Source organism: uncultured Agrobacterium sp. (assembly GCF_913777885.1).
In the GTDB taxonomy this organism is placed as follows: Bacteria; Pseudomonadota; Alphaproteobacteria; order Rhizobiales; family Rhizobiaceae; genus Agrobacterium.
The window spans coordinates 168,501-252,958 of the sequence record NZ_CAJYTV010000009.1 but is presented as its reverse complement, the minus strand read 5'-3'; the positions used below and the strand labels follow the sequence as shown (position 1 = coordinate 252,958).

At 56.8% G+C, this 84,458-nt stretch carries 79 protein-coding genes and 1 tRNA gene; 33 read left to right on the top strand and 47 right to left on the bottom strand.

Annotated features, from left to right (window positions below; all coding sequences use genetic code 11):
- Positions 1-709 precede the first annotated feature (709 nt).
- The 3 genes from QZ869_RS08470 (at position 710) to QZ869_RS08460 (ending at position 1,842) form a co-directional block, all read left to right on the top strand.
- A tRNA-Ser gene (locus QZ869_RS08470) sits at positions 710-800 on the top strand.
- A 443-nt stretch (positions 801-1,243) separates the two neighbouring features.
- Entirely contained in the window at positions 1,244-1,594 is a 351-nt protein-coding gene (locus QZ869_RS08465; protein ID WP_296017890.1) for a hypothetical protein, read from the top strand.
- A gap of 71 nt (positions 1,595-1,665) precedes the next feature.
- Complete coding sequence (locus QZ869_RS08460) at positions 1,666-1,842, top strand: hypothetical protein (RefSeq protein ID WP_296103947.1); 177 nt, start codon at positions 1,666-1,668, stop codon at positions 1,840-1,842.
- A 3-nt stretch (positions 1,843-1,845) separates the two neighbouring features.
- Here QZ869_RS08460 and QZ869_RS08455 read toward each other — a convergent pair whose 3' ends face one another.
- Positions 1,846-2,643 (bottom strand): HpcH/HpaI aldolase/citrate lyase family protein, encoded by a 798-nt coding sequence (locus tag QZ869_RS08455; protein WP_296017893.1) that lies wholly within the window; start codon positions 2,641-2,643, stop codon positions 1,846-1,848.
- Between the two features lie 8 nt (positions 2,644-2,651).
- Positions 2,652-3,869: an FAD-dependent oxidoreductase gene (locus tag QZ869_RS08450; protein ID WP_296103980.1), complete on the bottom strand. Its 1,218-nt coding sequence runs from the start codon at positions 3,867-3,869 to the stop codon at positions 2,652-2,654.
- A 285-nt stretch (positions 3,870-4,154) separates the two neighbouring features.
- On the opposite strand from QZ869_RS08450, the gene QZ869_RS08445 reads away from it, so the two are divergent.
- Together QZ869_RS08445 and QZ869_RS08440 are read left to right on the top strand one after the other, a co-directional pair.
- The gene (locus QZ869_RS08445; RefSeq protein WP_296039365.1) at positions 4,155-4,508 is read left to right on the top strand and encodes a hypothetical protein; all 354 of its coding nucleotides are present in this window, start codon (positions 4,155-4,157) and stop codon (positions 4,506-4,508) included.
- A gap of 121 nt (positions 4,509-4,629) precedes the next feature.
- Positions 4,630-5,742 (top strand): pyridoxal phosphate-dependent aminotransferase, encoded by a 1,113-nt coding sequence (locus QZ869_RS08440; protein ID WP_296039367.1) that lies wholly within the window; start codon positions 4,630-4,632, stop codon positions 5,740-5,742.
- A gap of 191 nt (positions 5,743-5,933) precedes the next feature.
- On the opposite strand, the gene QZ869_RS08435 is transcribed toward QZ869_RS08440, so the two are convergent.
- Entirely contained in the window at positions 5,934-6,200 is a 267-nt protein-coding gene (locus QZ869_RS08435) for a sel1 repeat family protein (protein WP_296017900.1), read from the bottom strand.
- 504 nt (positions 6,201-6,704) lie between these two features.
- Between QZ869_RS08435 and QZ869_RS08430 the strand changes: the two genes are divergently transcribed.
- From QZ869_RS08430 to QZ869_RS08400, 7 genes are all read left to right on the top strand, one after another.
- Complete coding sequence (locus tag QZ869_RS08430; RefSeq protein WP_296017902.1) at positions 6,705-7,043, top strand: DUF2147 domain-containing protein; 339 nt, start codon at positions 6,705-6,707, stop codon at positions 7,041-7,043.
- A gap of 430 nt (positions 7,044-7,473) precedes the next feature.
- A complete protein-coding gene (locus QZ869_RS08425; protein ID WP_296103944.1) occupies positions 7,474-9,384 on the top strand; it encodes a PhoX family phosphatase in 1,911 nt (636 codons plus the stop codon).
- A gap of 187 nt (positions 9,385-9,571) precedes the next feature.
- Complete coding sequence (locus QZ869_RS08420; protein WP_296103941.1) at positions 9,572-10,729, top strand: alpha/beta hydrolase-fold protein; 1,158 nt, start codon at positions 9,572-9,574, stop codon at positions 10,727-10,729.
- Between the two features lie 301 nt (positions 10,730-11,030).
- Entirely contained in the window at positions 11,031-11,240 is a 210-nt protein-coding gene (locus QZ869_RS08415) for a cold-shock protein (protein ID WP_296017907.1), read from the top strand.
- A gap of 110 nt (positions 11,241-11,350) precedes the next feature.
- Entirely contained in the window at positions 11,351-11,635 is a 285-nt protein-coding gene (locus QZ869_RS08410) for a cold-shock protein (protein ID WP_296103939.1), read from the top strand.
- A gap of 28 nt (positions 11,636-11,663) precedes the next feature.
- Positions 11,664-11,900 (top strand): 30S ribosomal protein S21, encoded by a 237-nt coding sequence (rpsU, locus tag QZ869_RS08405; RefSeq protein WP_296017911.1) that lies wholly within the window; start codon positions 11,664-11,666, stop codon positions 11,898-11,900.
- 129 nt (positions 11,901-12,029) lie between these two features.
- Entirely contained in the window at positions 12,030-12,251 is a 222-nt protein-coding gene (locus QZ869_RS08400) for a hypothetical protein (RefSeq protein ID WP_296039375.1), read from the top strand.
- 123 nt (positions 12,252-12,374) lie between these two features.
- Here the strand turns inward: QZ869_RS08400 and QZ869_RS08395 are convergent, their stop codons facing one another.
- Positions 12,375-12,965 (bottom strand): hypothetical protein, encoded by a 591-nt coding sequence (locus QZ869_RS08395; protein WP_296103937.1) that lies wholly within the window; start codon positions 12,963-12,965, stop codon positions 12,375-12,377.
- Between the two features lie 113 nt (positions 12,966-13,078).
- Between QZ869_RS08395 and QZ869_RS08390 the strand changes: the two genes are divergently transcribed.
- The 3 genes from QZ869_RS08390 to amn all read left to right on the top strand — a co-directional run bounded on the left by QZ869_RS08390 (position 13,079) and on the right by amn (position 15,016).
- A complete protein-coding gene (locus tag QZ869_RS08390; protein WP_296017991.1) occupies positions 13,079-13,249 on the top strand; it encodes a hypothetical protein in 171 nt (56 codons plus the stop codon).
- An 8-nt stretch (positions 13,250-13,257) separates the two neighbouring features.
- The gene (locus QZ869_RS08385; protein WP_296017916.1) at positions 13,258-13,431 is read left to right on the top strand and encodes a hypothetical protein; all 174 of its coding nucleotides are present in this window, start codon (positions 13,258-13,260) and stop codon (positions 13,429-13,431) included.
- Between the two features lie 79 nt (positions 13,432-13,510).
- Complete coding sequence (gene amn / locus QZ869_RS08380; protein ID WP_296103935.1) at positions 13,511-15,016, top strand: AMP nucleosidase; 1,506 nt, start codon at positions 13,511-13,513, stop codon at positions 15,014-15,016.
- 11 nt (positions 15,017-15,027) lie between these two features.
- Here the strand turns inward: amn and QZ869_RS08375 are convergent, their stop codons facing one another.
- Complete coding sequence (locus QZ869_RS08375; RefSeq protein WP_296103932.1) at positions 15,028-15,963, bottom strand: lysylphosphatidylglycerol synthase domain-containing protein; 936 nt, start codon at positions 15,961-15,963, stop codon at positions 15,028-15,030.
- Between the two features lie 140 nt (positions 15,964-16,103).
- Between QZ869_RS08375 and QZ869_RS08370 the strand changes: the two genes are divergently transcribed.
- Together QZ869_RS08370 and QZ869_RS08365 are read left to right on the top strand one after the other, a co-directional pair.
- Positions 16,104-17,078 carry a glycosyltransferase family 2 protein gene (locus QZ869_RS08370; RefSeq protein WP_296077587.1) on the top strand — a complete coding sequence of 325 codons (975 nt, stop codon included), beginning with the start codon at positions 16,104-16,106 and terminating at the stop codon, positions 17,076-17,078.
- A 4-nt stretch (positions 17,079-17,082) separates the two neighbouring features.
- Positions 17,083-18,576, top strand: a complete 1,494-nt coding sequence (locus QZ869_RS08365; RefSeq protein ID WP_296103929.1) for a glycosyltransferase family 39 protein — start codon at positions 17,083-17,085, stop codon at positions 18,574-18,576.
- Here QZ869_RS08365 and QZ869_RS08360 read toward each other — a convergent pair.
- The 3 genes from QZ869_RS08360 to QZ869_RS08350 form a co-directional block, all read right to left on the bottom strand.
- Positions 18,573-19,043, bottom strand: a complete 471-nt coding sequence (locus QZ869_RS08360; RefSeq protein WP_296017926.1) for an OsmC family protein — start codon at positions 19,041-19,043, stop codon at positions 18,573-18,575. The genes QZ869_RS08365 and QZ869_RS08360 overlap by 4 nt on opposite strands.
- A 2-nt stretch (positions 19,044-19,045) precedes the next feature.
- Complete coding sequence (locus QZ869_RS08355) at positions 19,046-20,416, bottom strand: aspartate aminotransferase family protein (RefSeq protein ID WP_296103926.1); 1,371 nt, start codon at positions 20,414-20,416, stop codon at positions 19,046-19,048.
- Between the two features lie 79 nt (positions 20,417-20,495).
- Entirely contained in the window at positions 20,496-21,407 is a 912-nt protein-coding gene (locus QZ869_RS08350; protein WP_296039390.1) for a diacylglycerol kinase family protein, read from the bottom strand.
- A 256-nt stretch (positions 21,408-21,663) separates the two neighbouring features.
- Between QZ869_RS08350 and QZ869_RS08345 the strand changes: the two genes are divergently transcribed.
- On the top strand, positions 21,664-22,911 hold the full coding sequence (locus QZ869_RS08345) for an MFS transporter (RefSeq protein ID WP_296039392.1): 1,248 nt from the start codon (positions 21,664-21,666) through the stop codon (positions 22,909-22,911).
- A gap of 16 nt (positions 22,912-22,927) precedes the next feature.
- Here the strand turns inward: QZ869_RS08345 and QZ869_RS08340 are convergent, their stop codons facing one another.
- Positions 22,928-25,870 (bottom strand): autotransporter domain-containing protein, encoded by a 2,943-nt coding sequence (locus tag QZ869_RS08340; protein ID WP_296103924.1) that lies wholly within the window; start codon positions 25,868-25,870, stop codon positions 22,928-22,930.
- Between the two features lie 566 nt (positions 25,871-26,436).
- Between QZ869_RS08340 and mgtE the strand changes: the two genes are divergently transcribed.
- Complete coding sequence (gene mgtE / locus QZ869_RS08335; RefSeq protein ID WP_296039397.1) at positions 26,437-27,810, top strand: magnesium transporter; 1,374 nt, start codon at positions 26,437-26,439, stop codon at positions 27,808-27,810.
- Between the two features lie 111 nt (positions 27,811-27,921).
- Positions 27,922-28,374 (top strand): GNAT family N-acetyltransferase, encoded by a 453-nt coding sequence (locus QZ869_RS08330; RefSeq protein ID WP_296103922.1) that lies wholly within the window; start codon positions 27,922-27,924, stop codon positions 28,372-28,374.
- Between the two features lie 13 nt (positions 28,375-28,387).
- Here QZ869_RS08330 and QZ869_RS08325 read toward each other — a convergent pair whose 3' ends face one another.
- The 8 genes from QZ869_RS08325 to QZ869_RS08290 form a co-directional block, all read right to left on the bottom strand.
- The gene (locus QZ869_RS08325; protein ID WP_296103919.1) at positions 28,388-29,296 is read right to left on the bottom strand and encodes a homocysteine S-methyltransferase family protein; all 909 of its coding nucleotides are present in this window, start codon (positions 29,294-29,296) and stop codon (positions 28,388-28,390) included.
- Between the two features lie 32 nt (positions 29,297-29,328).
- Positions 29,329-30,018 (bottom strand): ABC transporter permease, encoded by a 690-nt coding sequence (locus QZ869_RS08320; protein WP_296082605.1) that lies wholly within the window; start codon positions 30,016-30,018, stop codon positions 29,329-29,331.
- Positions 30,019-30,028: 10 nt separating this feature from the next.
- On the bottom strand, positions 30,029-30,751 hold the full coding sequence (locus QZ869_RS08315) for an ABC transporter permease (RefSeq protein ID WP_296103916.1): 723 nt from the start codon (positions 30,749-30,751) through the stop codon (positions 30,029-30,031).
- 18 nt (positions 30,752-30,769) lie between these two features.
- Positions 30,770-31,543, bottom strand: coding sequence for a transporter substrate-binding domain-containing protein (locus QZ869_RS08310; protein ID WP_296103914.1), 774 nt, complete (start codon positions 31,541-31,543; stop codon positions 30,770-30,772).
- Positions 31,544-31,563: 20 nt separating this feature from the next.
- Positions 31,564-32,343 (bottom strand): ABC transporter ATP-binding protein, encoded by a 780-nt coding sequence (locus QZ869_RS08305; RefSeq protein ID WP_296017946.1) that lies wholly within the window; start codon positions 32,341-32,343, stop codon positions 31,564-31,566.
- Positions 32,344-32,522: 179 nt separating this feature from the next.
- The gene (locus tag QZ869_RS08300) at positions 32,523-33,359 is read right to left on the bottom strand and encodes an undecaprenyl-diphosphate phosphatase (RefSeq protein WP_296034659.1); all 837 of its coding nucleotides are present in this window, start codon (positions 33,357-33,359) and stop codon (positions 32,523-32,525) included.
- Between the two features lie 493 nt (positions 33,360-33,852).
- Positions 33,853-35,253 (bottom strand): coniferyl aldehyde dehydrogenase, encoded by a 1,401-nt coding sequence (locus tag QZ869_RS08295; RefSeq protein ID WP_296103912.1) that lies wholly within the window; start codon positions 35,251-35,253, stop codon positions 33,853-33,855.
- Positions 35,250-35,651: a helix-turn-helix domain-containing protein gene (locus tag QZ869_RS08290; protein WP_296082599.1), complete on the bottom strand. Its 402-nt coding sequence runs from the start codon at positions 35,649-35,651 to the stop codon at positions 35,250-35,252. The genes QZ869_RS08295 and QZ869_RS08290 overlap by 4 nt, the downstream gene beginning before the upstream one ends.
- A gap of 137 nt (positions 35,652-35,788) precedes the next feature.
- Here QZ869_RS08290 and QZ869_RS08285 point away from each other — a divergent pair, with 137 nt between their 5' ends.
- Positions 35,789-36,805 carry a zinc-binding alcohol dehydrogenase family protein gene (locus QZ869_RS08285; RefSeq protein ID WP_296082596.1) on the top strand — a complete coding sequence of 339 codons (1,017 nt, stop codon included), beginning with the start codon at positions 35,789-35,791 and terminating at the stop codon, positions 36,803-36,805.
- Between the two features lie 119 nt (positions 36,806-36,924).
- Here QZ869_RS08285 and QZ869_RS08280 read toward each other — a convergent pair whose 3' ends face one another.
- The 3 genes from QZ869_RS08280 to QZ869_RS08270 form a co-directional block, all read right to left on the bottom strand.
- The gene (locus QZ869_RS08280; protein ID WP_296017955.1) at positions 36,925-37,665 is read right to left on the bottom strand and encodes a pentapeptide repeat-containing protein; all 741 of its coding nucleotides are present in this window, start codon (positions 37,663-37,665) and stop codon (positions 36,925-36,927) included.
- A 201-nt stretch (positions 37,666-37,866) separates the two neighbouring features.
- The gene (locus QZ869_RS08275) at positions 37,867-38,370 is read right to left on the bottom strand and encodes a GNAT family N-acetyltransferase (protein ID WP_296103911.1); all 504 of its coding nucleotides are present in this window, start codon (positions 38,368-38,370) and stop codon (positions 37,867-37,869) included.
- Between the two features lie 218 nt (positions 38,371-38,588).
- Positions 38,589-40,253 (bottom strand): electron transfer flavoprotein-ubiquinone oxidoreductase, encoded by a 1,665-nt coding sequence (locus QZ869_RS08270; protein WP_296103908.1) that lies wholly within the window; start codon positions 40,251-40,253, stop codon positions 38,589-38,591.
- Between the two features lie 447 nt (positions 40,254-40,700).
- Here QZ869_RS08270 and QZ869_RS08265 point away from each other — a divergent pair, with 447 nt between their 5' ends.
- Positions 40,701-41,243, top strand: coding sequence for a GNAT family protein (locus tag QZ869_RS08265; protein WP_296103906.1), 543 nt, complete (start codon positions 40,701-40,703; stop codon positions 41,241-41,243).
- Positions 41,244-41,290: 47 nt separating this feature from the next.
- Here the strand turns inward: QZ869_RS08265 and QZ869_RS08260 are convergent, their stop codons facing one another.
- A complete protein-coding gene (locus tag QZ869_RS08260) occupies positions 41,291-42,685 on the bottom strand; it encodes an anti-phage deoxyguanosine triphosphatase (RefSeq protein WP_296103978.1) in 1,395 nt (464 codons plus the stop codon).
- A gap of 164 nt (positions 42,686-42,849) precedes the next feature.
- On the opposite strand from QZ869_RS08260, the gene QZ869_RS08255 reads away from it, so the two are divergent.
- Together QZ869_RS08255 and QZ869_RS08250 are read left to right on the top strand one after the other, a co-directional pair.
- Positions 42,850-43,638, top strand: a complete 789-nt coding sequence (locus QZ869_RS08255; protein ID WP_296017963.1) for an SDR family oxidoreductase — start codon at positions 42,850-42,852, stop codon at positions 43,636-43,638.
- Between the two features lie 86 nt (positions 43,639-43,724).
- Positions 43,725-43,928: a hypothetical protein gene (locus QZ869_RS08250; protein WP_296017964.1), complete on the top strand. Its 204-nt coding sequence runs from the start codon at positions 43,725-43,727 to the stop codon at positions 43,926-43,928.
- A 3-nt stretch (positions 43,929-43,931) separates the two neighbouring features.
- Here QZ869_RS08250 and blaOXA read toward each other — a convergent pair whose 3' ends face one another.
- Positions 43,932-44,753, bottom strand: a complete 822-nt coding sequence (gene blaOXA, locus QZ869_RS08245) for a class D beta-lactamase (protein ID WP_296103976.1) — start codon at positions 44,751-44,753, stop codon at positions 43,932-43,934.
- 131 nt (positions 44,754-44,884) lie between these two features.
- On the opposite strand from blaOXA, the gene QZ869_RS08240 reads away from it, so the two are divergent.
- The 4 genes from QZ869_RS08240 (at position 44,885) to QZ869_RS08225 (ending at position 48,502) form a co-directional block, all read left to right on the top strand.
- Positions 44,885-45,778: a LysR family transcriptional regulator gene (locus tag QZ869_RS08240; protein ID WP_296077692.1), complete on the top strand. Its 894-nt coding sequence runs from the start codon at positions 44,885-44,887 to the stop codon at positions 45,776-45,778.
- Between the two features lie 139 nt (positions 45,779-45,917).
- Complete coding sequence (locus QZ869_RS08235) at positions 45,918-47,210, top strand: Hsp70 family protein (RefSeq protein WP_296103905.1); 1,293 nt, start codon at positions 45,918-45,920, stop codon at positions 47,208-47,210.
- Positions 47,211-47,276: 66 nt separating this feature from the next.
- Positions 47,277-48,164, top strand: a complete 888-nt coding sequence (locus QZ869_RS08230) for a uracil-DNA glycosylase (protein WP_296103974.1) — start codon at positions 47,277-47,279, stop codon at positions 48,162-48,164.
- A 149-nt stretch (positions 48,165-48,313) separates the two neighbouring features.
- The gene (locus QZ869_RS08225; protein ID WP_296017967.1) at positions 48,314-48,502 is read left to right on the top strand and encodes a hypothetical protein; all 189 of its coding nucleotides are present in this window, start codon (positions 48,314-48,316) and stop codon (positions 48,500-48,502) included.
- Positions 48,503-48,824: 322 nt separating this feature from the next.
- On the opposite strand, the gene QZ869_RS08220 is transcribed toward QZ869_RS08225, so the two are convergent.
- Positions 48,825-49,694 (bottom strand): hypothetical protein, encoded by an 870-nt coding sequence (locus tag QZ869_RS08220; RefSeq protein WP_296103902.1) that lies wholly within the window; start codon positions 49,692-49,694, stop codon positions 48,825-48,827.
- A gap of 234 nt (positions 49,695-49,928) precedes the next feature.
- Positions 49,929-50,867, bottom strand: a complete 939-nt coding sequence (locus tag QZ869_RS08215) for a DMT family transporter (protein WP_296103899.1) — start codon at positions 50,865-50,867, stop codon at positions 49,929-49,931.
- Between the two features lie 428 nt (positions 50,868-51,295).
- Between QZ869_RS08215 and pepN the strand changes: the two genes are divergently transcribed.
- From pepN to QZ869_RS08200, 3 genes are all read left to right on the top strand, one after another.
- A complete protein-coding gene (gene pepN / locus QZ869_RS08210; protein WP_296103897.1) occupies positions 51,296-53,944 on the top strand; it encodes an aminopeptidase N in 2,649 nt (882 codons plus the stop codon).
- A 119-nt stretch (positions 53,945-54,063) separates the two neighbouring features.
- Positions 54,064-54,363, top strand: a complete 300-nt coding sequence (locus tag QZ869_RS08205) for a carboxymuconolactone decarboxylase family protein (RefSeq protein WP_367115323.1) — start codon at positions 54,064-54,066, stop codon at positions 54,361-54,363.
- A 182-nt stretch (positions 54,364-54,545) separates the two neighbouring features.
- Positions 54,546-56,942 carry a PAS domain-containing sensor histidine kinase gene (locus QZ869_RS08200; protein WP_296103895.1) on the top strand — a complete coding sequence of 799 codons (2,397 nt, stop codon included), beginning with the start codon at positions 54,546-54,548 and terminating at the stop codon, positions 56,940-56,942.
- A 19-nt stretch (positions 56,943-56,961) separates the two neighbouring features.
- On the opposite strand, the gene QZ869_RS08195 is transcribed toward QZ869_RS08200, so the two are convergent.
- The 14 genes from QZ869_RS08195 to QZ869_RS08130 form a co-directional block, all read right to left on the bottom strand.
- On the bottom strand, positions 56,962-58,077 hold the full coding sequence (locus QZ869_RS08195; protein ID WP_296103893.1) for a metallophosphoesterase: 1,116 nt from the start codon (positions 58,075-58,077) through the stop codon (positions 56,962-56,964).
- A 149-nt stretch (positions 58,078-58,226) separates the two neighbouring features.
- Complete coding sequence (locus QZ869_RS08190; RefSeq protein WP_296103891.1) at positions 58,227-61,202, bottom strand: bifunctional [glutamine synthetase] adenylyltransferase/[glutamine synthetase]-adenylyl-L-tyrosine phosphorylase; 2,976 nt, start codon at positions 61,200-61,202, stop codon at positions 58,227-58,229.
- Between the two features lie 91 nt (positions 61,203-61,293).
- A complete protein-coding gene (locus QZ869_RS08185) occupies positions 61,294-62,706 on the bottom strand; it encodes a HAMP domain-containing sensor histidine kinase (protein WP_296036967.1) in 1,413 nt (470 codons plus the stop codon).
- Between the two features lie 2 nt (positions 62,707-62,708).
- Positions 62,709-63,467, bottom strand: coding sequence for a response regulator transcription factor (locus tag QZ869_RS08180; protein ID WP_296015618.1), 759 nt, complete (start codon positions 63,465-63,467; stop codon positions 62,709-62,711).
- Positions 63,468-63,681: 214 nt separating this feature from the next.
- Complete coding sequence (locus QZ869_RS08175) at positions 63,682-65,232, bottom strand: Do family serine endopeptidase (protein WP_296036970.1); 1,551 nt, start codon at positions 65,230-65,232, stop codon at positions 63,682-63,684.
- 154 nt (positions 65,233-65,386) lie between these two features.
- Positions 65,387-65,851, bottom strand: a complete 465-nt coding sequence (locus QZ869_RS08170) for a cytochrome c-type biogenesis protein (protein ID WP_296103887.1) — start codon at positions 65,849-65,851, stop codon at positions 65,387-65,389.
- Complete coding sequence (locus tag QZ869_RS08165) at positions 65,848-67,839, bottom strand: heme lyase CcmF/NrfE family subunit (protein WP_296103885.1); 1,992 nt, start codon at positions 67,837-67,839, stop codon at positions 65,848-65,850. The genes QZ869_RS08170 and QZ869_RS08165 overlap by 4 nt, the downstream gene beginning before the upstream one ends.
- Positions 67,836-68,303 carry a cytochrome c maturation protein CcmE gene (gene ccmE / locus QZ869_RS08160; protein WP_296103883.1) on the bottom strand — a complete coding sequence of 156 codons (468 nt, stop codon included), beginning with the start codon at positions 68,301-68,303 and terminating at the stop codon, positions 67,836-67,838. Before ccmE ends, QZ869_RS08165 begins: the two co-directional genes overlap by 4 nt.
- Positions 68,300-69,445, bottom strand: a complete 1,146-nt coding sequence (ccmI, locus tag QZ869_RS08155) for a c-type cytochrome biogenesis protein CcmI (protein WP_296103881.1) — start codon at positions 69,443-69,445, stop codon at positions 68,300-68,302. Before ccmI ends, ccmE begins: the two co-directional genes overlap by 4 nt.
- Positions 69,446-69,665: 220 nt before the next feature.
- A complete protein-coding gene (locus QZ869_RS08150) occupies positions 69,666-70,106 on the bottom strand; it encodes a hypothetical protein (RefSeq protein ID WP_296103878.1) in 441 nt (146 codons plus the stop codon).
- Positions 70,107-70,248: 142 nt separating this feature from the next.
- Entirely contained in the window at positions 70,249-71,649 is a 1,401-nt protein-coding gene (locus tag QZ869_RS08145) for a HAMP domain-containing sensor histidine kinase (protein WP_296100843.1), read from the bottom strand.
- Entirely contained in the window at positions 71,639-72,310 is a 672-nt protein-coding gene (locus QZ869_RS08140) for a response regulator transcription factor (protein ID WP_296036985.1), read from the bottom strand. The genes QZ869_RS08145 and QZ869_RS08140 overlap by 11 nt, the downstream gene beginning before the upstream one ends.
- Before the next feature lie 89 nt (positions 72,311-72,399).
- Complete coding sequence (locus QZ869_RS08135; RefSeq protein WP_296015535.1) at positions 72,400-72,669, bottom strand: hypothetical protein; 270 nt, start codon at positions 72,667-72,669, stop codon at positions 72,400-72,402.
- A gap of 328 nt (positions 72,670-72,997) precedes the next feature.
- A complete protein-coding gene (locus QZ869_RS08130) occupies positions 72,998-73,306 on the bottom strand; it encodes a Dabb family protein (RefSeq protein WP_296015537.1) in 309 nt (102 codons plus the stop codon).
- A gap of 746 nt (positions 73,307-74,052) precedes the next feature.
- On the opposite strand from QZ869_RS08130, the gene QZ869_RS08125 reads away from it, so the two are divergent.
- A complete protein-coding gene (locus QZ869_RS08125; protein WP_296103875.1) occupies positions 74,053-75,714 on the top strand; it encodes an alpha/beta-hydrolase family protein in 1,662 nt (553 codons plus the stop codon).
- Between the two features lie 25 nt (positions 75,715-75,739).
- Here QZ869_RS08125 and QZ869_RS08120 read toward each other — a convergent pair whose 3' ends face one another.
- On the bottom strand, positions 75,740-76,171 hold the full coding sequence (locus QZ869_RS08120) for an Lrp/AsnC family transcriptional regulator (RefSeq protein WP_296082464.1): 432 nt from the start codon (positions 76,169-76,171) through the stop codon (positions 75,740-75,742).
- A gap of 123 nt (positions 76,172-76,294) precedes the next feature.
- Here QZ869_RS08120 and QZ869_RS08115 point away from each other — a divergent pair, with 123 nt between their 5' ends.
- Entirely contained in the window at positions 76,295-77,395 is a 1,101-nt protein-coding gene (locus tag QZ869_RS08115; RefSeq protein WP_296036994.1) for a saccharopine dehydrogenase family protein, read from the top strand.
- Between the two features lie 196 nt (positions 77,396-77,591).
- Here the strand turns inward: QZ869_RS08115 and QZ869_RS08110 are convergent, their stop codons facing one another.
- From QZ869_RS08110 to QZ869_RS08075, 8 genes are all read right to left on the bottom strand, one after another.
- The gene (locus tag QZ869_RS08110) at positions 77,592-78,020 is read right to left on the bottom strand and encodes a MucR family transcriptional regulator (protein WP_296015542.1); all 429 of its coding nucleotides are present in this window, start codon (positions 78,018-78,020) and stop codon (positions 77,592-77,594) included.
- Between the two features lie 412 nt (positions 78,021-78,432).
- The gene (gene mnhG / locus QZ869_RS08105; protein ID WP_296015543.1) at positions 78,433-78,774 is read right to left on the bottom strand and encodes a monovalent cation/H(+) antiporter subunit G; all 342 of its coding nucleotides are present in this window, start codon (positions 78,772-78,774) and stop codon (positions 78,433-78,435) included.
- Complete coding sequence (locus tag QZ869_RS08100; RefSeq protein ID WP_296036998.1) at positions 78,771-79,175, bottom strand: cation:proton antiporter; 405 nt, start codon at positions 79,173-79,175, stop codon at positions 78,771-78,773. Before QZ869_RS08100 ends, mnhG begins: the two co-directional genes overlap by 4 nt.
- A complete protein-coding gene (locus QZ869_RS08095) occupies positions 79,172-79,651 on the bottom strand; it encodes a Na+/H+ antiporter subunit E (protein WP_296103871.1) in 480 nt (159 codons plus the stop codon). The genes QZ869_RS08100 and QZ869_RS08095 overlap by 4 nt, the downstream gene beginning before the upstream one ends.
- On the bottom strand, positions 79,648-81,228 hold the full coding sequence (locus QZ869_RS08090) for a Na+/H+ antiporter subunit D (RefSeq protein WP_296103971.1): 1,581 nt from the start codon (positions 81,226-81,228) through the stop codon (positions 79,648-79,650). Before QZ869_RS08090 ends, QZ869_RS08095 begins: the two co-directional genes overlap by 4 nt.
- 17 nt (positions 81,229-81,245) lie before the next feature.
- Positions 81,246-81,623: a Na+/H+ antiporter subunit C gene (locus QZ869_RS08085; RefSeq protein WP_296015548.1), complete on the bottom strand. Its 378-nt coding sequence runs from the start codon at positions 81,621-81,623 to the stop codon at positions 81,246-81,248.
- On the bottom strand, positions 81,623-82,042 hold the full coding sequence (locus QZ869_RS08080; RefSeq protein WP_296015550.1) for a Na(+)/H(+) antiporter subunit B: 420 nt from the start codon (positions 82,040-82,042) through the stop codon (positions 81,623-81,625). The genes QZ869_RS08085 and QZ869_RS08080 overlap by 1 nt, the downstream gene beginning before the upstream one ends.
- Entirely contained in the window at positions 82,039-84,423 is a 2,385-nt protein-coding gene (locus QZ869_RS08075) for a putative monovalent cation/H+ antiporter subunit A (RefSeq protein ID WP_296103867.1), read from the bottom strand. The genes QZ869_RS08080 and QZ869_RS08075 overlap by 4 nt, the downstream gene beginning before the upstream one ends.
- Positions 84,424-84,458: the final 35 nt, after the last annotated feature.

The window sequence follows — 84,458 nt, the reverse complement described above, 5'->3', positions numbered from 1 at the left end:
ACGTATTCCAGGGGCTCAGGCTCAGCAGCGACGATAGCGTCAGCGGCCTTTGCGCCAGATACTGCTGCAAGAGCTGCAGCGGAGCCGATGAGAAGGCTCTTGATGTTCATGTTGACCTCCAGTCAAGTTTCATAAGGGTCTGGGTTCTTAAGCTGAAGGACAGCATTCCCTGCCCCATTCCCGTTTTTTTTGAAAACGAGCGATCCACCGCCGCGCTTCCGTTGCTGAAAATACAAAAGCGTTCGTAGCTTGCAATCGACAAACCGATTTATGACCACTTCTCACAGGTGCTTCACATAACAATGTTGCTCAAAAAACACATTCCGGTTGGATCCGGTCTTTATAGTTTAAAGATTCGTTAATAAAATCAGCGGGAAAGCAGTCGCATGAGGCGATGGTGTGGTCGCTTCGCCGCAACTCACACTCACTCACTTCCTACATATTGCGCCCCCTACCGATAGCCGTCCTCTTTCAATTCATGAGGATCAGCTTACGAAGACGACTGAGAAAAAGACCGTCCCGGAGAGAATCGTCTCCTTCTACTCAGCGGAGAATCACGCCTGTTCATTTCTGATTCGGATAAGTCGTCGTTCTTCCGTTTGCCAATCTTCATCGCTGACACGGAAAAACGGCGCTCAAACACTCTTTTTCCAATCTCTTTGTAAAAGCGCTTGCATTCGTTTTTCTTACGCAATAATCAGGCGGCACCGGAGAGGTGGCCGAGTGGTCGAAGGCGCTCCCCTGCTAAGGGAGTATACGTCAAAAGCGTATCGAGGGTTCGAATCCCTTCCTCTCCGCCATCCCCCAATTTATCTCGCCCGATAATTTGCTGCTGAATATCTTCAGTGTATTTGAAATAAGATATTCAAATATGCCTCTCCCAGAAGCGTTCATGCACGCACCCTAAACTGAAAATCATCCACCCATATTGAGCGGATCCCACAGGCCAGCTGGTCTGGGCGAGCCAACGCGACCACCGATGCGTCGGATTTCTTTCCTCGTTGACGACAATTAAGGCGGGAATACCGAGTTGCGGGATAAGATTGGATGCACTTGGGCTTGGTTCTTGTACTCCCATGCCGGGGGGCGCGTCCCGCAGGATGTGGTGTCATTTGCGGGAGCCTCCACTGAGTCGGACATCCCCCATAGGACCAAAAGTTACGCCGTTTCATCTTCGTCCGTTATGGAACATTATCTAATTTGGTCGCGTTATCGCCTCGGAAACAACATGAGGTGATTTCAAATGGCACAGACCAAACTGAACGTCGTTGAAGATTCCGTCGAGAACCAGATCGCGGAATTGCGCTCGCAGATCGCTTCGCTCTCGAAGTCCGTCTCGTCCCGCGCGAGCGAGTTTTCGGGCGAAGCTTCGGATTTTGTCGATGAAGCAAAAGGCAGAGTGCAGCGCGTCGCGCAGAATGCGGCGCAGACCGTTAAAGCGCAGAGCCACAATGTCGTTGAGGCTGTTAAAGAAAATCCCGGCACTGCTACGTCGCTTTTGACAGTCGTCGGCGCGCTCGGCTTCGCACTGGGATACTTCGTCGCGAACGCATCGACTCAGCACAACAGCAGCAGCATTTATCGCTGGCGCTAACGGGCATTATGCTCAGGGCAGGAAGGTTCGTCCTCCTGCCCTTATTTTTGCTTGAAGATGGAGATGTTCTCTTGGACCTTCCGCACCAGATCGATAAAGCCCTCCAGGCATTCGCCGATGAACTCGGACTGGATAAACAGGAAGCGCTCTACCGTATCTTGAGAGAACGGCTTATTGAAGAGGGCCACCTTTCTTCGGGCGAAGAAGGGATTCCGCCGGAAAAGTTGAATGCCAGCAACGACGATTGATGATCAGTAGCCGGACGCTTTTGCCGCCAGCGACCCGCCTTTATATCTAGCGGCGAGTTTCTTCAAAACGTTTGAGAATTCAAATACGTCAGCACCAACGGCGACGAAAGAAGCACCTAGCTCAAGGTATCTCTTATTGTACGATTCGTTGAACGTCAGGATTCCAGCGGCCTTGCCGGCAGCGACGATCTTACGAATCGCGCCCTCAATGACCGACTGAACCTCGGGCTCATCTATCTTTCCGAGATACCCCATGTCGGCGGCCAGATCGGCCGGACCGATGAAGATGCCGTCCACTCCCTCTACTTCCAGAATATTATCGAGATCGGCAATAGCAGCGCGTGTCTCGGCCTGGATCAGCAGACATACGCTGTCCGACGCCGTCTGATTATAGTCTGGAATGCTACCGAAAGCAGACGCGCGAGCCACTACAGCCCCCATCCCACGAACTCCTCTCGGCGGATAATGCATTGCAGATACCAGCGACTTCGCCTGCGCGGCAGAATCGACCATGGGAACGAGAAGCGTTCTCGCTCCGGCGTCCAGCATCTGCTTGATGATCCAGCTTTCTCCCATTGGAACGCGCACGACCGGTTCGGCGGAAGACGTCTCGAGTGCGCGCAACTGATCGATAATGCTTCGCAAATCGTTCGGGCCATGTTCTCCGTCGATCACCAGCCAATCGAACCCAGCGGTACCAGCGATCTCCGCCGCAATTGCCTCCCCCATGTCCAGCCAGAGGCCTATTTGCGGTTCACCGCGATGGATGGCATTCTTGAAGCGATTTTCAGCGGCGCGCATCTCAGTCCTCATGTCAAAAGCGATTTCAGGTCGGCGGCAGGATCCTCAAGGATCGCACGGTTGAGTGGGAAGTCCGTGTCGAGCGTTTTCTTGCCGGTTACATAGGCCTTGGCGTCATTGATAGCATCGACAGCGACAAACCGGCCTTGCTTGAAGTACCATATGGAGTGGCTTCCCGCTCGTTGGCCGGGACGGAGCACTGTCTCGTCGTAACCCGCGTTAAAGCCAGCAATCTGCAGCTTCACGTCATACTGATCCGACCAGAACCACGGCTTTGGCAGATAAGGCCTTTCTTCGCCTGAAAGCACGAGCGCTGCAGCCTCCGCCTGATCGACCGCATTCTGCACCGACTCCAAACGAACCGCCGCACCATTCATTGGCAAAACTGCGCAGTCGCCCATAGCGTGGATGTCGAAATCGGAGGTGCGGGTAAACTCATCGACGATGACACCATTGCCTACTGCCAAGCCCGACTCACGGGCCAAGCGGTCATTGGGAGTAACACCAATGCCGGCTATGACGAAGTCGACGTCCAGTGACGAACCGTCCGAAAGCTCTGCTTTCTTTACACGTCCACCCTCTCCCTCAAGTCGCACAAGACCTGTATTTTCTCGAACGGAAACCCCTTTCGATACATGCAGGTCGCGCATAATGGCGGCTGTTTCAGCCGAGGCGACTCGTTGAAGAATCCGGTCGGCCATTTCAATGAGCGTAACATCAAGCCCAAGTTGACGCGCTACCGCTGCGGCCTCCAGTCCGATATAGCCGCCGCCTATGACCAACAACCGCCGACCCGGCTGCATTTCCTCCCTCAGCCGATCGGCATCGCGCTTGTCTCGGACGGTTAAGACTCCGTCCAGATCGCCGCCCACGCCCGCGGGGAGCAAACGAGGCGCCGCACCTGTTGCCAGTGCGAGCTTATCGTAAGCCAGCACGGAGCCATCCTGCATCCGGACAGTCTTCGCCTTGCGGTCGATTTCCTCGACCCATGTGGAGAGTCGGATCTCGACATTATTGTCCAAGAACCATTGAGAAGATCGGAATTCCAACCGATCGAAACTCATTTCGCCCATGAGATATTTCTTGGACAAAGGCGGACGCTGATAGGGAAGAACCTCTTCCGAACCGATGATGGTGATGGGACGATCGTCCTTTAAAGCACGAAGCTTGGCAGCGAGAGCGAAGGCTCCCTGCCCAGCGCCGATAATGACCAGTCTGCCCGCCATCTGAAATGCTCCACCCGAACCTGCGTCTTCCGTATCGAAGCAGGCGTAACGACAAGTACGCTTCACGTCAACCACGTGCGAGGCGTCTACCGGCGGCGGTTCTATAAGCTCCGCGCAACCTTCTGGAGATAATAATGTTCTACCAACGTCACAGAAGACCAGTTCGCTCGGCGCATGCCGTGGCAAAATGGGACAGACATACGGCATTTTACGAATTGCCTTCAGAATCCGGCAACTCGGCAGGCGTATCATTCAAGGACGAGAAGAGACAATCGGGAGGTTGTCATGACACTCAATATAGATATCAAGACAAAGGGTGCCGTTCCACAAGACGAGATGTATGAAAAATATGTGATCGACCGACCCGGTAAGATCACCTTCATCGGCCATCATCTCAGCACCAGCAACACGATGCGTTGTCTCATCCGCAAGATTTCTCTCTATGGAGCAGACATCGAAGTCAGCCCTCATCTCGATCTTCCCAGCAATTTCTATCTTGAGATTATCGGTATACGCGATGAAATCGGCTGCACGCTGATCCGGAGGGAAGAGGAAAACGCTTCTGTCGGTTTCAACATGCTGATCGATCCCGAGTTTCTGCACCATATCCGTCGCTTGAGCTTCGAGACGTCGCTCTGATAACGACGCGACCTAGAGTCGACAGCGAAAAATAGCGACATAGATGTCGGCCTGCCTTGCGCAGGCCGATTTTGTTTCTATTGTGAGGCCATCCGCTTCAAGAAACACGGAACCCACTGAAATGTCCGCATTTTCGCGCTTCACTCCCCTTGCCGCCTCGCTTCCATCCACGGTCCCTTTCGTTGGTCCTGAAGCGATAGAGCGCAACAGAAAACTGGCAGTCAAAGCGCGTATCGGCGCCAATGAAAGCGGCTTTGGACCCTCACCTTCCGTGCTCGAGGCAATGCGCAATGCCGCTGGCGAAACATGGATGTATACCGATCCGGAAAATTACGAGTTGCGTGAAGCGCTCGCCATCCATCACGGCATTTCGCGAGGCAATATCGCCATTGGAAGTGGTGTGGACGGACTGCTGGGTGAAATCGTTCGGTTGGTGGTGGAACCGGGTACGCCGGTCGTCACGTCTTTCGGTGGATACCCGACGTTCAATTACCATGTGAATGGCTATGGTGGCCGGTTGGTAACGACGCCCTATCTTGATGACCACGAGAACCTCGATGGACTGCTCGATCTCGTCATAAAGGAAAATGCGCCGCTGGTTTATTTCGCAAACCCCGACAATCCTATGGGCAGTTGGTGGGACGCAAACGAGGTGCTGACCTTTGCCAAGGCGCTGCCGGAAACATGCCTGCTGATTCTCGATGAGGCCTACTGCGAAACGGCACCGGAAAGTGCGGTACCCAGCGTCCGCGCCATGATCGGTATGCCGAATGTTTTACGCATGCGGACTTTTTCCAAAGCATATGGTCTTGCCGGTGCGCGCGTCGGTTATGCGATCGGCACACTCGGCAATGCGCAAGCATTCGACAAGATTCGCAATCACTTCGGCATGTCTCGGGTTTCGATCGCAGCGGCGCTGGCAGCACTTAACGATCAAGTCTATCTGCGCGACGTTGTGAAGCGCATCGCCAATGCCCGCGAGCGTATTTCCACGATTGCACGGCAAAACGGTCTTTCGCCCCTCCCCTCGGCGACGAACTTCGTTGCTATCGACTGTCACAAAGACGGCGTCTATGCAAAATCCATCGTGGACGGATTAATGGAGCATGGCGTCTTCATCCGCATGCCGGGCGTGGAACCGCTCAACCGCTGTATCCGAGTGAGCGCTGGCCCGGACGACAAGCTCGACCTTTTCGCCGAGGCTCTGCCGAAAGTCTTGAAAGCGATCGGCTGACAATCAAACAAGAAAAAACCGTGCCGGCCTTGTTTCTGCCGGTCACGGTTTTGATCTCTCGTTGCAAGCATGCGGCGTTGCCGTCGGCGTTTGCGGTATCATGGGTGTCTCGACCGGGACTGGAGGTTACCAGTCGAAACCACTGGCGATCTTCTGATCGCTCCGTCTTTTTGAAATCGTCTTCTTGGAATTCAGTGCGTGGTCATCCAGTCGCGGGCAGCGCGAAGGGCTGCAGCGAGGTCTGCTTTGGTCATGTTGCGGGCAAGATCGGCGCGTAGCGATGCAGCTCTTTCTGAACCCTTGATGGCTGCGATATTCAGCCACTTATGGGCGGCAATGAGATCCACCGGGCAGCCCCGGCCTGTTGCATAGATCAGGCCGAGATTGCAGAAGACATCCGCGCGGCTTTGTCCACCGGCAACTGCCAACTCGATATCGCGCATTTCAAATCTTGCCATTTTTCTAGTCCCTGTTTGCCCGTATTCTTCCTGTTTGTCCGCTTCTCTGCGAAAGCTTTTTCAGCTTTGGAGCGCTACCGTCTTCTGCGGCTTTTTCGTCTCCGGCTGTCGTCAGGTTGTTCCTGCTCTTTGTTGAGCTCACTATGCCAAACGGCCTTCAACGGGCGCTTAAAATCCATGATTAACGGGGGCCAAATAAAGTCCAAACGATTGGTAAAATTGGATTTTTGTTAAATATGGGAGGGCCTGCAAATTAAGGGTTTTCGCTGCAATTTTACGAAAAGTTTACGGATGGATTTAAACGCTCTGCTAACCACGGCAGAAGCTTGCGTTTTCGGGGTGCGACACATTCGGTCTTAGGACACACCAAAAATTCTTCATCCGCCCCGCCTTCAGGTTTCCTTTTACGTGAACGTCAACTATAAAGATGTCCATTCGCACTGGAGTTGCGAAAGCCACGGGCAGCACTGCGCTGCCGTGCCTTTTTTGGATTGGGAGGTCCATATGAAGAAATTGACGATTCTCACAGGTCTGGCATTTTTGATCAGCACCAATGTCTTTGCTGCCGAAGCCATCGAAGGCAACTGGAAGACAGCGAGCGGTGAGACCGCAGCAATCGCAAAGTGCGGCTCTGCATTCTGCGTGACGCTGAAGACGGGAAAACATGCCGGCAAGCAGATCGGCAAGATGACGGGCAGCGGCAACAGCTACTCGGGTGAAATTACCGACCCGGCAGCCGACAAGACCTATAGCGGCTCCGGCACGGTGTCGGGCAATTCCCTCAGCATGAAGGGTTGCGTGTTGAAGGTGCTGTGTAAATCGCAGACCTGGACAAGACTGTAAGGATCACAAAGGGCAGCCAAGCGCTGCCCTTATTCATCACAAGAAAATGGTCGCACGATTGAGGGCCATCAGGGCACTCCTGCCACCGCGTTCAAGGAGCGATGGCGCAGGGGCCGGGCGTTATTTTCCAGCCATCTCGTTTCCGAGCAGGCTGACTTTCTCCCAGCAAGCCGTGGTGCCCAATCGCGCGCTCAACAAAGGCTGCGGGTAGACCGCTCGCGGCGCTTCTGGGTGACATTCACAGCAATTTGTCCATTCAAGGGGTGGAATGCGACCGGCCACTACCACTCAGGCATCTTCCCCACACCAGCGGTCGCATGAGAGGCGCAACCTGAAGAGGTACGCCGCCTATCAACCCGTCACATCGCTGTAATAAACCCGCTTTAGTTGCTGCCTGAAATTTTCCCGGAGTAAGCAAACGGAGAGCGCCATGACCAACATCGACACAAGCAAGCTCAGCTGGGACGAGTGGGACGAGCTGCAAAATCCCCCGCCAGCCGTGACTGATTTCGACCGCGTCGTCGAATCCGCCGTCTCGCGTCGCGGTTTCCTCGGTGGTTTGCTGGCCTTCGGCTCTGCGGCCGCGGCTCTTGGCACACTTGGCAATCTTGCGACCTCGACTTCAGCTCAAGCGCAGGAGGCTGCCTCTCGCTTTCCATTCAAGCCGGTGCTCGCCGCAACCGATCACACTGTCCATGTGCCGGAAGGCTATAGCTGGAAGCCGCTTGCCAAGTGGGGTCAGCCACTATTCCCCAACGTGGCCGATATCGACCCTACAAAAGGCGTCAGCGTTGAAAACTCAGACAAGGTTTTCGGAGAGAACACCGATGGCATGGAGCTTTTCGTCGTCGGCAACCACCAGTTGATCGCGGTAAACCACGAATATGTAAACAACGAAACCAACCTGCCCCACCGCGAAAAAGGCATGCCAGCGAATCTGGATGAGGTGAAGATCCTGCAGCACATGCAAGGAGTCACCGTCATGGAAGTGGCGGAAGGCAAGGACGGCTGGGAGATCGTCGTCGGCAGCCCGTTCAACCGTCGTATCCACCACAACACGCCCTTGAAGCTTTCCGGTCCTGCTGCTGGCTCGGAACTCGTCAAGACAGCAGCCGACCCGAAAGGTGTAGACTGTCTTGGCACCTTCAACAATTGCGGCGCAGGCCGCACGCCATGGGGCACCTATCTGACCTGCGAAGAGAACTTCAACGGCTATTTCGGCTCCACTGAGCCCAACTTCAAAATGCCGGATGACTTCAAGCGCTATGGCATCGCTGCCGAGACGCGCTATGGCTATGAGAAGTTCGACGAGCGTTTCGATGTCTCGAAGAATCCGAACGAGCCGCGCCGCGCTGGCTATGTAGTGGAAATCGATCCGTCCAATGCCTCCTCTACGCCGATCAAGCGCACCGCACTTGGGCGCATCAAGCATGAAAACGCTGCTGTTGTGGTGGCGCGTGATGGTCGCGTCGTCGTTTACATGGGCGATGATGAGCGCGGTGAATTCCTCTACAAGTTCGTTTCCAGCGGCATCTATGTTCCAGGCGGCGACACGTCCAAGCTGCTAGACGAAGGCACGCTCCATGTTGCCAAGTTCACCGATGATGGCATTGGCGAATGGCTAGCTCTGACGCCGCAATCGACCGGTATGAAGATGGACGAAATCTGCGTCTTTACCCGTCAGGCCGCATCCAAGGTTGGCGCCACGACCATGGACCGCCCGGAGTGGGTCGCCATCAACCCGGTTGCTATTGAAGCCTATTGCGCGCTGACCAACAACAGCCGCCGCGGCGAGGTAAAAGACGGAAAGATTCGCACCAATGCAGGCGGTGACGTGATGGCCGTCAACGCGGCTAATCCGCGTGAGAAGAATGAGTACGGCCAAATCGTTCGCTGGTATCCTGCCAATGACGATCATGCCGACGGCAAATTCAAGTGGGATCTCTTCTGCATGGCTGGCAATCCGGATGTGCATAAAGATTCCTATGCTGGCTCCTCCAACATCAACTCCGGCAACATGTTCAACTCGCCGGACGGAATGATGTTCGATTCGACCGGCCTGCTCTGGATCCAGACCGACGGAGAGGATAGCAACGAGGGCGATTTTGCCGGTCAAGGCAACAACCAGATGCTGGCGGGCGATCCCGTCACTGGCCGGATCGAGCGCTTCTTGACGGCGCCAAAAGGGTCGGAAGTGACCGGTCAGACTTGGTCTGCCGACAAGCGCACCCACTTCGTCGGCATCCAGCATCCCGACGCTCCTTTCCCCGATGGTGAGGGTAAATTGCCACGCTCCACAATCATCGCCATCAAGCGCGACGACAACGCGATGATCGGCTAAGGCTCACGCTAACGCCATGAAACGAAGGCGCCCTTGCTGCGGCGCCTTTTTTCTTACCGACATGCCGGCACTGAGTGCTTCGTGTCGCGGCGGCCTGCCGAAATTTGAGGGCTTTCTAATTCATTGAAATGCCATTCTTGATCTGACAGTTTACCCGCGGGGGTATTTGATCTGGAGGAGAAGGAATTTGCGTTTAATTCTGCCCTATTTACTCGCTGCCACCTGTATTGTGAGCGGACCTGCCATGGCAATCGATCCACCTGCGGCACCACCCGCCGACCGTCCCTTGAGCGAATTCGTTACCTCAGTCGGCAAGGACGGCTCCATCACGTTCCGTCTCTTCGCTCCCTCTGCAAAGGCGGTTTCGGTCGTGCTCGGCTCACGCGCGCCGCTTGAGATGACGAAGGCAGAGAATGGTCTGTGGAGCGTAAAGACCGAAGCGCTGAAGCCCAATCTCTACGAGTACTACTTCAACATCGATGGCTTTCGCAGCATCGACACCGGCACGAACATGCCCAAGCCCCAACGACAGGTAAACACCAGTCTTGTGCTCGTGCCTGGCAGCATTCTCGATATTCGCGATGTGCCGCATGGCGAATTGCGCCTAGTGACAATCCCGTCGAAGGCGCTCAAATCGCAACGTCAGACCTATGTCTATACTCCGCCCGGCTACAGCGATATATCGAAGCCGCTTCCCGTACTCTATCTCTATCACGGCTTTGGAGACACGGTGGATTCCTGGGTGACGCAGGGCCGCGCGCCGCAAATACTCGACAATCTCTTTGCGGAAAAGAAGATGGAGCCGATGATTGTCGTCATTCCTGACACAGAGGCTGACACACCGGAGGCCACCCCGGAAAACTTCCCCGCGGCAGACCGCCGCAAGACGTTTTATCCTGCAAATGCGGATGCGATCGACCGGGAGTTGGTGGAAGACCTCATCCCCTACATGAAGACGCATTACCGCGTGCGCGACGACGCCGATGGCCGTGCGCTGGTCGGACTTTCTCAGGGCGGTTATCAGGCACTCGTCTCGGGCCTCACTCATCTCGGTACATTTGGCTGGATCGCGAACTTTAGTGGCGTCTCCACTACGACCGTTCCGAACAAGGGTGTAGAGGCCGCGCTCAACACGCCGGAAAAAATCAACGAGAGCCTTCGCAATTTCACCGTCACCGTCGGCACACAGGATCAGGTGACTGGCAAGGACATCGCCGGGTTGAAGTCGACCCTGGACGAGAAGAAGATCAAATATGATTATGTAGAATATAAGGGTCTCGGTCACGAGATGGATGTCTGGCGTCCATCGCTCGAAGCGTTCTTGCAGAAGGTCTTCAAAAAGTAGAGTGCGTTTGCGCCCTGCTTTCACTTAGAGGGGAACTCCGCCGCTCGGCCCGCAATCGAAAAGCGGCGGAGGCCCAAGTGAGACGGCTTTGGTCGCAGTACCGCGTGGCGTACTTGCCTTTCTTGGGCTATTTTGTAATTGGGCCTTGCAAAACCGAAAATTGAGCCTATATTGCTGGCATCGACCATTGCTTGTGACGTCGGTCCAGAGCTTAGCTCCCGTCGGATTTCCTCTCAAAACATCGATCTAATCCCGCAAGGTATTTCGGGACCAACAACGATTGCTACGAAAGGAAATCGTTATGAACACTGGTACTGTAAAGTGGTTTAACGCCACCAAGGGCTTCGGCTTCATTCAGCCTGACAATGGCGGCACGGACGTTTTCGTCCACATCTCTGCTGTAGAGCGCGCTGGCATGCGTTCGCTCACGGACGGTCAGAAGATCAGCTTCGAAATCGTTCAGGACCGCCGGTCCGGCAAGAACTCCGCCGACAACCTTCAGGCGGCATAAATTGTCTCTCGCGGACGCTGACCACGGATGTACTGGCAGCAGACGCTGAGTGACTGAAGAAAGGTCGGGCATCGCTCGGCCTTTTGTTCTTTATGGCATAGGAGATCCTGATGCCAAGAATGTCTTACAAAATCGGCAATGTCATCGTTCTGAAATCCAGACATCACGGTGATCTCGCATCGCAGCAGAGCGCCAAGATTGTTGCGGTCATGCCGGAAACACAGGGCGGCAGACGATACCGTATCAGGCTGGCCAACGAAAACTTCGATCGCACCGTCGCTCACGACGACATCGATGTTGAGGCATCGGTCAGCCAGACACCGGATGCTATCGCTCCTAAAGTCTCTAAACCGGGCGGCTGGATCAACCACGATCTGGTACGCACAAGAAAATAGCGGCGTAAAGCCGAGTAAGGAAAAGCCTTTGCAAGTCCTCGTCAGAGATAACAACGTCGATCAAGCGCTTCGCGTACTGAAAAAGAAGATGCAGCGCGAAGGTCTGTTGCGCGAAATGCGCGCGCGCCAGTCCTACGAGAAGCCCTCGGAAAAGCGCGTTCGTGAAGAAGCGGAAGCGGTGCGTCGTCATCGCAAGCTTGCGAAGAAGAAGATGCAGCGTGAAGGCCTTCTGCCTATGCCGAAGAAAGCAGTACGCACACGCTGATAGCGACAGTATCGACCTGAAAGTCGAGCAAGATTTTCAGCAGACTGCGATGCTTGTATTGAACAGTGAAAGCGTCTTCATGCGCCTACAAAGACGCACGGCGCTTTCTCGCAATGAAAGGGTTTCGACATGACCGCTACGAAAGATGAATTCTTCAAGCCCGGCAAACTAACCCCTCAGCAAAAAGCCACAGCAACCAACGATGCCGTTTCTCAGATCCTGGCTGCGGAAACCGCACAGCGCCTGAAGAAAACAGAACGCCTGCGTGAAGCGCGCCTGGCACGCGAAGCAGAGACCGTGATGGTCACGCCACCCGCGCCCACGAAGAAGAAAGTCAAAACAGGGGCTTGATAGTGCGGATAGATGATCGTTACGCCACCGGCATCACCAGAATCGCCCAATCTGCTTAGCGATCTTCCGCATTTTCCCCTACGCTTCAAAATCTTGGTCGCTTCGAGTCCGACCGTGCATCACTCAAAAATCAGTCCTCAAATAGTAGAAATGGTCCAGCAGTTTCTGCGCACTACCCATATTGATTTTGCCGATCTCGGCTTCGTTCCTGTCAGAGGGATCGTAAACGACGTATAAGGTAGTAGACGATATTGATAGTCCGCTTACTCCGACCTCAAATAGGACTTCGCCATTTTCATTGGGGGATTTTTTCTTAACCTCCTCCATGTATGTCGCCTGGTGCAAGAGAAAATACGGTACCGGCGAGTACGGCGATGTTAAAGACCCATAGGTCAAGAACGCTGCCGGAAACGGTCCAACAAGCATCGACAAAAGATTACGCCATCGTCTCATACAGACGAGAAATATAAACATGGCGATACTGGCTATTGATACGCCCATGACGAGGAAGCACGTCAATAAAAGCGGCATCACCACATTTACGTTGGGGAAGAACGGGGCGATTATCGCGGGAAAAAACACCGCAGTCCAAATCCATATAAAGGCCCAAGTCCACCCGTCTTCCGAGTCCGCACTCTGTGATTGATCAGCATCACCAGCGGGCACTGTAGCCTTTGCTGAATAGTCTGGTCCAACGGAACGCCGATCCTCCAAGTCATTAACCTCCCTGAACCCGGCATGAACCTGCCTCTCAGAGTTGGTTCAGTCCAACTGTGGCAATGTCATGTCCAGATTACGGGACAGGACAACAGTAAGGGGAAATGGGCATGGCAATCTTGATACGTCGCTTCAGCATCATCGTTCTTCTGATGGCTATCTTCGCCATGTCGTTCGCTGCTCTTGTTGTCAATCCTAACCGCAGCTTCCAGCGCATCAGCGTCGGCACCGCCTACAGCTGCCAGCATGGGTATTCACCCAGCTGCCCCGTCACCTTGTGAGGCGCGAGATGAACAAGAATATCGCTAACGCGCTACTCTCCGGACTTCGGATGTTCATCATGGCATCTGTGTTTCTGGGCCCATTCGCCGGCCTTGCCGTCTATAAAACGGACCAACGGCCTGCTTCCAACGGCGCAGGCTTCGTGTTGTTGATGAGCTTGCAGCGCGGCTCTGTCAGCTAAGTCGAATTTTCTGACGGATTTTTCAAAACGCACATATTTCTGTCGCTTGCCTGTCGAAATAGGCTCCCTATAATGAGCCATGACAATAGCAAAGCACACGATTCCGCCCCTCGCCTTCATAACGCCCGAGCCTTTCGCACCGCGGACTTTTGATGATCCGAAAGAAGCCGTGGAGGCGCTGACGGCGCTCTATGATCGCAACACCGATTTCCTTATCAAATCCTTTACCGATCTTGCCAAGGGCGCGCCCATCGAGGGTCGCTACCGCGCCTGCTATCCGCAGGTCAGCATGGAGACGTCGACATTCGGACATGTCGACTCGCGCCTCTCCTATGGCCATGTGACCTCGCCTGGTGTTTATACGACCACGATTACCCGACCGCAGCTTTTTCGCCATTATCTCAAGGAACAGCTCGGCCTCCTGATCAAGAACCACGGCGTCCACGTGACTGTTTCGGAATCGGCTACGCCTATTCCGCTCCACTTCGCCTTTGGCGAAGGAGCATATGTCGAAGCCTCTGCGGCCTCTTCACTGTCTGACGTCCCGCTTCGCGATCTTTTCGACACGCCGGATTTGAACAACACCGACGATCTGATCGCCAATGGTGAGTACGACCAGGTTCCGGGCGAGCCGGCGCCGCTTGCTCCTTTCACGGCGCAGCGTATCGACTACTCGCTGGCACGGCTGAGCCACTACACGGCAACGAGCCCAAACCACTTCCAGAACTTCGTTCTGTTCACCAACTACCAGTTCTACATTGACGAGTTCGCCGCATGGGCGCGCAAGCTGATGGCAGACGGTGGTGACGGCTATACCGCCTTCGTCGAGCCCGGCAACATCATCACTCATGCCGGATTGGACCGGCCCGAGACCGATACGACGCTTGGGCGTCTGCCACAAATGCCGGCCTACCATCTGAAGAAGAAGGGGCATGCAGGCATAACGCTGGTCAACATCGGCGTCGGGCCCTCCAATGCCAAGACGATCACCGACCATATCGCCGTGCTGCGTCCACACGCCTGGCTGATGGTCGGCCATTGCGCGGGCTTGCGCAACAGTCAGCGTCTGGGCGATTACGTGCTGGCCCATGCCTATGTGCGCGAAGACCACGTGCTAGACGACGACCTGCCCGTATGGGTACCGATCCCGGCTCTTGCCGAAGTGCAGCTTGCGCTGGAAGGCGCGGTGGAGGAAGTCACGGGTTATGAAGGCTTCGAGCTGAAGAGGATCATGCGGACCGGGACGGTTGCGACGATCGACAACCGAAACTGGGAACTGCGTGATCAGGCCGGACCGGTAAAGCGTCTGTCCCAATCGCGCGCGATTGCGCTCGATATGGAATCGGCAACCATTGCGGCCAACGGCTTCCGCTTCCGCGTGCCCTACGGCACCCTTCTGTGTGTTTCCGACAAGCCATTGCATGGCGAGTTGAAGCTTCCCGGCATGGCGACGGAATTCTATCGCACACAGGTGGCGCAGCATCTGCAGATTGGCATTCGTGCCGTCCAGAAACTTGCGGCCATGCCAACGGAAACGCTGCACTCACGAAAGCTCAGAAGCTTTTACGAAACGGCGTTCCAGTAGGTTTTCTGGCGCTACTTTTGTGTCGGTACAAAGAGCGCGAGAGCCGTTCCAATCAGAGAAGATAAGATAACGAGCAGGTGCAGGTTCACGGCAGCCTGACCTAGAGCGGACAGTGCCTGGGCATCGGCGGCGGCTCCGAGGCCCACCGCGCCTGCCGTGATACCCGCCGGATAGGTGCCGACACCGCCCGGCGCGTGGACAGGCAGTACGGAAGATAGCTCACCGCCAAGCGCTCCGCCAAAACTTGCAGGAAGGCTGATTTCGCCCATTAGCATCAATACCCAGGCCAACACGGCGATCTTGACGAACCAGTTGATGAGCGTTGCAGCCCATGCCCTGAGAAAGGCGTGCGTGTCTATGGGCAGCCCCGCCTGCAACTCATCGATGACCCTGACGAATTTTGACGGCGCGGCGCGATGGATCAATCCGAAGACGATGTGGCGCCCGGCAAATCCAAAGACTGGCAGAAGCAGAAAGACGATCCAGCCCACCCAAATCCAGATGCTTGCCTCCTCCAAGGCCCATCCCATCGCGGCCGCCGCCAGAAGCGCATGCAGATCGAAGAGCCGCATAACGAACAGTGCGGAGGTTCCGCGAACAAGGTTGACACCGAACTCTCGTCGCATCAGCAACGGAAAACTGGTTTCGCCACTTCGAAACGGCAACATAATGTTGAGTATGTTGTGAAGCTGAACCACGCGAAAAAGCGTCGCGAAGCGGCCTTGCGTTTCTTGAGGAAAGTAATCGTAAATGCGCCAGGTGCGCAGAACATACGTTGCGACGAGAAGCGACAGAGCAAGGGCTATCGTGCCTAGGCCGGCGTGGTACCACAGACCGAAGATGATAGCCCAACCCCACGCCCATTGAATGAAAGCAGCATAGGCGATGACGACAACCACCATGCCGAGCGTCATTGCGTTGCCTGCAAGCAACGCAAACGGTTTCATCCTGTGAGAACTGTCTTTCAAACGGAGACCTAACTGGACAACTTGCGCTCTGGCGCATATCCCGCAAGAGAACATGTTAACAAAATCTTATCCGGGAAACCTGCGTGCCGACTATGACAGCCCTTCGAAGCGAGAGTCCGATGGATACAGCCCCGGAATTATCGCTTGTCGTGCCGATTTTCAATGAGCAAGAGAGCGTCGGCCCTCTGATAGAGCGCGTTGTCGACGCTATGGCAAGCTTCAGTGCCAGCTGGGAACTCATCCTGGTGGATGATGGCAGCACAGATGCAACGATCGTCAACGCCAAGTCCTATCTCGGCCGCGATGGGCTTGATCTCAAGATCGTTGCGCTTCAGCGCAATTTTGGTCAGACCGCAGCGATGCAGGCTGGCATAGACACGGCAAGGGGCCGGCTGATCGCCACACTCGATGGTGATCTGCAAAACGATCCCAAGGATATTCCCATGCTGGTATCCGAACTCGAGCGCCGTGAACTCGATCTTCTTGTCGGCTGGCGCAAGAACAGGCAGGACGGTCTGATGCTGCGCAAGATCCCGTCGTGGATTGCAAACCGGCTGATCGGTCGCATCACCGGTGTGCGCCTGCACGATTATGGCTGCAGCCTGAAGATTTACCGCACATCCGTCATCAAGCAGGTGAAGCTGATGGGGGAGATGCATCGATTCATTCCCGCCTGGGTGGCTGGCGTGGTGCCGAGCAGCCGGATCGGCGAAATGGCCGTGACGCATCATGCGCGTCAGTTCGGGACATCGAAATATGGCATTTCGCGCACTTTCCGCGTCATTCTCGATCTTCTATCGGTCATGTTCTTCATGCGCTACAAGGCGCGGCCCGGACATTTCTTTGGCTCTCTCGGGCTCGGGCTCGGCGCTCTTGCCGGCGTCATCATGACCTACCTTTTCATCGACAAATTCATCCTCGGCAACGACATCGGAACACGCCCGCTGCTTATGGTCGGTGTGGTTCTATCGCTCTCCTCCATGCAGTTCATCACCACAGGCATTCTGGCCGAAATGATTGCCCGCCTCTACTACCGCGACGATCGGACGCCGAATTACATCGTCAGCAAAACCTTTACCTCAGACGAGACGTGACCTGATGCGTAAGGTTTTATCCCGCAATCTCGATTCAACACTGATCCTGATTGCAGGATATTTCCTGCTTGCATTCGTCGTCCGTATTCTCCGCTCGTCGGCTTTGGAGATCGATGAAACCCAGCAGGCTCTTCTGTCTCAGCATCTGCTGCTCGGATACGGATCTCAACCCTTCCTCTACACCTGGCTGCAACATGGCGTAAACGGGCTCCTCGGCCCGTCGATCGCCTCGCTCAGCCTGCTGAAGAATGGATTGCTTTTCCTCTGTTGCCTGTTCTTTTGGCTAACGGCCAGGCTGTTGCTGCGCGACAGGACTCTGGCCAACATTGCGACGCTTGGCGTACTGACAATGCCGACAGTCTTTGTCATGGCGCAGCGGGATTTGACCCATACGGTTCTGGCGCTGGCGTCCGTGGCCTTGTTTGCCTACGCGCTTTTCGCAACGCTCAAGACACCTAGCACAGGTGGGTACCTTCTGACGGGACTTGCCATCGGCATCGGCGCGATTGCCAAATACAATTTCGTCCTCGTTCCTCTTGCGGCCGTCATTGCTATCGCCATGGATAAGGATCTGCGTCAGCGGCTTTTCGATTGGCGCATGCTCTTGACGATCGGAGCAGCGGTTGCGCTCGTCCTTCCGCACTGTCTCTGGGTCGTGAATCATTTCGATATCGCCACCACGCAGACCGCGAAGGAAATGCGCGACGTCAGCGATAGCACCACGCTCTATGCCATCGATGGGGCTCTTGACCTGCTGCTTGCCTTCCTGAAAGCTGTAGCGCTGCCGACGACAATTGGTGCTGCTCTTTATTTCCGCGATCTCAAAGCGATTATCCGGGCAAGCGATCAGTCTACCCGCCTCGTCGGGCGTATCATTCTCTTTTCAATGATTTTCGTGCTGATGCTTGTCTTTGCAATGGGCGTCACGCATATGCGGCAAAAATGGCTCGCCGTTTATGTGTTGCTTTGGCCGCTCTATCTCTGTCTGAAAGTGCAGGCTGCAGATTTGTCGGGCGAGCGTAAGCTCAAGCCGATGCTAGCCTCCACCTTCACGCTCGCCATAGGTTTCCTCGCCGTTCTCCTGACGCGGGGTCTGATCTCTCCTCATTTCGAGCGATACTCGCTCATTCATATCCCCTACAAAGGATTTGCCGAAACTCTGCGCCATGACGGGCCGCTCAAACCCGACTATGTCATCGCGTTCGGCGGGCTTGCGGGTGGAAACCTGAAAATCCAGTTTCCCGATTCCATGGTGCTGACGACAGACACGGATATCGAGACGGTCCCTGCCATCTGGCCGGCTGGTGCAGTCATCCTGTTGGTGGATACCACTGACGACGGAGAAAGTCCCGAGGATTTCAAGGACGCACTCGCTTCACTTGCTGAGCGCGTCTCACTTCCTGCACCCACCGATGTCCACTACGTGAATGTACCCTACGGTGCCACGGGTCGTAGCCACAGGTTTTATTATTCTCTCGAGACGGCCCAAGCCAATTAGAGCGTTTTGATAGTCGGCTCTACCCGGATCGGGAAATTGACGGAGGCGGCGATGAAGCATTTGTCGTGCGCTTCTGCATGAAGCTCTTGCGCCGTTTGCGGATCGCCTTTTGCGAGCGTGACTACGGGTTTTAGAACTGCCTCAGTGAAGTTCCCCGCCCCATCCTTTTTCAAAACCATGGTGGCCTCCGGCTCGTCGACATAGTCACTCACCACAACGCCTGATACGGCACAGAAATGCAGATACCAGAGCTTATGGCAGGCGGAGATGGAGGCGAGAAGCAATTCTTCCGGGTTCCATCGCTTCGGATCTCCGCGGAAAGCAGGATCGGACGAGCCGACGATATCCGGTTTTCCCTCCGCCGAAATCACGTGATCGCGGTCATACTCCCTGTAGCCGGACGTGCCGGCGCCCCGGTTACCGGTCCACGTCACTTTGACAGTGTAGTGATGGTTATGCTCTACCATGCTTATGCCTTCACTGTATCGCGCAGATGGTCCAAGCTGTTGCGCAGGGTTTCGACGATCTGGTCCACCTCGGCACGGCTGATGACGAGGGCTGGAGACGCCAGCATGCGATCCGCCGTTGCGCGCATGACGAGACCGTTTTCCAGGCAATGGTTGCGAACGATGACGCCGATGTCATCCGGCTTTTCGAAGCGCCTGCGCGTTGCCTTGTCAGCCGTCAGCTGCAAGCCGCCCATAAGGCCGACATTGGCAGCCTCCCCGACCATGTCGTGGTCCAGCAGGCTCTGCCAGGATTGCGTGAAATAAGGACCGATATCGTCGCGTACCCGCTCGACCAGCCCCTCGTCTTCGATAATGCGGAGATTTTCGAGTGCAGCGGCGGCACAGACAGGATGGCCGGAATAGGTGAAACCATGGTTGAAATCACCGACCTCGTTCAGCATCACCTCCGCAACACGGTCCGACACCAGCACACCCCCTATCGGCAGATAACCGGATGACAGGCCCTTGGCGATAGGCGCCAGATCCGGCGCATGACCAAAATGCTGGTACCCGAACCAGGACCCTAGCCGCCCAAAGCCGCAGATGACTTCATCGGACACCAAAAGGATATTGCGCGCCTTGCAAATACGCACGATCTCCGGCCAGTAGGTTTCCGGCGGCACGATGACACCGCCTGCCCCTTGAATGGGTTCGGCGACGAAGGCGGCCACGTTTTCTTCTCCAAGTTCGTCGATTTTGGCGTCCAGTTCGCGGGCGATTTTTACACCGAACTCTGCCGGGCTGAGATCGCCGCCTTCGGCATACCAGTAGGGCTGGCCGATATGGCTTACCCCTTCGATCGGAAGGTTGCCCTGCTCATGCATCCATGTCATGCCGCCAAGCGATGCGCCGGCAACTGTCGAGCCATGATAGCCATTGCGCCGCGAGATGACCTTCGTCTTGGTGGGATAACCAAGCGCCTTCCAATAGACACGCGCCATGCGAAACCAGGTATCGGTGGCTTCGGAGCCGGAATTGGTGAAGAACACGTGGTTCATCGTCGGCCCGGCATGGGAAGCTATCTTCTGGGCAAGCAATGCGGCTGGCGGCGTGGTCGTGCCGAAAAATGCATTGTAATAAGGCAACTCGTTCATCTGCCGCGCTATGGCATCGACAATTTCGCGGCGTCCGTAACCGATATTGACACACCAGAGGCCGGCAAAGGCGTCCAGATATTCCTTGCCTGTGCTGTCATAGATGAAGACGCCTTCCCCACGCTCTATGATGCGCGTCCCTGAGGCATTCAGCTTTCCCATGTCCGAGAAGGGATGAAGATGATGCGCGGCATCGATTGCGGCAAGGTTCGAAATCGACCTGGAAATATCGTTCATGCCTACATGCTCCATGGACTGCTGCAAGCAAGCATGGCGGCTCGTTTTCTATTTTGCAAGCCACTGCCGGGCGACGATATCAAACGTTGGATGAATCCTTCGCGACGATCACCTTCAACTCGCCAGCGTGAATCTTAAGCATCACGTCGCGCTTCATAGGACGCAGTTCGCCGTCGATGACGCAGCGCACATCATGCCGTCGCTTGGGAAAATGCAGCTCGACACTTTCGACCGCCATGGCCGTCACTGCCGCGTTTTCCTTCAGCTTACCACGCAGGATATCGATTGCCAGGCGCGCCACACCTGAGGGCGTCAGCGCCTCAGCCAGATAGAAGCCGAGGCGGCCTTGGGTAATGTCGTCGGCAACCAGTAGCGGGTTTGGACCGAACTCATTGTTGGACGCGGAGATCGCGCAGACGTGCCGGCGTTGCGTCTCTCCGGCAACCGTGAATTCCACGTCGAAAACAGGCGGATTGAGAACGACACCGAGGGCGGCACGGATGTTGGCGCGGATTTTGCCAAGGCGTGAGGCGTATTCCATCCGATCGCGATAGCGCACCATGCGCGCATGCAGACCGGCTGAGAACTGATGGACGAACGGGTGGCCATTGGCGCTGGCGATGTCCACGTTCTGAACGTGGCCGGTCGCCAGGGTATCGACCGCTTGCCAGATATCGAGCGGCAGCTTCAGCGATCTCGCAAAAAGGTTCATGGTACCAGCCGGCACCACGCCGAGCGCAATGCCATGTTTCCAGGCAATCCCTGCAGCAGCGGAGATGGTGCCGTCCCCACCGCCAGCAATGAGGCCGTCCAAACCCGACTCATCGGCGGCACGCTCCATCTCTTGAACGATGTCCTTGCCGGATACGAGACGGCACTCAATCTCATGGCCCGCCTGGGAGAATACGTCTCGCGTATGATCGCAATAGGCATCCAGATCGGTGGTCCTGAACGTTCCGCCATCGCGGTTGAAGATCGCAACCAGCCTCATCTATCCATCCAGCTATTGAGCACGAAGCGCCATCTAAATCGCGCTGCATCAAAAGGGTTCCAACGGCTGGATGTTCAATCCAGATTTTATCGAATCAAACACTACCGCGACGCACAAAAACATGATAGAAGCAATATAAGGTCAATTTGGTGACCAACACCTCCAGTTAGGGCAGATCGGCCACGTCGATCTTGCCCTTTTTTCTTGGGCGAGCCTTTCCTTACAATGGATGCGTTCTGCCGCAGCCGGAAATCCGATGAGCCATAGCTTTTCACACGACACCCACCCAGCGGCGCAAGAAGATGTTACCGCGCCTTCTACTCCGGGTGGCCTGACGCCTCTTTCCGTAGCACTGATCGAGATTGCTCTTGCGGCTGGCGGGTTCGGTATCGGCACCGGAGAGTTTGCGATCATGGGTCTTTTGCCAGATGTCGCAACGACTTATGGCGTCTCGGTACCCGTTGCTGGCCACGTGATTACTGCCTATGCGCTCGGCGTCGTCATCGGCGCGCCCATCATCGCGGTGCTCGCCGCGCGCATGACACGCCGCTTGCTTCTACTTTCCCTGATGGGCCTGTTTGCCGCCAGCAACATTCTCAGCGCCCTTGCGCCGGACTTCTGGACCTTCACCGCTCTGCGTTTCATATCCGGTCTGCCGCATGGCGCCTATTTCGGCGTTTCAGCACTGGTAGCAGCCTCCATGGCGCCTATTCACAAACGCACCCGCGCGGTCGGTCGCGTCATGCTCGGGCTCACCATCGCCACGCTTCTCGGCACACCGCTTGCCACTTTCTTCGGACAAGTCTTTTCCTGGCGGGCAGCTTTCATGATGGTTGGCGGCATCGCGCTCGTCACCGTTGCGCTTCTGTGGATGTTTCAACCGCGTGACAAGGTGCAGGAAGGCGCAAGCGTGTGGCGTGAGCTTGGTGCGTTTCGCCGCGTCCAGGTCTGGCTATCGCTCGCCATCGCAGCAGTCGGCTTCGGCGGCATGTTTGCTGTTTTCAGTTATATTGCCAAAACCACCACGGATGTCGCCATGATGCCCGTGTCCGCCGTGCCCATCGTTCTGGCGCTGTTCGGCATTGGCATGAATGTCGGCAATATCGTCGGCTCGCGACTTGCCGACCTATCCTTGAACGGCACGATTGGCGGCATGCTGGCCTTCAATGTCATCCTCATGACGATCTTCAGCCTCACGGCCCACACACCCTTCATGTTGTGTCTTTGCGTCTTTCTCATCGGCTGCGGCTTTGCCGCGTGCCCCGCAGTGCAGACGCGTCTGATGGACGTTGCTGCCGATGCCCAGACCCTGGCCGCGGCGTCCAATCATTCGGCCTTCAATATTGCCAATGCGCTCGGCGCGTGGCTTGGCGGCGTGGTGATCGCACTTGGCTACGGTTATGCATCCACGGGTTATATCGGGGCAGCCCTGTCCTTTGGCGGCCTGCTGGTCTTCCTCGTTGCAGTCATGCTGGAGCGGCAGGAGAAGGCTCCCAGGATTTAAGCCGTTTGGCTCTGTCTTAGAAATTCATCGTCAGGTTCGCCATGACGGCGTTGGAACCATAACCCTTGGCGAAATCACCGCTGTAGGTCAGCATCACGCGCGCCGATTTGGAGAGGTGGACGGTAGCGCCTGCCTTCACCATCAGCGCATCTTGCGGTACGCCAACGCCATCCAGCATGAACGGGCTACCACCGTCGAAACGCGCGACTGCAAAAGGTCCTGTAGGGTCGAAATCATGCCGCCAGCCGACCATGCCGGATACGAAAATCGGCAGGTGGCCTGTCTCAACCTCTGTCGAAAAACGCAAACCCATCGTGGATATTGTGCTATCGAATGACCGGTCTTCAATGGCGAGTGCCGCCGCCCCGCCATCCTCTCGGATTGCACCGCCATCGGTCGCCGTATAGGCGAGACCAGCAAAGGGCTGGAGACGGAGTTTATCCATCTCGAAGGTCCAACCCACCTCGGTAAAGACTTGCGACGTCGAGCGGCTGTAGTCGGACGTTAGTACGTCTGAAAATGTGCCGAAGGCAACGTTTCTGCGTGTAGCGATCTCGTTTCGGGAGTAGAGCGCGCCGCCTGTGAAACTAAACGGCTCCATCTGCGCATGGGTATAGAGGCCGATGTGGTATGACTGCGCCTCGGCCCCCTGAGCGGCGTCAATCGTGCTGTAACCCAGCACGCCTCCAAGGCGCCAGGCATCCGAAATCGGAATATCGCCACCGAGCAACATTCCCTCCCGGTTGATCGCCAGAGCTCCAGCCGTGTCATCACCAGCGAAAGTCTCTCTTGACGCCAGGCCTGTCGACCACAGACTGCCGTCCTCCACCTGGCCTTCGCTCGAAAGGCGGTTGGTCTTGTCGACAATCGCTTCGCGCAGAATAGAGCTGTCGGAGAGAAGAGCAGATTTGAGCGAAGCGTGGACTTCACCGTTCAGCTGCGCAAAGGCACTCTGCGCCGTCTGGATATCCAGTGGCAGAACAGCCTGAAAAAGGGTGTTCGATACGCCGGCTGCTTCAATTGCGTTTGCAGCCGCAGCCTCGTTGCGGGTGCGTGCGACGTCTTCGAAGCGCACGGCGTTACGGTCAAGTTGAAGATCGACGGATGTCGCTCCATAGGTTAGCGTCGGCGACAGGAAGGCAAAATTGCTGTCGACGCGATCGAACGTGCCGTCGACCAGACCGGCAGTCAGTATCTGGTAGCTTGTGGAAAGACCGTAAGTGCCGCTTGCTGCGCGCAGATCGACCACGCCGCCTTGCAGACGCGCTGCTCCTGAGACATCGATGCGATCGGAGCGGCCGGTGGAATCGATATCGACATCATAGACCGCGCCCGTCTGGAAGGTCGCATCGCCGCTGACACTCGTCGCCGCGATGCCGGGCCCAGGGGCAAGGACGCCACCTGCGCGAACCATCAGGCCACCCGACACGCCGGTACCGCTCAAAAGACCGCCATCAAAGATATCCACGGTGCCGGACACCGTTCCGTCGTTCCGAAGTTCGCCACCTCTCATATCGGCCTTGCCTGTAATCGTACCCGTATTGGTGAAACGTCCTTTGACATTGCTCAGAGATGCGACCGTGCCATCATTCGTCGCTATCCCTTCATTCACGACATCATTTACGATGGCGCCGAGATTGTTGATGAAGCTTCCACCTGCTCGGTTTTGCACATCAGCAAGCGTGTCGTTATTGACCACGGTGCCACCGCTAATCGTCGTCGCTCCGATAACCGATCCACCGGCATTGTTGGTAAAGAGCCCATCCCTGTTTTCGAGTGAAGCGACCGTGCCGGCGTTGGTGGTGACACCGTTGTTGGTGACCGCCCCGGCAGAGGCTGCTGTATTGTTGACGAAAGCCGCGGCGGCGGCGACATCCACATCCGTCACCACGAAGTTGTTGGTGACCGTTCCGCCCGCGACAATGGTCGTGCCGGTCACCCTGCCACCGGCATTGTTTGTGGTCGTTCCAGCATCGTTTCTAAGAGAGGCGATCGTTCCGGCATTGGTGAAGCCACCGGAATTGCGCACATCGCCGGCCGTCCCTCCGGCATTATTGGCAAATGCCGCCGCTGCGGCGACGTCCACATCCGTCACCACAAAGTTGTTGGTCACGGTGCCACCCGATATGATCGTTTCGCCGGTAATCCTACCGCCGACATTGTTGGTAAAGCTGCCCGAATCGTTCTGAAGCGAGGTGACCGTGCCTGCGTTGACGATGGTTCCTGAGTTGCGGATATCGCCCGCCGTTGCACCATTATTGTTGGTGAAGGCCGCAGCTGCTGCGACATCCACATCCGTGACGATGAAGTTGTTGGTGACACTTCCGCCCGACACCGTCGTCTTGCCGAGAACCTCTCCACCGGCATTGTTAGTGAAATTGCCGCCGGAGTTTTCCAGCGTGCCGATATGACCCGCATTCGATGCCGTACCGGCATTTTCCAAGGTGGAGAGCGTCGCCCCGCTGTTATTGGTAAAAGTGCCGCCTGAGGCGACGTCAGCACCGCTCATTGCACCATTGTTGGAAAGCGAGGTTCCATTTCCAACGACGGCATCGCGAAGCGTGCCATTCACCGTCACACTGCCATTTTGTAGCGACAGCGTGCCATCCAGTGCGCCATCGACAGCAAGACTGCCACCGACGAGATCGACGTCCGATGTCAAAACACCGCCTGCATTGATGGTGATGCTGCCTGAGGTCATCGTGGTGCCACTGGTAACGGTCAAGGCACCGGTGTTGGAGACAGTCACGTTTCCGCCGCCGACATTCAACCGGTCGATGATCTCGCCTGTCGACACCTGGGGGGAGCCAGCATTGACCGTGGCACTATCGGTCACGGACGGCGCACGCGGCGCCCAGTTCGCGTCATTCTCGAACGCGTTATCCGTCGCGCCTGTCCACACCGATTGCGCAGCCGCATAGGTTGCCACGAGGGCGGCGGGCGCAGTTGCAGCCAACAAGACTAAAAATCTGGGTGCTATGAAGAGCGGGTGGCGGACCATAAGCATACCGGCAGTCGTCACGTCGCATCATGCCGACGTTGCCCCCTAACGTATGGCACTTATGGTTAATCAATGATTAAATCTGAAGGTGGAGCTACCCGCATGGGTTTGTCAAAACAACGTATATTAGCCGCTTTTAGCTGACCGTTGGACATGATGTACGAGGAGAGAGAGCTCGATCTTCAACTGGATGTCACGTCGAGGAATGGCACGGCGCAATTCAGGTCAGTCGAAACGTAGACACCAGAATTCAGAGAGAAATCTGCTCTGCTTTTCGCGCAGATCAACCTTGCCAAAATTTCATCTTCGCACGGCTTGACTATGACGCGGTTCAGGCGCACCACAGGCCTCACGTGCGGGTGTGACAGCCATCCGGCACGGATATTCACGGAGCATCGTTTGATGTCTAGCGACAGTAGTAGTCGATTGCCTTTGCCGAGACCGGCGAGACGTGCTCTGATCTGATCCCTGTCAGCTCACCACGGCCCGCCGCGATCGGCGGATCGACTGGAAGGTGAGCAATCATGAACTTTCACACCCTCTCCCAGAGAGCCAGCAAGGCCGCACGTCTTTTTCGCAGCGGTGATGCAGGTCTTTCAACCATTGCAGAACGTGTCGAGCAACTGAACGCACTTGATGTGCATGACGCCGTCGATGCTTTGCTGAAAATGCCGCAGCCAAAGGCCGTTGCCATTCTGGATCGTCCGGAACTGCATCATGCTGCCGAGATTATCGCTACCATCCCGCTGGAGCAGGCAACTCGTATCGTCAACCTCATGTCAGACGACCGCGTGGCGGACGTCATGGCCGAGATGGATGAGAGCCACCGCGCCAAGCTCTTTTCGCGTCTGGACCGCGCTACGGCTGCTGCCATCCAGCATCTGATGACCTATCCGCCCCGCACCGCAGGCTCCATTATGACGACGGAGTTCGTCAGCGTGCCTGATAGCTGGACGGTGGAACAGACCCTTTCGCACATTCGCGTCGTCGAGCGTTCGCGTGAAACGGTCTATGCCATCTATGTGCTGGCCGAGGATGGTACCTTGAGCAAGGTGGTGACGCTGCGCCGTCTCGTTACCGCAGAACCTGAAGCATCGATCCTGTCTGCAGCATCGCGCGAAAGCGTCGTCTATGCAGACCCCCAGATGTCGCAGGAGGACGTCGCTCGTCTCATCCGCAAGCACGATCTTCTCGCCATTCCGGTAGTGGATGAGCACGCCCGCATTCTCGGCATCGTCACCGTCGACGACGTCATCGACACGATGATTGCCGACACGACGGAAGATGCCCACAAGTTCGGCGGCATGGAAGCGCTTGGCAAGCCTTACATGTCGATGGGCTTCATGGACATGATCCGCAAGCGCGCCGGATGGCTCTCCGCCCTGTTCCTCGGCGAAATGCTGACGGCCAGCGCAATGCAGCACTTCGAAGGAGAACTGGAAAAGGCTGTCGTTCTGACGCTCTTCATTCCGCTGATCATGTCGTCTGGCGGCAATTCGGGTTCGCAGGCAACCTCGCTGATCATCCGCGCCCTGGCTCTGGGAGAACTCAAGCTTTCCGACTGGTGGCGGGTGCTACTGCGGGAGCTGCCAAGCGGCCTGGCTCTCGGTGCAATTCTCGGCGCAATCGGCTTCTTGCGGCTAACCGTGTGGCAGCAGGCAGGTTTCTACGATTATGGTGAGCATTGGCTGCTTGTCGGTTTCACCGTCTTCGCAGCGCTGATCGGCATCGTTACCTTCGGCTCGATCTGTGGTTCGATGCTGCCCTTCCTCCTCCAGCGCCTGCGTCTTGATCCGGCCAGCGCATCGGCCCCCTTCGTTGCCACGCTTGTGGATGTCAGTGGCCTCGTCATCTACTTCTCCGTGGCCCTGGTCATTCTGGGAGGCACGCTGCTGTAATCTCGTCATTAGCCCGGCCGCAAAATCCTGGCCGGGCTACATCGTTGCGCTGGCATTTCAATTGCTTGTAGACTTGCTTTCGATTTCTGATTCAGGATGATGAGACATTACATGCGGATATCCAATCTTCGTCACCATCCTTCTTTCGCCGATACGATCGCTCATCGCGGCTGGAATGCGTGGTGGACGGAAAGCGGCGTGCCGCTCGAAGATTATCGGGCGCATCTCGATCCTATGCTGGGAGAGGATGATATCCCCTTTGCGCTCGTGGCGCATGAAGGCGACACCTATGTCGGCTCCGTGCTCGTCATCGACAATGATCTCGACGTGCGGCCCAACTACGCACCTTGGATCGCCGCGCTCTGGGTCGATCCTGATTATCTAAAACAGGGCGTCGCTGCTGCTTTGATCAAAGACGCCCGCCAGCACATTGCGCTACTTGGGCGTGGCACCTGCTATCTCTGTGCGACAGCCGACAAGCGGCCGTATTATTTGAAACAGGGCTTCACCCTGCTGGAAGAGGACGTCACCGGTCTCGACGTGTTTTCCATCGAGACGCGGTAGACGTCACCACCTTTCAATGAGCGCGTAATGCGCCTGCCACCTTATGGATGTGGGCCGCGCCGATGCCGCAGCATCCGCCGATCATCGTTGCGCCAGCGTCCGCCCAGGTGCAGGCGAAGCGCGAATAGACGTCGTCGGTCAAATCAGTCCGTGTGCCATGCAGACCCTCATTGGCAGCGGAATCCCCCTGCTCTCCTTCGAAGGCGTTGGCATAAACGCCAATTTCCAGCGAGACGCCCTTTTCCTTGAAAGTGTTGGCAGCCGTCTCGACTGCAGCTTTCATCACCTCCGGCTTGCTGCAGTTGAATAGCAAGGCCGCAGCACCCGATCCCGCTATCCACTCTGCGGCGGCGCGGACGGTTTCACCGGACCGCAGTTTCGGTTCGGCTCCGTTCAACTGCGCCAGTTCATCATCCAGAGTGAAGGAAATCCAGAAGGGTTTGCCCGTCTTCGCAACGGCCTCACGGACGGCTTCACCTTCGGCTATCAGGCTGAGGGTCTCTCCAAGCCAGACATCGACAAAGGGCTCGAGATTGTTCACCAGAACACGCAGATAATCCTGAACGCGGGAGGCATCGAAATTCTCCGGCTCATAGGAGCCAAAGATCGGCGGCAACGAACCTGCGACGGTAATCTTGCGACCGGAGGCATCAGCGGCCTCACGCGCAAGACGACCGGACAGTGCAATCAGCGACGCTCCCTGCTCACGGAACCGCTCCTCGCCGATGTGAAACGGCACCAGCGCGTAGGAATTGGTGGTAACGACGTCGGCGCCGGCTTCGATGAACTCCGCATGGACCTGACGGACAATGTCCGGCGCATTGATCAGCGCGAGAGCCGACCATTCCGGCTGCCTCAGTTCGGCACCGAGCCGCTGCAATTCGCGGCTCATGCCGCCATCGAGAATGCGAATATCGCCCATTCAAAAAAACTCCTGGTATTTGCGCCGCTAGATTAGCGTCTGACTGGCACCTGCGCTTCGATAATCCCGAAGCAGCGGGCAATGATAGCTGTGAGGATGAGATAGAAGACGGTCACGACAAGAAGCGGCTCGTAGACGAGAAGAGTGTCTTGCCGAACCTTGTAGGCAACTGCGTAGAGGTCCATCACCGTCACGGTAAAGGCGAGTGGCGTGGCTTTCAACTGCATCACCACCTCGCCTGCGATCGTGGGAAGCGCGTTGCGGATGGCGCGTGGAAGCCAGATGCGGCGGGCAAGCTTGAACGGGCTCATACCGAACGCGCGCGCGGCTTCAAGTTCACCCTTCGGCACGCCGAGAAGCGCCCCACGCAGGACCTCTGCCTCATATGCCGCGTAGTTCAGAGTAAAGCTGACGGCAGCGAAGAAGAAACCTTCACGCAGGATCGGCCACAAAAAGCTCTGCCGCAGGCCAGGGATCATCGGTAGAAACGAACCGACGCCATAATAAAGAAGCCAAAGCTGGATCAGCAGGGGCGTACCGCGAAAGAAGGTGCAGTAGCCGCGTGCCAGAAGCCGCGTGATCCTACCACCGCTGACCTGAGCAAAGGCAAGGCCGATCGCCAGAATGAAGCCCAGGCTGACGGAGATGAACAGCAAGGCGATGGTTTGCCATGCACCGGTGAGGAGAAGCGGCCAGTATTTTTCAATCCAGGAAAACGTCATCTTGTCTCCCTCACGCCAGCGACGGCTGGCCGCGGCGCAAGCGCCGTTCGATCAGCCGGAAGACAAAATTGGAGACAAGCGTTATCGCCAGATAGATCAGTGCGGCAGCCATGAAGAACAGGAAATAATGCTTGGTGCTGGCCCCTGCCAGCCGTGTGGCGAGCGCCAGTTCCTGATAGCCGACGACAGCCACCAACGCGCTATCCTTTGTTACCGACAGCCAAAGATTCGAAAGTCCAGACAACGCGTTCGGCAGGAGAGCTGGAAGGACCACGCGGCGAAAACGCAAGAACGGTGACATTCCAAATGCCTTGGCTGCCTCGATCTGGCCATTCGGGATAGACAGGATCGCGCCGCGCAGGACTTCCGTCATATAGGCGCCCTGCACAAAACCAAGGACAGCGACAGCCGCGACGAAGCCGTTGACCTCCAGCGGCGGTAGGCCCGCCATTTGCAGCAGGCGGTTCAAGCCGTCCGTTCCGGCGTAATAGAGGCCGACAATTAGAATGAGTTCCGGCACCGAGCGGATCAGCGTCGTGTAGAGATTAAGAACGATGCCGAGAGCCCGGTTATCGGAAAGCTTGCCAAGCGCACCCGCCATCCCGATGACTATACCGATTAGATAGGCGCCAGCGGAGATGGCGAGCGTCGCGGCAGCACCAGACAGCAATGTGCCTCCCCATCCCGGTGGATAGGGAGACAAAAGCTGAATGATGCTGTCAGGAGCTGCCATTTGCGAGAAGAACCAGACTTACTTCGCGCCGTAAATATCGAAGCTGAAGTATTTCTTGGTAATCTCGTCATACTTGCCGCTGGCGCGCACAGCTGCGAGCGCCGTGTTCAGCTTCTGCTTCAGTTCCTGGTCGTCCTTGCGCACCCCGCCTGAAACGCCACGGCCCAGAATTTCAGGATCGTCGGCAACATTGCCGGCATCGGCGCAGCAATCCTTGCCGGTATCGGTCTTCAGGAAGTCATTGAGAACGAGCGAATCACCGAAGACATAGTCGATGCGGCCGGCGGCCAGATCCTGGAAGGCTTCGTCCAGCGTCTGGTAGGTTTTCTCGTCGGCGACGTCCTTGAAGTACTTGGCGTAGTAAGCGGACTGGATGGTGGCAACCTGAATGCCGATCGTCTTGCCCTTTACATCTTCAGCCGTCGTACCCGGCTTGCCGTCCTTGGCGCCGATGAGCTTGGCTGGCGTGTTGTAATATTTATCGGTGAAGTCGATGACCTTCTGACGCTCGGCGGTGTTGGACATGGACGACCAGATCACGTCGAACTTCTTGCTTTCAAGCGCCGGGATCAATCCATCCCAGGAAAGCGCGACGATGGAGCATTTCTCCTTCATCTCAGCGCAGACGGCATCCATCAGATCGATTTCCCAGCCTTGCCACTTGCCGCTGGCATCCTGGGCAAAGAAAGGTGGATAGCTTTCATTCATGACGCCAAAGCGGACTTCGGCGCTGGCAGAGAAAGCCGATAATGCGAAGGCCATGCCGGCCAGCAGGGATGCGACGAATTTCATATCAAACTCCTGTGTGACAATCAGTTAGCAAGCGCGCCGGTAAAATCTCGGGTCCGTGCGCTGATGGGGTTGCTGAAGACCTGCTGGGGAGATCCCTCCTCCTCCACGCGGCCCTGGTGCAGAAACATGACATGGCTGGACACGTCGCGGGCAAAGCGCATCTCATGCGTCACAAGCAACATGGTGCGGCCCTCTTCCGCCAGATCGCGAATAACTTTCAGCACTTCGCCAACCAGTTCCGGATCTAGCGCCGATGTCGGCTCGTCGAAAAGCATGACGGCGGGCTCGACGCAGAGCGCACGGGCAATAGCGGCACGCTGCTGCTGCCCACCCGAAAGAAAGGCTGGATAGGCATCCCTCTTCTCGTAGAGACCCACCTTGTGCAGCAGCGCTTCCGCCTTCTCGACCGCTTCCGCGCGCTTTACGCCCATGACATGGACCGGGGCCTCGATGACATTTTCGAGAACGGTGCGATGAGCCCAGAGGTTGAAACTTTGGAAGACCATGCCGAGGCCGGTGCGCAATCGCTCCACCTGACGCCAGCTTTGCGGGACAGACTTGCCATCGCGCCCATGCCTGACCGCGATCTCTTCGCCATTGACGCGGACACGGCCTCTATCGGGTATTTCCAGAAAATTGATGCACCTAAGAAGGGTGCTCTTTCCCGAGCCGGAAGACCCGATGATGGAGATGACATCGCCCTTCCTTGCCGTCAGCGAAATGCCCTTCAGAACCTCTTGATTGCCGAAGCTCTTGTGGATGTCCTCCACAGCGAGGGCGCAAGGCGCGTCGGTGGTCATTCGTTTTTCCTGACAACATCAAAGGATACCGCAAAAGTGAGCGGCGTGGCGATCTTTCAGCCGGAATAGACGCTCTCTCGCCATACCGAAAGGAAAATAATTCTACAGGAATAGAAAGTCATAAAATTACCCGGTGCGGCAGGCCGTACCGGGTAAAATTAACGCTCTTCCGACCGGAATCAGATCGGGTTGATGACGCCGCTGAAGAGCAGGCCAAGCAGCGCGACGCCGATGACGATGCGATACCAGACGAAGGGCATATAGCTTTTCGTCGAAACTAGCTTGAGGAATACGACGATGACAGCATAGCCGACGACAAACGAGATCAGGGTTGCGAGGGCAGTCTGGCCCCAGCCGACGGTGTTTTCCTGACCGATGCTTTTGAAGAGCTGGTAAAAGCCGGAGCCGAAAACGGCGGGAACGGCGAGCAGGAAGGAGTAACGTGCAGCGGCTTCACGCGTGTAACCCATGAGCAAGCCAGCAGTAATCGTTCCGCCGGAACGGGACACGCCGGGGATCAAAGCCATGGCCTGCGCGAAACCGAAAATGATCGCATCGCGCCAGATCAGTTTGTTGATCGGATACTTCTTCTTGCCGATACGATCCGCCCAGCCCAAAATAATACCGAAGACGATCAGCATGACAGCGGTGATGTACAGATTGCGTAACGAGTGCTCGATCGCATCCTTGAACAACAGCCCAAGTAACACGATCGGCACCGAACCGACGATGATCATCCAGCCAAGACGCACATCGGCAGGGTCGTACGAACCGCCAAGCCTGAGGTGATGCCGAAGCCACGCGAAGGCGATCCGCATAATGTCCGACCAGAAATAGACCAGGACCGCCAGCTCCGTGCCGATCTGAATGATGGCGGTGAAGGCTGCACCCGGGTCTTCACCGGTGCCCAGAAATTCCCCGGCTATTCTCAAATGTGCGCTTGAAGAAACTGGCAAAAACTCTGTAAGCCCTTGAATAAAGCCGAGGATCGCGGCTTCTATCCAACCAATACCCATGCTGGTCCGTCCCTGAACTGACAAATCACTGCGCGCGAAATTATGAACCAATCCGGGCAGTTCGATGTTGCGGTGCAAAAAAATATGAATAATGAGAGCCGGCGAATGCCGCGGCAAATCCTTCCTCCCAAATTGTGCGAAAATCAAGAGGACATTCGTCGCCGGAATGTTTCAGAAGAACACATCGCATCGATGTCAGCGTGCGCATTTATAATGCTCAAAGAAGGTATTACCTTAACATGAACGCGAAATAAGAAGTAATTCCATCATTACAGATCTACATTTATTGCGACGAATGTGACGAATATTTTCGCACTCCTGGCGGACCCTTGTCGCTCATGCCAAACTAAATCCATCCGCAATAGATCTGCGTTGATCGATGCCCATTCGTGCAGCAATCAACGGCCGCCTTCGATGTCCGCTGTTGTGCCTGCCGTCACGGCGAGGCTTATGCGCGGCATCTCGAATGGCAGCATGTAAACTAGTGCCCAATTCAGCGCAGCAGAAAGGCAATTGCCGCCTTCGTCAAACGCCCGTAGGGCGGGCGCAAACGGTTGGGAATGCTGAATCGACCCTGGGAAAAGACGCCCTTGGCATGGCTCATCCGTCGAAAGCCCTCTATGCCGTGATAGGCGCCGATACCGCTTGCACCGACCCCGCCAAAAGGAAGATCGTCCTGCGCCACATGCAACACGGTGTTGTTGATCCCAACATTACCAGACGTGGTGTTGGAGAGAATCTTGCGGCAGTCCTCGCTTCTCTCGTCACCAAAGACGTATAGCGCCAGCGGTCGCGGTCTCTCGTTGACGTAAGCAATGACCTCATGGATATCGCGGTAGGTCAGCACGGGCAGAATCGGCCCGAAGATTTCATCCTGCATCACCGCCATATCGTCTCTTGGATTGAGAACGAGCGTCGGCGAAATGACCCGTCGTCTCGGTTGCTCATCTGCCTTTCCACCGACCGGCCGCAAGGTCGCACCCTTGCGCTCGGCATCGTCGAGTAGCGCCTTTAAGCGGGTAAAATGTCTGTCGCTACAAATGGATGTGTAATCGGCGCTTTTCGAACCGTCCGGATATGATTTCGAAACCGCTCGCCCGAATTTATCAACAAAATCACCAACTTCGTTCTCTTGAACGAAGACATAGTCCGGAGCAACGCATGTCTGCCCGGCATTAGCCAGCTTTCCCATGACAATGGCAGCCGCGGTCTCCTGGCTTGCCTTGCCCGGAAGAATGATGGTGGGACTTTTACCACCAAGCTCCAGCGTTACCGGAACAAGGTTCTCGCTCGCAGCTTTCATCACCGAGCGTCCGACTGCGGTGCTGCCCGTGAAGAACAAATGGTCGAATGGCAAGCCGCTGAATTCGGCGCCGATGGCGGCATCTCCCAGAATGACGGCAATCTTTTCTTCGGGCAACGCGTCCGCGAGCATCGCCTTCATCAAAGCGCTGGTTTCCGGTGTAAGTTCCGATGGTTTCAGCATCACACGATTGCCAGCTGCAAGTGCGGTTGCCAGCGGCACCATCGACAGCAAAAAAGGGAAGTTCCATGGTGACAGGATGCCGATGACGCCAAGCGGCTGATACTCGACCCAAGCTCGCCCGCGCTGAAACAGTGCCGCCACGTGTCGTCGCTCCGGCGTCATGAAGAGCTTCAGATTACGGTCGAGATAATCGATCGCCCTTATCACGCCGACGATATCGAGAAGCGCCGTCTCATAAGAAGACCGTCCGCCGAAATCCGTGTCGACCGCTCGTTCTATCTGTTCCCGATTTGACGTCACGACCTTGCGGAGTGCCTTCAGATCTGCGCGGCGTTGCTCCAGCGTCGGTTGTCCGTCTTGAATGAAGGCGTGTCGTTGCCTTTGCAACATATCGTCTGCCATGCTCATTCGGCAGCCGCCAGAGGCATGGCGGGGTCCACAGCCGACGCGACTGTTTTAATGCCGTTCTTGCACACGACGTGCGCCTCCCCCCACGTCTTGAGAGCGGAAATGACTGGCGCCATGCTCTGGCCAAGTACGGTGAGGCTGTAATCCACCCTTGGCGGCACGACGGGAAAGACGGTACGGGAAATCAGACCAGCGACTTCCAGTTCACGAAGCTGCTTTGTCAGCATGCGCTGCGTCACGCTTGGAATGCGGCGGCGCAACTCGTTGAAACGCAACGTTCCCTCGCTCAACAGGTGATAGAGAATGACACCTTTCCATTTTCCATCGAGATAACACAGCGTCGATTCCACCGGACACCCGGGAAAATTATCCTTCAACTTGGCGCGGGGTCGGGACATCAAGAGGCTCCGTTTTTCGGGATCGATGAACGGCTACAGTATCCTTTTTGTCTGTATAGACACAAAATGTGCATTCTTGCAGCCTGTGCTGCTTTCTATCAAATAGCCCCCAACGCAACAAGCGAAGGAAAATCATCATGCGAGCCATCGGTTTCAACAGCTGCAAACCCGTCACTGAAACAGACGCCCTAGTGGATTTCGAACTGCCTGCGCCAGAGGCCAAGGGGCGCGACATTCTGGTTGAAGTGAAGGCGGTTTCCGTCAATCCGGTAGACACGAAGGTTCGGCGCAACCAATCGCCGGAAAACGGCCAGACCCGCATTCTCGGCTTCGATGCCGCTGGCATCGTCAAGGCCGTTGGCGACAAGGTGAGCCTGTTCAAACCGGGCGATGAGGTGTTTTACGCGGGCGCTATCAATCGTCCTGGCACCAACAGTGAATTCCACCTCGTGGATGAGCGAATCGTCGGCACGAAGCCAAGCAGCCTGAGCTTCGAGGAGGCTGCGGCACTGCCGCTCACCGCGATCACAGCCTATGAGGCACTGTTTGACCGCCTCAAGGTAAAGGACAAGGTTCCGGGCGGCGGCGATGCTATCGTCATCATTGGCGGTGCCGGCGGCGTTGGCTCTATCGCGATCCAGCTCGCCCGACATTTGACGGACCTGACCGTCATCGCCACAGCGTCCAGAGCAGAGACGAAAGAATGGGTTCGGCAACTCGGCGCACACCATGTGCTGGACCATAGCAAACCCCTCGCTTCTCAGGTCGAAGCGCTCGGTATTGGCGCGCCTTCCTTCGTCTTCTCCACGACTCATAGCGATGTTCACCGCGCCGATAGCGTAGAGCTGATCGCGCCACAGGGACGCTACTGCCTGATCGACGACCCGGAAGACGGCTTCGATATCATGCCGTTCAAGCGCAAGGCCATTTCGGTTCACTGGGAGATGATGTTTACCCGCCCGGTTTTCGAGACTGTGGACATTCTGGAGCAGCACAACCTGCTGAACCATGTCTCCGACCTAATTGACCAAGGAAAGATCAAGACGACGCTGACAGACGTGTGCGGCAAGATCAACGCCGCAAACCTGATCAAGGCCCACGCTTTGATTGAAAGCGGCACCGCCAAGGGGAAGATCGTGCTCTCGGGCTTTTGAGCCGGCGCGCATTGTTCGCGCCTCAGTCCGATGTTTGCGACCTAACTAATGCCTTAGAGCGCTTCCTTCTCAGACGGAGCGCTCTAAGCGCCTAAACTCAATCGCGGGCTGGCTCTACGTTAGTCGTCTTCCGGATCAGACGGGCAAGGCCAGGTGGCTGGCTTGGTCAGCCCCTGCGGAAGCTTCGTCTTGTCGTCACCACAGGCGATATCGATCTGTTTCTGCTCTAGCCCAGTGGCTGCGGACAGATCCAGTCCTTCAATATGCGCCAGCAGCAGGAAAGAGTCGGAGAAATCGATTGAGCCGGTAAACTTGGCTCCCTCGAAACTGGCCCGAGAAAGATTGGCCTTGGTGAACTTGGTACCTGTCAGCACCGCACCATTAAAATCTGCGCGTCCAAGTTCTGCTTTGCTGAAATCGGCATTATCGAGCTTGGCGTTTTCGAAGTCGGCACGCTGCATTTCGGCGCTGTTAAACTTGGCATTGGTGGCGTTCACGTCGCTGAAATCGCTCCGGTAGGCCTCAACCTTCACGAGATTTGCCCCTTCAAGTTCAGAGGATGCCAGCGAACTGCGGATCAACTTGGCTTTTTCCAAATTAGCCTTCTTGAAGGACGAGCCTCGTAGATCTGTGTAGGTGAAATCCGTTCCGTGAAGGTCTGCACCATCGAGAATACTGCCGCCAAGCATGAGAAGGCGTTTGTTGCACTCGCTCCAATCTATGCTCGCTGCTGCATCAGCCCGGCAACTCGCCGCCATCGCAGGCTGGCTACCAAGAGAGGCAGCGCAAGCCACAAAAGCAGCAGCCACCGAAATGATGTTTCTCCGCAGCGCGAAAACCAAAGTGGCGCTTTTCGTCATGTACTCACTCCCACCCCCCGCCGGGGGCCATATCAACCCGATTGTCGCTTAGGGTCTAAGCCCGATCAGAACAGGTCTAGTACTAGTAGATGATCCTGCCCGTAGCTGTAAATGTCTCCATTGATCAGGACGATCGATGTTATAACCTCAAAGACTGACGGTTGTTCAAAAATGATGGCTTGATGCATTTCAAATCGCGCATCACAGATGCAAACGCATCGCGACCCGGCGCTCTGGATCGAGACCGGAATCGACTTGCGCCTTTAGTCTTTTCAGCAGGAATGCCGGCGTTTCCACCGCCGAAAGAATCCGAAACCCAAGCTTTTCGTAGAAGGGGGCATTGAAGGGCGCATAGCGATCTGTGGTCAGAACCGCCTCGGAGCACCCAAACCCACCTGCGCGCTCAAGCAAAGCGAGCATCAAAGCCTTGCCGATGCCCTTGCCCTGTGCCTCACGTTCCACGTCGATTTCGACGATGTGGAGCGTACTTTCTTCCATCAAACCAAGCGCAAATCCGACAGTCCGGCCACCCTCCTCGGCAACCAGAAGCAAATTCTCCTCCAAGCTCTGCTGAAGAAAATGGACTGGCGCGCAGGATGGCTCCTGCGATACGTCGCAAGCCTGCGCCCAGGTGACGAAGGCATCCAGTTCGATGTCTGCAAGACGGTCGAACTCCTCTTGTCGACCATCCCGAATTATAACCATGAAGAGGTGCTCCTAGAACACGGTCCGCTCGGATATCTCGCCAACAACTGTTCAGGCGGGCCGCGCCGATATTCGCGTATTGGTGTGAGTCGGCGCTTCGCAGAACATCTTTGCTAACGGCGGTCCGGGCGGGCCGCGCCAATACTTACATATTGGCGTAGACCGGCCCTTCGCCGAACATCTTCGCTAACGGCGGTCCGGGCGGGCCGCGCCAATACTTACATATTGGCGTAGACCGGCCCTTCGCCGCCTTGTGGCGGAACCCAGTTGATATTCTGGTTGGGATCCTTGATGTCGCAGGTCTTGCAGTGGACGCAGTTCTGCGCGTTGATGACGAAAGTCGGCTCGCCGTCCTTCTCCACCCACTCATAGACTCCGGCGGGACAGTAACGCGTCGACGGCCCGGCATAGACGTCATGCTCGGAACGCTTCTGCAATTCCATGTCCTTCACCTGAAGATGGACCGGCTGATCCTCTTCATGATTGGTGGATGACAGATAGACCGATGACAAACGGTCGAAAGTCAGCACGCCGTCCGGCTTTGGATAGGTAATCGGCGTGTGCTTTGCCGCCGGTTCCAGGCTCTCAGCATCCGTCTTGCCATGCTTCAGTGTGCCGAAGAGGGAGAAGCCGAAGAGCTGGTTGGTCCACATATCCAGGCCGCCGAGGCCAACGCCGATCGCAGTGCCGAACTTCGACCAGAGCGGCTTTACATTGCGTACCCGCTTCAGGTCCTTGCCTATATCGGTGCTGCGCCATTCGTTCTCGATCTCGATCACTTCATCATTGGCGCGACCTGCTTCGAGTGCCGCCGCAATCTTATCTGCCGCCAGCATGCCCGACAGAACGGCGTTGTGACTGCCCTTGATGCGCGGAACGTTGACAAGGCCGGCCGAGCATCCGATCAGAGCACCACCTGGGAAGGTCAGCTTCGGCACCGATTGATAGCCACCTTCGGTAATGGCGCGCGCGCCATACGAGAGACGCTTTCCACCTTCGAAGGTGGGCGCGATGGCCGGGTGCGTCTTGAAGCGCTGGAATTCTTCGAAAGGATAGAGATAGGGGTTCTTATAGTTCAGATGAACGACGAAACCGACGGCCACCATATTGTCCTCCAGATGATAGAGGAACGAGCCACCGCCCGTTTTCATTCCCAGCGGCCAGCCGAAGGAGTGTTGCACAAGGCCTTGGCGGTGGTTTTCAGGCTTGACCTGCCAGAGTTCCTTAATTCCGATGCCGAATTTCTGAACGTCGCTGTTCTTCGACAGGTCGAATTTCCTGATGAGTTGCTTGGCAAGCGAGCCGCGTACGCCTTCGCCGATCAGCACATATTTGCCCATCAGCGCCATACCGCGGGTAAAGTTAGGCCCCGGCTCTCCATTCCGCTCGATCCCCATATCGCCGGTCGCGACGCCGATCACTGCGCCTTCGTCGTTATAGAGGACTTCGGTTGCAGCAAAGCCCGGGTAGATTTCAACGCCAAGCGCCTCCGCCTTCTCCGCCAGCCAGCGACAGACGAGACCGAGCGAGACGATATAGTTGCCGTGATTGTTCATCAGCGGCGGCATCAGGAAGTTCGGCAGGCGAATCGAGCCGGCAGGTCCCAGGAACAGAAACTGGTCGTCCTTGACTTCGGTCTTGAAGGGATGCCCCTCTTCTTCGCGCCAGCCGGGCAACAGACGGTCAATACCGATGGGATCGACAACTGCGCCAGAGAGGATATGCGCACCCACTTCCGAGCCCTTTTCCAGCACCACAACGGACAAATCCGGATTGACCTGTTTCAGCCGAATAGCTGCAGAGAGGCCAGCAGGTCCCGCGCCGACGATAACGACGTCGAACTCCATCGATTCACGTTCCGGCAATTCCATTTCTTCCGTCATAAGATCCTCGTCAGTACGCCGGTCCCGTCCGGCTTTTCGTTATCCTGCCCTACACCATCACGCAGCCAAAGACGTGTGAAAAAACGTCGTCGCAACAAGCAGTTCGCGTCATCTGTCTTGGCAAAGGACAAGCGCTTTGTCGAGACCAATAGCAAGGAAGCGCGGTCGCAGCCATCGAATTGTCTGACAACCTGATGACAAACGCTTACTTTTACGTTCACGTAACACGAAGAATAGGAGTGCATGATGAGATGGTCAAGAGAAGAAGGTGCGCTGAGGAGTTGCTTTAGGCATCGCGTCTACAGGTAGCGAATCGCGCTGATTTCGAAGCTGCTTTGGAGGCATCCAACAATCGAAGACAATTTGCTGACCGGAACGCTTGGCAGTTCCAGGAGAGACTATTAAACCTGTTCCCGTGAATGGCATGACAAAACGGCAGTAGAGATAATGGACGTACCGACGCTTACGACGCAGCGCTTTACTATGCGGGGCTTGATTGAAAGCGATGCAAAAGCTTTGTTCCCAACTTTTTCAAGTGCCGACCAGTGCCGATTTATGTCTCAGCCTCACTTTGAAGATATCGCGACATTTTCCGATTGGCTGAACGATAAGGAGTGGCCAGGACAAACCTGGATCGCCATTGACCGCGTGACCGAGGAGGTTGCAGGTCGCTACATCGCTTTTCCTGGTCGCGACGACGCCGTTCTCGAGCTTGGATATATCACAGCCACTGAGCGGCAGAGACAAGGAGTGGCGTACGAATGTATGACCGCGCTCATCGCCCATATCTTTACCATGGGCCGATATCGCAAACTTTACATGGAGATCGACGCCGAAAACCGCTCCTCCATTGCTCTGGCGGAAAGTTTGGGCTTCCTGCGCGAGGCGTACCTTCGCCAGCACGAAACAACCCATAACGGCGTGTGCGATCTGCTTGTCTATGGTCTACTCATCCGCGAGTGGCGCCAGCGGCAGGGAGAAGCAAGCTAGAGCGTTCCCCGCTCAAATTTCCAGAAGCGTCGATGGGCTTAGCCCGGTTAAAGCCTGTCGAACACGGAACCTGCCCCTGGTGAAAAGAGGCGCTCATAGGTCCTGATGAGATAGCCATCCGTCATTCCGGCAACGAAATCGCAGATGACACGCAAATCCCCGCCAGATTTGTCATAGAGGGGGAAGACATCGTCTGGCAGCAGCCGTTCGGGATCGGACTGGAGCGCTTCAAACACTGCAACAACCATTCCCTGGCCTTTGAACTCCATATGCTGAACACGCGGGCTTTTGATCACGTGTTTGCGCACCACATCCTGAAAGGCTTTCAGCAGTCGAACACGGTCCGCTCCAAGCTTCACACCGTGACGCAAGAGTGGCGTTTCGAACCGCTCGTCGTCCGCACTGCGCGCATCCGTGATAAAATGGCCGACCAACATGCTGATGAACATTTTGCGGTCGCCGCTATGACCAAATAGCCCATCCACGATTTCGCGATAGACGTCATTGCCGCGCTTATTCTTATGGTTCTTGTTGAGCATCGCAATGAAGCTCTCGCAATCCTCCGCCGTCACCTCCTTCTCGAAGGCATCCCTGGTGATGAGCTGCATGGCGATGGCATCTTCAAGATCGTGGACCCCGTAGGAGATGTCGTCTGCAACATCCATAATGGTGCAATCGAGCGATTTGAAGAGGGACTTTGCGTGCTTGCCATCTTCACGCGTCGCCGTCTGAAAGAGATCGCGGTCGGCCTGCGGCAAAGGATCAAGGATCCAGTCCACCACATCCGTCTCGCAATCCATGTAGCATTTTGGCGGCTTGGAAGCCTGCGTGTCGATGATGCGAAGCGTCGAAGGTCCGTCGTGCAGTTTTGGCACTCGCCCGGGATGAGCAGCTTTCGAATAGGCGACTGGGTATTTTAGAATACCTAAGAGCGTGCGCCGCGTGAGGTTGGCGCCGTGAGCTTTTGAAAATGTCTCAAGCCGGCTGAGAATGCGTAACGTCTGGCCGTTTCCCTCAAACCCTGCTTTTTTGATGTCGCTGATGACGCCATTGCCGTTGCGCCCCGCTTCATTCGGATCTGCCGCAACGCGCATGCAGTAATTCAGCGCGACCTCGCCTCCATGCCCGAAGGGCGGATGGCCGAGATCGTGGGCGCTGCCGATCGCCTGGATGAGGCTATGCTCTGGCAATTCGTCCGTTACCGGATGAAAAGGAAAGGACTTGCGCAGGTGCTTGACCAGACCCGCAGCGATCTGCGCCACTTCCAGCGAATGCGTCAGGCGGGTACGGTAGAAATCGCTGTCGCCGAGATTGAGGATCTGCGTCTTGCTCTGGAGGCGTCGAAAGGAGGTGGAGTGAATGATCCGCCCATAATCGATGTCGCTTTCGCTGCGGGCGTCGTCGCTCTTGCGGTTTTCGACTTTTTGACGCTCGGTCCACACGTTCAAGCCCGCCTCTCCAGACACAAAATTCTTTGGGGCTGTATTACCGACGCGCAAGAGGCGGCGCAAGCAAACGCTGCCAATCTCAGCCGATGAACCCTTTTCAGGACTGGGCGCAGGGGCTACAAGCGGCAGCAATCGTCACGAGCATAAAGGACACCGTCATGGATTTGGGTATTTCCGGCAAGCGCGCATTGGTTCTGGCCTCATCTCGCGGCTTGGGTCTCGGCATCGCGACGGCGCTTGCGAACGAAGGCGTCAACGTGCTCATGGTCGGACGCAGCGGCGAAAAGCTGGGCGCCAATGCCAAGAGGATCAATGCGCTTGGCAAGGGCAAAGCCGACTGGGTCTGGGGCGATCTTGCCGAAGAAAACTTCGTGCCGTCGATGATTGAGGCGGTGAAGACGAAGCTCGGCGGCATCGATATCCTCGTCAACAACACCGGAGGGCCGACGCCAGGGTTGGCACAAGATATCACGACGGACAAGCTAGACACCTTCTTTCAATCCATGGTGCTGCGCGTCGTCGCTCTCACCAACGCATTTCTTCCGCAGATGAAGGAACAAGGCTGGGGCCGAATACTGACGGTTGCCTCATCGGGCGTGTTCGAGCCCATTCCCAATCTGGCGCTGTCAAACACGCTTCGCGGTGCGCTCGTCGGCTTTAACAAGACGCTTTCCAGCGAAGTCGCAGGCTTTGGCATTACGGCCAACATGCTCCTGCCCGGTCGCATTCACACCGATCGGATTGATGAACTGGATGGCGCCAATGCCAAACGTCTCGGTAAGAGCCTAGAAGAAGTACGCGAGGCTTCGGTAAAGAGCATCCCCGCTGGTAGGCTCGGCACCGTCGAAGAGTTCGCCGCCGCCGGAGCTTTTCTCTGCTCTGAACCCGCAAGCTATATCACGGGCACAATGCTACGTGTCGACGGCGGCGCAGCGAAATCGATCTGATTGCCTTCACCGGTGCTAGATTAGAGGCTTTAACTTGAAAGCCTTTCCGGCTTAGTATCCGGGAAGGCTTTGTTGGGGGAAGCATCATGCGGGCACTGCGAACAATCTTGACTATCCTGGGGGCTCTGATCGCGCTCATCGGCCTCGTGTGGATCGGACAGGGTAGCGGCTATTTCCCCTACCCTGCGTCCAGTTTCATGATCAATCAAGGCCCTTGGATACTGCGCGGCGCACTGACGGCAGCTGGCGGCTTCATTCTGATTGTCGCAGCACGCCGTCTGCTCCGCTGAGCGCTATTTTACCAGCTTTGGCAGGTCGGCGATAAGGGCATCCCGTGTGGCGAAGCTGATTGGCTCGTCGCTCTTCCAATCCTCGATATTCAGGCTTGCAAACACGACCTTCCGTTCACCCCTCTGCGCCCATCCGACGAACCAGCCAAGCCATCGATCCCCATCATAGGTGTTGGCCTTGGTGCGCATGCGACCGGACCCTGTCTTCCCATGGACAGTCCAACCATCTGCGGCTGAAAACTGCGGTATGATCGCTTCCGTTCTGGCGATGGCCTCTTTCGAAACCGGCAATTGACCATTGACGAAGCGGCGAACGAAATTCGCTTGCTGATCGCCGGAGATCTTCAGCGACGACATGAGCCATGCTTCCGTCAGGCCATCTGTCTGGCCCGCTACGCCGCTGACATCGGCATTGCCGTAGTCGAAACGGCGAACATAGTCGGCAAACTTCGCCTTACCGAGCCTGCGCGTGATCTCCTGCGAGTACCAGACAATGGAGTCCCGCTCCCATATCGTCGGATCGACAGCTTTCTGCTCGCGCTTCGGCCTTTTCCATTCCTTCTTATAGGTCCAGCGCGGCGTTGTCGCATCCTTCAGGATACCGGAATCATATCCGATGACGGCAAGCGGCAGTTTGAAGCTGGATTGCGGTGCAAAACCTTCGTTGCACGTTCCATCCCGATGCAGAACCTGACCGCTTTCGGCATCGAGAATGACGGTGCAACGCGACCGTTCTGCCGCGATGGCCTCAATGGAGGATATCCCGGAAACTGCTGTTGCGAGAAGAAGAATCGATCTCAGCTTCTTTGTCGTGGTTGTTGGCATGGGCACTTAAGTCTCCTGTACTCGACCGCCCGCTTGAGCGGAACGAGCACCACTTAAGACCGTTTGCCGGCGTGGCACAAATAATGATATCTACCTCCTGACATGAATTAAACTTGGCCTCACTTACTATCATGGTTCGTCCTCACCTTCCGCTCAACGCTTTACGCGCCTTCGAGGCGGCGGCCCGCCACTTGAGCTTCACACGTGCCGCCATCGAACTTTGCGTCACGCAAACAGCTATCAGTCATCAGGTAAAACTGCTTGAAGAGCGACTTGGCACCGCGCTTTTCAGACGACTTCCGCGCGGACTGATGATCACCGACGAGGGTCTGGCCCTTCTTCCGACGCTTCGCGATTCCTTCGATCGCATGGCCGATATTCTCGAACGCTTTGAGGACGGGCATCTACAGGAGGTGTTGACCGTAGGCGCCGTCGGAACCTTCGCAATCGGCTGGCTGCTGCCGCGTCTCAGCGTATTTCAGGAGCGTTACCCATTTATCGATCTCCGTCTCTCCACCAACAACAACCGGGTAGATATCGCTGCTGAGGGCCTGGACTACGCAATCCGCTTCGGCAATGGCGCCTGGCACGACACGGACGCGGAAGAACTTTTTTTCGCTCCGCTATCGGCACTTTGCATCCCGGCGATAGCGCGGCAACTCGCAAGCCCCCACGACATCGCGCATCAGACACTGCTTCGCTCCTACAGAACCGACGAATGGCCCGAATGGTTCGTCGAAGCCGGTGTCCCTATCCCACGGATCAAAGGCATCGTGTTTGATTCCTCGGTTCCAATGGTCGAGGCTGCCCTTCAAGGTGCGGGCGTGGCACTTGCCCCGCCGCTGATGTTCCAGCGACACTTGTCATCAGGAACGCTCGTGCAGCCATTTCCGATGACCGTATCGAAGGGCTGCTACTGGCTCACACGGTTGAAGTCCCGTCCGGTCACCGATGCCATGGCCAGTTTCGCTGATTGGCTGAAAGACGAAGCCGCAGGAATGCCGTCGCCTCGTGTAAAAAACTGAGGCTTGCCTGCTTGCCATTCACAATTCGCTGTGCCATCACGCGCCCTCCTCAAAACAGGCAGGCGCGAATGCGCGCCTTTGATGGCCCGGATGCCCGCATTCCGGCACAGCATTCTCGTCGACGTAAGGACATTTTGCCATGACACGGACACTCGGCCTCGATTTCGGCACGACCAATACAGTTATGGCGCTTTCCGACACAGGCACCACCAGCCACTCCATGCGCTTCACCTCAAGCGCTGGAACGACGGACAGCATGCGCACCGCCCTTTCCTTCATGAAGGACAAGGGACTTGGCGCTGCAGCGCTGCAAGTCGAAGCCGGTCAGGCAGCCATTCAGCAGTTTATCGATCATCCCGGCGAATGCCGTTTTCTGCAATCGATCAAGACATTTGCTGCCTCGTCGTTGTTTCAAGGCACGCTGGTCTATGCGAAGCGTCAAAGCTTTGAAGACCTGATGGAAGTGTTTCTACGCAAGCTCAAGACCTATGCAGGCGACGAGTGGAAGGACGTTGTCTCCACCGTAATTGCCGGACGCCCCGTGCGCTTTGCCGGCTCCAATCCCGATGAAGCATTGGCGCTTGCCCGCTATAACGAAGCGCTGACGCGCGCCGGCTTTCCGCAAATTCATTATGTCTATGAGCCGGTAGCAGCGGCGTACTACTTCGCCCAGAGCCTGAAGAAAGACGCGAACGTTCTGGTTGCCGACTTTGGCGGCGGCACCACCGACTACTCCTTGATCCGCTTCGAAAAACAGGCAGGGCAGCTTTCCGCAACCCCGATCGGCCATTCCGGCGTAGGCGTCGCTGGCGATCATTTCGACTTCCGGATGATCGACAACCTGGTTTCGCCGGAGATCGGCAAGGGCAGCAAGTTCAAAAGCTTCGACAAGGTTCTGGATGTTCCGTCGGGTTACTATGTCAATTTCGGGCGATGGAACCAGCTGTCCATCTTCAAGACATCGAGAGAGTTTGCCGATCTGAAATCTCTGCTGCGCTCCGCGCTGGAACCGGAAAAGCTGGAGCTTTTCGTCGAACTGGTGGAGCATGACGAGGGCTACCCCCTCTATCAGGCGATATCCTCCACCAAGATGGCGCTTTCCTCTCAGGAGGAAGCGGAGTTCAACTTCGCGCCGCTGGGTGCCGCCGGACGAAAGATGGTGAAGCGGTCCGATTTCGATCGATGGATCGCGGACGATCTCGCCAAGATCGAAGAGGCCCTGGACGAGGTGTTGACCAAGACGAACACTACACCTCAATCCATCGACAAGGTCTTCCTCACCGGTGGCACCTCGTTCGTTCCCGCCGTACGCCAGCTCTTCACGCGCCGGTTCGATGCAGACAAGATCGAAAGCGGCGGAGAACTTCTCTCCATCGCCCATGGTCTTGCCATGATCGGCGAGAGCGGTGACATCGAACGATGGGCCGCATGATAACCGGTCTCAAGCCCGCGACGGTTTTGCTGGTGCTGCGTTGGAACATCGGTTAGTTTGCCGGACATGATCTCGGCGCAAGACCTCTCCCCGGCAGAACTGGCTGCACTTTTGCATTTTCATGCGGATGCAGGGGTCGATTGGTTGCTGGAAGATGCGCCTTTGGACCGCTTTGCCGAGTTCGCGGCAAGCCGTCAGGCGCGTGCGCCGCAAAGCGGCGCGCAACCGCAACAACGCGAAACGCAGAGTGCGCCGCCACAGCCACCCTCTCCATCCAGACAGGGCTCTTCAGCGGCAACGCGCACACCGGCGGCAGCACCGTCCACCCCCGTCACTGTGGCGCTTCCCGACGACCAGGCGATTGCTTCGGCACGCTTTGCCGCTGAGAGCGCGCGGTCGCTCTCCGAATTGAAGACCGCGCTCGAAAGCTTCAACGGTTGCAATCTTAAGAACAGTGCCCGCAACACGGTGTTTGCGGAAGGCGATCCCTCCTCCGGCATTATGGTTATCGGCCCGATGCCCGATGCCGACGACGACCGGGAAGGCCTTCCCTTCACAGGCAAGACAGGATTGCTTCTAGATCGTATGCTGGCAGCGATCGGGCTCGATCGCGCAAAACTGATGCTCACCAATGTCGTCCCATGGCGCCCTCCGGGCAACCGCTCGCCCTCCGGTCCAGAAATGGAGATATGCCGTCCCTTCATCGAGCGGCAGATCGCATTGGCCGAGCCGAAGGCACTGTTGCTTCTCGGCAACTTCACCGCGCGTTTTTTCTTCGGCGGCTCCGGCACGATCCATACTCTGCGTGGGCAGTGGCGAGATGTCGCAGTGGGTGCTGGAACAGCGAGCGCAATTGCAACGCTGCACCCGCAGGAGCTTTTGAACGCTCCCGCCAGCAAGTCCTTGGCCTGGCAAGATTTATTGGCATTTCAGGCACGTCTGCGCGATATGTGAATGCTTCCTTTTTGATCAATGTAAATGAAATGTGAAAATTGCCATGCAAATGACGCATAACAGCGGCGCATTTGCCCTGATTGCCGAATCTATGCCGCACTGCAATAAGCCAACTGTCTTGGGAGGAACAGGTTTAAGGAACCAAGGCAATGACTACTCGCTTCCGTCCGGTTCATTCCGGCTTTGAAACGCTCCGATTGGCGGGCCTCGGCCCACGCTCCACTCAGGGCTACCACCGCTTCGGCGTAACGAACGAACAGTTGACCGCTCGCGCCTCCACGCAGCAGGTTCGCACGACCCGCCCGTCTGCGGTGTTTGTAGACTTTCGTGAACGCTAAGCGCCCTGCGTCATGCTGGACGCACGTGGACGCGTCATATTTTTGAATCCGCGCATCGTGTTTTTCCGAGAATCGATTCCGATTTTCGGGCTGATCCTCCAGGGTTCAGTTTGGCACATACGCGCCCCGCAGGTTTAAATCTCAACAATGCTCATCAAGCGCCTTCGTCCGAGAGGCGCTTTCGATTTTTAGAAACGCTTCAGCATTGGCGCAGAAACTGACAGCGTTTTTCAAAAAAAAGACGGTCGATCAACCCGCTGCGGAGCCTTTGCGCGTTCTAAACCAGGCACAACGCTCCTGGCTCTTGGCGCTCGCCGCGTCCTTATCTAGCGATGTGCATCCGGTCCTCAAGCATTGATTTTGCGCTCTCGAACGCGTCCTCGACATGCTTGAACTTCCTTGCCTGCCAACGCGAATATTCCAGCAGATAATCGCGAGAAATCCACATGGCGCTACGCGGCGTATCGTCGATCCAGCCGACGCTGCCCTGTTCCGCCGCTCTGTTAAGGAGCCGCTGCAAATGCGTTCGCGACATCATGAAGGTCGTGGCCATGGCGCGGACATCGACATAGCCGATATCGACCTTGTCTCTTTTATCGCGCGTATCGCGGATCCGGATGATGAAATCGTCCATTACCAGTCCCCCGGCTTCGGTCCAGAGGAAAAGTCCCACTCGCGGCGTCGGCTCCACCCACTCCTTGTCAGCGAGGCACGCCCTTGCGGTTGCGGGGTGAGCAATCTCTATAAGTCCCGGATGCGCCATCAAAGTAGACGCGCGATGACCATTGTCCATACCATCGATAGCTGCAAGATTGGCCAGGTACCATCCGAAGATGCCTGTCTCGCTGATTTGCGTGGCACGGTAGCGCTTCGGCCTCACCGCTGGGACGCGATGAACCTTCTCGATATAGCGATAGAGTTCAAGTTGATCGAGATAGTTCTGAACGGTGTTGCGGCTGGCCACTCCAAGCGGCGTGACCATTTCGCGCAATTGCGCAACCGTAAAGCCGTTGTCACCGTATTCGGCGTTCAGGGCCATCGCCGCCTGCGTCAAAAGCCATTTCTGATGGGCCGACAGTAGCCGTGCCAAACGCGGATTTTGGTTGAATTTCCCGCGCAGGACCGCAGCCAGATTTTGTAGTGCGGACAAGAGAGCGGGATGAGCGGCGAACTCTTCATGGGAGTAGCTCACGACGATGCCCCCCTCACGGGAGACCCCAAAAACGTCGTGCGGCTTCGCAGACAAAAACGTCTTACGACGCCCCGGTCCTGCTCACCGCGTCGCAGACGAACCTGTTCTGGCCTGACGTTCCCACTCAAGATGCACCACCCAACACCACAACCCAAATCTGCATATATCACATTATTCGCGTGATATACATGATTTTATTAAAATTCACAGGTGTTTAGTCATAGATGCAGTGCATCAAACTGTAGGGCTTGAGGCTTTGCGGGCGGCCTTGCGTTGAAGACCGAGCTGATGCTCCCGAAAGATGATGAATATGCCGGCGGAAATAACGATACTGGTTCCAACGAGCATCGTGAACGTCGGCACATCGCCAAAAAGAACATAGGACACGCCGATGCCAAGCAGGATCGAGCTATACTCGAACGGCGCAATGGTCGACACTTCAGCATGGCGGTAGCTTTCCGTCAGCAAAATCTGCGCGACGCCGCCGGCTATGCCCGCCGACACTAGTAGAACGGCCTGCTGCATATCCAACCACTCCCAACCGAAAGGCATGCTGAAAGCGGAAATGAGCGTGCCGGTCAGCGAGAAGTAAAGCACGATCGTTGGCGTGCGTTCGGTCACGACCAGTTGACGCACCTGCACCATCGCCAATCCGCCGAGCACTGCGCCGAACAGAACCGCAAGCGCGCCGATGCTTTCGCCTGCCTCCAGACCGCCATTCTGTAGCAGAGTCATCTTGGGCCACAGGATAATGACAACGCCCATCATGCCGACGACAACCGCCGACCAGCGATAGATACGTACCGTTTCGCCGAGCATCAAGGCGGCAAAAACCACCGACATAAGCGGCGAGGCATAACCGATTGCGATAAATTCCGGCAGCGGCAGCAATGTCAGTCCGTAAAAACCGCACATCATCGATAAAATGCCGAGGAAACCGCGCTTGAAATGGCCGAACAGGTTGCTCGTATGGAAAGCACGCGTGAGGCTGCGAAGCCATGCCAGATAGAGAATGATGGGAAGGATCGCGAAAGCAGAGCGGAAGAAGGTGATCTGCCCCGCAGGAACGTCTGGTCCTGCGGCCTTGATGCAGGTCTGCATGACGAGGAAGAACGCGACGGAGGTGAGTTTGAGAACAATACCCCGGACGGGATTGTACGTGTCTGCACTCATGGGAAATTGCGATCGGGATTTGCAGACCAGATGCCCGCAGGATTGGATTTTGACCCGAGCGCACGAGCACAGCAGATCGACTTTCATGTTCATTAGATCACGCTGGACAACAGAGGTAAACCGATTTGACTGGGCGATCTGCCATCATCGATCCAGTGGAGGCTGAGATGAATGCCGAAGCGAGACTGATTTTCGAGATATTCGCTTCCTGCATGGTCACAGCTTCAGTAATCGTTCAACATTTCATGAAATCATGCCTCGATAAGAAATGCCCAGATGCGAGTTAAAGCTTCTGTCTGGCAGTATTTCAGGGATGTTTGTCCCCCGCCTCTCCATGATGGTGAAGCGCATCGGCAAGTTTACTTTCACCCATCATGTCCGCATGATGGACAGGCAGCGGCAGACGCAAGGTTCATTCGGGAATAGTTATGCGAACAGATACGGGTCAGATTGTTCAGTTGGCGGATTATCGCCCAACGGATTTCGTGCTTGAACGGGTTGACCTCACATTCGAACTGGACCCTCAAAATACCAAGGTGGAAGCGCGGCTGATTTTCCACCGGCGCGAGGGTGCCGACAAGGCCGCACCGCTGGTGCTGGATGGTGACGAGCTTACGCTTTCCAGCCTGCTTCTCGACCAGATCGAGATGCCTACGGAGCAATATGACGCCAGACCGGAAAAGCTCACCATTCGCGATCTTCCGGAGAGAGCTCCCTTCGAGATTTGCATTACCAATTACATCAACCCGGAGAGCAACACTCAGTTGATGGGCCTCTATCGCACCAATGGCGTCTATTGTACCCAGTGCGAGGCCGAGGGTTTCCGACGCATTACCTATTTCCCAGACCGTCCCGACGTGCTGGCCCCTTACACCATCACCATCATCGCCGCGAAGGAAGGCAATACCTTTCTACTGTCGAACGGCAATTTCCTCGGCGGCGGCAACTACGACGAAGGGCGCCATTTCGCCGCTTGGTTCGATCCGCATCCGAAACCAAGCTACCTCTTTGCGCTTGTCGCGGGCGATCTCGGTGTGGTCGAAGACAGCTTCACCACCATGTCGGGCCGCGAGGTCGCGCTGAAGATCTATGTCGAGCATGGCAAGGAGCCGCGCGCGGCTTATGCCATGGACGCGCTGAAGCGCTCCATGAAATGGGACGAGGAGCGTTTCGGTCGGGAATACGATCTCGATATCTTCATGATCGTCGCCGTGTCGGATTTCAACATGGGCGCCATGGAGAACAAGGGGCTCAACGTCTTCAATGACAAATACGTTCTGGCCGATCCGGAAACCGCAACCGATGCCGATTATGCCAATATCGAGCGCATCATCGCGCATGAATATTTCCATAACTGGACCGGCAACCGCATTACCTGCCGCGACTGGTTTCAGCTTTGCCTGAAAGAAGGCCTTACCGTCTACCGTGATCAGGAATTTTCTTCCGACATGCGCTCGCGCGCCGTCAAGCGCATTGCCGATGTACGCCACCTGAAGTCTGAGCAGTTTCCCGAAGATGGTGGCCCGCTGGCACATCCGCCACGTCCGGACAAATACCGGGAAATCAACAACTTCTATACGACGACCGTATATGAGAAGGGTGCCGAGATCACCGGCATGATCGCAACGATCCTGGGTGAAGAAGGCTTCCGCAAGGGAACGGATCTCTATTTCGAGCGTCATGACGGCGATGCCGCGACGGTCGAAGATTTCGTAAAGTGCTTCGAGGATGCCTCCGGACGTGATCTGACGCAGTTTTTCCTGTGGTATGTGCAGGCTGGCACGCCACTTGTCAGCGCCTCCACCTCCTATGATACGGCCACAGCCACATTCACACTTTCGCTCGAGCAGACAGTTGCGCCGACACCTGGCCAAAACCTGAAGAAACCGCTGCACATTCCGCTTTCGACCGCCCTCATTCTGGACAACGGCCAGATCGCCACACCGGCAAAGGTAGAGGGCGGCGAATTCAGGGACGGCATCTTGCACCTGACCGAGCGCAGCCAGAGCTTCACATTCTCCGGCATTTCATCGCGCCCGGTCCTGTCATTGAACCGGGGCTTTTCGGCGCCGATCAACCTGCATCTGGAACAATCGTCCGACGACCTGATACAGATTGCCCGTCACGAAACCGATCTCTTCTCCCGCTGGCAGGCACTGACTGCTCTTGCGCTGCCGAACCTGATTGCGGCAACGCAGGCGGTGCGAGCGGGCAACGAAGTGAGCGTCGATCCGGCCTTCATTTCCACACTGATCGAGATCGCAGGCAACGATGAATTCGAGCCGGCCTTCCGCGCCCAGGCCCTCGCCTTGCCAAGCGAGGCGGATGTGGCGCGCGAGATGGGCAAGGACAATGATCCCGACGCCATTCATAAAGCGCGCAACGGTATCATGCGTGCAGTCGCAAAAGCCGGCATCGAGATCTTCAAGAGCCTCTTCTCGACCTATGAGGAGAAAGGCGAGTACTCGCCAGATGCAGAAAGTGCCGGTCGCAGGTCGCTGCGCAATATCGCCATGAGCTATCTGTCCTATGCGGAAGAGACGCCCGACCGCGCCGCGCAGACCTTTGTCAATGCTTCCAATATGACTGACATGGCGCATTCGCTCAGCGTTCTGACACAGCGTTTCCCGGACTCGGCAGAAGCATCCGATGCGCTGGTAGCGTTCGAAACACGCTTTGCCGACAATGCCCTGGTGATGGATAAATGGTTCGCGCTTCAGGCGGCGATTCCGGGTGACGGCGCATTGGCCCGGATTACCTCGCTGATGGCGTCAACGCATTTCATCGCCACCAATCCAAACCGGGTTCGTTCTCTCATCGGCACCTTCGCCTTTGGCAATCCTACGGGCTTCAACCGAGCAGATGGCAAGGCCTATGATTTCCTGGCGGAGCAGATTGTTGCCATCGACAAGCGCAATCCACAACTGGCTGCGCGCATCCTCACCTCAATGCGCTCTTGGCGATCGCTGGAGGCAGTGCGCGCCGATCATGCACGTGAGGCTCTCTCCAAGATCGAACGTAGCGCTGGTTTATCGACTGACGTGCGTGACATCGTCGAACGCATGCTGAAGGGCTAAGGCCGTATCATCATCCATGAGAAAAGGCCGGGTCTCCGGCCTTTTATTGTTTCAGATCAAGAATAAGTACGGCTTCTCCTCGTAATTTCGCCTCATCGACAGGCACGAGGAGAGTGACCATGACCATCAGCCCGGCATTCCAGAGCTTTGCCAAGGAAGCACCACAGCAATACGCAGCCTGGCTTCAGGCCGTTGCCGAACTCGGCAGGGCTTCAGCGCTTGATGCCAAAACCCAGAGCCTGGTCTATATCGGCATCCTGGCCGCCATGCGTTTGGAAGGCGGTCTCGCCTTTCACGTTCAGGAGGCCAAAGCGCATGGCGCCTCGCGAAATGAGATCATCGGCGCTGCTGGCGGGAGTGCCCGCGGTCGGAAACTGCGCCACGCAGGCTCTTCCGCCAGCGCTTCAATCCTTCGATAACGACTGACGTAAGGGTAGCCAAAAGACCCTCTTTGAAGCTTCGAAAAAAAGCGCGAGTCGGTTCAAGGGGTTAAAAATCTTTTAACTTTCAGCTCTGGACAAGCCGAATCGGCTTTGATTCATTAGGGACAGATTCGAGCGGCGGCGCTTCGAATTGACACGAGGGATATCAAGGCGGGACAATGACGAACGTGCGGCGGGCGACTGCGGGCGATGATCGACCGTATGCCAGATTTGCTGAAATGGCGGCGTTGGTTCACAGGGCGGCAGAGGGTCTGTCCTCGATCCGCAGCTTGCCCGGCCTATTGTGGCCGGTCAACAGGCTCGAAACCCTTCTCAAGAGCCTCATTCCCATTCTCATCCTTGCATTTCTGGTGGTGGTTGCCGCATCGCGCATGTTCGGCATCACTGCGGAATATAGCCGTATGGAAAGTGCCGCCCGTCAGGCGACAGCGCTATCGGCTTTGACGGCGCGTGCGGCGCTGTCCGGCGGGGAAAATCTTACTGCGACACAGGACAGAGCGACGGTCGATCGCCGGCTGAACGATCACTTCCCGACAGGGAGCCTGGATGACGACACCGTCGTCCTCGTCGCCGGCATGAACGGCCGTATCTTCAGCGGTGTGGGCATGCGTGCATCTTCCTACGTCGGAACGTCGCTAACGACGCTACTGCCTGAAATTGCCATCGTTCGCCGCTTTCCCGGCGCTCCGGGAACGATCGAAACCGATATCAACACCACCCCGCATTATGCCACCATGCTGCCGCTTGGCCCCGATGGTGGCATGATTATCGCAGCGCACTCTCTAGAGCCCATGCGCACCTTCTGGCGCAGCGAAGTGGCCATGAATGTCACTCTCTTCACCGGCATTTCCGCCATCCTGCTTGTGATCCTCTATGCTTATTACATGCAGGTGAAGCGGGCCCGCACTGCCGATGAGGTTTTTGTGGAGGCCAACCTTCGCGTCGAGACCGCACTTTCACGTGGACGCTGTGGCCTCTGGGATTTCGACCTCGCGACCCGGCGCATGTTCTGGTCCACTTCGCTTTATGAAATCCTTGGCCTGCCTCCAAGAACGGAGCCGCTGTCCTTCAGCGATGCGGCCCGCATGATGCATTCCGAGGACGGCAACCTCTATGAACTGGCACGCTCCGTCGGCTGCGGCGACCTGCGCCAGATCGACCAGATTTTCCGCATGCGCCACACCCATGGGCACTATGTCTGGCTGCGCGCCCGCGCGCAGGTCATTCATACGGCAAACGGTCCGCGCGTTATCGGGATCGCCATGGACGTGACCGAACAGCATCGTCTGGCGCAGCGTTACGCCGAGGCAGATCAGCGTCTTGCCGATGCGATCGAATGCACGTCGGAAGCCTTCGTCCTGTGGGACAAGAACGATCGTCTCGTCATGTGCAACACCCACTTCCAGCAGGCCTATGGTCTGCCGGACAGCGTCCTTGTGCCCGGTACGGAAAGATCGGTCGTCTACAGCGCGGCAGCTCGCCCCATCGTCGAGCGGCGTGTAGCAGACTCCGATCAATCGGGGCTGTCGCGCACGACGGAAGTGCAGCTTGCGGATGAGCGCTGGCTGCAGATTACCGAACGACGCACACGTGATGGCGGCCTCGTTTCGGTCGGCACCGATATCACGCTCCTCAAGCGGCATCAGGATCGTCTTCGCGAATCCGAGCGGCGCCTGATGGCGACCATTGGCGACCTCTCCGCCTCCCGCCATAAGCTTGAACGACAGAAGACAGAGCTGTCAGATGCGAATGCGCTCTACCAGGCCGAAAAGGAACGTGCCGAAGCTGCCAACAAGGCAAAGTCCGAATTCCTTGCCAATATGAGCCATGAACTGCGCACACCCCTCAACGCGATCCTCGGCTTCTCCGAAATTCTGGTTGCGGAAATGTTCGGACCGGTCGGGTCGCCGAAATATAGCGAGTATGCCAGGGACATTCACGACAGCGGCAAGCATCTGCTGAACGTCATCAACGACATTCTCGACATGTCGAAGATCGAGGCAGGCCATATGCGCATCAACCGCGAAAAGGTCGATCTCGCACCACTGGTCGAGGAGACGTTGCGCCTGACAGCCATTCAGGCTGCGCAGAAGAATATCACCATTCAGCAACGCGTCTGCAAGAATATGCATATGAGCGGCGACCGCCGTGCCATGAAGCAGATCATGCTCAACCTCCTGTCCAACGCGGTGAAGTTCACCGATGATGGCGGACGCGTCGAGCTTCGGACCCATATTCACGAAGGCGGACTTATGCTGACCATTGCCGATACGGGTATCGGCATTCCGTCTACCTCGATCGAGAAGATCGGTCAGCCATTCGAACAGGTCCAGAGTCAGTATGCCAAGAGCAAGGGCGGATCAGGTCTTGGACTTGCCATCTCCCGGTCGCTGGTGAGGTTGCATGGCGGCAAGATGAAAATCCGCTCCTGTGAGGGTAAGGGCACGGTTGTGACGATCCTCATCCCGCATGTCCATACCGCGAAGGACGTTCCCTATCTGGCATATCAGGCTAGAAACAAGCTAGAGCTTCTTCGCTCGCACAGACTGAACTGACGCGCCTCTCGGTCGCGCCTCAGCGAGACCTCAAGGTGATGCGGGTCAGTTCGGATGGAACACCGAGCCGGAGCGCAAAGCCTGGCCAAAGCGCCGTGCCGTTATTGACGTAAAGCTTCATTCCATCGACATCGTAGAAGCCCGAGACAAAGCCGTTATTCGGACGAGCAACTACACGATCAAGACCGACGACCATTCCGCCATGGGTATGGCCGGAAAGCTGAAGCGCAACACCCAGTGCTGCATTGTCAGCCGCCTGACGGGGTTGGTGGTCGAGCAGGATAACAGGCGCATCGACTGGTGCGCCTTTCAGCGCAGCCACCGTGTCATGCACGGGAAATGCGGTCCTCGCCGATGAGAGGTCGGTTACGCCAGCGATGACAAGTTTGGCGTTGGCACGCTCGATCACAGCATGGCTGTTGGCAAGAGTGATCATATTCAAGCGCTGATAATAGGCCATCCACTCTTCATAACCGAAGAAGTATTCATGATTTCCGGGAATGGTGTAGACGCCATCACGTGCCTTCAATTCTGCCAAGGGCGCGATATCGCTACTTCTCGCCTCCACCTTTCCGTCGATCAGGTCGCCCGTTATAACGATAAGGTCAGCCTTAAGCGCATTGGTTTTTTCCACCACGGCTTGGGTCCAGAAGGCGGGAAAGAGACGACTGATGTGCAAATCCGTCAACTGGACGATCCTGTAGCCATCGAAAGCCGGATCGAGGCCCGGAACAGAAACCTCGATATCCTTCAACGGCGGCACACGAATGGCCTGGCTTACAGCGAATGCCGATAGACACAAGGCGACAGCAGCCATCCCATAACGTACAGCGGAGGGCACAATCGGAAAATGCCCCTTGAACAGCATCAAGATCAGCGACACGACATCCAACACGATCTGAAAAACTGCGAGCAGGAGCATGAAGCCGAAGAGCAGGTTGAAGCCGATAATCAAAGGCCTCGGAAACTCAGGCGAGAAGACAGAGCCGGAGGAGAGTCGGCTGAAGAGGTGATATTGAGATGCTGCGAGAAGCAGCAGCGCGAGCGCGAGCTTCAAAGGCCAGATCCAAGGCAATGGCAGGATGAAGCGGACAGCAACCACTAGCCATGGAATTCCGAAAATAAGGTGAAACATAAAGACGCTCTCGTTTTAGCTTTCGCCATAAGTGGGGGTGGCGCCTTGATCAATCCAGCCCGGCAAAATCCGTTCCAGTGCCGGGAAACTTATGTGCCCCTCTGGACGTGCGACGGATACAGAGTCGTTTCTGGACCCCTCACTCGGCTTTATGAACTGCCTTTCGCAGTGACCAGTGTGGAAAAAGTCTTGCGGACCGCTTTCGACAGCCGCTTAACCTCACCCTCCAAGGTCGCGATATCAGGGCAATCGCCAGCTCTGCACACGAGATCGACTAACCCAGAGGGGGCTTGCTTTGGATCGAAATCCGTATCGATGCAAAGCCTTATAATCTGCGATAACTCCGTGAAGAGCCGCATCGCCTCAATGCAATCGTCATGCGCCTGCGGCTCCATCGCTTGCGAGGCAATGCGTTTTAGCACGTCGAAAGTGCTCTCTCCCGGCTTGTGCAGCGGCAGATCTTTCGTGGGCGCGACCAGCGTCAGATATTGCGCAATAAACTCCAGATCGACCAGTCCGCCAGGAATGAGCTTGAAGTCCCACGGGCTTCCAGGCGGCTTTTCCTTGTCGATGAGTTGACGCATTTCATGAACGTCGGCGGCAATCGTCGCCACGTCGCGTTTGTGCGACAGGACCGAAGAGATTATCTCCATAGCATCGAAGATTAATGTGGCGTCACCGCAAATGAGGCGGGCTCTGGAGAGCGCCAGATGCTCCCAAGTCCAGGCTTCCTCGCGCTGGTACTTTTCGAATGTGGAAATACGGGTTGCCACCGGCCCCTTGTTGCCCGAGGGTCTGAGACGCATGTCGACCTCGTAGAGCACGCCCTCGGCCGTCGGTGCAGACAGCGCCGCGATCAGCCGTTGGGTCACGCGGGTAAAGTAGCGCACTGCATCGAGTGGCTTTGCACCGTCGGATTCGGTGGCCTCGTCGTGATAATCATATAGCAGGATGAGATCGACGTCCGAACCGGCGGTCAGCTCAAAGGAACCGAGCTTGCCCATGCCGATGACGGCAACGCGACCGCCCGGATAGACGCCATGCGCCGTCTCCATCTCCACGAGTACGGCGTTCAAAGCCGCTTCGATGACAAGATCGGCAAGGTGGGTAAAGGCGCGACCTGCCACCTCTCCGGTGATTGCGCCCGTCAAAAGCCGCACACCGATGAGGAATCGCTGCTCGGCGGCGAAGATGCGCAAGCGGTCGAGGACATCCTCATAATGACGGGCCGGTGCGAGGAAACCTCTCATTCGCTGGGCGAGATAATCGCGTGTCGGTATTTCCGTCATCAGCGCGGGATCGAGCATCCCGTCGAAAACGTGCGGGCGCGCCGCAATGATCTCTGCCAGTCTCGGGGCGGACGACATGATCGTTACCAAGAGAGACAGGAGCGCTGGATTGTTGCCGAGAAGAGAAAACAGCTGGATGCCGGCAGGCAACCCGGAGAGAAAATTATCGAAGCGCAGCAGCGCTTCGTCGGCGCGCTTGCTCTCGCCGAAAGCCTTCAACAGGTCGGGTGTCAGCTCGGTCAGCCTTTCTCGCGCTTCGACCGATTGCGTTGCGCGGTAGCGACCATTGTGCCATGTGCGGATCACACGCGACATATCTTCAGGACGTTCGAAGCCGAGCCGCTCCAGCGTCTTCAATGTGTCGGGATCATCCTTCTGACCCGTGAAAACCAGATTGCCGCTCTCGCCCGAAAGCTTGGTTTCCTGCTCAAAGAGAGCGGAGTATTTCCGCTCCACCAGCCGCAGCACCTCTTCCAGCTTTTCTGAAAATGCCTTGTTATCGGTAAAGCCCAGCATGAAGGCGATGCGCTTCAGTTCGGTTTCCGTATCGGGGAGGATATGCGTCTGCTCATCGCGAACCATCTGAATACGATGCTCGACCTCGCGGAGAAACCAATAGGCATCCGTCAGGCTGTCACGCGTCTCCGCGTCGATCCATTTTGCATCGGTCAGCGCCGCAAGCGCTTCTTCGGTCGAGCGGACACGCAGGGGCGCCATGCGCCCGCCGGCAATCAATTGCTGTGTCTGGGCGAAAAACTCGATTTCCCGGATACCACCACGTCCGAGCTTGACGTTGTGACCTTTCACAGCAATCGCGCCATGGCCCTTATGCGCATGGATTTGTCGTTTGATGGAATGGATATCGGCAATCGCGGCGTAGTCGAGATATTTGCGGAACACGAAAGGGGTCAAGTCACGCAAGAAGCCCTCGCCTGCGTTGATGTCGCCGGCAACGGCTCTTGCCTTAATATAGGCCGCCCGCTCCCAGTTCTGCCCTCTTCCCTCATAGTAGAGCAGCGCCGCATCAACCGGAATGGCAAGCGGCGTTGAGCCGGGATCGGGGCGAAGGCGAAGATCGGTTCGAAACACGTAGCCGTCGGCTGTGCGTTCCTGCATGATGCGGATCAGCCGCCGCATCATGCGTCCGAAGGTTTCCAGCGCATCCAGTGGATCGGGCACAATGCCCGCCATTGGCTCGAAGAAAATGACGGCATCAATGTCGGATGAATAGTTGAGCTCGCGCGCGCCGAGCTTGCCCATGCCAAGCACGATCAGGCCGGACCCTTCACTAGGGTTTTCGGGGCTCTTCAACTTGAGCTTGCCGCTATTGTGGTTGGCAAGAAGAAGGTGGTCGATTGCCGCCGACAGCGTCGCATCGGCCATGTCGCTCAACCATCGTGTCGTATCGCGGGCGGTGAAAATGCGTCCAAGATCGGCAAGTGCGGCAATGAAGGACAGGCGACGTTTGGCAACGCGCAGTGTCGTCATCACCTCCGCCTCGGTCGGGATGGCGCCACCCTCATCCGGTCGCCAGCAATGACGGGCCTGCTCGACCAGTCTGCCGAGCGATGCCTCGACCGGCTCGGAGATGGCAAGTGTCAACAACCCCTCATCGGCGCTCGCTGCGTCGCGCAGATAGGGAGACAGGGTAAAGGCGCTGGCAATAAAATCCTTTAGCGGGCTGTCGCCAGCCATCAATTCGGCGATAGCGGATTCGCGCTTGGCGATATCTCTTAGAGACGAGAAAACGGATTTCAGTTCGTTCTGGGTCAGCGCGCGGACCGTTCCCGACTGCACATCGTCAAGCCGCAATCCGGCTGGTGCCGCATCTGTCATGGTGTCTCCTCCTGCATGTCACCCCTTTAGACGGGCTTAGCCGCTCCCTGAACAGCTGTGCAGTCACCGCCGTCACGGAAAGACACTAACCTTAAGGCTTCGACGCTGGAAAGACCATGGACACGGTCAGGCCGGGCGAGGTTCTATTGTCCGGATCGGTATCGGAAAGACGAAGCGCCCCACCGTGAAGCTCCATCACCGCTTCTACCAGGGACAGGCCCAAGCCTGTACCGGGCTTTGAGCGGCTTTCGTCCAGCCGCACGAAGCGTTTGATCACCTCGCCGCGCTTTTCAGCCGGAACGCCGGGACCGGTATCGGCAACCGAAAGAACGATCCCTTCGTCACTCTGAGCAAGATGAACGGACAGGCGTTTCGGGCCATCATGCCCGCCTGCATATTTAATGGCATTGTCGATCAGATTTGTTAGCGCCTGGCCGATTAGTTCCCGATTTCCCTGCACCACAAGTCCTGGCTCAATAGCTGTGGTCAGCGTCAGACCTTCCTCTTCCGCGACCGGCTCGTAAAGCTCTGCACTGTCTTCGGCGATGGCTGAGACATCCACATCGGTCATCTCAGCGGCGATCGAGCCTGCCTCGACTCGCGAGATCATCAAAAGCGCGTTGAACGTGCGGATCAATTGATCGGATTCAGCAATGATGCCTTCAAGCGCTGCGCGACGCTTGTTTTCATCTTTATCGTCGAGCGCATCTGCCGCCTTGTTGCGCAGACGCGTCAGCGGCGTCTTGAGGTCGTGCGCAATATTGTCGGAAACTTGGCGCAAGCCTTCATTGAGCTTTTCGATGCGGCCAAGCATGGCGTTCAGCGAACCAGAGAGACGATCGAACTCGTCTCCGGAACGACCTTGCGGCAGCCTTTGCGACAGATCGCCCGCCATGATCTTCTTCGTCGCCGCGGACATGCGATCAAGCCGCTTCAGGGCGTTTTGCCCGATCGCGAACCAGATGATGAGCGCGCCGCCCCCCATGATGGCGAGGGCCACCATTAGCGCATTTCGCACCAACAACCTGAACTTCGTGGGTTCTCCCAGGTCGCGTCCGACGAGGATGCGAAGACCATTGTCGAGGACGAAGATATTGGCGGTTGCGAGGTGTTTCACGCTGTCTCCGCTTTCAGAGTAGCGTTCGTAGGTGAAGGGAAAATCCGTCCAGCCTTCGCTGTCGAAAACGCCCGGCTGAACCGAGGCGACGTTACCCGCCAGGATCTCGCCATTGGGACCCGCTATCACATAAAGGCTGGCACCAGGCTGTCGGGCGCGCCGCTCCATCATCCGCAACAGCGGATTGATACCGCCGCGCTCATAAATCCGCTGGACGTCATTGACCTCCTGAAGCACGGCGTCGCGCGTCTGCTGGTTCAAAAGACGCTCGGAAAGCGCGGTGACGTAGAAAACCAAGAAAGCAGCGCAGAGCGCGAAGAGCAGAATATAAAGCGCGGACAGACGGACAGCGGTGGAGCTGAAAAGAAGGCGCAGGCGCGAAGGCATGGCTAGCCTTCATCCTTCATCATATAGCCTGCACCGCGGATGGTCTTCAGCAACGGCTTGTCAAAATCCTTCTCGATCTTCGAGCGGAGCCGCGACACGTGAACGTCGATCACGTTGGTCTGGGGATCAAAGTGATAGTCCCAGACATTTTCCAGGAGCATGGTGCGGGTCACCACCTGACCGGCATTCTTCATCAGATATTCCAGCAGGCGAAACTCACGCGGCTGAAGCAGTATTTCCTTGCCGTTGCGGCGCACGTCATGAGAGAGCCTGTCGAGTTCGAGATCGCCCACACGATAAATCATGTCCTGCTCAGGCTTGCCCTTGCGGCGGCCAAGCACCTCGATGCGGGCGAGCAGTTCATTGAAAGCGTAGGGCTTCGGCAGATAATCGTCGCCACCGGCACGAAGACCCGTCACGCGGTCATCGACCTGACCAAGCGCAGAGAGGATGAGGACTGGCGTCTCTATGCCCTTCTTGCGCAACTCGGATATGACGGAGAGTCCGTCTCGACGCGGTAGCATCCGGTCGATGACCATGACGTCGTAGACATTTTCGCAGCCCATAAACAGACCGCTTTCGCCATCGCTTGCATGATCGACAACAATACCCGCTTCACGAAACGCCTTCGTCATGTAGGCGGCAGCTTCCAGATCATCTTCAATAACAAGTATTTTCATGTGGGGAACATTAACGTCCATATCATTCAGCGCACAACCGGAAAGAGGTTCGCCCGAAACATTATGCAGATGACTTTCCATGGATTGGCTCATAAGGTCCGCCATGACGATGTCTCCTGACTGCTCGGCCTGTCACGCGTTGAAGAGGCGGGCAGTGACTTTGGCCGTGGATGGCCGACATCCGACCACCATAGCTGATCGCAAAACGCCAAGACGCCGAACTCATCGGCGATGTTTTTGTTGTTCTGCGACTAAAAATGAGAGGGGCAAAACGCCCCTCTCCCGTCTTTGCTAATCAGCCCTGATCAATGTCGAGGGCGATGAAGCGGCTGCCCTGTTCGGTTTCGATCTGGAACAGAGCCTTGGTGCGACCGTCCTTCTTGGCTTGCGAAATCACCTTCTCAACATCGGCCGCGGATGCGACCTGCTGGTTGTTGACCGAGGTGATCTTTTCACCGGCCTTCAGGCCACGGGTCGCGGCATCGGAGTCCGGATCGACATCGGTGATGGCAAGGCCATTGCCATCTTCCGCAGGCGCGACCGTCAGGCCGAGGCTGGAGAGAGCCTTCTCGCTGGAGGACTGACCGCCGCGATCGTTGTCGTTTTGACCCTTGGCGCCCGCAGATGCGTCATCGCTTGCAAGATCGCCGAGCGTGACACTGACAGACTGGGACTTACCATTGCGCCACAGCGACAACTCGACCTTGGTGTTGGGTGCCAGCGCACCGATCCGGCGAGACAATTCGCGGGCATCCTTGATCGGATCGCCATTGACCGCGGTGATGATATCACCCTGCTTGATGCCGGCCTTATCACCTGGAGAGCCCGCCTGCGGAGCGACGACCAGAGCACCCTTGGCTTCGGAGAGCCCAAGCGATTCGGCGATATCCTTGCTGACCGGCTGGATCTGGACGCCGAGCCAACCACGCTCGACCTTGCCGTCCTTGATCAGATCCTGAACGACATCCTTGGCAACGGATGCGGGAATGGCGAACGCAATACCGACATTGCCGCCGGAGGGAGAGAAGATCGCGGTATTGATGCCGACCACTTCGCCGTTGAGGTTGAAGGCAGGGCCACCGGAGTTACCACGGTTCACGGCTGCGTCGATCTGCAGGTAGTCGTCATAGGGACCGGAGCCGATATCACGACCGCGGGCCGAGACGATACCAGACGTCACCGTACCTCCGAGACCAAAGGGATTACCAACGGCCACGACCCAATCACCAACGCGAATCTTGCTGTCATCGGCAAACTGCACATAGGTAAACTTGCGATTCACATCGACCTTCAGAACCGCAAGATCGGTGCGGCTATCGCGGCCGATCAACTTGGCATCATATTCGGTACCGTCATTGAGGACCACAGTGTAGGCAGATCCATCGTCAACGACGTGGTTGTTCGTAACGATGTAGCCGTCTTCGGAAATAAAGAAACCAGAGCCCTGAGCGACAGGGCGAAGCGGGCCCTTCCCTTCACGATGGCGGTTCGGACCGCGCTTGTCTTCATTTGCACCCGGACCACCGAATTCCTTGAAGAAGCGCTTCAGCGGGTGATCGTCAGGAAGCTGGTCGAGACCGCGACCGCCGAAGGAAAAGCCGCTGCTGTCGTCAGACACCGGCTCGACATTGGATTTCACACGGACCGAAACGACCGCGGGAGAAACGGCATCAACCACATTGGCAAAGCTCGGCACCTGAGGCGCATTAACCTCGACAGGTGCTGCAAAGGAACGGGCTATCGGGCCGGCGACACCGGTGGTGAGCATCAACGCGGCAAGACCGCCAACGGCGGAAGACTTCAGAACGGTCTTCAACGAGGAGCGTCCGTTTTGCAATTGAGACATGTGATTACCTTCTCTGTTCATCTGACTGGAGCCTCCGAGGGAACCGGAGTAGCGGTGGATGATGAAAGATATAGGGACTTCCACCTTACAACGAAGTGTCTGCAGAATGAAAAAATAGTAATCTTGTCAAAGCCGCCGCATCAGGTGCGCTAGGTCAGCGTTCCAGCAATTGGCGGATGCGCGCCTCTTCATCCGAGGTCAGTTTTTCACCTTCGGCGAGAGCCGCACGACGACGTGAAAAGACGAAGACCGCGACCACGCCGATCAGAAGAAGGCCGATCGGCGCACCCCACAAGACGAGCGTCCGCGCAGTGAAGCGTGGTTTCAGCAGCACGAATTCGCCGTAACGGGAGACGACATAGTTGATGACGGCCTCGTCGCTGTCGTCCTTGACCAGCCGATCCCGAACCAGAAGACGCAGATCGCGAGCAAGCTCCGCATTGCTGTCATCGATCGACTGGTTCTGGCAAACCATGCAGCGCAGTTGTGCGGTGAGGTTGCGCGCGCGCGTTTCAAGTGCGGGGTCGGACAGCACCTCGTCCGGGTTGAAGGCGAAGGCCGGAAAAGCGCTGAAGGCCAGAAGAAAGAGCAACGACACTCTCGCCAGAACCGCCGTCATTCCGCAGCCTCCAGAGCCGCGGCCTTGGCAGGTCTGGCCTTGCGATTGGGCGCGCCGACACGCAGGCGACGGTCAGACAGAGAGATGAACCCTCCAAGCATCATGAAGAGCGCCCCACCCCAGATGCAGAGAATGAAGGGCTTCCACCAGATGCGTACGACGATACCGCCGTCCTGCATGGGGTCGCCAAGAGAGACATAAAGCTGAGACAGGCCGAAGGTCATGATACCGGCTTCGGTCGTCGGCATCCGGCGTGCGGTGTAAAGTCGTTTGGAAGACCAGACATCCGCGACTTCCGCACCGGCCTTGCGAGCGGTGAAGTGACCTCGATCTTCGCTATAGTTCGGACCGACAAAGTGACGAATTCCGTCAAAGGTCAGGCTGTAGCCGCCAGCTTCCACCGCCATGCCATGCTTCATCTCGACGACGGTTTCGGTCTCAAAGGTGGTTACGGTCACAATACCAAGCACCGTAATCCCAAGACCCATATGCGCCAGCGCCGTTCCGAAAGTCGAACGCGGCAGACCCTTCAGTCGGCGCAAAGCGATGCTAAGGGCCAGCTTGCCAAAGTTTGCACGATACCAGAGATCGGCAAGTGCGCCGAAGATCAGCCAGAAGCCTGCGGCAATACCGAGTGCGGCCAGCACCGGCCCGCCATTTTCGATATACCAGAGCGCCAGCCCGGCAAGAGCGGCCAGAGCCGCTGCCACGTAGAGCCGCTGGAAGGCGCCAAGAAGGTCGCCCCGCTTCCAGGCCAACATGGGGCCGAAAGGCGTGACGATCAGGACCGGGATCATCAACAGGCCAAACGTGATATTGAAGAAGGGCGCACCAACGGAGATTTTTTCGCCTGTCAGCGTCTCGAGAACCAGCGGATAGAGCGTGCCGGTCAGCACCGTGGCGGTGGAGACCGTCAGGATCAGGTTGTTGAGAACGAGCGCACCTTCTCGCGAAATCGGCGCGAAAAGACCGCCCGCCTTCAGCGTCGGGGCGCGCCATGCGAAGAGCGAGAAAGCACCGCCGATAAACATCGTCAGGATGCAGAGAATAAAAATACCGCGGCTCGGATCGGTGGCGAAGGCGTGGACAGAGGTCAATACGCCCGAGCGAACAAGGAAGGTGCCAAGCAGCGACAGCGAAAAGGTCATGATCGCAAGCAGCACGGTCCAGATTTTCAGCGCCTCGCGCTTTTCCATGACGAGCGCCGAATGCAAGAGCGCGGTTCCCGCAAGCCAGGGCATGAAGGAGGCGTTTTCGACAGGGTCCCAGAACCACCAGCCGCCCCAGCCGAGTTCGTAGTAGGCCCAGTAAGAGCCCATGGCGATACCGGCGGTCAGAAAGGTCCAGGCAGCAAGGGTCCATGGCCGCACCCAACGCGCCCATGCGGCATCGATGCGTCCTTCCATCAAGGCAGCGACCGCAAAGGAGAAGCAGACGGAAAAGCCCACATAGCCCAGATAAAGCAACGGTGGATGGATGGCGAGACCGAGATCCTGAAGGATGGGGTTCAGATCCTGCCCTTCAGCCGGCACCGGGTCGAGGCGCAGAAAAGGGTTGGACGTCAGAAGGATGAACAACAAGAAAGCCGTACTGATCCAAGCCTGTACCGAAAGCACATTGGCCTTCAGCGTTTCGGGAAGGTTGCGACCATAGACGGCGACGAGCGCGCTGAAAAACACCAGAATCAGCAGCCACAAGAGCATCGAGCCCTCATGGTTTCCCCATACGCCAGTAAGCTTGTAGATCATCGGCATCAGGGAATGCGAGTTCTCGAAGACGTTTTTCAGCGAAAAGTCGGAAATGGCGTAGGCGCGCGTCAGGGCGGCAAAGCTCAAGCCGACCAGAAGGAACATCAGTAGTGAACCGACGGAGGCAACGTCCATCAGCGCGCGATCGTAACGGCGCACGCCGATGACGGGAAGAATCGAAACGACCAAGGACACCGCAAGTGCGAGGATCAGACAGTAATGGCCGATTTCGGTAATCATTTGGTCGCCCCAGTCTTGTTGCCCTCTTCAGTATGCTGCCAGAGACCCTTGTCCTTCAGCCGATCGGCAACTTCTTTCGGCATGTAGTTCTCGTCATGCTTAGCCAGTACGCTGTCGGCCATGAAGGCATGAGTTGCGGCATCGAACACACCTTCCGTTACAACGCCTTGGCCTTCGCGAAAGAGGTCTGGCAGAATACCCGTATAGCTGACCGGGACGCTTCCCGTTCCATCCGTCACGGTGAAGCCCACCGTGCGGCCTTCGCCGCGTTTCACCGAACCTTCGGCAACCAGCCCACCTAGACGGATGCGGGTTCCGGGAGCGACAGCATTCTTTTGAAGATCGGCAGGCATGTAGAAGTAAGCGATGGACTGACCAAAGGCAAACATCACAAGAAACACGGCAAGCATGATGAAGCTCACGCCCCCGCCGATAATGGCCAATCGTTTCTGCTTGCGTGTCATTGGGTCGCTCCATCGGCATTAATACCGAGCTGCTGTGCCAGCGCCAGAAGCTTCTTGCCCTGCTCACCACCGGGCGGGAAAGCTTTCAGGCCGTTGCGCAGCGCTTCCTTCGCCTTGTCTTCATTATTCAGCATGGCATAGGAGCGCACGAGCCTCATCCAGCCCTCGAAATTATCGGGCTGTTGTCTAAGCTTGCCATCCAAGCTTTCCACCATGCCGGAGATCATCGCCTGGCGATCCTCGGGCGACATGGTATTGGCCGCCTCGATATCCTCTGCCGTCGGGTTTGCGGGCGCTTCAGGCTTTTGCGCGGCAGCAATTGCAGCATCGCCGCCCGTTGCCTTCAAATGAGCCTGAACCAGCGCAATCCACGGCGCACCTGCCGGAGATGTCTGCAGGATTTTGGCAAAGGCATCGCGTGCTTCATCCATCTTGCCAGCCTGCTCCAACGCCAGCGCCAAATAGAACTGCGCCCGGGGATTGCCCGGACGCATCCTCTCCGCATCGGCGAAGGCAGACTGCGCCTCGTCGGTGACGATGCCCTGACTGGACGTCACCAGCGTTTCGCCAAGGCCGGTCAGTCGCTGAGCATTTTCCCCCAGAATACGGATCGCATTCCGGTAGGCCATTTCGGCATCGGCAAATCGCATCGTCTTGAAGTAGATTGGTGCCAGCACGTCCCATCCAGCACCATCCTGCGGGTTTTGCGCCAGGTGTCGTTCAGCCTTGGCGATCAAAAGGTTCATATCGTTGCCGGGGTTTTCCAGGCGTGCTTCCAGCGGCATGTCCGGGCGGTTCGGACTGCCCATCCACAAGTATAGGCAGAGGCCTGTGAGCGGTATCAGCGCGGTGACAATGGTCGCAATCACATTGTGGCGGCGTGCCGTCGAAGTGCCATCGGGCTGGTTTGGTCCAGAAGCAACGGCCAGTAGCCGGCGTCCAATCTCAGCACGCGCATAATCTGCCTCCGTTTCACCAATCAGGCCGGACGCACGCTCTCGCTCAAGTTCCGCCAACTGATCGCGATAGACAGCAACCTCGCCCTGCCGATCGGCAATGGCGGCCTGCCTGCTGCGCATCAGCGGATGTGTGAGAACGATGGCGACAGCCGCCGTCAGTATGGCAACGAGAATCCAGAACATTCCCAATCAACTACTCGAATGCGCGTTGCTTTGAAACACGTCGCAACAGGATGACACGAATTTGAGGCCATCGGCCGCGCGACTTTCTCTCATAGGAAGACCTACGCCTTCCTTGACGCAAGTCAAATGGAAGAATGTCGATCACGAGGAGAATTGGCCGCAACCAAGACGGGAGTGACACTATGCCATTCAAAGCGGCGCCGGACGTTTCGCCACGTCCTCAAGTCAGCGGCGTCCATGTCCCGTCTGCGTTACGACACGCTGCACCGCGCACCTTCGCTTCGCGGCCATTATCCGTGATGGTATGGGAATATTGGCGGCAATTCTGATTGCCCACCTGATAGGGCGCATTGGCGACGACTTCACCCTTGGCGCTGCCGCTCCAGGTCACCGCCTGCCCGCCGGGCGCTGTTTCAAGAGCGCGATATTCCGCTTCCAAGGCCTTGTTGTAATCGCCTCTGCTCAATTGAATTCCACTGCGCGACACGATCCCGCCCTGAAGGCTGGAAATGTAGGAAACGGACGCAGAGGAACCTCCGCCGAAGAGACCCGTGCCGCCTGCGCCGCCGCGGGTATTGGATGTTGCGCAGGAGCTCAAGACGGAAACGACGACCAGCGACAGCACGGCAGACCCTGCCGTGCGAGCCCTTGCTGACCTCATACCTGAACTGCACTTCGCTTCGATCAAAATACCACTCCTTGACAACTCGACGCATGAACCTGTCGGTCACGGCACAGAACCGCGCCTGATCAGGCAGGTTTTAACGTTCTTTCAGTTTGAATTAATTGCCTTTTCCCATGCCTTAAGCAAGTTCTTTCGAAAGGCCCGGCAAAAGCAGCGCGGCCTTCAATCCGCCGAGTTCGCTTCGCGACAAGGCAAACTTGCCATGATATTCGGAAACTACCTCGCTGACGATGGAAAGGCCAAGGCCTGTACCGGGTCGGCTTTCATCGAGCCTTCTGCCACGCTTGAGCGCTTCGGTAATCTGGTCGGGCTCAAGACCGGGACCATCATCTTCGACCGTCAGTTCTACCCAGGCGCGACGGGTAATGTCCGGATCGGATGATGTGTGACTTCCGGTCGTCATACGCACGACGACGCGCTTGTTGGCAAACCGTGCCGCATTTTCGAGAAGATTGCCGACGACTTCTTCCAGATCCTGCTGCTCCATGGCGAGAAGGACACCGGGCTGGTGTAGATCGAGTTCGAATATTTTATCGGGATTGAGACGCCGCATTACACGGATCAGACGCTCCAGCGCCGGCTCTGCTTCGGCGCGCGCCAGAATCGAGCCACGCTGTGCGGCGATGCGGGCTCGCGAAAGATAGGACTGAACCTGCGCCTGCATGGCATCGGCTTGCGCTCGCACCAGATCGCCATGCTGGCTGTCCAGCGTGCGCGCCTCGTTCAACAAGACTGCAATCGGCGTCTTCAATGAATGCGCGAGATTGCCGACCTGCATGCGCGCGCGCTCGACGATACGCCGGTTGCTTTCGATCAGCGCATTGACCTCATGGGCGAGTGGTTGAATTTCCCGGGGGAACTCACCCTCGAGCCGCTCCGCCTCGCCACCGCGTATCTTGCCGAGCGCCACGCGCGCGTGGTCCAGCGGGCGGAGACTATAGAGGATGGCAAGGCCATTAACGACGAGACTGCCGACGCCGAAGACGGCGAGCGCCAGATAAAGGCTATTGGAAAAATCCCGCACGTCGTCTTCCACGACGTTCAGATTGCCGGTCACGCGAAACCGTGCCGCCCTGCCCTCTCCATCCAGCACGACCTCGGTTTCGGCCACCTGAATGCGATTTCCGGCCTGATCGGTCAGCGTGTAATAGCGCTCGTAGCGGTTATCGAAGGGAACATCGAGAATGCTGGGAACTGCAAGCTTGGACACACCCAGCGAAGAAGAGACCAACTGCGCTGTCTGGAAGTTGCCGAGGGGTTCAACAACCCAGTACCAGCCGGTGTCGGGCTGGGAGAAACGCAGATCGCCAAGCTGAGGGCTGCCCGCAAGCGTGTTGTCATTGGAAATCGTCACGGAATTGATGACGTTGTAAAGCTGGGCGCGCAACAGATCTGTAAAGCTGCGCTCGACGCCCTGGCGATAGAGCGTCGAAATCACCACTGCGATCACCACCAGCGCCAGCACGGACCATGCCGACGCCAGCAACAGAACGCGGGCGGTGAGTGAATTACTTCGCATCTTGCGGCGCTTGCATCCGGTAGCCGAGGCCACGAATGGTCTCGATCAGATCGACCCCGAGCTTCTTGCGCAGTCGACCAACAAAGACTTCGATCGTGTTGGAATCCCGATCGAAATCCTGATCGTACATATGTTCGACGAGTTCGGTCCGCGATACGACCTCACCCATGTGATGCATGAGATAAGACAGCAGACGGAATTCGTGGGAGGTGAGTTTCAAAGTTACGCCGTTGACCGTTGCCTTGGAGGACTTCGTATCGAGCCTCACAGGGCCGCAGACAATCTCGGAGGACGCATGGCCAGCGGCGCGGCGAATCAAAGCGCGCACGCGGGCAAGAACCTCCTCCACATGGAAAGGCTTTGTCACGTAATCGTCCGCGCCCGCATCTATACCGGCGACCTTATCGCTCCAGCGGTCACGTGCGGTCAGGATCAGAACAGGCATCGACTTGCCGGACGAACGCCATTTTTCGACGACGGTGATGCCGTCCATCTGCGGCAGGCCGATATCGAGGACGATTGCGTCATAGGGCTCCGTATCGCCGAGATAATGCCCTTCCTCGCCGTCGAAAGCCTGATCGACCACATACCCCGCCTCTTTCAGCGCGTCGGTCAATTGACGGTTCAGGTTGGTATCGTCCTCGACCACGAGAATGCGCATCGTCTGCCCCTTTTTCAGTCCAACCGGCAGCGGGCCGGCATTCGAAACATGTCTACAGGAGATGTACGGAGATTTAGGCCGGGATTCAACTACATAGGTACGCGCATCGTCACCTTGCGCGGACGTTCGCCATTGCCCTGCACCAGCACCGTGACCACGCAGGACTGACCATCGCCGGACGGATAGACGGAAAGAAGCTGACCGCCAGTTTCACGGACGACGCGGGAAACAGCGCCGGTACAATCGCTGGCAACGCGCACGATCGGCGCTTCGACGGCACCGGCCCGCAAATCCACTTGCGGCGCGGGGAAGCCGGATAGTCCAGCCGCAAGCGTCGCAATGATGAGAGGAGATGCCATTTGCAAAAACTTCCACAAAAAGTCGGATGCACGTCAAATAGTTTGTTGCCGCAATATTTAGCTCAAAGCGCCTGAATGGCAAATGAATGTGGTCTTTTGCTGCGGTTCAAGCTGGGCACGGCCGCAGCCTTACAATGGCAAACCGCGCATCGGTCAGTCAGAAATGGATGACGAGAGTGACGCATCCGCTCCACTGGCCTCTAGCCCCGTTTCCGACGCGCTTTGCCCCTTCCTTGAATCTTTTGAATCGTTTGAACGAAAAACCTGCCGAGCAGCTTTCGGCCGTTAAGGCGACGACTGAGGAAAGCAAAAGGCTTGTCTCACCCGCCTAGATGATTGGCGCCTTGACGGCTTTGTCGGCGTCGAAGTCAGCGGCAACCCGAGTATCGCGCAGCGGTTTCACGGTGTTGGTGGAAAGCTCATAGGCGGGGTCGGCCTTATAAGCAGCCAGTGCATTTTCACTTTCGAATTCGCCATAGACGATGAAATCCACCGAATTCCCCCACTGATCTTTCTTGACGTTCTCGCCAATCTCCAGTTTCGAGGCATGCGAGATCGCAGTCAGGCCGGACAGGCCTTTGCGCACGGCATCACGGTTAGCTTCCGGTACAGTGAAGAAGACGATGTGGCGGATCATGAATGTGCACCTGTCATTGAACACGTCGCGACAAATTTAAAGGGACCGCCTATCACCCTGTGGCGACGCGTTCAATCAGCTAGCCAGCGACTAACCACGCGTGTTCATCAAAATGATGTGCCGATCCGGTTGTCCGGACCGCAAGGAAGGCGCCTCTGCCGCTTTTTAGAGTGTTTAAGTGGGCACATAACACTTGGATAGGCGCAAGAATCATCGCCCGCAAAAGCTCATGAAGCGCCTGGAAAATGCAACTGCAGGCAAGTGACGGATTTTTCCCCGCTCGGAGCGTCACACTTAAATCGATTTGAAAAAATCTTAATCGATTTTAATAGCTACGAACCGATTTAAGGAAAAATTTTTGCTTGAATCCCGGAACCTCTCACCCTCTTACTTGGTTTCAGAGCCCGCAAATGGAGCTGCATCAACCAGTCAGGAGGAATGCCATGACAGCGACAATTCCCCAAAATATTTACGACCGCCTCGAGAGCGAGTGGCGGCAGATGCGCGAAGGCGGAAGTCAGCCAAAGCCTTCACAGTCTCCAAAGAAGTGATTGCCGCATACACGCCATGATGGCGGTTTCCGGCATGTGAGAACAGCCCGTGATGTGACGAAAGTCCATCGCGGGCTTTTTTACTCTGTGATTTCTTTCCTAGCTGTAAAGCCCGAACTGGATTGACCATCGCGCAGTCGCGATGCTTCAGTTAAATTTAGAACGCTCAGCCAGAATCATGGGAGGAGTCGCTGCTTGCGATGGATCAGGCGCTTTCTCGGACCGCTCTCCAGTACTGGTGTCGTTTTCGGCACGCTGCTGTTCTGCGCGTCGCTCACCCCTTCGCTTCTGCCGCGTACCTTCATCATGCAGGGCGTGCTTTGCGGATTTTCCTTTGCAATCGGGTATCTGATCGGCATCCTGCTGAAGACGATTTACGTCTATCTTGAGTTGCCGCAACCCTCCAGGCATGATCGGCGCGGCATCCGCTTTGTCTTGTCGCTTGCCGCTATCGTTTCCGCAATCGGTTTTCTCTGGCAGGCGGGGCGTTGGCAAAACTCCATCCGTCTGCTGATGGAAATGAGCCCGCTGGACAGCAGTCACCCCATCAGAACCGGAGCGGTCGCGGTGGCCGTTGCCGCTATTCTGATTGGCTTCGGGCGGCTTTTCCAACTGGTGCGCCTTTTGCTAGCGCTGCGCAGTCGACGCTTTCTTCCGCGCAGGCTGGCCAATGTCGTAAGCGCGATTGCGGCACTAGTGCTCGGCTGGATGGTGCTGAACGGCCTGATTTTCGATATCGGACTGCGCTTTGCCGATAGCTCGCTGAAGCAGGTGGACAGCCTTATCGAGCCCGACGTCCCCAAGCCGACCGACCAGCTGAAAACCGGCAGCGATGGCTCGTTGATGACGTGGCAGTCTCTCGGCCGTCGCGGACGGGAGTTCGTTGCCACCGGCCCCACCGCGCAGCAGATCGCCAGCTTCACGGGCCGTCCCGCTCTTGAGCCGATCAGGGTCTATGCCGGCCTCAACTCGGCAGATACGCCGGCAGAACGGGCAAAGCTTGCACTCGACGAGTTGAAACGAACGGGCGCGTTTCAGCGTCAAACGCTGCTCGTCGTGGTACCGACCGGCACGGGCTGGATCGATCCGGAAGCTCTGGATACGGTCGAGTATCTGCACAATGGCGACATAGCCAGCGTTGCGGTCCAATATTCCTATCTGTCCAGCTGGATCGCCCTTCTGACGGAGCCGGATTATGGCGTCGAGACGGCGCGAGCTCTTTTCGAAGAGGTCTATGGCTATTGGACGACGCTTCCCAAGGACACGCGGCCAAAGCTCTATCTTCACGGGCTTAGCCTTGGTGCGTTGAACAGCCAGAAATCGTCAGATCTTTATGATGTGCTGGCGGATCCGTTTCAGGGCGCGCTGTGGAGCGGGCCACCCTTCGCAAGTCCTATATGGCGCATGGCGACCAATGGGCGCGTCGATGGAACACCCCAATGGCTGCCTCGATTCCGCGATTCGTCCGTCATTCGCTTCGCCGATCAGTATCAAACCGCCAAAATGCCGAATGCGTCCTGGGGGCCGATGCGGATCGTGTATCTGCAATATGCCAGCGATCCGATCACGTTCTTTGAGACGTCATCCCTGTATAGTCGTCCCGAGTGGATGAACCAGCCTCGAGGGCGCGATATCTCCTCATCGTTCCGCTGGTTTCCGCTCGTCACCTTTCTGCAGTTGACGCTTGACGTGGCCGCAGCGACGACCGCACCGATCGGCTACGGTCACGTCTATGCGCCGGAACATTACATCGACGCATGGATGGAGGTGACCACTCCGCAGGGCTGGAGCGAAAATGAACTTCAGCGGCTGAAGATGTTCTTCAAGGCACAGAGAGGAAGCCTCGATCAGGCGTGAGGTGATCGTCGACGAAAAGGGCGTCTTACCGAGAAATCCGCGTGGATAGAATGATCGACGAGAGGGTGCGCTCAACTCCGTCCAATGCTCCGATCTTGTCGATCAAACCGTCAAGTTCCGCAATGGAGGGGGCGGCAAGGATGGCAATAAGGTCAAAGCTGCCGCTGACGGAGTGCAGTGTCGTCACCTCCTTGATGGCAGACAGCGACATCGTCACCGCTGCCAACGCCTTTGGGGCGATGGTGATCAGCACATGGGCGCGCACAAGCCCGGACAGATAGTTTTCGGAGAGCCTGAGGCCATAGCCGGCGATTACCCCTTCTGCTTCCAACCGCTCAAGCCGCGCTTGTACCGTCGTTCGCGAAAGGCCGAGCTTGCGCGCCAATTCCGCTACTGGCATGCGGGCATTGCTTCCCAGCAAAGATAGAAGAGCGCGATCCTTGTCGGAGATGGTCATAATGCCTGTTTCCTTCGGCGTTATGTCTAAACTTACACATCTATCTGATCGAAATAAAGCTACGAATCAACCGCGAGCAACGGCATTCTGTTACCTCAATACATAATCTCAAGGGGACGGATCATGAAACACATCGTTGTAGTGGGCGCTGGCAATATCGGCTCTGCCATTTCCTGGATGCTGGCGGTGACAGGCGATTACCGCGTCACCGTTGCCGATCGTGCGGTCGAGCAGCTATCCAATGTTCCGACGCATGAGCGGATCGATACGGAAGTGGTGGACATTACCGATCGGCTGAGCCTTCAGGCTCTGTTGAAGGACAAGTTTGCCGTCCTGTCCGCAGCGCCCTTCCACCTGACCGCAGGTATTGCAGAAGCTGCGGTTGCGGTTGGTACGCATTATCTCGATCTTACCGAAGATGTCGAATCCACTCGCAAGGTGAAGAAACTCGCCGAGACATCGGAAGTGGCGCTCATCCCACAGTGCGGCTTGGCACCCGGCTTCATTTCTATTGTCGCTGCCGACTTGGCCGCTCGCTTCGACAAGCTGGACAGTGTGCGCATGCGCGTTGGCGCCCTGCCGCAATATCCGTCCAACGCCTTGAACTACAACCTTACCTGGAGCACGGACGGCCTGATCAACGAATATATCGAGCCTTGCGAAGCCATCGTCGAGGGTCGTCTTACAGCCGTTCCGGCTTTGGAAGAGCGAGAGGAATTCTCACTCGACGGCGTTACCTACGAGGCCTTCAACACATCCGGAGGTTTGGGAACGCTGGCTGCCACGCTGGAAGGCAAGGTGCGCACCATGAACTACCGAACCATCCGCTATCCTGGTCACGTGGCAATCATGAAGGCGCTTCTCAATGATCTCAACTTGCGCAACCGTCGCGACGTGCTGAAGGATCTGTTCGAAAACGCGCTCCCTGCCACGATGCAAGATGTGGTCATCGTGTTCGTCACCGTGTGCGGGACGCGCAACGGTCGCTTCATGCAGGAAACCTATGCCAACAAAGTCTATGCCAGCCCGATCTCCGGCCGCATGATGAGCGCAATCCAGATCACCACGGCAGCTGGTATCTGCACCGTCCTCGACCTCCTGGCCGATGGCAAATTGCCGCTTCGCGGCTTTGTCAGGCAGGAAGATGTGGCTCTGGATGCGTTTTTGAGCAACCGCTTCGGCCAGCATTACGTGCCTCGTGAAGGCTTGGCGAAAGTCGGCTGATACGGTTCTTCTCGCAACGAGCGTGTCGCAGTCTTCCAGCTTCGCTCACGGTTTAGACATGTAAGGCTGGCGTCATTTTTATGAATGTTACGCCAGCCCGCCGACTGTATTTGATACAACCGTCGTTGCTTAACGAAAAGCAAAAGCCGACCCGAGGGCCGGCTTTCAATTTCAGCGCGGTCAATGGCGAAGAAGATCAGCGGCCGGACTTACGGCGCTGTCCAAGCCCCATTTCCTTGGCCAGACGCGAGCGCGCTTCGGCATAGGCAGGTGCGACCATCGGGTAGTCCACCGGCAAATCCCACTTTTCGCGATATTCTTCCGGCGTGATGCTGTGGTGCGTCGTCAGGTGACGCTTGAGCGACTTGAAAGAACCACCACATTCCAGGCAGATGATCTGATCATCCTGAACCGACTTTCGAACAGAAACCGCCGGCTTCTGTTTTTCAACGCTCACCGATGCCGCCACCGGAGCGGATGTACCGCTCAGAGCGTTGTGTACATCGGAAATCAGGCTTGGAAGTTCCGCGACCGGAACAACGTGGTGGCTAACATAGGCGGCAACAATATCCGCAGTCAGTTCGACAAGCAGATTCTGGGCTCCGCCATATGTAGTTTCCGTCATTTCATTGTCTCCTGTTCATGTCTCGCATAGCGATGGGCAGAGCCACATGCGCCAGTATTGCAAAGTAAAAACCAACAAAACTGCACTGTGTGTATGACACGAAGCCAGCCCCAAGCTTCATGCAGAATAGGCGGGATTACTGATGCGACCAACGTGATCCGCGACTGTATCTCTGGCACTAACCCAACAAGACTTTCCGGTCTCATGTAGGGCGTAGAGAAACGCCAATAACGAATAGCAAATCAGCTTCAGAAACTTTGCGTATCGTTGGATATCACCAAACCAAAAAAAGTCCAGATATTATTTTGGAACAACTCAGACCATATTTCCGGAAATTCATATATAAAAAATAACGGGTAACAAAATATTTAGTAGCTAGAAATCCGTACAAGTTAACGGCGAAGTTGTTTTTTCACTTGGACTTCCGATCTGCTTCCAAGTCATCCGCGATTGAGTGAAAAGACAATTTATATCCGACCTGATGCGCCGATTTTGCAAGCAAATGTGCAGATATTGGGGCGGTAAGAATAACGAACAGAAAGCCTGCGAAGGCGCGCGCAAATACTGCAAGGTCTTGGGAATAAAGGCCAACTCCAAGAAGAAGGAGCCCTGAGCCGACCGTGCCGGCCTTAGAGGCCGCATGCATTCTTGTGTAGAGATCGGGCAGACGGTTAAGGCCAATGGCCGCTGTCAGGGAAAACAGTGCCCCGACGATGAGCAGCACAGTTATGATCGTTGCAAGTACCCAAGTCATCTCTTCTTGCCTTTCTTCTTTGTTCCCCTGCCCTTTAATTTTGTACCCGCGACATTTTGCATATTCATCTCCGCAGGCAGGACATCTGGACCATCGAGAATCTGTCTTTTTCCACTCTTTTCTTCAGGCCGGCGTGACAATATGAAGCGGGCAAAGGCCACCGTCGCCAAAAAACCGACGAGGCAAAGGGCAATTGCGATATCAATGTAGAGATTGAAGCCACTGCGCACCGCAATCACCGCGATAAAACCAATGGCAATCCCCACCAGCATGTCGAGCGCCACGACACGGTCCGGCAGCGTCGGGCCGACCACGACGCGATAGACGGTAAGCAGAAAAGCGATACAAAGAATAAGGAGCGCCACAAGCGAGGCGTAAGAGACGAGTATCTCCGGCGTCATCTGGCGAAAGCCTCCATGATCTTGCGCTCGAAGCCATCGGCGATGGATCGTTTCGTCGCCTCGACGTCGCGGCAATCCAGAGCATGGATGTAGAGCGTCTTGCGATCTTCCCCTACATCCACGGAAAGAGTTCCTGGGGTAAGCGTGATCAGATTGGCGAGAAGGGCGATTTCGAAATCACGCTCAACCGTCAGAGAATAAGCGAAGATGCCGGGCTTCAATTCCATCCTTGGCTTCACGACGAGTTTTGCGACAGTCCATGCGGAAAGCGCCAACTCCTTGATGAAAAGCAGGGCCAGCGAAAGCGTGGCCAGAGGTCGGATGCCCGCTCTGTCACCCCTCTTGATCTGGTGGCGAATAAGCCCAAGCGACAAGGCCGCCACCACCGCCCCGAAGAGCAGGTTGGGAACTGTGTAGCTGCCGGAGATGGCAAGCCAAATCAGCACGAACACAAGGCCGGTGAAAAAGAGGCTCATCGAAGCGCTCCTTGCGGAAAGACCGAACGAATATAGGCGGAGGGATCGCCAAGCGTCTGGGCCGCGCTTTGGCTGATCTTCATAAGGGGCTCGGGAAAGAGACCCGCCGCGACGATCAAAAGAGTGAGAGCCGCCACGGGCATCATCGATGGCGGTCTTCCGGACGCCGACGCCAACGGCGCCCTGGCTGGCCTCGACATTTCAGGTGCGGCTGGTTTCCAGAAGCATAGGAGAAACGCACGCCCAAGAGCGATTGTAATGATAAAACCCGAAATGAGGATTGATGCAGCAAGCCACCATGCGCCGATGTCGATCGCGGATTTGGTGAGCATGGCCTTCGGCCAGAAACCGGAAAAGGGTGGAAGGCCCGCGCCGGCAAAGAAAAGCACTAGAACCATGGCGGAGAACCATGGCGCCCCGGCATAGAGCCCCCTCAATCCAGACAGCGTCCATGCGCCGCCGAGACGCGCCGCGTGACCGATGGCAAGGTAGAGCGCCGTCATCAGCACGATGGAATTCAGCGCATAGAAAATTGCGCCGCTCAGCGCTGCCTGTGTGCCGATCGCCACACCCGCCATGATGGAACCGATGCCGGAAATGACGATGTAGCCAAGCATGCGGCGCAGGTCATTCTGTGCGAGCGCTCCCATGGCGCCGAGAATCATCGTCAACGCAGCGGAGACGGCTATCACAAAACTGAGTTCCTCGCGCTGCACCGGAAAGAGCATCACCATGACGCGCAACAGAGCATAGACGCCAACCTTGGTGAGCAAGCCGCCGAATAGCGCGGAAACGACGATCTTGGGTGTGTGGTAAGATGCGGGTAGCCAGAAATTCACCGGGAAAGCTGCCGCCTTCATCGCAAAGGCGAGCGTAAAGAGCGATGCAAGCGTCATCAGAGGCGCGGTCAACCCAAGTGCCGTAGCTTTCCTTGCAATATCGGCCATGTTGAGAGTGCCGAAAATGGCATAGAGATAGCCGACGGTAATTAGGAAAAGCGTCGTTCCGAGAAGATTGAGCACGGCATATTTCAATGCGCCGTCGATCTGCTCTCGCGTAGAGCCGAGTACGATGAGGCCGAAAGAGGAGATGAGCAGCACCTCGAACCAGACATAGAGGTTGAAAATGTCTCCGGTCAGAAACGCACCCGTGACGCCGGCCATCAGCAACATCATGAACGGGTAGAAGCCGTAGCGTCTCTCCCGATCCTCACAATCGCGCGCCGCGTATATAGCACAGGCAAGCGCTGCAATGGCGCCAGCCAGTGCAAGCACAGTTCCGGTCAAATCCGCCGTGAAGGCTATTCCGAAAGGCGGAAGCCAACGGCCCATTACCATTGTGAATGGCCCTTGCGACGCCACGCGCCAGAGCAGTACCGCGTCCAGCGCCACAAGAATGCAAAGGCCCATTATCGTGATTGGAGCATGAAGCCTTGTCCGATGGCGGATCATCATCAGCACTGCGCCGAGACCGATACAGAGGGCGACCGGCATCACGATCACCCAGTCGGCAAGTCCAGTGGGTTGCATGACGAGAGCGGCAGATAGGTCGACGGCGGCGGGGCCGGATGCTGCGATAAGAAATTGCGTGATCATCAATACCCCACCGGCGGGAGCGGCTCGCCTTGCGGCTCAGCTGCACGCATTTCGTCCGTATCGTCGGTCTTCAACTCCTGAAACGCGCGCCAGACGAGTACCAGCAGAAAGCAGAAAAAGCAGAATGAAATGACGATCGCCGTCAAAATAAGAGCCTGCGGCAGGGGATTTGCCGTGTCCGGCGGCAGCGCGTCCATACCTGCTGGAATGATAGGTGGGACTTGGCGATGCAGGCGGCCGGCGGTGAAGAGCAACAAATTGACGGCGTTGCCAAGGATCGCGATGCCAAGCAGAAGCCGAACGCTGCGGCGAGACAGCATGAGATAGATCGCTGTCGAGAAAAATAAGCCGACGAGGATGGAGAATATCGCTTCCATCAGTCACGATCCCTTTCTTCCAGCGCGAGCGCGATGGAGGTGAAGCCACCGACAACGACCAGATAGACGCCTATGTCGAAGGAGATGACGGTGGCCAACGGCACTTCCACACCGAAGAGGCTGGGGTAAATCCACAAGCCCGTCATGAAGGGTGCGTCGACGAAGATCGAGATCATACCGGACAGTGTCGCCAGCAAAAGACCGAAGCCGGCAATCGACAAGGGGTGGAAAATTACGGCGCGCCGGACCGCGTGCACGCCATAGGCGATACCATAAATGGCGAGCGCTGAAACGGCAATCAGACCGCCAATGAAGCCGCCGCCGGGTTCATTGTGACCGCGCAGCAGCACGAAGATCGAAAACAGTGTCATGACACTGGTTATGACGGGCGCAGCCGTCCTGAAGATCAGCGTATTCATGCCCTGCCCTTCCCTACACGATCATAATCGTCATCCGGATTGTTATCCGCAGGACGTAATTTCGAGCCTGTGCGGATGCGGATAAGCGACAGAATGGCCAGCGCCGTGATCATCACCACGGCAATTTCTCCCAATGTATCGGTCCCGCGGAAATCGACGATGATGACATTCACCACGTTGTTTCCATGGGCAATAACCTTGGAATAAGCATTGAAGAACGCGGTCAGGCTATTGTCGAAGGGCTGTTCGGTCGATTTCAGCAGCATCAAGGCAAATCCGATGCCGCAGGCAACCGCAATCGTTCCATCCATTAGCTTCTGACCAAACCCGCGGTGATCCGATGGCGATAGACGCAGGCGAGTCATGACCAGAGTGAGGATCACCACCGAGAGTGTCTCGACCATGAACTGCGTGAAGGACAGGTCCGGCGCACCGAAAAGCAAAAAGAGCACCGCGACCGCGAAACCCTGAATTCCAAGCGCGACAATGGCGGTCAGTCGGCTGGACGCCATCAGCACGGCGACGAGTCCGATGACGGCGATCACCACGAAGGTCAGCTCCTGAATTTGAGCCTTGGCTGGCCAGATCGGCATGGCCGGCAACTCGTCGTATATAAAAAGCGGGATCAGAAGAGCAGCTGCGATCATGGCGCATGTCGCGGTAACGTAAAATTCGAGCCTGCCCGGCTGAAGAACTCGCGTGAGACTGGCGGAGACGCGCACGAGACCGGAGACGAAGGCATCGAACCCCTTGTCGGGTCCGGGACCGACGGCATCCAGCGTGCGGGTCATCAGATCACGCGCCTTGGCGAGCATCGTGAATATCATGACGCCAAGGCCGATGGTGAACAGCGAAAGCGCTAGCGGTATACCGATATGCGGTATCAGCGACATTTCGACGGCCCGAGGATCGCCGGCAACTGCACTTGCCATGGGTGTGGAGACGGCCGCGTGAAATGTGTCTGAAAATACGGCAGCGACCAGACCGAAGAATGCCAGCACCGTGGGTCCGAGCCACAAAAGCACGGGTCCTTCATGTGCTGCTTTCGGCGTCTTCAGTGGCACGCCGACGAAAGGCTTGAGCCCCACCGCAAAAGCGATGGCCAGCATCAATGCGTTGCCGATGATTGCGACACCGGTAAAGAGAATTGCGCGCGGGTTTGCGTGGGCCAACGCATAATAAATCTCCTCTTTCGCCAGGAAACCGAAAAAGGGTGGCAACCCCGCCATGGAGAGTGCGGCGGCGAAAGCTGCGGAAAAGGTGATCGGCATCGCCTTTCTCAAGCCCGCGAGCTGGCGCACGTCGCGGGTTCCGGTCTCATGGTCGATGATCCCGGCCACCATGAAGAGGGAGCCCTTGAAGAGGGAATGAGCGATCAGATAGAGCACAGCCGCTTCGAGAGCATGCTCCGACCCGAAGCCGATCAGCATGACCAGGAGGCCAAGCGACGACACGGTCGTGTAGGCGAGCATAAGCTTGAGGTCGGTCTGGCGAATAGCCATCAATGCGCCGATCAGCATCGTCAAGCCGCCGAAAAATGGCAGCAGAATTTGCCACGCAGCAGTATCGCCCAGGACCGGGTTAAGGCGCATCAACAGGTAGATGCCTGCCTTTACCATGGTCGCCGAATGCAGATAGGCGGAGACAGGCGTCGGCGCTTCCATGGCGTTGGGCAGCCAGAAGTGGAAGGGAAACTGCGCGGATTTTGTGAATGCACCGCCGAGCACCAGCACCAGCGCCGCGAAATAGAACGGGCTTTGGCGCAGCACATCGCCGCCATGCACAAGCAGCGAGAGCTGTGTCGTGCCGCTGATGTTCCAGATGAAGAGAAGCCCCGCCAGCAAGGCAAGACCGCCTCCGCCCGTCACTAGAAGCGCCTGGAGCGCGGCACGACGGGAGGCTTCGCGATGATGATCGAAGCCGATAAGCAGGAACGAGGTGATCGAGGTCAGTTCCCAATAGACGAACAGCATCATCAGGCTGTCGGATATCACGACGCCGAGCATGGCGCCCATGAAGAGAAAGAGAAAGGCCAGAAAGCGGCCCTGCTGCGGATGGCCTGCCATATAGCCACCGGCATAAAGCACGATCAGCGTTCCAATACCGGCGATCAGCAGTGCGAAGGTAAGCGAGAGTCCATCGAGGAACCAGGAGAAGCTGAGATTGAAGCTCGGTACCCAGACATAGCCGCCGGTTACCACCTCGCCAGCAGCGACTTCCGGCAGAAACCGGAGGAAATGCGCGAAGACGAGAACTGGAACGAGGGCCAGTATCCAAGCCGCCTTGGATCCCAGTCTGGCCACCAGGACCGGAGCAAGCAGCGCTGCCAGAAATGGTGAAAAAAGCGCGATGAATGTCAGCGACGTGACATCGAATGCCATCCGGCCTCCTCTCAGAGCCGACCGCGGCTCTCAAT

Excerpts from the sequence above, each read along its gene's own strand:
- QZ869_RS08465 (WP_296017890.1), top strand. The coding sequence starts at position 1,244 with ATGGCACAGACCAAACTGAACGTCGTTGAAGATTCCGTCGAGAACCAG.
- QZ869_RS08455 (WP_296017893.1), bottom strand. The coding sequence starts at position 2,643 with ATGCGCGCCGCTGAAAATCGCTTCAAGAATGCCATCCATCGCGGTGAA.
- QZ869_RS08450 (WP_296103980.1), bottom strand. The coding sequence starts at position 3,869 with ATGGCGGGCAGACTGGTCATTATCGGCGCTGGGCAGGGAGCCTTCGCT.
- QZ869_RS08445 (WP_296039365.1), top strand. The coding sequence starts at position 4,155 with ATGACACTCAATATAGATATCAAGACAAAGGGTGCCGTTCCACAAGAC.
- QZ869_RS08440 (WP_296039367.1), top strand. The coding sequence starts at position 4,630 with ATGTCCGCATTTTCGCGCTTCACTCCCCTTGCCGCCTCGCTTCCATCC.
- QZ869_RS08435 (WP_296017900.1), bottom strand. The coding sequence starts at position 6,200 with ATGGCAAGATTTGAAATGCGCGATATCGAGTTGGCAGTTGCCGGTGGA.
- QZ869_RS08430 (WP_296017902.1), top strand. The coding sequence starts at position 6,705 with ATGAAGAAATTGACGATTCTCACAGGTCTGGCATTTTTGATCAGCACC.
- QZ869_RS08425 (WP_296103944.1), top strand. The coding sequence starts at position 7,474 with ATGACCAACATCGACACAAGCAAGCTCAGCTGGGACGAGTGGGACGAG.
- QZ869_RS08415 (WP_296017907.1), top strand. The coding sequence starts at position 11,031 with ATGAACACTGGTACTGTAAAGTGGTTTAACGCCACCAAGGGCTTCGGC.
- QZ869_RS08410 (WP_296103939.1), top strand. The coding sequence starts at position 11,351 with ATGCCAAGAATGTCTTACAAAATCGGCAATGTCATCGTTCTGAAATCC.
- QZ869_RS08400 (WP_296039375.1), top strand. The coding sequence starts at position 12,030 with ATGACCGCTACGAAAGATGAATTCTTCAAGCCCGGCAAACTAACCCCT.
- QZ869_RS08390 (WP_296017991.1), top strand. The coding sequence starts at position 13,079 with ATGGCAATCTTGATACGTCGCTTCAGCATCATCGTTCTTCTGATGGCT.
- QZ869_RS08385 (WP_296017916.1), top strand. The coding sequence starts at position 13,258 with ATGAACAAGAATATCGCTAACGCGCTACTCTCCGGACTTCGGATGTTC.
- amn (WP_296103935.1), top strand. The coding sequence starts at position 13,511 with ATGACAATAGCAAAGCACACGATTCCGCCCCTCGCCTTCATAACGCCC.
- QZ869_RS08375 (WP_296103932.1), bottom strand. The coding sequence starts at position 15,963 with ATGAAACCGTTTGCGTTGCTTGCAGGCAACGCAATGACGCTCGGCATG.
- QZ869_RS08370 (WP_296077587.1), top strand. The coding sequence starts at position 16,104 with ATGGATACAGCCCCGGAATTATCGCTTGTCGTGCCGATTTTCAATGAG.
- QZ869_RS08365 (WP_296103929.1), top strand. The coding sequence starts at position 17,083 with ATGCGTAAGGTTTTATCCCGCAATCTCGATTCAACACTGATCCTGATT.
- QZ869_RS08360 (WP_296017926.1), bottom strand. The coding sequence starts at position 19,043 with ATGGTAGAGCATAACCATCACTACACTGTCAAAGTGACGTGGACCGGT.
- QZ869_RS08355 (WP_296103926.1), bottom strand. The coding sequence starts at position 20,416 with ATGAACGATATTTCCAGGTCGATTTCGAACCTTGCCGCAATCGATGCC.
- QZ869_RS08350 (WP_296039390.1), bottom strand. The coding sequence starts at position 21,407 with ATGAGGCTGGTTGCGATCTTCAACCGCGATGGCGGAACGTTCAGGACC.
- QZ869_RS08345 (WP_296039392.1), top strand. The coding sequence starts at position 21,664 with ATGAGCCATAGCTTTTCACACGACACCCACCCAGCGGCGCAAGAAGAT.
- mgtE (WP_296039397.1), top strand. The coding sequence starts at position 26,437 with ATGAACTTTCACACCCTCTCCCAGAGAGCCAGCAAGGCCGCACGTCTT.
- QZ869_RS08330 (WP_296103922.1), top strand. The coding sequence starts at position 27,922 with ATGCGGATATCCAATCTTCGTCACCATCCTTCTTTCGCCGATACGATC.
- QZ869_RS08325 (WP_296103919.1), bottom strand. The coding sequence starts at position 29,296 with ATGGGCGATATTCGCATTCTCGATGGCGGCATGAGCCGCGAATTGCAG.
- QZ869_RS08320 (WP_296082605.1), bottom strand. The coding sequence starts at position 30,018 with ATGACGTTTTCCTGGATTGAAAAATACTGGCCGCTTCTCCTCACCGGT.
- QZ869_RS08315 (WP_296103916.1), bottom strand. The coding sequence starts at position 30,751 with ATGGCAGCTCCTGACAGCATCATTCAGCTTTTGTCTCCCTATCCACCG.
- QZ869_RS08310 (WP_296103914.1), bottom strand. The coding sequence starts at position 31,543 with ATGAAATTCGTCGCATCCCTGCTGGCCGGCATGGCCTTCGCATTATCG.
- QZ869_RS08305 (WP_296017946.1), bottom strand. The coding sequence starts at position 32,343 with ATGACCACCGACGCGCCTTGCGCCCTCGCTGTGGAGGACATCCACAAG.
- QZ869_RS08300 (WP_296034659.1), bottom strand. The coding sequence starts at position 33,359 with ATGGGTATTGGTTGGATAGAAGCCGCGATCCTCGGCTTTATTCAAGGG.
- QZ869_RS08295 (WP_296103912.1), bottom strand. The coding sequence starts at position 35,253 with ATGAGCATGGCAGACGATATGTTGCAAAGGCAACGACACGCCTTCATT.
- QZ869_RS08290 (WP_296082599.1), bottom strand. The coding sequence starts at position 35,651 with ATGTCCCGACCCCGCGCCAAGTTGAAGGATAATTTTCCCGGGTGTCCG.
- QZ869_RS08285 (WP_296082596.1), top strand. The coding sequence starts at position 35,789 with ATGCGAGCCATCGGTTTCAACAGCTGCAAACCCGTCACTGAAACAGAC.
- QZ869_RS08280 (WP_296017955.1), bottom strand. The coding sequence starts at position 37,665 with ATGACGAAAAGCGCCACTTTGGTTTTCGCGCTGCGGAGAAACATCATT.
- QZ869_RS08275 (WP_296103911.1), bottom strand. The coding sequence starts at position 38,370 with ATGGTTATAATTCGGGATGGTCGACAAGAGGAGTTCGACCGTCTTGCA.
- QZ869_RS08270 (WP_296103908.1), bottom strand. The coding sequence starts at position 40,253 with ATGACGGAAGAAATGGAATTGCCGGAACGTGAATCGATGGAGTTCGAC.
- QZ869_RS08265 (WP_296103906.1), top strand. The coding sequence starts at position 40,701 with ATGGACGTACCGACGCTTACGACGCAGCGCTTTACTATGCGGGGCTTG.
- QZ869_RS08255 (WP_296017963.1), top strand. The coding sequence starts at position 42,850 with ATGGATTTGGGTATTTCCGGCAAGCGCGCATTGGTTCTGGCCTCATCT.
- QZ869_RS08250 (WP_296017964.1), top strand. The coding sequence starts at position 43,725 with ATGCGGGCACTGCGAACAATCTTGACTATCCTGGGGGCTCTGATCGCG.
- blaOXA (WP_296103976.1), bottom strand. The coding sequence starts at position 44,753 with ATGCCAACAACCACGACAAAGAAGCTGAGATCGATTCTTCTTCTCGCA.
- QZ869_RS08240 (WP_296077692.1), top strand. The coding sequence starts at position 44,885 with ATGGTTCGTCCTCACCTTCCGCTCAACGCTTTACGCGCCTTCGAGGCG.
- QZ869_RS08235 (WP_296103905.1), top strand. The coding sequence starts at position 45,918 with ATGACACGGACACTCGGCCTCGATTTCGGCACGACCAATACAGTTATG.
- QZ869_RS08230 (WP_296103974.1), top strand. The coding sequence starts at position 47,277 with ATGATCTCGGCGCAAGACCTCTCCCCGGCAGAACTGGCTGCACTTTTG.
- QZ869_RS08225 (WP_296017967.1), top strand. The coding sequence starts at position 48,314 with ATGACTACTCGCTTCCGTCCGGTTCATTCCGGCTTTGAAACGCTCCGA.
- QZ869_RS08215 (WP_296103899.1), bottom strand. The coding sequence starts at position 50,867 with ATGAGTGCAGACACGTACAATCCCGTCCGGGGTATTGTTCTCAAACTC.
- pepN (WP_296103897.1), top strand. The coding sequence starts at position 51,296 with ATGCGAACAGATACGGGTCAGATTGTTCAGTTGGCGGATTATCGCCCA.
- QZ869_RS08205 (WP_367115323.1), top strand. The coding sequence starts at position 54,064 with ATGACCATCAGCCCGGCATTCCAGAGCTTTGCCAAGGAAGCACCACAG.
- QZ869_RS08200 (WP_296103895.1), top strand. The coding sequence starts at position 54,546 with ATGACGAACGTGCGGCGGGCGACTGCGGGCGATGATCGACCGTATGCC.
- QZ869_RS08195 (WP_296103893.1), bottom strand. The coding sequence starts at position 58,077 with ATGTTTCACCTTATTTTCGGAATTCCATGGCTAGTGGTTGCTGTCCGC.
- QZ869_RS08190 (WP_296103891.1), bottom strand. The coding sequence starts at position 61,202 with ATGACAGATGCGGCACCAGCCGGATTGCGGCTTGACGATGTGCAGTCG.
- QZ869_RS08185 (WP_296036967.1), bottom strand. The coding sequence starts at position 62,706 with ATGCCTTCGCGCCTGCGCCTTCTTTTCAGCTCCACCGCTGTCCGTCTG.
- QZ869_RS08180 (WP_296015618.1), bottom strand. The coding sequence starts at position 63,467 with ATGGAAAGTCATCTGCATAATGTTTCGGGCGAACCTCTTTCCGGTTGT.
- QZ869_RS08175 (WP_296036970.1), bottom strand. The coding sequence starts at position 65,232 with ATGTCTCAATTGCAAAACGGACGCTCCTCGTTGAAGACCGTTCTGAAG.
- QZ869_RS08170 (WP_296103887.1), bottom strand. The coding sequence starts at position 65,851 with ATGACGGCGGTTCTGGCGAGAGTGTCGTTGCTCTTTCTTCTGGCCTTC.
- QZ869_RS08165 (WP_296103885.1), bottom strand. The coding sequence starts at position 67,839 with ATGATTACCGAAATCGGCCATTACTGTCTGATCCTCGCACTTGCGGTG.
- ccmE (WP_296103883.1), bottom strand. The coding sequence starts at position 68,303 with ATGACACGCAAGCAGAAACGATTGGCCATTATCGGCGGGGGCGTGAGC.
- ccmI (WP_296103881.1), bottom strand. The coding sequence starts at position 69,445 with ATGTTCTGGATTCTCGTTGCCATACTGACGGCGGCTGTCGCCATCGTT.
- QZ869_RS08150 (WP_296103878.1), bottom strand. The coding sequence starts at position 70,106 with ATGAGGTCAGCAAGGGCTCGCACGGCAGGGTCTGCCGTGCTGTCGCTG.
- QZ869_RS08145 (WP_296100843.1), bottom strand. The coding sequence starts at position 71,649 with ATGCGAAGTAATTCACTCACCGCCCGCGTTCTGTTGCTGGCGTCGGCA.
- QZ869_RS08140 (WP_296036985.1), bottom strand. The coding sequence starts at position 72,310 with ATGCGCATTCTCGTGGTCGAGGACGATACCAACCTGAACCGTCAATTG.
- QZ869_RS08135 (WP_296015535.1), bottom strand. The coding sequence starts at position 72,669 with ATGGCATCTCCTCTCATCATTGCGACGCTTGCGGCTGGACTATCCGGC.
- QZ869_RS08130 (WP_296015537.1), bottom strand. The coding sequence starts at position 73,306 with ATGATCCGCCACATCGTCTTCTTCACTGTACCGGAAGCTAACCGTGAT.
- QZ869_RS08120 (WP_296082464.1), bottom strand. The coding sequence starts at position 76,171 with ATGACCATCTCCGACAAGGATCGCGCTCTTCTATCTTTGCTGGGAAGC.
- QZ869_RS08115 (WP_296036994.1), top strand. The coding sequence starts at position 76,295 with ATGAAACACATCGTTGTAGTGGGCGCTGGCAATATCGGCTCTGCCATT.
- QZ869_RS08110 (WP_296015542.1), bottom strand. The coding sequence starts at position 78,020 with ATGACGGAAACTACATATGGCGGAGCCCAGAATCTGCTTGTCGAACTG.
- mnhG (WP_296015543.1), bottom strand. The coding sequence starts at position 78,774 with ATGACTTGGGTACTTGCAACGATCATAACTGTGCTGCTCATCGTCGGG.
- QZ869_RS08100 (WP_296036998.1), bottom strand. The coding sequence starts at position 79,175 with ATGACGCCGGAGATACTCGTCTCTTACGCCTCGCTTGTGGCGCTCCTT.
- QZ869_RS08095 (WP_296103871.1), bottom strand. The coding sequence starts at position 79,651 with ATGAGCCTCTTTTTCACCGGCCTTGTGTTCGTGCTGATTTGGCTTGCC.
- QZ869_RS08085 (WP_296015548.1), bottom strand. The coding sequence starts at position 81,623 with ATGGAAGCGATATTCTCCATCCTCGTCGGCTTATTTTTCTCGACAGCG.
- QZ869_RS08080 (WP_296015550.1), bottom strand. The coding sequence starts at position 82,042 with ATGAATACGCTGATCTTCAGGACGGCTGCGCCCGTCATAACCAGTGTC.
- QZ869_RS08075 (WP_296103867.1), bottom strand. The coding sequence starts at position 84,423 with ATGGCATTCGATGTCACGTCGCTGACATTCATCGCGCTTTTTTCACCA.